This is a genomic window from Haloflavibacter putidus, assembly GCF_006546625.1.
Lineage (GTDB): Bacteria > Bacteroidota > Bacteroidia > Flavobacteriales > Flavobacteriaceae > Mesonia > Mesonia putida.
The window spans coordinates 1-115343 of record NZ_VIAR01000007.1 but is presented as its reverse complement, the minus strand read 5'-3'; the positions used below and the strand labels follow the sequence as shown (position 1 = coordinate 115343).

Genomic DNA, 115343 nt, shown 5'->3' with positions numbered 1-115343 from the left:
GGCTTTTCCACCTTCCGAAAGAGAAGCTCCTCTTATAAAATCCATTTGACCGCCAACACCAGAGTATTGAAATTTACCAATGGTATCTGCGCAAACTTGCCCGGTAACATCTATTTCTATGGCGCTATTTATTGCGGTAACTTTTGGGTTTCTTCGAATTAAGGAAGTATCGTTGGTGTAAGCAGCTTCTTTAAAATGCACTATAGGATTATCGTCTATAAAATCGTATAACTTTTGTGACCCAATGGCAAAACAAGTAACAATCTTGCCGTTTTTAACTGCCTTTTCTCTTCCGTTTATAACGCCTTTTTCAATTAAAGGTAAAATACCATCAGAAAACATTTCAGTATGTATACCAAGATTTTTATGGTTGGTCAAATTATTTAATACTACGTTAGGAATACCGCCAATACCCATTTGCAAAGTTGCGCCGTCTTCTATTAAGTTAGCAACGTGTTTACCTATTTTTTTCTCAATTTCTGAAGGCTCTTTAATAGATGTAGCATAAATCGGCTCGTTTGCTTCTACCATTGCATCCAATTGGTTTACGTGTATAATACCATCTCCATGCGTTCTAGGAACCTTGTGGTTTACTTGTGCTACCACTTTCTTAGCGCATTCTATTGCCGGTAATGTTACATCTACAGAAGTTCCTAAGGAGCAATACCCGTGTTTGTCTGGTGGCGATACTTGTATAAAAGCAACATCTATAGGAAGTATATTTCTTCTAAAAAGTTGGTGAACTTCACTCAAAAAAATAGGAATATAATCGCCGCTGGGTTTGTTTACCGCTTTACGGACATTACTACCTACAAAACAGCTATTTACATTAAAAGCATCGCTGTAAGGCTCTTGGGTGTAAAGTGCTTCGCCTTCTGTATGCAATTGTAAGATTTCTACATTTTGCAGTTCTTTATACCGTTGGCATAAATCTTTTATAAGGGAAACGGGTGTCATGGCGGCTCCTTGAAAAAAAACCCTATCGCCGGAGTTTACAAGTTTTACAGCTTGTGTACCTGAAATATACTTTTGCATAATTTTATCTTTTTTTAAGTGTAACAAAGATAAAAGTATGGAAAAGGATAAACTATGACAAATAGCAGACTTTAAGGAGCGTCACAATTGTAATTAGAGTTGGCGGTCTGCACCGGAACTTCTTTTGGCGAAACATACGGAATGCCAAGCCCCATACCGCGTAGAATAAATAAACAACCTATTAAAACAACAAATACCGGAATGGCTTTTTGGATTTTTTTACGGAAACTAGGTCCAAAAAAATTACCCGCAAAAACTACAGCTGTCATCAATGGTACGGTTCCTAGACCAAATAAAACCATATATAAGGCAGAAGTGCCAATACCCTCAAAAGCAAGCGAGCCAAAAATGGCCATATATAGGAGTCCGCAGGGTAAAAAACCATTTAAAAAACCAATGCTAAAAAATGTATCTGGACTTTTCTTTTTTAATTCTTTTCCTAAAGCATTTTTTACTTTTCCTATAAGTTTATAGATGGGTTTAGAGAAATTAAATTTATTGAATTGTCTTTGCGGAATTAAGATAATCAATATCATTAGCACGCCCATTGCTATAGATATTTTTTGCTGCATGCCAAATAAGTAAATTCCTTTTCCTAAGAGACCAAACAATAAACCGATAAAACTGTAGGTGAAAATCCTGCCTAAATGATATAAACTTAACTGCAATAGTTTTTTGGCTTTAGATTTTCGGTCTAAAGGCAACATAAAAGCTATTGGTCCGCACATACCTACGCAATGAAAACTTCCTAACAACCCTAGTAAAAAAGCAGAAAGTACCATAGATGCAAGCTTTATTTAAAAGCGAAGATCTTCTTTATACATAAAATTTTCTCCGTCTATCTTCCATTTCATAGAGAATTTCCATTTGCCATTTAGCAATTTGTCCTTTGGAATTAGCATTTTATTTTTTTCTAATTGCAAGGGTAACTCAAAATCTAATACTTTATTAGCGGGGCGATACATATAAACGCTGCCAGTGATATTTTTAGTTTCCAACTTAGGCGGAAAAATAATCTCAAGACCTTTGGCGTTATCTTGTAACTTAATATGCTGGGTCATATCATTTGCATTTTTCTGTGCGTTTATCTCGTCTTGAAAACCCAATTCTTGTTTATAATACTCTTCTACTACCAAGTCGTGAGAAAACCTATCTTCTGTACTCATTCTTATAACTAAAACCAGGATAAACCCGATAAAAGCAACAAAGGCGATAACAATACCTACTCCCCAATTAACTTTAAATTTCATCTTTTTAATTTTTTACCTGCCCGAAAAGCTACGCGGACCTAAAAAGGAGGTTTTTGTAGTTTCGATTAATTGATCGCCACTGTAAATTCCAATCTTAAGTCTTTCGTGATCACTTTTCAAGGCTCCTTCGTTCAATTCAATAAATAATGTGCCTTCGCTTAATTCTTGTTTTGGTACATCTAAATCTTTTACAGATACCAATTCTATTGTCCCATCGTGCGATAATAATTTAAAGTGTATATCTTCTATATTTCTGGTGGTTTTATTTACCAATTTATAGGTGTATACATTACTTATAATATTATTGTCTTTACGCTCATATAATTGTCCGGGTAACCTTAAAATTCTTGCTTCTACATCGTTTCGTAAAAATAACATACCAACAAGCACGCCAATTAGTATAAATAATACGGCAGAATAACCTTTTAACCTTGCATTAAACTTAAACGGTTTTTTCTCAGCAATATTTTCTTCGCTTGCATATCTAATCAATCCTTTTGGTAGACCAACTTTCTCCATCATATGGTCACAAGCATCCATACAAGCGGTACAGTTTACACATTCTAATTGCGTACCGTTTCTAATGTCTATACCGGTAGGGCAAACTTGCACGCATTGAAAACAATCTATACAATCTCCCTTTCCGGAAGCCTCTCTGTCTTCGTTCTTTTTAAATTTTGCCCTTCCTTTTTCCTTTTCTCCACGTTTATAATCATAGGCAACTACAATAGATTTTTTATCTAAGAGTACGCCTTGTAATCTTCCGTAAGGACATGCAATAACGCATACTTGTTCTCTAAACCACGCAAAAACGAAGTAGAAAACACCGGTAAAAATGAGTAAAGAAATAAAGGTATTTAAGTTGGCACCTGGTCCTTCTATAACATAGCGCATAAGTTGATCGCTACCAATAAGATAAGCTAGAAAAACATTTGCAATTAAAAAACTAATCAAAAAAAAGATAAACCATTTGCTAACTTTCTTTCTAATTTTCTGGGCATCCCATTTTTGTTTATCTAACCGCATTTGCTTACCGCGGTCCCCTTCTATCCAGTACTCTACCCGTCTAAAAACCATCTCCATAAAGATGGTTTGCGGACAAATCCATCCGCAAAAAATACGGCCAAATGCTACGGTAAAAAAGAGAATAAAAACCACCCCTATTATCATAGAGAGTACAAATAGATGAAAATCTTGTGGCCAAAAAGGAAAACCGAATATATTAAAGCGCCGCTCAAGCACATTAAACATTAGAAATTGGTTTCCATTAATTTTTATAAAAGGTGCTGATATTAGAAAAATAAGCAACACATAGCTTACGATTTTGCGATAATCGTAGTACTTCCCGTCTGGTTTTTTCGGGTAGACCCAAGAGCGCTTACCTTCTTCGTTAATAGTTCCAATTGAGTCTCTAAATGTTTCGTTATCGGGTGTTTCCAATGTTGATTTTTTTACAGCAGTAATTAGAATATCTAAGAAGAAAGCAGCTGTCTCAAAAACTTTTTGGTTATACAATCATTTTTCACTTAGTGGCAGATGTCTACTGCAAAAATTAGACTTCTTGGCTCTGCAATAAATGACAGTTAGCTTGTTTTTGAGACAACTTCTTTAAATATTGTCTGAGATATTAATTGTATCTGCCGATGTTGTATTATCTGCTCTGTTATCTTGGTTAGCGTTTTGTTGGGGTTTGTCACTACCTTCCCAAATTTCCCCTTGTGGCTCTTTAGCCCCATCTGGATTGGTATCTTGTAAGGACCAAACATAACTGGATACTTGCGCCATTTCTAATGGCTTTAAAGTTTGGTTCCAGGCAACCATTCCTTTTCCGGAACGTCCACCTTCTGCAACGGTCTTAAAAATATTTTTAATGCCCCCGCCCAAAATCCAATATTCATCTGTTAGGTTAGGACCTATACCGCCGCCGCCGTCTGCTTTATGGCAAGCTACACAATTGGCGTTAAAAACGTTTTTACCTGCAGTTAAATCATCTTCGCTATCTAAAAACTCTACGGTATTTACATCTATAAGATCTGTGGCAGTTTTTTTGTATTCTTCAATAGCAATTTTAGCTTCGGCTACTTCTGCCTGAAATTCTTCTATCTGGGTTTCTCCTTGGAAGACATGATAACGAAGCATATATATTACCGCAAAGATAATACTGGCATAAAATCCGTAAACCCACCAAGGTGGCAAATTGTTATCTAGCTCTCTAATACCGTCATAGTTGTGGTCTAAAACTATTTCGTCTTCACGTTCTAAAGGTTTACGGTCTACAAGTTTATTGTAGGTTTTGCTTAACCAGTTTTCTTTTTCGGCTTTTACTTCCTGTGCATGGTAGCGTTCTTTAGCTTTTTCGTCTAAAGATTTATACATTACATTATTTAATGCTGCGACACTTACTTCTATAGCAACAACCGCTAAAAAGGCCACTCCCAAAACTAACCAAGCTATTGGATATTCTGTAAATACAGAGCCTTTGTCTACCTCTACGGTATACTCTATTAGTAAAAAAGCAATTAGCATAAGAGCAATTACTCGTAAATAAGGTGCTAGTTTTTTCATTGGTTGGCGTCTTTATCGTTTTCTAATGGAATACTACTTACTTCGTTAATGTAATCTTTTTTGCTAGTAAAAACCCACCAAAAAAGAATTACAAAAAAGATAAAAAAGATTAGGAGAGAAACCATGGGGTAAATTTCTACCCCGTTAATGGTTTCCATATGTCCTTTAATAAATTTTAGCATAATTGTTGTCTTTTAGTTAGAACTTACTTCGTCCCCGCTCTGGTTTTCTACTTTAATATCTGTACCTAAACGTTGTAGGTAGGCAATTAAAGCAACTACTTCGCGATCTTTCATCTCTATAAATTCCAGTCCGTTTTCTTCGGCATATTTCTTATCTGCCTCATAACTTTTAGCAAAGTCAGGATCTGAATATAAGCTTTGTTCTATAGCTGCTGCTTGCGAGTCCATCCATTCTTGTGCATTTTCGATATCTTCTTCCGTATACGGAACTCCTAAAGCAACCATTGTACGCAATTTATCTTCGGTATCAGATTTGTCTAATTCGTTTTCTATTAACCATCTGTAACTTGGCATAATAGAGCCCGCCGAAGTGGTTTGTGGATCATAAAAGTGGTTAAAGTGCCAGCTGTCCGAGTATTTACCACCAATACGATGTAAATCTGGCCCGGTACGTTTACTTCCCCATAAAAATGGTCTGTCGTATACAAATTCTCCGGCTTTAGAATATTCGCCATAGCGTTCTACTTCACTACGGAATGGCCTTACCATTTGGGAGTGACAAGAAACACAACTTTCTCTAATATAAAGATCACGACCTTCTAACTCTAAGGGCGTATATGGTTTTACGCTGGCAATTGTAGGAATATTAGACTCTACCATAATAGTTGGTACAATTTGCACCACCCCACCAATTAAAATGGCGATGGTAGCAAAAATAGTAAGTTTTACCGGTCTTCTCTCTAACCAGGTGTGATAAGCTTCTCCTTTTACACGCTTGGCAGTAACACGTGGTAACGGTGCTGCCTCTGCCAACTCATCTGTTACCGCACTCCCGGCTTTTATGGTTTTTACTATGTTATACAACAATATAAACATCCCTAAGATATATAAACTACCTCCTACGGCACGCATAGCGTACATAGGCATAATCTCTTGTACGGTTTCTAAAAAGTTACCGTAAACCAAAGAACCATCCGGATTAAATTGTTTCCACATAGCAGCTTGTGTAAATCCTGCTACGTATAATGGTAAAGCATACATAATAACCCCTAAAGTTCCTACCCAAAAATGAACATTGGCTAATTTTATAGAATATAAGTCTTTTTTAACTAAACGCGGTACTAGCCAATAAATCATACCAAAAGCAAGGAAACCATTCCAGGCCAAAGCACCAACGTGTACGTGTGCAATAATCCAGTCGCTAAAGTGAGCAATGGCATTAATGTTTTTTAAAGAAAGCATTGGCCCCTCAAAAGTAGCCATCCCGTATCCGGTTATCGCAACTACAAAGAACTTTAGAACGGGATCTGTACGAACTTTATCCCAAGCACCCCTCAAGGTTAATAACCCGTTAATCATACCTCCCCAAGAGGGAGCAATTAGCATTACTGAGAATGCAACCCCAAGGTTTTGTGCCCATTCCGGCAACGAAGAATATAACAAGTGGTGAGGTCCAGCCCAAATATAAATAAAGATTAGCGACCAAAAGTGAACAATAGAAAGACGGTAAGAGTATACCGGTCTGTTTGCGGCTTTTGGCACGAAATAATACATTAAACCTAAAAACGGTGTAGTCAAGAAAAAGGCTACCGCGTTATGACCATACCACCATTGCACCAAAGCATCTTGTACTCCTGCGTAAGCAGAGTAACTTTTTAAAAGATTCACCGGCAATGCCAAACTATTAAAAATATGCAAAACAGCAACCGTTACAAAAGTTGCCAAATAAAACCAGATAGCAACGTACAAATGGCGCTGTCTTCTTTTTAAAATTGTTGCAATCATATTCCAACCAAAAACAACCCAAACTACAGCAATTGCAATATCTATTGGCCATTCTAGCTCTGCATACTCTTTGGTTGTAGTATACCCTAAAGGCAGGGTTATGGCTGCTGCGACAATAATTAATTGCCATCCCCAAAAGTTAATATTACTCAATGCATCGCTAGCCATTCTTGCTTTTAAAAGACGTTGCAAAGAGTAATAAACCCCAGCAAAAATAGCATTACCCACAAAGGCGAAAATAACGGCGTTGGTATGTAGCGGACGTAAACGCCCAAAACTCAACCAAGAAATACCATCGGTTATATTTGGGAATATAAACATAAAGGCCAGTAGAAGTCCTACGGACATCCCTACAATTCCCCAAAAAATTGTAGCATACAAGAATTTTTTTACGATCTTATTATCGTAATAAAACTTATCCATTTCCATATTAATTGTGTTTGTCTTTGGTTACTGAAGTTTTTTTAGCGTCTTTATCTACTAACTCATCATCAAAAAGCATGCGTACAGATGGTGTGTAAACATCGTCATATTGTCCTCTCTTTACGGAAAATAAAAAGACAACAAAAAAGACTATGGCAACTACCACACTTATTGCTAATAAAAGATAAATAACACTCATAGGTTTTATTTAGAATTCAAAAATAATTGTGAACGTAATCTTAAAAAATGACTTTTATCAAGTTTTCTGCAAATGTAATCGTTTACTAACAATATTCGTCATTAGCGTTACAAATCCTAATACAGATATTGAACTTAACGGCATTAAAATAGCAGCTACCACTGGCATTAATTGTCCTGTAACCGCAAAGTACAAGCCTATTACATTATAAAAGAACGATAATACAAAACTCCATTTAATAATGCTAATAGTCTTTTTTGAGGCTTTCATAAATTTGAAAAAATCTTGTAATTTAGAAGCTTTCAAAATAGCATCGCAAGCCGGGGAAAAAACGTTAACATTTTCTGCAATAGCAATTCCAACATCACTTTGCGCCAACGCTCCTGCATCATTTAAACCATCGCCAACCATAATTATTTTCTTACCTTCCTTTTGAAGGGTCTTTATATAATTGAGTTTATCTTCTGGTTTTTGGTTAAAAAGTAAATCTGTTCCTTGCGGTAAAAACTCTTGCAAGTATTGCCGTTCACCTTCATTATCACCAGAAAGAATCATTATTTTATGGGTAGCAGACAAGTTTTTGAAAAGTTGATCTACGCCATCTCGATACTGGTTTCTAAAAACATATTTCCCCTTATACTCATTATTAGATTTTACGTGAACGCTAGTATCTAGTTGTTTTTGCTCGGCAGGATTGCCAACAAAGCTAGCAGACCCCACTTGCATAGCATTTTTGTTCAGTTTGGCACGCATTCCTTTACCGGTAACTTCTTCAAAATCGTCTAAAGTGTGAATGTCTTGTTCTGCTAAAAAATCGTATAAAGCCCGACTTAACGGATGATTAGAAGAACGCAAAGTATTTTTGAGCAACGCTTCTTCTTCCGCGTCAAGCGTCATACCTTCATAAGCAATGGTAGATTTTTGATTGGTTGTAATTGTACCCGTTTTATCGAAAATAATCGTATCTGTTTGGGCTAATTTCTCGATAATGTGAGCATTTTTTAAATAGAATTTTGCCCTGCCAAAAATACGCAACATATTTCCTAAGGCAAAAGGTGTAGAAAGTGCCAACGCACACGGACAAGCAATAATCAAAACTGCCGTAAATACATTTATGGCCATACTTGCATCTGTTACCAACCAAAAAGCAGTAGCAACTACCGCAATAAGCAAAATAACAATGGTAAAATACCTGCTTATTTTGTTGGTAAGATTAACAAAAGAATCAGATTTATCTTTGCTAAAAACATCGTTGCTCCACAGTTGGGTAAGGTAACTTTGTTCTACAGATTTTAAAGCTTCTACCTCTATACCACCAGCCATTTGTTTGCCGCCGGCAAAAAGTTTTTCTCCAGATGTTTTGGTAACCGGCTCGCTTTCCCCGGTAACAAAGCTATAATCTATTTGTGCTTTTCCGTTGATTAAAATAGCATCTACGGGCAGCAACTCGGCGTTTCTTATTAAAAGCCGGTCGCCTTCTTTAATTTCATAAACTTGTATATTCTCTTCTTTTGCTTGGTTTCTATTTTTAGAAATACGCGTTACCGCAATAGGGAAATAAGATTTATAATCTCTTTCAAACGATAAAAACGAATAGGTTTTTTGTTGAAAAAACCTTCCTAAAAGCAAGAAAAAGACCAGGCCGGTCAAACTATCGAAAAAGCCGGTTCCTATATCTAAAATGATTTCGGTGGTGCTACGTAAAAACAACACCAATATTCCTAAAGCAATAGGCACATCTATATTAAGCATTTTAGAACGCAAACCTTTGTAAGCCGATATAAAAAATTCTTGTCCGCTATAAAAAACTACCGGCAAAGAAAAAGCAAACATTAACCAACGAAACAGATATTTATATTGCTCTAGCCAAAATTCTGAAACTTCAAAATATTCTGGGAAAGACAAAAACATCACGTTTCCAAATGCAAATCCGGCCACGCCTAGTTTATAAATAAGACTGCGATCTACTTCTTTTTTTCCTTTATCTACATCGTTCAAACTAATGTAGGGCTCATACCCAATACTATTGAGTAAAACCACTGTGTCTTTTAAAGAAAACTCGTTGGTTTTATAAGTTATACGTACCGTTTTTTGAGGAAAATTTACTTGTGCAGATTTTATATGCGGTTGTAATTTGTGCAAGTTTTCTAAAATCCAAATACACGAACTACAATGCATATGCGGTATGTAGAGGTTTACAATTTGCAGGTTACCATCGTCAAACTCTACCAGCTTTTCTACTATACTTTGGTTTTCTAGGTAATCGTACTTTCCCTTTATCTCTTCGGGAATTGCACCCGGCGCCGCCTGCATATCGTAATAACAAGTAAGGTCGTTACTAGAAAATATTTCGAAAACCGTTTTACAACCTCGACAACAAAAGTCTTTTTCTTCAAAGACGATAGCTGTTTTATCGCAATCATTTCCGCAGTGAAAACAAGTTTTATTCATTTTTGTAGCAAATAACAAAGCAAATTTCGACAAGTAAAGATAGATAGATTATGACAATTATCATACTTTTCCAGGCATTTAACATTCGTCTATTTCTTTTGATTTTAACGAGTTGCGTTAACTTTATTTTACCTAAACTTAATTATTAAACGCTTTTTATTATATTCGTTTACACGGAAAAGAATAAAAAGAAGATTTCTTTCCGTAAAGTCTTAAATTTCTTAATTAACAGCAATGCGGCTTTCTTATTTTATATTTTTTATATTTTTGGCATTCCAATTACAAGCCCAAGAAACCGATTTACTTTTTAATATTATACATAAAAATAACACCATTGGCACCTTAACTGCCAAGAAAAAACCGATAGGAGACAACGTACATTATTATAACCACACAGCAATTAGTACGCGCATTTTATTTGCTAATATAGAAGTAGACTATCAATATACAGTGGTATACAACAAAGATCAACTTATAAAAGCTGCTGCAAAAATACGGCTTAACGGTAACACACGCACCAATACCTTTACGGAAAAAAATGCGCAAGACTATATTTTTTACGAAAACGGAAAACAACAACGCAGCATTACAGAAAACATTGCGTATAGCACTGTAAATCTACTTTTTGAAGAACCCTTACATATAGAAAAGGTTTATGCAGAAGAACACGGCGAATTTCATGAATTAAAAAAAATACGCCGGCATACTTACGAAAAAACAAATAGTAAAGGCAAAGTAAATACCTATTTTTACAAAAATGGAATTCTGGAAAAAGCAGTAATAGATATTGGTCTTATAAATTTTGAGATTATAAAAAAGTAGGTTTTGTTTGAAAGCAATAAATAGCAGTTTTTATTTTACAGTCAGCTATCTAACAAAAACAGGTTCGTTTTCTTTGGTTGTATATTCTTCGCTATAGCGATAGTCCATTCCTTCGAAAGCCTTTAAAGCATCTTGCGTTTCAGCTTTATTTTCTATTAAAAATCGGGCCATTACGCCACGGGCTTTTTTAGCATAAAAGGCTATAATTTTAAGCTTTCCATTTTTAAAATCTTTGAAAACCGGCGATATAACGGGCGTTTTGAGTTCTTTGGGGTTTATTGCTTTAAAGTATTCTTTACTGGCAAGATTTACAAACAACTCATCTTTTTTTAGTTCTTTATTTAAACTCTGCGTAATTTTTTTTTGCCAAAATTCATACAAATTATTATCACTTTCTACCGATAATTTTGTTCCCATTTCTAAGCGGTAAGCTTGTATTAAATCTAAAGGTTTTAAAATGCCGTACATACCAGATAAAATACGCAAGCTATTCTGCATATAATCAATTTTATCTTCGGCAATAGTATATGCATCTAAGCCTGTGTATACATCGCCATCAAACATATAAACTGCGGGTCTTGCGTTAGATTTGGTGTGTTTTTCTTCAAAATCTTGAAAACGCGTATAATTTAAGTCGGCCAGCTTGTCGCTTATGCTCATCAAATCAGCAATTTCTTGTTTGCTCATTCGCGCCAACTTTCTGTTTATTTGCGCCGCTTCTTCTACAAATTTAGGTTGCGTACCTCTGTTAACCGGTAATTTACTTTCTTGGTCTAAAGATTTTGCCGGAGAAACTACTATTTTCATTATTTTAAATTTTAGTTGAAAATAAGACTTTTTTGGAAATCATACGACTTTGTAGCTTGCTTTAACAGCAATTTTAATAGCGTCTGTGCTTGCTTACTTTAAAATGGATAAAAAAACCTAGATACTATATTCTACACCAATTTTTAACCATCTACCGGGTAAAGGTATGTTACCATAATCGTACACTTCTGTATCTAAAATATTATAGAGGTTTGCAAAAATTGTAAACTTATCTACACGGTAACTGGCGTTGGCTTTTAAATTTACAAAACTTTTGTAGGCTTGCAAACCCTGCGAAACCGTATTTATATAGCGTTCAAATTTACCATTTCTCTTTTGAAAAACGCCGCCCAAACTCATTGTAAAACCTGAGATTGGCGCTAACATCAAATTGGCATTTACTTTATGCTTTAAATAATCGTTTATATAACTGGAAACCGTATTGTTATTGGGTTGTCTATTTTCCAAAAAGCTATACCCTATTCTTAAATCTTGTAAAACACCACTACTCCATTTGGTTAAATTAACTCTGGCACTAACTTCTAAGCCATAACTGGAAAGCGATGCAATATTTTTGGAGCGGTAAATCTCTTCGTCTTCGGCTAAAGCCCAATCTATTAAATTTGTTGCATCTCTATAAAAAACACTGGTATAAAAACCAATTGTAGGATTTTTAAATTGATAGCTCAAATCGTAAGTTACGGCTTCTTCTGCCTTTAAATTCGGGTTACTTTTTTGGGTTGGTCCCTCATAAAATAAATCGGTAAAAGTAGGTAAACGCATAGAAGAATTTACCGAAAACACCAGTTCTTGCGAACGATTAAAACTATACGCCAAATCTGCTCCCGGATACAATTTTGCACTATTTTCAAAAAACAAAGTTTTAAGGGTAGCATTGAGTACAAAATCTTTAAAACGTAATTGGTGCCCCAGGCTTATATCGCCAATATTGCGTTTGTATTTTTTGGTAAAAAAACCATCTTTGGTTGGCGTATATAACCAATTACGATCGCTAATTGTGTCTTTCGTTGCCTCGCCAAGTACGTTGCTTTTTATGCTTTCTTGGCGTATCTCAGTATAAAGACTGGTTTTACCATAAGCGTGGTAATAATTTGCTTTTACCTGTCCCGCTAACACATCTGTTTGATGATAATTATGTTGAGCGTACCAATCTGGTGCATTATCACGAAACAACTCAAACCTATCGTTAGAGCGATAAGCATAAGCGTTGGCTTGTAGGTTAAGATTTTTAAATTGCTGCTGAAACTTAAGCGCGCCCAATTGGGTTGAAGTTTCTTCAAATTGATTGGGAAACTTTGGCGTGAAAAAACTATTGGCACCAAAAGCTTTATCGGCATAGCCGGCCATTAGCTCTATTTTAGCTTTTTGCAGGTTGAATTTCCCATGATAAAATACATTGCCGGTTTTAAAATCAGTGTTGTCATAATCGCCGTCACCTTTAGCATACGAAGTAGTTACCGAATGCTGGAATAACTTTCCGGTTTTAAATTGGCTTTGGGCAGAAGTTTTTAAATATCCAAAATCGCCACCTGTGAGGTGTACTTTTAAAGGATATCTTTGTTTTCCGCTTATAAAATTTACCGCGCCCGAAAATGCATTAAAACCATACAACTTTGCGCCGGCTCCTTTTATGATTTCTATTTTATCTACGGCAGACAAATCTATTGGCAAATTCAAGGTATTGTGTCCCGTTTGCGGATTGCTCACATTTATTCCGTTAAGCAAAATCATATTTTGGTCAAATGTGCCACCACGAATACTTATATCTGCTTGTATATCTGCTGCGCCACGTTGCCGTATATCTAAGCCAGGTTCAAAATCTAAAATTTCGCTTATAGAATTTACCGGTATTTGCTGTATTTCTGCAGCGGTAATTTGGGTAACAATCTTACCCTCGTCTTGCATTGGCTGCAACCTGCCCATTTGCAAAACCACTTCTTGTAAGCCTACGGTATCTTTTTCTGTTTGTGTTTCTTGAGCGTTTAGGGTAGTGAGATTACCTAAAACTAAAGAAATCAATAACATAAAAGTTAATAATTTCTTTACGGAAATTAAAGTCGTGGGGATAAGTTTTATTTTCATTAAAAATAAATTGGTTTACGCCCACAAAAGTAATTTTCTCTACTTTCTTGTCAAAAAAAGTATATAGTTTTTGAGGATTAAAAGCTGTAACTGATTAATTGCGAATCTCTGACAATAGCTTTTTAAGTAACCAATAGAATAACGATGAAAAATATAACTACCAAATTGTATAAGGTAGAATTTTAAAGTAAGAAACTTACATATAGTATGTTAAGTGTTTTTTACATATCTATGTAAAAAATTAGCGGTTTTATTTTCCGTAAAGTTATTTACCAAAATAATTTATAAAAAATCTTTTTGGTTTTTAGCATAATTACGCCATTTCTCCAAACAGTCTTGCATATCTTGTGGGGTTTCAGAAGAAAAAGACAAGCGCTTTTTAGTAACCGGATGCTCAAAGCCCAAGGTTTGAGCATGCAAGGCTTGTCTGGGTAGAAGTTTAAAACAATTCTCTACAAATTGTTTGTATTTAGTGAAAGAAGTACCTTTTAAAATCCTATCGCCACCATAGCGTTCGTCATTAAAAAGCGTGTGCCCAATGTGCTTCATATGCACGCGTATCTGGTGCGTTCTTCCGGTTTCTAAACTACATTCTACCAAGGTTACATAACCAAAACGTTCTAAAACTCTATAGTTGGTAACGGCTGGTTTGCCGCGTTCTGCATCTTCTCCTTCAAAAACCATATTTTGCAAACGGTTTTTAGGATGTCTGCCAATATTACCTTCAATACGGCCTTTGTCATCTTCTACATTTCCCCAAACTAAAGCAATATATTTGCGTTCGCTGGTTTTATGAAAAAACTGACTCGCCAAATGCGTCATAGCCTGCTCGGTTTTTGCTACTACCAGCAACCCGCTGGTATCTTTATCTATACGATGTACCAAACCCGGTCTTTCGCTGCTGTTTTGCGGCAAATTTTCAAAATGATAAATTAAGGCATTTATCAAAGTGCCGGAATAATTTCCGTGGCCGGGATGCACCACCATTCCTGCCGGTTTATTTACCAACAACAAAACCTCATCTTCATACACAATATCTAACGGAATATCTTCTGGCGTTAATAAATATTCGTGTGGCGGATGCTCTAACAAAACCTTTACCTCATCTCCTGCTTTTACCTTATAATTAGGTTTTACGGTCTTATCGTTTACATAAACGTTTCCGTTTTTTGCTGCTTGTTGCACTTTATTACGGGTAGCATTTTCAATAAAATTCATTAAAAATTTATCTACACGCAGCGGCTCCTGCCCTTTTGCGGCAACAAAACTATAATGTTCGTAAAGGTCGTCGTTATTGTTATCCTGAGATTGCTCTTCTTTTTCTTGCATATATTTTATTCTACACTATTGTAGTTACGCTGGCCATTGCCTAAAACCAAATCTATTACGGCAGTTTTCATCAATTTATCACCGGGTTCTATTTTTTTGCCTTTATACCGAAGTTCTAAAACAGCATCTTTTGCAATATCCGGACGGTAAGTAATATCGCCAATTTCAAAACCTAAAGATTTTAAAGTAGGTATTGCTTGGCGCTTTGTATTCCGTAAAAGGTTCGGGATTTCTATTTTCCGGTAACCGGAAGGGTTCAGGTTTAAATAAATCTTCCTGTTTTCCTTAACGTATTTACCGGCCTTTGGCGTTTGCTCAATAACCGAATATTTAGGATAATTAGGATTGTAATTCGCGCTGTCTAAAATCTCTCTGCGTAAATTCATTTCGTCCAATTTCTTATCTACAACATCTAAAGACAGTTTAGATAAATCTGGTACTTTAAGGCGTTGGTCGTGATTGGTGGTATAATCCAACCAATACAAAGTAGCAAAAGCCAAGCTTATAAGTAAAATTACAGCTATTAGCAGCTGCATTAAAAAAGCTTTACTGAACAAAAATTTAAAAAAACCCATTTATTCTTTTCGATTATTGCGCAAAGATATAAAAACACACGTATTTTTGCGGAAAATATTTTGCTCTCTACAGTAAAACGAAAGTTTATAGAAAATATTAGCTTATGAAAAAGAAAATTGCCATCGCCATGGGCGGCTATTCCAGTGAATATGAAATTTCTGTAAATAGCGGAAACTTAGTTTACCAGCATATAGACAAAGAGAAATATGAGGTGTATCGTGCTTTTATTACGGAAGATGCTTGGTATGTTTTAGACGAGCAAGAAGTAAAACACCCAATTAATAAAGCCAATTTTTCTACTGAAATTAATAAGTTAAACATTCAGTTTGATGCAGTTTTTAATATAATTCACGGGACGCCGGGAGAAGATGGTTTGTTTCAGGCTTATTTAGAAATTTTGGGCATTCCGCAAACGGCATCTAATTATTACCAAGCTGCCTTAACTTTTAATAAACGCGATTGCATAAGTATTTTAAAAGCTTTTGGTATAAAAACAGCTACCAACTATTTTTTAAATAAGGGAGATGCTATAAATACAAAAGAAATTGTAGAACGTGTTGGTTTACCTTGTTTTGTAAAAGCCAATAAGGCTGGCAGTAGCTTTGGTATTTCCAAAGTAAAAAAAGAAGAAGATTTAAAAACCGCTATCGAGTTTTCTTTTAAAGAAGATGAAGAAGTTATTATAGAATCTTTTTTAGATGGCGTAGAAGTTTCTGTGGGAGTTATAAATTATCAAGGAGAAATAAAGGCTTTACCGGTTACGGAAATAATTCCGGAAAACGAGTTTTTTGATTACGAAGCAAAATACTTGGGAAAATCGCAAGAAATAACCCCGGCAAACATTAGCGAAACCGACAGAAAAAAAGTGCAAGAACAAGCAAAACGTATTTTTAAAATTTTAAAATTAAAAGGCCTAACGCGAGCCGAATTTATTTTTCATAATAACGAGCCGCACTTTATAGAAATTAACACTACCCCGGGATTAAGTGAAGCCAGTATTTTACCGCAACAAGCCAAAGCAGCAGGAATAAGTTTAAAAGAACTTTTTAGTAATTTGATAGAAGCGGTTGATAATTAGTACAAAAAAACGTAGCTTTCCCCAAAAACAATTAACTATGAAAAGGGCTGTTTTTCCCGGATCTTTTGATCCCATAACTTTAGGACATTACGATATTATTAAACGCGGCTTAACTTTGTTTGACGAAGTTATCTTGGCAATTGGCGTAAATGCAGATAAAAAATATATGTTCTCTTTAGAACAACGTAAAGCTTTTTTAGAGAAAACCTTTGCCAACGAGCCAAAAGTAAAAATAGAAACTTATAAAGGCTTAACGGTAGATTTTTGTAAACAGAAAAAAGCTAAATTTATTTTACGCGGATTACGCAATCCGGGAGATTTTGAGTTTGAAAAAGCCATTGCTCATACCAATCGTAAATTATCCAGTATAGAAACCATATTTTTGCTTACTTCCAGCGGCAAAAGCTATATTTCTTCTTCTATTGTGCGCGATGTTATCCGCAACGACGGTGATTATACCGGTTTGGTGCCAGATGCCGTTCGGGTAGAAGAATAAAGTTACCAAAGATATTTTAAATTTATACCAGCATAAAAATTTCTTGGCATTCCTGGGTAAAAATACCGCGGTTCGCTGTTGCCAAAACCTACTGCGTTAGACACAAAACTAGAAGAATAATTAGTGTCTAATAAATTATCTATTCCGGCGCTAAGTTGCATTTCAAAATTTTGAAAAATTGGCAAAAGATAATTTGCTTTTAGATCTAACACCTCATAAGCGTTGGTGTAAACGCTGTTGGCATCGTTAACCGGAATTTTAGAAACCGCTAGATAATTGGCGTGCAACCTTAATTTTTTCCAACTTAAACTGGCGCCTAAATTCCATTTTAGTTTTGGTACGCCGGTCAGTTTATTACCGTCGTAATTTTGGTCTTTATTTACAAATTCCGCAAAGCGGTAATGGTTAAAGTTACCCGTAAATATTGGTTTTAGTTTTAGATTTTCACCAAAATTCCATGTGTAACTAAAAATCCATTCTAAACCGGTGTGCTCTGTCTTTCCGGCGTTAACGCCTACATATCTGTCTTCTGCCACGCGTTGTGCTACCAATAAATTACTTACTTGTATACTGTATAAATTAATTTCTGTGTAGAGTTTGGAAAACCACGTGCCTTTAAATCCTATTTCGTAATTCCATCCTATTTCGGGTTTTAAACTGGTATTAATTTTGCCTTCCGGCGTTAAAGATTCTGAAAATGTAGGAACAGAAAAACCTTTGCTTATATTAGTATACAAAGTTTTTTGAGGTGTTATAAAATAGGCTGCCGCTACTCTGGGCGACCAGATATTTTTAAAAGCATACGAACCATTTTGGTTGTTTTCGTCTTGGTTATAAAAATCGGAGAGTTGGTATTGGGTGCTGTTAAAATTTAAACCGGCACTAAGTTTCCACTTTTCGCTTAAGCGGATTTCTGCTTGGCCAAAAAGATTCCAATACGCTCTTTCTTGATTAAGATTGTTAATCAAGCCACCACGAACGCTTCCCACGTCGGGGAAATCTTCGTACAAATTCTCAAAGTTTTCCTGGTCGTAATCCTCATATAAAGCTTCTGCGCCCAAACTTATTTTGGTAGGAAGCCTGGCAAAACTATCTTTATAATTAAACCGGGTTCTTGCGCCAAGACCCCAGCGTTTTTCCTTTAAAATATCAAAAGGTCTCGGCTCGTAAGCATCGCGCCAATTGGTAAAAATGCTGCTTGTATTTTTAATTTTTTCTGAAAAATGATGCGTATAGGAAACGCCCATTAAAAATCTGTCGTAAGCTTCATATCCTTTTGCTTTTTTCCAGGTATAAGCAGCTTGTTTTGGGTTTTCTTCTAAAGCAGCTCTGGAAAGAGAGCTTGGTATAAATGCTTTTAAATGCGTAAAGTTTCCTACAAAAGAAAGTTTATTTTTGTTTTTAGTCAGCACATTTAAATTAGCAAAAAAACTGCTTCGGTTGTATTCTGAATTTTCTCTAAAGCCGTCGTTATCCAAGTTAGTATAAGCTATAATTCCGTTTTTATTCTCTTCCGTAAAGCCAGCTTGCACAATGTTTTTACGCATTCCAAAACTACCAATTGCTGTTTTTACTTCCGTAAAGTTAGCTGTAGGAATTTTAGATTGCAATTGCACCAACCCGCCAAGACCTGCGCCATATAAACTGGCGTTGGGGCCTTTTACAATTTCTACTTTTTGTATAGCATTCAAGTCAAAATCGTTTAAAACACTTTGGCCATCTGCCGTTGTAATTGGAATTTCGTTAAAATAAACTTTTATACGATTAGTGCCGTATTGCGCGCGAGAACCTATACCACGAATACTAATTTTACTAGTGTTTAAAGCGCCAGTTTGCACAAAAATACCGGGATAAGTATTAAATTTTTCGGTTAGAAGTTGGGTATTGCCGCTTTTTAAACTTGTTTCTTCTATTACGTTTACTGCCGCCGGAGTTTGCAAAGCCGTATTTTCTAGCGCAGAACTTTTTAAAAGTATAGTTTCTAAAACCGTACTGTCTGCCACTTTATCTCTTTCTTGTGCATGAAATTTTGCGGTAATCAAAACACATAAAGAAAGTGCAGCCAAAAACTTATTTAGCATATTTGCCAATTATTTTTTTGTAACTCGCCAAATAATACCGGCATCGTCGTCGTTTACCAAAAGAGAGCCATCTGTGGCTTGGGCTACGCCAACCGGCCGACCGTGCACCAAAGATTCTTCTTTATCTTTAATAAAGCCGGTAAGAAAATCTTCTGGTTTTTGTGGTTTTCCGTTTGTAAACGGAATAAAAACTACTTTATAACCAGCAAAATTAGAACGGTTCCAAGAACCATGTTGACCAACAAAGGCACCGTTTTTATACTTTTGCGCAAATTGCTCTGCAGTATAAAATTGAAAACCCAAAGACGCGGTATGTGATCCTAAGGAAACATCCGGAATTATGGCTTTTTCTACCTTATCTAAATGCGGTTTGTCTTTCCAACGCGGATCTTTAATTTGCCCAAAATAAGAATATGGCCAACCATACCAAGCACCTTCTTTGACGCTAGTGGCATAATCTGGCACTAATTTATCGCCTAAAGCATCTCGCTCGTTTACGGCGGTCCATAATTCTCCGGTAACCGGATTCCAATCCATTCCCACCGGATTGCGAAGTCCGGCAGCGTATATTTTTTCGCCACTACCATCGGGATTAATTTCTAAGATATTGGCGCGGCGTTTTTCTTTGTCCATTCCGTGTTCGCCAACGTTGCTGGAAGACCCAACGCTTACATAAATTTTTGTTTGGTCTTGGTTTGCAATTAAATTCCTCGTCCAGTGATGGTTATATCCGCCGGAAGGCAAGTCTAAAATCTTTTCGGGTTTGGCGGTAATTTTAGTTTGTCCTTCTTTATAAGGAAACCTTACTACGGCATCTACATTGGCAACATAAAAATAATCGTCTAAAATTAGCATGCCGTAGGGCTGATTTAAATTTTCTAAAAAGACGTGATTTTCATCCGGCATCCCATCTGCATTGGTATCGCGCAACAACCTGATTTGGTTGGCACTGTTTTTTGCATCATCGCTTTCGGCTACAAAATAATCGCCGTTTTCGGATACATAAGTTCTTCTGGGATGTTTTAAATTATCTGCAAAACGCATTACGGTAAAACCAGTCGGAGCTTTTGGTTTTTCGTTTTCTTCCCAATTTACAATCTGACTTATTTTTGTACTGGGTTGGGTATGGTAAGGCGGGGGCAAACGCAACTCACCAATGGCTGTTTCTACTGTAGTAAATCCGGAATCTTGCTTGGTTTCTTTTGTTGCTTTTTGCTCTGTAACCGCGGCTTGCGATTGATTTTTATTGACTTTTTCTTTACAGGAAAAGAAGAGTAAAGAAGCTATACTAAAAAAGGTAAGTTGTAGAAAAGTTTTCATACTATTAAAATTTAGTTTAAAATAAGACATTTTCCGTAAAGGGAATAAACTCTTTATTAAAGCTTAACAAAAGTCTAACAATAAAAAAAGCTGCCTCTAATTAAGAGGCAGCTTTTATAATTTTTAAAGAAGTTTTTGAAATTACTTCTTAACAATCTTTTTAGTCAATGTACCTTGGTTTGTTTCTAATTGTAAGATATAAACCCCTGCAGCTAAGCTAGAAGTATTAATTACACCATTGTTTAATTGTACAGGATTAGATTTTCCTAAAACGTCAAACATAGTAGCAGAAGTAACTTGTATAGAATTAGAAACTTCTACATTAAGTCTTTCGTTTACCGGGTTAGGATATAAAGAGATGTTATTTTCTAACTCTTCGCTATCTACTGCTAAGTTATCTGTACCAATTAGGTCTAATAAGATAGCGTTGTCTGGAAAGCCAATGCTAGCAGTTGTAGATGGAGTTGTAATACCACAAGCTTCTGAAGATAAATAACTAGGTGCATCTTCTCCTGCCTCATTTATACCAATTCTAATATCATAATTATTTGGAGCGTCTGGTGCATCCGGAATATCAAGAGAAACTACAATTTCGTCTGTAGCGTTTAAATCTAAAGGATTATCTAACAATACTTCTACCAATGTATTATGATCAGCTACAGTAAGATCTACAGTTTTGGAAGCTAATGGAACTAAACTTCCCGCAGGAAAGCTACCTGTTGATAAACTAAAATTAACCGTTACCGTATGCGTTGGATTGGTGCCACCACCATCTACAAAGGAAATAAAAAATTGCGATCCTAAAACACGAAAATCTCCTGAATATCCAAAGTTGGATGGTGTATAAGCTCTGTAATAAACATTATCACTTGAACTCTCATCACCAGTTCCGCTAGTATCATCAGGATCAGCAGCACATGCTACAGAACCATAATCCATATACGAATTATCTGTTGAATGTGTTAACACATCTTGTGCTTGTAAAGCCACACTTGCCAAAAATGCAAATGCCAATAAAGTAATTTTTTTCATAAGGTTAAAGTTTAATTTGTTTAATTGATAATTTCAAACATACTAAAATTATTCCTATTTTAAAACAGAAATCTTTTTATTTTTATCGTTAGGTACATTAATTTAGCAAACTATGAGAAAACTATCTGTACTATTGGCATTTCTGGTGTTAAGCGCTTGCGATTTTTCTAAATATCGTCTAGTAAAAGATTATGATTTTGAAACCCGTTATGAAAAAACCAAAGGAAAAGAAACGGCTACTTATGCAGAAGTAATACAATTTTATAATGATTTAGAAGATGCTTTTGGCAGCATACACTTGCAAGAATACGGAAAAACAGATAGTGGTAAACCTTTGCATTTGGTAATATATAATAAGAAAGAAGATTTTGACGTAGAAAAAAGAGATGCCAACAAAACGCTGATTCTTATAAATAACGGTATTCATCCCGGTGAAAGTGATGGCATAGATGCCAGTATGTTACTTTTTAGAGATTTAGCGCAAGATTCTATACAACTACCTGAAAATGTAATTCTGGCAAGCATTCCGGTTTATAATATTGGCGGCGCTTTAAACCGTAACAGTTTTTCTCGCACCAACCAGAACGGACCAAAAGAATATGGATTTAGGGGAAATGCACGTAACTTTGACCTTAACCGCGACTTTATAAAAGCAGACACCAAAAACACCTTTGCTTTTTATGAGATATTTCATAAGCTACAACCAGACTATTTTTTGGATAACCACGTAAGCAATGGCGCCGACTATCCGTACACCCTAACCCATCTTTTTACCCAACACAATAAATTGGGGGAAAATCTGGGTGCTGTTTTAGAAAATAAAGTTCGGCCGCAATTAGAAGACAGTTTACAACAACAAAATTGGGAAATAATACCGTATGTAAACGTTTTTAACAAGCCACCAGAAGTTGGTTTTGCGCAATTTATGGATTTTCCGCGTTATTCTACTGGTTATACGGCTTTGTTTCAAACCCCGGGAATGATGTTAGAAACACATATGCTAAAACCCTATGCGCAACGGGTAGAAGCTACTTATGCCTTTATGGAAGAATTAATTCCGATAGTGCATCAAAGTCAGAAGCATTTCCGTAAAGCAAAGAACAAAGACCGACAAGCTCTTTTAAAAAGTGGATATTATAAATACAATTATAAAGTAGACAGCACCCAACATGAGGAAATAGCATTTAAAGCTTATCAAGCAGATACCATCAAAAGTACAGTTACCGAAGCAAATCGCTTACGATACAACAGAGGAGAAACTTCCGAAAAGTATATAAACTATTATAATACTTATAAAGCGCAAGATTCTGTAAAAATACCCGATTATTATATACTACCGCAAGCTTGGTGGGAAGTTGTTAATAGATTAAAAGCCAATGGCATAAAAATGACTGCTTTAGAAAAAGATACTGTAATACAAGTAGAACAATACCGCATTAGCGATTTTAAAACCAGGAAAAACGCTTATGAAGGCCATTATTTGCATTACGATACCCAAGTAGAAAAACGTAAAAAGCAAATGATGTTTACTGAAGGCGATTTCAAAATAAGTACAGCCCAACCGGGAATGCAATATATTTTGACTGTTTTAGAACCACAAACCCCCGATTCTTTTTTTAATTGGAATTTTTTTGATAGTGTTTTGCAGCAAAAAGAGCATTTTTCGCCCTATGTTTTTGAAGATACTGCCAAACAGCTATTAAAAGAAAATAAAGCTTTAAAAAAGCAATTTGAGAAAAAGAAAAAAGAAAACTCCGATTTTGAAAATAATTGGTACGCGCAATTGGCTTGGCTGCACAAACAATCTAAACACTACGAGAAAGCACATTTACGCTATCCTGTTTATAGGTTGTTGGAGAGGTGAAAAAGAGATAAAAAAGTGAAAGAGTTAACCAGGTAAAAAAGGAAAAAAGCAAAAGAGATAAAAAAATTACCATAGTTCGTTTGCAACGAGTGCTAACGATGGTAAAATTCTATTTTTTTCCTCACAAACTCAAAAACTCACAAACTCCTCTACTCACTAACTACAGGAAATAGCATTCTTATATTTGCATAGGATTTTTGCAGTGCTTTCTGCGTTTTTTCCGAGTTTTTCCACTTTACTTTGGTAATGCCTTCGTCCTCTTGCGGCAATAATTCTCCGGTAAAGTCGGTTTTCATTGAAAACCAAAAGGTCTCCTTTAGCTTGTATTTTCCGTTGCGTTTTAAAATATGATAAGTTTTTTGTAGAAAATTAGTTATTTCTAAACCTTGTACGCCGGTCTCTTCTTCTACTTCGCGCAAAGCGGTTTCTTCTATACTTTCGTTTTTTTCTGCCTTGCCTTTTGGTAAATCCCAACGTTTATTACGGTAAATAAATAAGATTTCATCATTTTGGTTTTTCACCAATCCGCCACCTGCAACTATGGTTTTTAGTTTCTTTTTAAGGTGCTTAAGAAGCTTTTCCTCTTTTTTATGGTACAGATTAACTTTTAAAAGCTCTCCTTTGGCCACTTTTTTAATTAGACGTTTTATCTTTACTTCTTTTATAGGAAAAGATTTATATTCGTCTCCCATATTTTTTTCCGTAGAAAGAATAATTGGTACGTCATTAACAAAAACTTTATACATTTGTGGCTATGATTTTAAATAAAGAAACTGCATCTAAAACAGCAGAATTACTGTTGCAAATTAAAGCAATTAAATTAAATGCGCAAGAACCTTTTACTTGGGCAAGCGGTTGGAAGTCTCCAATTTATTGCGATAATCGTGTAATTTTATCTTACCCGGCCATACGTAATTATATTCGCGAGAATATTGCCAAGCAAATAGAACAAACTTATGTAAAACCAGATGTTGTTGCCGGGGTAGCCACCGGGGCAATTGGTATTGGTATGTTGGTGGCAGAATATCTTGGAGCTCCTTTTATTTATGTGCGACCAGAACCCAAAAAACACGGCAGAAAAAACCAGATAGAAGGCAAGTTAGAAACCGGACAAAATGTAGTGGTTATAGAAGATTTAATAAGTACCGGCAAAAGCAGTATGAATGCTGTAAAAGCTTTAAAAGAAGCCGGCGCAAATGTAAAAGGAATGATGGCTATTTTTTCTTATGGCTTTGAAACTGCCAAGCAAAATTTTGAAAAAGAACATTTAGAAGTACACGTTTTAAGCGATTATGAGCATCTGATAGATCAAGCTTACCGTACAAATTATTTAAATAAAGAAGAGAGTAATGCGCTACGTGCGTGGCGTTTAAACCCAGAAAACTGGTCTTAAAAATAAAATATAATGCATTTAGAAAGCAACAAAAACACCGTTAATAAAAGTCAGAAAGAAGTATTTGAATTTTTGACCCATGTAGAAAATTACGAAAAAATAATGCCGGAAAGCATCGTGAAATTTGAAATCTTAGAAGAAGATAAATTTGCGTTTCAGTTAAAAGGCATGCCAGAAATAAAACTAAAAATTCAAGAAAAATTTCCTGACCATAAAGTAGTTTTAGGAGCTTTGAGCAGTAAATTAGATTTTACTTTAAAAGCAGAAATAGAAGCTTTAGAAGAGCAAAAAAGCGAGGTACAACTTATTTTTGAAGGTGAGTTTAACAGCATGATGGCTATGATGGTTAAATCTCCCCTACAAAAATTTATAAACGCACTTAGCGATAATCTAGGCAAGCTCTAATAAAGCATTTTAACTTCTTTTAGCGCAAATTCTTGCAAAATACCGTCTTCAAACAAGATACTTAATTTTCCTTGTTTGGAGACGTTTTTTATGATCCCGGTTTTTTGTTCTCCCCGATTGGTTTCAAAAGTGCAAGGCGTGTCAAATTTAAATAAATGCTTTTTGTAGGCGGCAAGAATTTCTTCTATAGGCTGGTTTTTTAATTTGTATATATCTTTTTCCAGTTGCTCAACCAATTTTTGTAACAGCACATCACAGTTGTAATTTGACTTTTTTAATAGCTTTACGGAAGTTGCTCTGGGCGCCCAAATAAAATTTTCTTGGTTTACATTTAAACCAATTCCTATAATAGCATTTTTGATATTTTTACCTTCTAACCTGTTTTCAATTAAAATTCCGGCTATCTTTTTTTTATCTGCCAATATGTCGTTTGGCCATTTTAATTGCAAATTAGCAATATTTAATTTCTTTAAAACTTTCAAAACCGCCATTGCTGTAATAGCACTAATTTTAAACTGCTCTTCTACTGGAATGTCTAATTGCGTAAGCAAAACACTAAAAGTAAGGTTTTTACCTGGCTCTGCTTCCCAGCCAGCACCGCGTTGTCCTTTGCCCCGGGTTTGTGTTATAGCCTGAACACAACAATTTTCCGTAAAGGGATTTTCTTGTAATTTCTCTCGCAAAAAAACGTTGGTAGAATTGGTGGCAAGGACTTTGATACTACGCATGCTAATATAGTTTAAAAACGACTTTAAAGAATGTTATCTTTATAACTGCAAAAAACACTAAAAAATAATAACTTTGCACAAAATTTTTTATTTTAATGACAAACAAGATTAATAACGCAGACCAACTTATAACGCAAATCATAAAAGCGATTGAAGACGTAAAGGGGCAGGAGATTAAAATTTTAGATTTACGGGATATAGAAAACACGGTTTGTGATTATTTTGTAATCTGCAGTGGTACCTCCAATACACAAGTAAACGCCATTGTTAGTACGGTTCAAAAAAACGTTAGCAAAACTTTAAAAGACAAACCTTGGCATGTAGAAGGAGAAGAAAACGCCGAATGGGTCTTGATAGATTACGTAAATGTGGTAGTACACGTTTTCCAAAAACACATTAGAGAGTTTTATGATATAGAGGGCTTGTGGGGAGATGCACAGGTTACCACTATAGAAACCAATTATTAAATTATTTAGTACAAGCAAGAAATGGCCAAAGAGCAAAAAAATAAAAAACCGGAAAACAAACGACCTAAATTCAATTCGTATTGGATTTATGCGGGTATTATATTAATATTTTTAGGACTTCAGTTTTTTGGGGGAAGCGGTTTTAACGAACCTGCCAAAACCAACTTAGCAGAATTTCAGCAATTTCTAAGAAATGGCGATGTAAAAAAAGTGGTTGTTATTAATAAACAAACCGCCAATGTTTACCTTACCGAAGAAGCCCAACAAAAAGATATTCATAAACAAGCAGAGGGCGAAGATTTTTTGCCCGGCTCCAATTCTCCCGATTATTCTTTTGAATTAGGTGATTTACAGAATTTTGAAAACAGTTTTGACCAAATAAAAGCCGAAAATAATTTAAACACGATTCGTACCTACGAAACCCATAGCAACGTTTGGGGAGATATTTTAATCACCCTTATTCCGTTTGTGCTTATAATAGGTATTTGGATATTTATTATGCGTAGAATGAGCGGTGGCTCAGGAGGCGGCGCAGGTGGACAGATTTTTAACATTGGTAAATCTAAAGCTAAACTTTTTGACCAAAATACAGATGTAAAAACTTCTTTTAAAGACGTTGCTGGTTTAGAAGGCGCCAAAGAAGAAGTACAAGAAATTGTAGATTTTTTAAAGCAACCGGACAAATATACAAGCCTTGGTGGTAAAATTCCTAAAGGCGCTTTATTGGTTGGCCCTCCGGGAACCGGTAAAACCCTATTAGCCAAAGCAATGGCAGGAGAAGCTAAAGTGCCATTTTTCTCGCTTTCGGGTTCAGATTTTGTAGAAATGTTTGTAGGGGTTGGTGCTTCTCGTGTTAGAGATTTGTTTAAACAAGCTAAAGAAAAATCTCCCGCTATTATTTTTATAGATGAAATTGATGCTATTGGTAGATCTCGTGGAAAAGGTAATTTTGGCGGCTCTAACGATGAGCGCGAAAACACCTTAAACCAATTGCTTACAGAAATGGACGGTTTTGGCACTAATACCAATGTTATTGTATTGGCAGCAACCAACCGAGCAGATGTTTTAGATAAAGCGCTAATGCGTGCCGGACGTTTTGACCGACAAATTTATGTAGACTTGCCGGATGTGCGCGAAAGAAAAGAAATTTTTGAAGTGCATTTACGTCCGCTTAAAGTAGAAGAAGGAAGTTTAGATACAGACTTTTTAGCAAAACAAACCCCGGGATTCTCGGGTGCAGATATTGCTAATGTTTGTAACGAAGCCGCTTTAATTGCAGCCAGAAAAGGCAATACCCACGTTGGCAAACAAGATTTCTTAGATGCTGTAGACAGAATTGTTGGCGGTTTAGAGAAGAAAAACAAAATAATAACCAAAGAAGAAAAGAAAACCATAGCGTTTCACGAAGCAGGTCACGCTACCGTAAGCTGGATGCTAGAACACGCCGCTCCTTTGGTAAAAGTTACCATTGTACCAAGAGGACAATCTTTAGGTGCTGCTTGGTATTTGCCAGAAGAACGACTAATTGTTCGTACAGAGCAAATGCTTGACGAAATGTGTGCCGCTATGGGCGGAAGAGCTGCAGAGAAAGTTATTTTTGATAAGATTTCTACCGGCGCTTTAAGCGATTTGGAAAAAGTGACCAAACAAGCCAAAGCTATGGTTACTATTTATGGTCTTAATGAAAAATTGGGTAACTTAACCTACTATGATTCTTCGGGACAAGGCGATTACAATTTTACAAAACCTTATAGCGAAAAGACCTCTGAGTTAATAGATAAAGAGATTTCTAACATTATAGAATCGCAATACCAGCGAGCAATTGCCCTGCTTTCTAAACATAAGGATAAATTAACGCAATTAGCCGAAATCTTATTAGAAAAAGAAGTGATTTTTAAAGACGATTTGCAACGTATTTTTGGCGATAGACCATTTGCAAAACCAGAAGCAGATCAAGTAAAGCTTAAGGAAGAAAAACGACAAGAAACTTATTCGCAAAATGTAGAAAGTTCAGACGAAAACAAGAATCCGGAGAGTACATCTGACAATTAATACAAACAAACCCTTAAAAAAGCTTGATTTAGCACGTTGTTAAATCAAGTTTTTTTATATTTGATAGAATTGTAAATAGACACAATTACCCCAAGTTTCTATGAACTTATTTAAGAAATTCTTTCAGTACAAAGATAAATTAGGTAAAGAAAAAAAACCTAATGAAGAAGAGCGGGGTAAATTTATGCCAGAACCTGAAATTCCTACCGATGAGAATTTTATGGTAAACTTTAAGGAAAATGGGGGTAAATTTCTATACTGCGAAAACCTAGAAGAAGTCTTAACTACTTTTCAGCAAATATTAGATGAAAATAATTGGAATGAAAAAGAGATATGTTGTTTTAACCCAGATTTGCAAACCACTTTTAAAAACTTTAAAGTAAACTATTCCAAAAGTCCAAAAGCCGATATTTTTTTAACCACTTGCGAATATTTAATTGCCAAAACCGGCGCATTATTGGTTTCTTCTAATCAAATTAAAGAAACCAAATTGCACGAATTGCCTTCTAACTTTGTAGTCTTTGCCTCTACCAGTCAGCTTATTGACACCATTGGCGAAGGTCTGCGTGGTATAAAATACCACCATAAAAATAAAATTCCTTCTAATATTACCACCATAAAAACTTTTAAAGATAAACAAGAAGGTGACTTTATGAGTTACGGAAGTACATCAAAAAACTTATATTTGCTGCTCTTGGAAGATTTATAATATGAAAGAAGTTGTAACCCGTGGATTATCCGGAGCGCTCTATGCCTTTTTATTGATACTATCTATCTTTTTAAACGAATATGTTTTTTTAGGATTAATATTTATATTCGGTTTAATCTGCATACACGAGTTACAGCGGCTTTTAAAGCTTGAGAGCTATTTATCTTACGTTCTGTTAGTGGTTTTCTTTTTGGCCTTTAGCGTTTTTAAATGGAATGTTTATGCGCAATGGTTGTTATGGATAGTTACTTTCTTAGTAAAAATCTTACTCATTAAAGATTTGATGACCTTTAATAAAATTCCGCTTTTTGAAGGCAAAAAATATATTTTAATTATATTTTATCTCATCGCATCGGTTATATTTATTACCTTAATACCATATTATAACCAAGATTACCATCCCGAAGTTTTATTGAGTATCTTTGCTTTAATGTGGACTAATGATACCTTTGCATATCTTATAGGTAAAAATTTTGGTAAACGAAAGCTTTTTGAACGTATCTCACCAAAAAAAACCATAGAAGGCTTTATGGGTGGTTTAATTTTTAGTTTGCTTCTAAGTTTATTAGCACATTATATCACCAAAGATTTCACCTATCTTATTTGGTTAGGAATAGGCTTGCTAGTTAGTGTTTTTGGCACTTACGGAGATTTGATACAATCTAAATTAAAACGGCAAGCACAAGTAAAAGACAGCGGGACACTAATGCCGGGACACGGCGGTTTGCTAGACCGGTTGGATAGTATTTTATTTACAAGTACTTTTGTATACGGGTATTTATTAATTATACAATATGTTTCATAAAGAAGGCCATAAAATTATTGGTATAACCATCTTGTTATTTGTGGTTATTAACCTGCTATCTTATTATTTTATAGATACGCTTTGGATACAGCAAGCAATTCTTGCTGTGAGTATTATTTTAGCTATTCTCGTTTTGCAATTTTTTCGTAATCCTAAACGAGCTGTTGTTACAAACGACAATCAAGTTGTGGCACCGGTAGACGGCAAAGTAGTGGTTATCGAAGAAGTTTTTGAAAAAGAATATTTTAAAGATAAACGCCTGCAGGTTTCTATTTTTATGTCGCCTATAAACGTGCACGTTACCCGGCATCCAGTGAGCGGAAAAGTTGCATACAGTAAATACCATCCCGGTAAATATTTGGTAGCTTGGCATCCAAAATCTTCAGAAGAAAACGAACGCACCACTGTGGTGGTAGATAATAAAATTGCCGGTAAAATTTTATACCGTCAAATTGCCGGTGCAATGGCAAAACGTATCGTAAACTATGCCGAAGAAGGACAAGAAGTAGTACAAGGTAGCGATAGCGGCTTTATTAAATTTGGTTCTCGTGTAGATGTTTTACTTCCTATAGGAACCAAAGTAGATGTAAAACTTAATCAAAAGGTTAAGGGAGGCCTTAGCATATTGGCCAAAGTTTAATGCTATGAAAAAAAAAGATTTAGATCAAGCTTTTGAAGAAGCAGTAGAAATTGCAAATAATACCAATCTACGCTTTCCTCCAGATCTTATGCTTTATTTTTATGCTTATTACAAAAGGGCTTCCGGACAAAACAGAGAGCACAAAGTGGATAATTTAAATCAAGAAAAACTTATTAGCGCTTTTAAAATGAATGCGCTTTTTCAAGTGCAAAACTTAACCCAGGCAGAAGCCAAACAAAAGTATATAGATTTGGTAAACAAATATATTGTAGATTCTAAAAAATAATAATCGGTAAACTTAACCGGTTCTTCTATTTCATTTTTTCATACTATTTTTCGAAAAATAACATACATAAACTTCAGTTATCTAACTAATGATTAAAGCTCCTCTCCCACTTCCGCGTAAAGCGTTATTATTAATTTTAGTAAGCTTCTCGGTTTTATTTTATTCTTCTAAAAGTGCTGCCCAAAATGTAGATAGTTTTGATTTTGGCACCGATACTAGCCTTGAAATTGTTACGTGGAATCTAGAATGGTTTCCGGCAAACGGTGGGCAAACACTTTCTTATGTTACCCAGTTTATAAATTATCTGGATGCAGATATTATTGCTTTCCAAGAAATTGATAACCTAAATTTTTTTTTACAGTTAGCTGATAATTTACCGCAATACGCAGCGGCCATTTCCGGCAGCAGTTTACAGTATCTTTACAAACCCGAAAGTATTAGCCTTAACACTTCTTATGAAATTTATGAAGAAGCAAACTATTGGCAGCCATTTCCGCGGGCGCCATTTGTGATGGAATTTTCTTATAAAGATAAAAATTACGTTCTAATTAACAACCATTTAAAATGCTGCGGAGACGGCATTTTAGATTTGGACGATGCTTACGACCAAGAAACTAGACGTTTTAGTGCTATAACCTACCTAAAAACGTATATGGAGTATTTTTTTCAGGGAGAAAACGTAATTGTTGTGGGAGATTTTAATGACGAATTGACAGACGCCGACCCCAACAATGTATTTGTAGGTTTTTTAAATGAGCCGTATTCCTATTTATTTACAGATTATGAATTGGCTACTTCTATGCCAAATAATTGGTCTTACCCGTCGTGGCCGTCACATCTGGATCATATATTAATTACACAGCCATTATTTGCTGCTTATGAGAATGAAGATTCCTTTACGGAAACTTTAAAACTAGAAGATTATTTAGAAAACGGGTGGACAGAATACAACCAAGTAGTTTCAGACCACAGACCGGTGGGTTTACTCTTGGCAGATGCTAATTTAGATGTATCTGAAGTAACGCAAACTTCTAAAAGTTTTTACAACAGTCCCAATCCCGTACAAAATAAAACCCAATTTTATTTACCTGAGTTCAATGAACCGGCTACTTTAGAAATTTTTACCGTAAACGCCAAAAAGTTAATTACTAAAAATATATTGCCAGGTCAGGAAAGAATAAGTCTACAATTAGAGCAGTTAAAACCGGGAGTTTATTTTGCCCGCTTGCAAAGCAAACATAACCAATATTACCATAAAATAATTGTACAATAAAAAAAGTCGTTTGGGGATTGTTTCCAAACGACTTTTTAAATAAAATAAGGCATTTTTACATTTTTTTTAATAACTGCTCAAACACTTCACGTTTAAGTTTTCTTACCCTTTGAACGTGTTGGGTAAGTTCATTTTTGAAACTTTGATGCTCGTTAAGGTAAAAAGTCTCGCAATGCACATCTTCGCATTCTATGATACCTTCAGAATCTTTGTAATAATCTACCAGCTGCAAACTGTAATAATTATTACGTTCACGTAGGTTTTTTATTTTTTCTAAAAGCTCGTTTTGAACCTCTTGCGCATCTACTAATAGAAATTGAATGTTCTTTTTAAAAAAATCTAATTCGGTGTTGATAAAGGTTATTTCATTCTGCCAAGATTTAATGTCTTTATCCAGATTTAATTTCTGAATATCATCTTGGTCATAATGGTTTCTAATTTCATCGCTCATCACTTAGTTCTTTTTTGGGTTGTACAACGTCTACAATTTTAATCACATTGGGACCCGAAGGAAAATGCCAATCTACTTCATCACCTTTGGCATAACCAATTAGAGCAGACCCCATTGGCGCTAAGATAGAAATTTTATTTTGTTTTATATCGCTTTTTTCCGGTGTAACCAATTGGTATGTTTTGGCCGGGCCAAAAGGTGTTTCTATGGTTACCATAGAGTCAAACCGAATCACATCGTCAGGCATTTTGTCTCCCTTTACAACCTTTGCGTGCTCCAATTCTTCGTGTAGCTTAGAAATGGATGCTCTATAAGTTTTGTCGTTTAGATAATGGCCCATAGCCATAATGCGCTTTAATCTTTCATGTTCACGCTTTTCTAATATTAAAGTTTTGTATTTCATAATTGCATGATATTAAAATTGCCATAATTGCTTTCAAAATAACCAAAAAGCAATTATGGCTTATTTAAATTTTATAGCAAATAATATGCTAAATCAATAAAATCTTTACGATTTATGGGAAAATCCCTCTTTGCACGTAAGCTTGTTCAATTCTAGAAATAGCAATAATATAAGCCGCTGTTCTCCAATCGGTTTGTTCTTCTTTTACTGCTTTTTCTACTTTTTTGAAAGACTCGGTAAGTTTTTTCTCAATACGTTGCATTACTTCGTCTAACTGCCATAACTCACCACTGCGGTTTTGTAACCACTCAAAATAACTTCCTATAACTCCACCAGAGTTGCACAAAATATCTGGAATGATTACCACGCCGTTTTTCAGTAATATTTTTTCGGCATCGTTGGTAGTTGGGCCGTTTGCACCTTCTGCAATCACTTTAGCTTTTACATCATTAGCATTTTGATCTGTAATTTGGTTACCCAAAGCAGCAGGAATCAAAATATCTACTTCTAAACCAAAAAATTTAGACGGGTCTATACTTTCGGCTTGTTCATAACCTTGAATAGAACCTTTACGTGGTTTGCAATGTTCTTGCAAAGCGGCTACATCTATACCTTTATCATCGTAAATTGTATCGTGTGCATCTTGTACAGCTACAAGTTTTGCGCCATCACGTGTTAGGAAATGAGAGGCCCATTGGCCAACATTACCAAAACCTTGTACGGCAAAAGTTTTTCCTGCTAAAGTTTCGCCTTGACCCTCTACATACAATTTTATATTTAAATAAACTCCAAAGCCGGTAGCTCTATCTCTACCTTCCAAACCTGCTGCACCTACTGGTTTTCCGGTAACTACGTGTTGATTTTGCGATCTGGCAGAAGATGGTTTGGTAGACATATACGTATCTAAAATCCAAGCCATGGTTTGTGCATTGGTATTAACGTCTGGAGCAGGAATGTCTTGTTCTGGTCCAATATTTTCACCTAACGAATAAGTGAATCGTCGTGTAATACGCTCCAATTCTGCTAATGAATAATCTCTAGGATCCAATTGCACTCCTCCTTTAGCGCCACCAAATGGTAAACCTACAAGAGAAGTTTTCCAGGTCATCCACATAGCTAAAGCTTTAGCATCATTCACATCTATACTTGGGTGGTAACGTAAACCTCCTTTATAAGGTCCTAAAGCGTTATTGTGTTGTACACGATAGCCGGTAAAAATTTCTACCTCTCCGTTATCCATTTTGACAGGAAAATGCACAATAATCTCATTATTGGTTATCCCTAAAATTTTTCGAATGTTTTTATTCAGATCCATACGGTCTGCAACCTGATTAAACTGGTCCATTACGTTATCGTACATGGTTTTAGCCTTCATAGTTTCTGTTTTACTCATATTTTCCAACTAATTTTTCCAATAATTTTTTATTATACCATTAGCTTATCTAATGGCTTCAAATCACTTTATAATTTTATGGTTTTTACTTTCAGCTTTTAAAAATAAACATAAGAAAGACCCCCTTTCTACTAATATAGTAAAGATGGCATTTTCTCACTTTATCAAAAGTAAGTATTATTCTAGGTATTAACTAATTAAAGCCAATAATTATTTATGACTTTTATCAGTCTGTTTCTCCTGCAAATAGATTTAATTTCACTTATATTTTTTCGTTATTTTAAAGAGATTTTATAAGAACTTTATAACCTTGAGAAGGTATTTCTCTAAAAAGACATTCCGTAAAGAGAAATCCTCCTAAAATTTATTTTTGACCACTACGGAATCTAAAAATTAATACATTTGAAAGTAGTTAATCTGTAAGAATGAATTGGATTTTATTGATTATTGGAGGACTTTTTGAAGTTGGCTTTGCGTTTTGTTTAGGAAAAGCAAAAGGCGCCACAGGCAATACCGCTTTATTATGGTATGGCGGTTTTGTACTTTCTTTGGCAATTAGCATGACTTTTTTGGTAAAAGCTTCGCAAAATTTACCCATTGGTACTGCCTATGCCGTATGGACCGGAATTGGTGCCGTGGGTAGCGTAGCAATGGGAATTGTGTTTTTTAAAGAACCGGCAGAGTTTTGGCGTTTGTTTTTTATGTTCACCTTAATTGCTTCTATTGTTGGGCTTAAAGTGGTGAGTAATTAGCAAAGGTTTCTACGCTATACGTTTATAATTTGCAATACCTGTATAACGCTCGTCCGGCATAATGGGCATATGTGTTATTTTTGTTATTTGCAAATTTACATAACCCATTTCTTCTTTTACCAAACCTACGCAGCGGTAAATACCCTTGGCTCGTACCGGATATTGCTGCGCAATTTTTGGAAAATGCACCGTATCAAAAACCTGAAATTTATAATCGTAGAAGGTACCAAAATACATATATTCTCCTTTGCTTGTTTTGGTGGTTTTTATCGTGATTAAATAACCATACATAACTACCGGTTTATCTTTGTATCTCAACAAATTAGCCGCGGTTAACTTGCTGTCTATTTTATGTTGCAATAATTTAAAGGGATGCCCTAAACTAAAACCCAACAAATTTATTTGGTCATAAGACTGCGCCAAAAAAGAAGCTTTAAAAGAAGGCAACGTATAGGCTTGCATTTTACTACGAAACAGTTTTTCTTGGTTCGTTTTAATTTTATTTTTATTCTGAATAAAATGTGCTTGCCATAACAACTCGTATTTGTTTTTTTCCGTAAAACGAAAGGCTTCTATCTTTATTAAAATACTAAGCTGCTCTATCGAAATGGAAACCCGTTCCAGAAAATTTTCCAACGAAAGAAAATCGCCATAAAACTGCCGGTTTTCTAATATATCCCGAATGGTTTTTTGTTCTAATTCTTTTAAATATCCAAAACCTAAATACACTTTTTTACCATAAATAGCCGTAGGATGATCGCTTTTGTTTACACAAGGCAAATGCAACTCGCCGCCTTGGTTTTCTATTTCGCGCAAATAGGTTTCTACTCTATAAAAACCCCCGCCGTTATTAATGGCCGCCACCATAAACTCTAAAGGAAAATAGCATTTTAAATACAAACTCTGGTAACTTTCTACCGCATAAGAAGCAGAGTGTCCTTTAGGAAAAGCATACCCGGCAAAAGAAGAAATTTGCGTCCAGATTTCTTCTACCAAAGCCGAATCGTGTTTTCTTTGTTTGCAGTTTTCTTTAAACTTGGTTTCTATGCTTTGCATTTTTTCTTTAGAGGTTTTTTTACCACTCATCCCGCGTCGCAACACGTCTGCATCTTCCAAATCTAAACCTGCAAAATGATGCGCCACTTTCATTACGTCTTCTTGGTAAACCATTACCCCATACGTATCTGGCATAATTTTATACAATACCGGATGCGCTTCTTTTCGCTTTCGCGGAAATCGATGCCGCTTGATAAACTCTTCTTTCATACCTGCGCTAGAAACGCCTGGTCTAATTATAGAACTTGCCGCTACCAGATTTAAATAATTATCTGTTTGCAACTTGATAAGCAAGCCGCGCATTGCGGGAGATTCTATATAAAAAACCCCCATACAATCGCCGGTTTTTAAAAGTTGATTTATAGCCGGATCTTCTTTAAAAACCTTCACTTCTTCTAAGTTTTTCACAACCGCTTCTGGCTGATTTTCTTTTACCAAAGCCACGGTATCTTTAATTTTTGAGAGTCCGCGTTGTGCTAAAATATCAAATTTATGAATACCAACTTCCTCGCTAATATTCATATCAATTTGTATAGTGGCAAAACCTTTAGGAGGCAAAAAAGTAGCGGCAAAATTATAAACCGAAGCATTTAAAATTAAAATTCCGCCAGAGTGTACACTCACATAATTGGGCAAACCTTCTATGTATTTTCCGTATTTAACTACTAATTTTTCCAGCTTATCTAAATTCTGATAAGTGTAATAGCCGGCACTTAATTTATCTATATTTTCTTTCGGTAAACCAAAAACTTTACCTATTTCACGCATCACGGCTTTGCGTTTAAAGGTTACGTAAGTTCCCATTAAAGCCGTGTTTTCGTATTTTTCAAAAATATACCGGGTTACTTGCTCTCTGTCTTTCCAAGAAAAATCTATATCAAAATCTGGTGGAGAGCTGCGATTGGAGTTTATAAAACGCTCAAAATACAAGTCTAATTCTATAGGATCTACATTGGTAATTCCTAAGATATAAGCTACGATAGAATTTGCGCCGCTACCTCTACCAATAAAAGGAAAATCCATACGTTTGGCATATTCTACAATATCCAGATTAATTAAAAAATAAGAAACAAAACGCATTTTTATAATAGCCTGCAATTCTTTTTCAAGCCGCTGGTGCACTTTTGAAGAAGCATTGGGATAACGCTTGTTTAAATTTTTGTAACAAAGTTGTTTTAAAGAAGCAATATCTTCTTTTTCGGAAGCACCAAATCTTTGTAAATTAACATTTTGCCGGGTATCAAAAGAAAAATCTATCTTGCATTTTTCTAAAAGTTGTTGTGTGTTTTCTATAATATATTTACAGTCTTTTAAACGCGTAAACAATTCGGTTTTTGTATGAAAAGTGTCTTCTATCGCGCCTTGCTGATTTTCTGGCAACTTGCTTAACAAACAATTATTATCTATGGCGCGCAACAACCGGTGCGTGTTAAAATGTTTTTTGCTTAAAAAACTTACAGGCTGCAACAAAACTATTTTATGCTTATATGCTTTTAAAGCAGAAAATTGATAAGCGTTAAGCTCTTTTAAAGAAACCCCAATAAACTCGTTAGCAGTTAAACTTTTCGGATTTATTTTTGGGTACTGATTTTTCTCGGCTGTAAAAGAAGCAAACGGATAAATAATAAAACAATCGTCTAATTTGGGCGCGCGAAGATCAAAGTCTTTTTTATCGTGTAAATACTCCGACAAAAATTGGTTTAAATTTCTAAAACCTGTATTGTTTTTTGCTAAACCTACAAATTTTTGTTGAGCATTATTTCTAAAATCAATACCCACTACCGGCTGAATATTTTGCTTTTGCGCGTGTTTAATAAATTGCAAACATCCAGAAGTAGAATTGACATCTGTTAAAGCAAGTTGTTTAAAGTGGTTCTTTTTGGCCAAAGCACAAAGCTCTTCTTCCAAAAGAACACCATAACGCAACGAATATCTAGAATGACAATTAAGGTACATTTTTTATTACTGATTTCTATGCGCTAACACAACCGGAGGTTCGCCGTTAAACGGATTTTGCCCTCCGCCAATAGTGCGTGTTCCTAAGGTTGAAGCCCGTAACACGCTGTGTTCGCCATATTTATTTTTAATTTTATCTAAAGATTGGTACAAATGCAGCATTTTTTGCGAATCGTCAAAAAGGTTTATTTGGTAATTGCCACCAACAATATTAGAGAGTTTCACGCCTATTAACCTAATTAACATTCTGCGGTTGTACAATTTATGAAACAACTCTAAAGCCAAAGGCTGTAAAATGTGATCTGCACTGGTGTACGGAATTTTCTGTTGCTTGGTATAGGTCTTATAATCAGAATATTTGATTTTTATGCTAATGTTGGCGGTCAATTTATTGGCACTGCGCAGTTGGTAAGACAAACTTTCTGTCATTGCTTTTATGGTAGCCGTTAACCGCATTACATCTATGGTATCTTTATTAAAAGTACGCTCCATAGAAATAGATTTGCGCTCGTGAAATGGAATAATTGGCGTATTGTCTATGCCTTGTGCGCGTAGCCAAATGGTTTTTCCGTTTTTTCCTAAAACGCTTTCCAGCATTTCTACCGGCATTTTTTGTACCGTATGAATATGCTGAATGCCCAGATTTATTAATTTTTGATAAGTCGCACTTCCCACCTGCGGAATTTTCCTTACGGAAAGTGGCGCTAAAAAGTCTTTTTCGGTGCCGGTTTCTATAATGCGGTGGTTGTTGGGTTTGGCTTCTCCTGTAGCTATTTTTGAAACAATTTTATTTTGCGATAAACCAAATGAAATAGGCAAACCACTTTCTTTTATAATTTTTTGTCGCAACTCTCCGGCAAATTTTTGTATCCCGAAAAAACGATCCATTCCGGTTAAATCTGCATAAAATTCATCTACGCTGGCTTTCTCGAAAGTTGGTACTTCGTTTTTTATAATTTGGGTAACCACATGTGAGTGCTTGGTATAGGTAGAAGCATTGCCTTTTATTACGGTGGCTTGCGGACATAAATTACGGGCAACTTTCATAGACATGCCACTGTGCACACCAAATTTCCTGGTTTCGTAACTGCAAGCGGCTACCACGCCTCTATCTCCCAAACCGCCTACCAGTAAGGGTTTATTTTGCAGTTCTGTATTCAGTAAACGCTCTACCGAAACAAAAAAGGTATCTAAATCTAAATGTAATATAGATTTTGCTTTCATAAATTGGATTATTTCCTTTAAAACGGAATTATTCCAAAATTATAAAATTACCAACAAATTTAATGTAGTCTGACTGTTAAATGTTATGTCAATAATTCGTGAAAATTTTTTAGGAGAAATATTAATGTTTGGTAAAAAAACTAATTTTAGAAAGCAAAAATCTTTTCCGTGTAAACGAAAATAAAAAAGAGAAAAATACTATTTAATTTTATAAAAAAAAGCCTTTTCAGTTTCCAGAAAAGGCTTTTATAAGTATAGATTAAAGTGGTGGTTTATTTACCTTCCATTCTATCTTTTAAAGCTTGTAAGTCTGCGTTTGCATCTCCAAGTGTTGGCTTGTCTTCTTGTTTAGATTTCTTAGCCGCTTGTTTTACAATTTTAGCTTCTTCTTCTTTATGAATTGACATATGCGAAGCTACTACGCGCTTAAATTCTTTATTGAATTCAATGATTACAAATTCTGCTTCTTCTCCTTTTTGAAGTTTGCTACCGTCTTCTTTTTCTAAGTGACGTGTAGGTACAAATGCAGTAATATCTTCATTAAATTCTATAGTAGCACCTTTGTCTACAATTTCAGAAATTTCTGCGGTATGTTTTGTTCCAACTGCAAACTCTTTTTGGTATTTATCCCAAGGGTTAGCTTCTGTTTGTTTGTGGCCTAAGCTAAGTTTACGTCCTTCTACGTCTAATTCTAGAACAACAACTTCTAGCTTATCTCCTACATTACAAAACTCTGATGGATGCTTGATTTTCTTGGTCCAAGATAAGTCAGAAATATAAATAAGTCCGTCTATACCTTCTTCCAATTCTACAAACACACCAAAGTTGGTAAAGTTTCTTACAATACCGGTATGCTTAGAACCTACAGGATATTTAGTAGTAATATCTGTCCAAGGGTCTGGTGTTAATTGCTTAATACCAAGAGACATTTTACGCTCTTCTCTGTCTAAAGTTAAGATTTGCGCTTCTACCTCATCTCCTACATTTACAAAGTCTTGTGCAGAACGCAAGTGCGTAGACCAAGACATTTCAGAAACGTGGATTAAACCTTCTACTCCTTCTGCAACTTCAATAAATGCACCGTAATCTGCAATTACAACTACTTTACCTTTTACTTTATCGCCAACTTTTAAGTCTTCGTCTAAAGCTTCCCAAGGATGTTTGCTTAATTGTTTTAAACCTAACTGGATTCTTGTTTTAGCTTCGTCGAAGTCTAAAATTACCACATTTAATTTTTGGTCTAATTCTACAATCTCGTTAGGATGGTTAATTCTAGACCAAGAAAGGTCTGTAATGTGTACCAATCCGTCAACGCCACCAAGGTCTACAAACACACCGTAAGAAGTAATATTCTTAACAGTACCTTCTAATACTTGACCTTTTTCTAACTGACCAATAATTTCTTTTTTCTGCTCTTCAATATCTGCTTCGATAAGTGCTTTATGCGAAACAACAACGTTTTTAAATTCGTGATTAATTTTCACAACTTTAAACTCCATTGTTTTACCAACGTAGGCATCGTAGTCTCTAATTGGCTTCACATCTATTTGCGAGCCAGGTAAGAAAGCTTCTATACCAAATACGTCTACAATCATACCACCTTTGGTACGGCATTTTACATAACCGTTTACGATGGTACCTTCGTCGTGCGCTTTGTTTACACGATCCCAAGCATTAATCACACGTGCTTTACGGTGAGAAAGTACTAATTGACCGGTAGCGTCTTCACGCACATCTATAAGCACTTCTACTTTATCGCCTTCTTTAAGGTCTGGGTTGTAACGAAATTCGTTTAACGAAACAACGCCTTCACTTTTTGCATTGATGTCTATAATTGCATCACGATCTGTAATATTAATTACTGTTCCTTCTACAACTTCATCATCTAAAGTGTCTACAAAGTTTTCTTCTACCAATTTCTCAAATTCGTCCAACTTCTGATCATCAATCGGGTCTATACCTTCTTCATAATTGTGCCAGTTGAATTCTTCTAAGAATTTTTCAGGGTTTTGTTGTTGCGTTTCCGGCTCTGGTTGAGAATTGGCAGACAATCCTGCTACATCCTGAACTTCTAAATCTTTTTCTTTTTTATCTTCAGCCATTGCTGATCTATTATTTGTATCCTATATTTCTTCAGAAAATTAAACAGCTAAACATAGAAGTGTTTATAAATATAAATTTTTATCTCCCTTTTTCTTTCTGAATTGCTGTAAAAAGGGGTGCAAAAATACGATTTATTTTTTGATAATCAAAAGTTTGGAGTTGATTATTGGTTGAGCGGTGAATTGGTTAATTGGATAAACAGTTAAATGGCAAACCAGTTAATTCGTAAATTGAAAAACCTCAACGTAGCATCACACCAGGAATTTTTAATTCCGCTTAAAGCGGAAGTCATAGCTACTTTATTTTTTCTAATCTCTAATTCTCTATTCTCTCCTTCGCTAAGGCCAAAAGCTTTTCAAATTGCTCTTGCATTGTTATATTGGTATTGTCTATTAAAACTGCATCTTCTGCTTGTTTTAAAGGAGAGTCTTTGCGGGTGGTGTCTATTTGATCACGTTTTTCGAGATTGGCGAGTACTTCTTCAAAATTTACTTGAAAACCTTTTTCTAACAACTCGTCTAATCTTCTTTGCGCTCTTTTTTGACTGGAAGCGGTCATAAAGATTTTTAATTCGGCTTCGGGAAAGACTACTGTACCAATATCGCGGCCATCCATTACAATGCCTTTGTTTTTTCCTAAATGGGTTTGCACTTCTACTTGTTTTCTGCGCACTTCGGGAATGGCTGCAATCTGACTAACATAAGCCGAGACTGCCATACTTCTAATTTCGCCTTCTACATTTTCGCCATTCAAATAAACTTCCGCAAAGCCTTTTTGGTGATTAAATTTAAAACTAAGATTAATCTCGTTTAGTTGCTTGATTAATTCTTCTTTTTTAAATATATCGTTCCCAATTAAATTTTGGCGCATCGCAAAAAGTGTAACCGCGCGGTACATAGCGCCGGTATCTACATACACATAGCCTAAGTTTTTGGCTAATTGTTTGGCTACCGTACTTTTTCCGGTAGAAGAATATCCGTCTATGGCAATAATTATTTTTCGCAAAAGCTAGTAAAAGTTTGTGGTGATAAAATTACAATTTATTTACGGGATGCCTAATTACTTTTTAACGCAAATCTATATTTAGCCCAAAGAAACTAGAGCTGGCCGCACTGCTATATCTCGCATAGGAATAACTAAGCCTTATTTTATTAAACTTTACGGATAAGCCAGCGCTCAAGCCGGCAAAAGATCGCTGATCTACAATACGCAATTCTTCTCCGCGTCTAAAACTATAGCCTAAACGCAAATTAAAACCTCCTTGCGGAAAAAGCTCTAACCCCAATATGGTATGTCGCAATGCATTATTTAAAAAACCTGGATCGTCTTTTACCGTATTGCCGTCTAAATCTGTTTCGTCTCTATTGGTGTTTCTAAAAGCAATATTCCATTCTTGTAAATTTTCTAAGGTAAGGTGCCACCTAATAGGAACTTCCTGCAACTCTTGTGAGATAGCCACATCTACTTCCAACGGAAGTTTTTCATAAATTTCATCATAAGGTGTAAACTGCGTCCCAACGTTGCGCACTACCCCGGCAACAATTAAATCCCAATCTTGGTAATAATAGGTTAAACCGAAGTCTAAAGCGCCTCCAAAAGAAGAATATTGTTCTAATTTGGAAGAAATAAGTTTAGCATTTACACCAACATAAAAATCGGAATAAGGAAAATTGTAAGCATAACCAAAAGATAAAGCTGCTTCTCCTCCGGTAAAATCTCCCGTAGCTTCACCAAACTCATCATAACCATCAAAAATACCGTAATTTACATAGGTTATCCCGGCATGTAAAACTTGCGTACGACGGTCTAACAAATAGGCATAAGAGGCAGTACCATAATTAACGTCCGCAAAATAATTTACATAATTTACAGACAGCTGATTATCCATCTCATAATTTATATTGGCTGGATTATACAATCCGGAAGTTGGATCAAAATCATAGGTGGTAATATTTTTTCCGCCAAGAGCGGCTTGTCTGGGAGAAGCTACCAAGTTTAAAAATTGGTAAGTAGATTGACCACCAATTTGCGCTGTTAGTGTATAACTGCACAAAATAACACATAAAAAGCTCCATTTTTTTACCATAAATGCAAAAAGCCGCTTGAGGGTATAAAACGGTTAAGGTCTTATTTTATTTTCTAAGCTTTTGAGTAAAATAAAAAAGTCCTGCCAGAAACAAGACTTTTTTAAGAGTAGGTTATAATTTTTTAAAAAACGTTAGGATCTAAATAATCTGGCGTACCATCGTTATCAGAATCAATAAAGTTTATCTCGTCTTCGGTTATAATTCCGTCGTCATTAGTATCTTCTACTTCTATTTCTTCTATAGTTGGTGTGCCATCGCCATCATCGTCTGCGTCTAAGTAATTAGGAGTTCTATCGCCATCGGTATCATCATCAAAGTCTATTAAAATTCCATCCTCATCTAAATCTTCCATGAAAGATGGAATGCCATCGTTATCGTGATCTGCTTGTATACCTTTATACAATTGAAAACCGAATATTAAAGATTCATATTGCCCAATTGGCGTTCCTATTGGTGGTTCTGCAAAATATGCCAAGCCAGAAGGAATAAAAACGGCTCCAATTCCAAAATCATCTGAGTAGCTAACGGTTCCATCTCCGTTTTCTTCAAAAGAAGAAGCTCCTTTAAATTCGTTTATAGCTTCTGTAAAACCAGTAATAAAGCCATTATTACCCGTTCCCGGAAGATCAAAACGAGCAGGGTTTACGGTCTCGTCAAAAGTGGTACCGTCAAATAATTCGCCACGATAGGTAATAACTACCTCATCTGCAAATGTGGGCTGGTATTCTTCCGGAGCACCGGCACGAATTTTAAGATAATATAAAGTATAATCTACCTCACCTCTAGTTACGATTTTAGATTCTAACATACTAGACTCCATTATTGGCGTCTTATCTACATTAAGACCTTCGATCTTACCAAATTCAACACGTTGGTAATTTGGGTTTAACGGGTTGTTTACTAATTCAAAAAAGTGAGTTTCCATATACTCTACTATTTGCTCATGGTTTTCTTGCGCTACCTCCGCTACGTCACGATAGGCAGGACCTTGAGGGGCATCATCATCCTCGCAAGAAATTAACGCGACTAAGGAAAATAAGAATAAAATTTTTGTTAGTTTCATTATTGCTTCTTTTTTGGGCTGCAAGATACAATTTTCTTAATAGTTTTGTTATCGTGCAAAGCTAATTTAATAGTTAGAAAAATGAGAGTCGATAAATATTTATGGTGTGTGCGCTATTTCAAAACAAGAAGTTTGGCTACAAAAGCCTGTAAAAAAGGGCATGTAAAAATTGATGGGAACTCTGTAAAGCCATCCCGAGAAATTTTTCCGGCAGATAAAATGGAGGTCCGTAAAAATCAAGTAAATTACCAAATAGAGGTGCTGGACATTCCGCCTTCACGTGTTGGCGCCAAACTGGTAAGCCTTTATCTAGTAGATAAAACTCCAAAAGAAAATTTAGAAAAATTAGATTTATTAAAATACTCTAAAGACTACTATAGAAAAAAAGGCACTGGCCGACCTACAAAAAAAGATCGTAGAGATTTAGAAGACTTTAAGGAAGAAAGCAAGGATGAAGAAATTTAATTATCTTTGAAGGCATCTTTTAATTGCAGAACAATGGCTACACCCAATTTAATTTTAAATGAAAGACAAATACTTCATAAAATTAAGCGTATTGCATACCAAATTTATGAAAACAACAGTACCGAAGAAAAAATAACTTTAGCTGGTATTGCGTCAAAAGGCTATCAATTGGCTGAAAAATTGCGTGAGCACTTACAAGAAATTTCACCTTTAAAAATAATTTTGTGTAAAATTGAAATCGATAAAGAAAACCCGCTGCTACCTATTAAAACCTCTTTGAAAAAAGAAGCCTACACCAATACCTCGGTTATTTTGGTAGACGATGTTTTAAACTCCGGTTCTACTTTAATCTATAGTGCCAAGCACTTTTTAGAAGTTCCTTTAAAAAAATTACAAACGGCGGTTTTGGTAGACCGAAGTCATAAAAAATACCCGGTAAAAGCAGATTTTAAAGGCATTTCTCTTTCTACTTCTTTAAACGAAACGGTAAAAGTTAGTTTTGAAAAAGAAACAAAAGTCGTATTAGTCTGAGTGTCTTTCCAGTTTACCCAATATTTTCTCTACAACTTTTTCTACAGTTGAATCTGCATCTACAACAACATCGCTTTGTTGATAATAATGCGTGCGTTCAAATAAATGCTTTCGTATAAAATCTTTTAATTGCTCTTTAGTTTCAAGATTGTGCAATAAAGGTCGTTTTTCTATTTCCGTAAACAAACGATTGGTCAACTCTTCTATACTTACTTTTAAATACACCAATTTTGTATTTGGCTGCTGCCGAATTAAAGACAGATTATTTGCATAGCATGGGGTGCCACCGCCCAAAGCTATAATTTGCTTTTTTTTGGTTTCTAAAAGTCTTTTTAAAACCTTATTTTCGGCTTTTCTGAAAAAAATTTCACCCTTTTTTGAAAAAATTTCGGAAATATTTTCGCCAATTTCTTTTTCTATTTCTTGATCTAAATCTACAAACGGAATTTCTAATTTACTGGATAACAAGCCTGCAGCAGCTGTCTTTCCGCTACCCATATAACCGCAAAGTACTATTTTCATTTTCTATGATTTTCTACAAATTTAAAGCGAATTAAAATTATAGGAAAATTGCCTTGATAAATTAATAATTGATGTTATATTTGCACCCGCATTCGCAAAACGAATGGATCTGGTAGCTCAGTTGGTAGAGCATCTCCCTTTTAAGGAGAGGGTCCTGGGTTCGAGCCCCAGCCAGATCACTAAGTAAGTTCTTTTAATAATTATAGAAATAGTCTGCTTTTTAAAGCAAATTCCCACTAGATCTGGTAGCTCAGTTGGTAGAGCATCTCCCTTTTAAGGAGAGGGTCCTGGGTTCGAGCCCCAGCCAGATCACAAAATATTTAAAACCCTGCTAATTTTTATTAGCAGGGTTTTTAGTTTTTTAGAATTGACAAGAGACTTAAGGGGTCAAGAATAATTGTTGTATTTAAGCAAAAATTGTAGCTAATCTGTATAGAAAAAACCAAGTAAAGCGGCTTAGGTTTTTATAACGAGCCTCCATTTATAGATTTTTTAAAAATCAAAAAAATAACGCTAAAAGTCCTTTTTGGTTTCTATGAGGTTTTAATGGACTATCTATGGAGTATCTATGAAGTATCTATGAGGCATCTCTTTATAAGGTTTTTTAAAAAATAACGCCAAAAGACTCTGTATTTTAAAAAATCTTTTCAGTAGCAATTTTATACTTAAAAAGTAGACCTGTTTCTTTAACCTTAAGTGGATTCTAATTTTTTCTGAAAAAGTTTGGGCGGGTGAAACTTAAGTCCCTCGAGAAGCTATCACAGTCCACAACTTTTTGGGAATACCCGCAAAAAGTCCAAGCTAAACTTCGATTTATAATTACTTTTCACCAATATGCGTAGCGCCACCCATAAAGATTTCGGCGGCCTCCATAATGGTTTCTGACAAAGTTGGATGCGGATGAATACTTAAGGCCAAATCTTCTGCCGTTGCTCCCATTTCTATGGCAAAGGAAATTTCCGCGATAAGCGAGCCTGCATTTTTGCCTGCCACGCCGCCGCCCAAAATCCTGCCGGTATCCGGTTCTATCAATAATTTGGTCAGACCGTTTGCTGTTCCTATAGCTCTTGCCCGTCCTGAAGCAGACCACGGGAATTTTAAAACTTTATGCTCTTTGTTCGTTCCTTTTGCTTCGTTTTCGGTGAGGCCGCACCAAGCAATTTCCGGATTGGTAAATACAATTGCCGGGATAGCGCGCGCATCGTAAGCAGCACTTTGTTTTCCTGCAATTACTTCGGCAGCTATTCTGGCTTGGTGCGAAGCTTTATGCGCCAACATTGGGCCAGGCGTGATATCGCCAATAGCATATATGTTTTTTATATTGGTTTGTAGTTTATCATTTACTTCTATAAAATCTTCCTTGTTAACCGAAATATCAGCCTTGTCCAATTTTAGAGAATCTGTGTTTGGCTTGCGCCCTATGGCAACCAAAACCAAATCGAATTCTTTTTCGGTTTCCTCTTTGTCTTTGTTTTTAAAAAGAACTTTTGCTTTTTCGTTTTCTACGGAAACTTTTTCGATTTTATGCTCCAATAAAACTTCCGCGAAAGCATGCTCTTTTTCAAAAACCTTAACCAAATCCCGATCGGTGTTGGGCAATAAATTTTTTGTCATTTCGGCAACGCTAACTTTGGCGCCGAGATTGGCATAAACACTGCCCATTTCCATACCAATATAGCCGCCACCAATCACCAACATTTTTTTGGGGATTTTTGGTAATTCGAGGGCATCGGTAGAGTTGATAACCACTTTCTGATCCAGTTCTATCCCCGGCAAATCTATAATGGAAGAACCGGTTGCTAAAATTAAATTTTCAAATTTCAGGTTATACTCCTCGCCTTCTTCCGGATAAATTTTTAGTTCTTCTGCCGAAGCAAATTCCGCTTTAGCTTGAACATATTCTATATTTTTACTTTTTGAAAGTTGCGCTAAGCCATCGGTCAACTTTTTTATGGTTTTGTCTTTAAAAGAACGTAGCTTTTTTAAATCGATTTTTGGGTTGTCGTATTCCAAGCCCCAGGCTTTGGCTTCTTCTGCCTCCTGTTTGATTTTTGTGACGTGCAGCAAAGCTTTAGACGGAATGCAACCTCTGTAAAGACAAACGCCGCCAGGCTTAGGCTCTGTATCGATCAACGTGACTTTTATTCCGAGATCTGCTGCTCTAAAAGCCGCGGCATAACCGCCGGGTCCGGCACCAATGACAATAAGTTCTCGCTTTTCTGTATTCGACATAAATGTTGATTTTAAAAAATTTAAGCTTCTAACAACGCAGCATACGGATCTTCTAAGGCTTGCGCTATCCATTTTAGAAAACGAATGCCTTCTGCACCATCTATTTGACGATGATCATAAGAAAGGCTTAAGGGCAAAATTGTGCCGGCTTCTAACTCATCATTTTTATAAATTGGACGTTTTTGAGCACGCGAAACACCTAAAATTGCTACTTGTGGCGGTAAAACAATGGGCGTAAAATTGGTGCCACCAATGCCGCCAAGGTTAGAAATGCTAAAATTACCGCCTTTCATTTCTTCCGGTTTTAACTCTCCGTCTCTTGCTTTTTGAGCTAGCTTTGTAATTTCTGTGCTTATTTCTAGAATAGATTTTTTATCGGCGTCTTTTAAAACAGGCACCAACAAGCCTTTTTCGGTATCTACCGCAATGCCGATGTTGATATACTTTTTCAAAATCATTTGTTGGTTTTCGAAATCTACGCTGGCGTTAAACTTTGGAAACTGGCGTAAAGCTGTGGCGCAAATTTTAACTAAGATAGCCGTAATCGTCAATTTACCACCGGCATCTTCTGCTTTTTCCTGGTGTTCTTCAATATATTTTTGAATGCCGCTAATTTCTGCTTCTTCGAACTGGAAAACATGCGGAATTTCTTTCCAAGCCTTGGAAACATTTTTGGCTGTAGCACTGCGAATACTCGAAAAGTCCTTCACTTCTGTTTCTCCCCACTGACTGAAATCGGGTAAAGTTGTGGAAGTTTCGCTACTTGAGGTTTTGTCTTCTTTAGCATAAGCTTTTACGTCTTCTTTGCTAATCCGGTCTTCTTTTGTCTCTATTTTGTTTATATCTACGCCCAATTCTCGCGCCAATCTTCTTACGCCAGGCGAAGCTGCCGGTGGTGTTTTTTCATTTTTCTCCCTTTCTTTTTTGTCGGATTTTTCTTGTTTTTCTGATTCTTCTTCCGCCCCTTCTTCTTTCCCCTTTTCTACTTTATCTTCGCCTGTCTCTTCTGATTCTTTTTCTTCTGAAATTTCCGACTCTTCTTGCTCTTTCTTTTCAGTTTCATCTTCAACTTCTTCAGTGTCGTCTTCTTTTTCTGCTTTTTTCTTTTCTTTATCTTTTTCTTCTTTTTCGTCTGATTTATCTTCAGAATTGGATTCATCTTCGTTTTCAGCTTCCTCATCGGCATCTTCTTCCGTTAAGGTTAAAATCACATCGCCGACTTTTACCTCATCGCCTTCACTTACTTTTATTTCTTCAACGGTTCCGCTTGCCGAAGAAGGAATTTCCACGGAAGTTTTATCGGATTCTACACTAATAAGCGACTGATCTTTTTCAATTTTATCGCCTTCCGAAACCAAAACTTCAGCTACTGTTGCGCTTTCTACGCCTTCTGCTACTTGTGGTATTTTTACTTCTATTGCCATAATTGTAAGTTTTAAAAATCGAATGTGCGCGGATTCTTTTTATCCGGATTGATTTCTAGTTTTTTAATTGCATTTTTAAGTTTTTCTGTAGGGAAATCGTCTTGACTTGCTAAATCGTACAAGACAGCATACACGATATTTTTGGCATCTACTTCAAAAAAATGACGAAGTTGCGCGCGGGTATCGCTTCGGCCAAAACCGTCTGTTCCCAAAGCCGTTAATTTTGCCGGAAACCATTTGGCAACGGCTTGTGGCAGCGCTTTAACATAATCTAAAGCTGCCACAAAAACGCCGTTCTCGTCTTGTAAAATTTGTTCTATATAGTTTTTCTCTGGGTTGAGCTGTGCTTTTTGTTTGTTTTTATGTTCGGTATCTATAGCATCGTCGTATAAGGCTTTATAGCTGGTAATGCTCCAAATATCAACCGATACCGCATATTCTTCTTCCAAAATTTCTGCTGCTTCCAAAACTTCTTTCATAATGGCGCCGCTACCAAAAAGATGCGCTTTTCTATCGTTAGAGTTTGAAGAAGTTTTGAATTTATACATTCCTTTTAAAATGCCGCCTTTTACATTTTCGGGCATTGCCGGCATTGGGTAGGTATCATTTACCACCGTAATATAATAAAGGCAGTTTTTCTTTTCTGCGTACATTTCTTTTATGCCGTTTTGCACGATAACGGCAAGCTCATACGCAAATGCAGGATCGTAAGCTTTTAGACTTGGAAAAGCTAAAGCGTTTAAATGACTTTGCCCGTCTTGGTGCTGCAAACCTTCTCCGGGAATACTGGTACGCCCCGAAATACCACCGATTAAAAATCCTTTTGCGCCAGCATCTGCAGCGGCCCAAATTAAATCGCCTACGCGCTGAAACCCGAACATAGAGTAGAAAAAGTAAAACGGGATAGTATTTACACCTTGATTAGAATAGGCCGTTCCGGCTGCGATAAACTCGCTCATACAACCGGATTCTGTAATGCCTTCTTCCAGGATTGCGCCTTTCTTCTCTTCTTTATAAAACAAAAGCGTATCCTTATCTACCGGTTCATAATTTTGACCTTCGGGTGCGTAAATTCCGGCTTGACTAAAAAGCGACTCCAGACCAAAGGTTCGGGACTCGTCCGGAATTATCGGCGTAACCAGGTTTTTTAAATTATCGTCTTTTAAAAGTTTACTTACAATTTGAACAATAACGCCGGTTGTGGCCGCTTCTTTATCTTCTGAACCTTCAAAAAAGCTTTCAAAAATTGAAGCGTCGGGTTCTTTTAAAGCTTCGGTTTTGTCTGTCCTTGTCGGAAGAAAACCACCTAATTTTTTTCTTCTTTCGAATAGGTAGTTTAGTTCTTCGCTGTCTTTTTCCGGTTTTAAAAAAGGTATTTCTTCTAAATCTTCGTCTGAAATTGGCAGCTTGAAATAATCGCGAAAGTGTTTTAAGGCTTCTTCGTCCATTTTCTTGGTTTGGTGCGCCACATTACTCGCTTCGCCAGCATCTCCTTGTCCGTAACCTTTAATAGTTTGTGCCAAAATAATAGTTGGTTGCCCTTTATGCTCTACAGCGGCTTGGTAAGCATTGTAGATTTTAGTCAAATCGTGGCCTCCCCTTTTAAAGCGTTTTAATTCTTCGGGAGAAATATTTTTGACTAATTCTTTTAAATCTTCATCGTCGCCAAACAATTCTTCTTTCATCAGCTCGCCATCTTCAAAAGCATATTTTTGTAATTGTCCGTCCGGTAATTCCGTTAAGCGTTTAAGCAGTTTATTGCTTTTATCTTTTTCAAAAAGCGCGTCCCATTCGCTACCCCATAAAACTTTAATCACATTCCAGCCAGCACCTTTAAAAAGACTTTCCAGTTCTTGAATAATTTTATGATTGCCGCGTACCGGACCATCCAACCGCTGCAGATTGCAATCTATTACAAAAATCAGGTTTTCCAATTTATCTCTTGCGGCAATACTAATTGCGCCACGAGCTTCCGGTTCGTCCATTTCGCCATCGCCAAGAAAAGCCCAGACTTTTTGCTTGTTCTCCTTAATAAGTCCGCGGTCTTGCATATATTTATTAAAACGCGCTTGGTAAATGGCCATAATAGCACCCAACCCCATAGAAACCGTGGGATGATTCCAGAATTCGGGCATTAATTTAGGGTGTGGATACGAAGTAATTGCGTGCGGAGAAAAAATGTCTCTACGGAAGTTTTCCAGATTTTCTTTGGTTAACCTGTCTTCCAGAAAAGCACGCGAATACACTCCGGGCGAGGCGTGGCCTTGAAAATAAATGTTGTCTGAACTGCCGTCTTCATAAACTTTAAAAAAATGATTAAAACCAACTTCCCAAAGGTTGGCAATAGAAGCATAAGTAGAAATGTGGCCGCCAATTCCTTCGTTTTTCCGGTTGGCTTTTGCTACCATTGCCATAGCATTCCACCGAATGTAAGCGGTTAATTTTTCTTCTAGTTCTATATTTCCGGGATAAGCTTTTTCTTCCCCGGAAGGGATAGTATTATAATAAGGAGTGGTAAAATCTTTTGAGGGTAAAGCGGCGTTTTTTGCTGCTTCTTCGCGGAGCAGTTCTAGAATAGTTTCGGCACGTTCTTTCGATTCGTTTTCTAGAATCCACCGAAAAGACTCTAGCCATTCTTTGTTTTCTTTTTCATGCTTGGAAGTTTTATTTTCTTTTGCCATAACCTGATTTTTACCACAATCCGAAACCACACAACTATAAAAATAGATGGGGTTGCTTGCATTTTTAGGTTTAAATTAAAGTTTATTTAGGGAGCGCGCAAAGGATTAACATAAGATTATACGGAAGTCTTAAGGTTTTTAACAAGCTGGTTTTATTGCTTTTAAACAGTTGTACAAAAGCAATAAAATTTCCGTAAGGAAAAGAGGATTTGCGTTTCTGTATAATGCGATTGTTGTTGTACTTAGAAACTGAAGACCTTGAACAATAACGGGGAGATAAAACTTAAAAATAAATTCTAAGCGGCTAAGCTTATTTTTTTAAAGTGTTTATATTTGCAGCGCGATAGAAAGAAATTTAATATTTCTTACCGCCCAGGTGCTGGAACTGGTAGACAGGCATGGTTGAGGGCCATGTGTTCTTTAGAGCGTATGGGTTCGACTCCCATCCTGGGCACTTTTTTTTACTTCCCGAAAACTGCTCATGTATTTAGGAAATTGTTAGAGGTTTAATTGTTTTTAATTCTACTTTTTGGTAATTCTGCTTTGAAAAACCTGTAAAACCACCAAATAACCCACCGTAAAAACATACACAATTTTCCAGTTTAGCAGACTTAGATTTAGTTGTTTAAACGGCAAAAAAAGTACGCTTAGACAGATAAATAAAAGCAATTGTGCTTTGTTGTGTTTTAGCAGGGCAAAATAAGCCAAGACAAGAAAGCCCAACATAATAAGCAAATGCAGGCTAAAGCTATGCGCTAAAGACTTTTGAAATAAAGCAAGCAGCAACAAAACACTTACAATAATTTGTGTGATCTGCTCTACTCTTTTATTTTTTGACTGCTTCCCCAACATTGTTTTCGGATGTTTACTAATTACTTCCTGTGTTTTCAAGATATTAGCTTTTTAATACAATTGTTTTGTGTAAACCACAAGTATAAAAGCCAGCTTCGCCAAAAGATGACGTACTTAGAAATAGTTTTTCTTTACGGAAGTAAAAAATGAAGGAGATAATCCTATGAAAACACAAGCTTGATAATCAATTGATTGCACTTTAAAACAAAAACAATTTAATTACTTTAACATGTTTTAACAAAAAAATGCTACTTTAGAATTTCAAAATTTCAAGCTTATCTTCTATGTATAAAAAGATTTTATTGTTGGTTATCCTTGTGGTAGCGTTGCAAAATTTAAACGCCCAATTTTCTAAAAACCACACAATTTACGCCACTACCGCAGCTAATTTTGGAAATTACCTAGGAGCAGATTTAAACCTCAACTATGTATATAAAGAAAAATATTCGGTAAAATTAGGCTATACACCCAACATTCGGGAAGCAGATAATACGCCGGCAGATTATACCGGTGGGTTGACAGATTTGTTATTTTTTGAATTTTTTAAACCCTATGATGAGTTACATAGTTTTAATTTGAGCGTAGGAAGAATTTATAAATTGAACAAAAAAGGCAGTATTAGATTAAATTTATCTGCCGGAATAGGTGTAGTACACTTAAAAGAACCTACCAATTGGCAACCTGTAGAAGATCCGGATTTTTTAGGTAACAACTATACGTATGATTTTAAAGAATACAACACGTTTAATTTTGTGTTCAACCCAAAAATAGAATTTCCGTTTACCCGGTATTATGGCGTAAGCCTTTCGCCAATGGTGCAAATCAACAAAGATCGGGTTTACTTTGGTATTGGTATTGGCCAAATGTTTGGTGTTTTACGTTCTAAAAAACAATAATTTTAAGCGTTTAATAAACCTTCCGGTTCCTTCGGCAGATTAAAATATATTTTATACCGTAATTTTTAATTTCTATCCGCTTAAAATAGGATAAAGGCTTACATAAGTTTTTTTTTCAACAACAGAAAAATACACTTAAAAATCAAAGCGTTAAACTTTTTCAAAATGGTAGGAATTGTCTTAGTTCTTTCGTTACATTCCGTGTAAACGAAAAAAGAATTAAAATGGATATTACTTTAGAACAAGCAGAAAAAGTGGTAAAAGCTGCAAAAGAAAAAGCCACCGCAATAGACGTAAAAATGAATATAGCCGTGGTAGATGCCGGCGCAAATCTAAAAGCTTTTGTTAGAATGGACGGCGCTTGGTTGGGTTCTGCAGACATCGCGATTAAAAAAGCAGAAACCGCACGTTATTTTGATATGAATAGTGGCGAAATTGGAAAGCTGTCGCAACCCGGCGGTTCGCTTTATAATATAGAACATTCTAACGGCGGTTTAATTACGTTTCCCGGAGGTGTTTTAATCAAAAACGCACAAGACGAAATTATTGGCGCAGTTGGCGTTAGCGGCAGCACGGTAGATAAGGATCACGCTGTAGCGGAAGCAGGAGCAAAAGCTATTTAATTATAGGTTTATAAGCAAAAATAGCAAGGCTGTCATAAAAAAGAAGCAAAATTAGCTTAGCGCTAAAACAGTATTTTTTATGACAGCCATTTTTTTGTCCGTTTTTAATAGAGAAAAAACCTCTTCTAAAAAGCTAATCTTTACAGAACGTTAAAATGGTTTTATCTCTAGCAAATTACCAGTATCTTTTCCGTAAAGAATTACGAATAAAATTAATTACTTATGGAGAATACTGTTAAAATAAAAGCAATAGATTCGGTTACCCACGATGTTAAAAGATTTCAATTAGAAAAACCCGAAGGTTTCAAATTTACGCCCGGTCACGCTACCGAAGTTTCTATAAACAAAGAAGGCTGGAAAGACAAAAAAAGACCGTTTACTTTTACCTCGCTAAACCAAGATGATTATTTAGAATTTACCATTAAAATCTATCCAGATCACGATGGCGTTACCGAGCAAATAGGAAAATTAGAAAAAGGCGACCAATTTATAATTCGTGATACTTGGGGCGCTATCGAGTATAAAGGTAATGGCTGTATAATTGCCGGCGGCGCAGGAATCACGCCTTATATTGCTATGTTACGCGATTTAAAACAACAAGATAAATTAGACGGGATGCAGCTAATTTACTCTAACAAAACAGATAAAGATATTATCTTAAAAGACGAATTGGACGAACTTTTGGGCACAAACGTAAAATATATAATCACAGATCAAGAAGATACCGAATATACAAAAGCGTATATAGACAAAGATTTCCTAAAAGATAACTTAACAGATTTGCACCAAAAATTCTACGTTTGCGGTCCGCCTAAAATGACCGAAGAAATAGGAAAAGCATTAAAAGATTTGGGCGCAGATGCAGATGCGGTAACCTTAGACGACCAGCAATAACCTGTCCCAAACCGGCATAAAAATTACATAATTTATTTTGTCTTTACGGAATAGTTATACCTTATTAAAAGTTTAAGAATAATTTTAAAACTGTTTCCAAACAAAACCAAACTATACCGGTTAACATCGTTTTATGTATATCTTAGAAATTAATAGTATCGAATTATTCTTGGGCTGCGTGCTTATTTTCTTTGCAGCTGTTTTCTTTCGGTATCTAGTAGCCGCCGGTATTTTTTATTGGTATTATTTTCGTCTAAAAAATGAAAAATACAAAAGCAAGAGATTGAGTTCGCGCGCTTTTAGAAAAGATCAGTTAAAAAAAGAAATCTATTGGAGTATGTGGTCGTCGCTTATTTTTGGATTTTTTGGTGCCTTGCTATTTTTCTTTTGGCAAAAAGACTGGACCGCAATTTATACAGATGTTAATCAATACGGTTTATGGTATTTACCAGTAAGTTTTATAATTTTAGCGCTAATTCACGAAACCTATTATTACTGGATTCATCGTGCGATGCATCATCCAAAAATTTTTAGAAAAGTGCATAAAGTTCACCACGACAGCTTGGTTCCTAGTCCGTGGACGGCATTTTCTTTTCACCCTTGGGAGTCTTTACTAGAAGCTTTAATAGTTCCTGCAATTTTATTGCTATTACCGGTACATATTTTTGTATTGCTGGGCTATTTAATTTTTATGACGTTAAGCAGCGTGATTAATCATTTAGATATTGAAGTGTACCCAAAAGCATTTATAAATAGCCCTTTCGGGAAATGGTTTATTGGCGCTACTCATCATCATTATCACCACGCAGAATTTAAAACCAACTACGGTTTATATTTCACTTTTTGGGACAGATGGATGAAAACCGAAAGTAAGTCTACTTTGTAATTGTAAAATTTTAAGATTATCATAAAGTCAATGCTGTTGCAAATTTTTTTCTTCCGTTAAGCCGAGCTTATCGGTAAAAAAATTATAAAACATCTAAATAATTAGCATTAAAAAACTATTTTCGATCTTCTATTAATATATAAACGCGTATGGCTTCGGGAATATTTGCAATTTTAGACGATATAGCTGCTTTGATGGACGATGTTTCGGTTATGAGCAAAGTGGCCGCCAAAAAAACCGCCGGGCTTCTAGGTGACGATTTAGCGGTAAATGCTGAAAAAGCCTCTGGTTTTGTTTCTTCTAGAGAGATTCCCGTTCTCTGGTCTATTACCAAAGGTTCGCTGCTTAACAAACTGATTATTCTTCCCATCGCTTTCTTATTAAGTGCGTTTTTCCCCATTGCAATTACCATAATTTTATTGTTAGGCGGCTTGTATTTAGGATACGAAGGCGCCGAAAAAGCCTATCATTTTTTTATACCGCACCAAAATTCCAAAAAAGAAGAATTAAAAGAAGCTAAAACAAAAGAAGAAATTTTGGCGGTAGAAAAAGAACGTATAAAAGCTGCTATCCTAACCGATTTTATCCTGTCTGTAGAAATTGTAATAATCGCCTTGGGCACTGTGGCGCAAGAAGCGCTCACGCTACGTATAATTGTAGTAAGCATTATTGCGCTTATCGCCACTGTTGGGGTTTACGGCATTGTCGCTTTAATTGTTAGAATGGACGACGCGGGATATAAACTTATTGAAAACAGCGATAGTGCCACTAGTTTTAAACATAAATTTGGGAAATTTCTGGTAAGTGCTTTACCAAAAATTATCAAAAGTTTATCGGTTATTGGTACAATTGCTCTTTTCTTGGTTTCGGGTGGAATTTTTGTACATAACCTGGATTTTTTTCATCACCTAGTTCCCGCCCTTCCTTCTTTTATTAAAGAATTTTTGGTAGGCATTGTTGTAGGTTTTATTTGTTTAGGAATTATTTTAGCTTTTCAGAAAATAAAAAATAATTTTACCAAATAGATAGTTATTGCAATTACTCAAATAATCTCTGACCCGTTTTTATACCACAAAATAGAAGGCTTTTACCTTTATTATAGGGATAAACCTTTAAAATTTCTTTACTTTTAAAGCGTAACTGTATAAACTTTACGGAAGAAAACTTTTCCCTAAAGACACTATAAAACAAATACGATTCACCCTAAAAATAAATACAGTAATGAATAGCAACAGAAACTACGGAATTGGAGGAAGTACGCCCGAAGTAGAATTATCTAAACTGCAAGAACCAAGCAAAAAACCAAGTCCTATTCAAGATAAGGAATTTCAAAACCGGATAGACAAAGCTTGTGCGGCCTTCAAGGCAGAAGGTTTAGATGCCCTTTATCTTAATGCCGGTACCAATTTATATTATTTTACCAATACGCAATGGAGCCCGTCAGAGCGTTTGGTTGGTGCTTTACTTTTTGCCGATGGTAGTCTTTATTATGTTGTACCAGAGTTTGAAATTGGCACTTTTTCTGATTTTATTGGAATAGAAGGAAAGATGATCCCTTGGTTAGAACACGAATCGCCCATAGATAAAATAGCAAAAAAAGTAGGAGAAATTACACATCTAGCAATAGACGATTCTACCCCATTTACTTTGGTTTCTAAATTTCAAGCGCATAAAAAATTTAAAATTAGCAGTGCAGAAAAGCTCATCAGAGATATACGAATGCTAAAAAGCGAAGCCGAAATTGCCCATCTTCAATATGCTATGAATTTAACCATGCAAGTACACCAAGCTACAGCAAAAATTTTGAAACCAGGTATTAGCACGGCAGAAGTTGAGCGTTTTATTGATAAAGCCCATAAAAAACTAGGTATTGCTAGTGGCAACTATTTTTGCATTGTTTTATTTGGCAAAGATACCGCGTTTCCGCACGGCGTTAAATCGCCTAAAACTTTAGAAAAAAACGAGCTTGTTTTGGTAGATACCGGTTGCCAATATAAAGGCTATATTTCTGATATTACCCGAACTTATGCTTATGGCGATGTTTCGGAAAAAGAAAAAGAAATCTGGAAAAACGAAGAAGACGCACAATTTGCCGCTTTTGAAGCTGCCCAAATCAGCAAGTCTTGCGGTTATATAGACGATCAAGTGCGTACGCAATTGGAAAAAGACGGCTTAGGACCCGATTATGATTTACCAGGATTGCCGCATAGAACCGGCCATGGAATTGGTGTAGAAATTCACGAACATCCGTTTATTTTAAAAGGAAACGATATTACTATACAAGAAGGAATGGTTTTTAGTATAGAACCAATGATAGTTGTTCCAAATGAATTTGGCATCCGACTAGAAGACCACGTTTATATGACAAGCAACGGACCAAAATGGTTTACCGAACCGGCGCATAGCATTGAAAATCCTTTTGGAGATAGAAATTAGCCAGAAATTTTGTTAGTAATTAAAGTCGTGTGATTTAGTCAACTTTTTATAACGATAAGATTTTGATTGACAATTGTTTAGAAAACCAAGAATTTAGTTTCAAATAAATTCTAAAAAAATTGCATATATATAGATGTGGTATATGTTTTTTTGATAAATTTAACCCTTCTACTTTAGGTGATTAGGTGTAATAAAGATTATTGCAACAAGCATCTATTAAGTAGTTTATTATTAACTAATTGTATCATTAAAATTTAAAACAATGATTAAAAAGTCCATGAAAACTTTGGCAATCGTATTTGCCTCATCTATGCTATTAACATCTTGCTATTCTTACACTACCGTAGTAGGAGAGGGTGCACAAGGAAGTAACGAAACTACACAATGGAATCATTATGTGGTATATGGTTTAGCTCCGGTAGGGGTTTCTGACTCTAAAGAAATGGCTGGCGGTGCAGAAAATTATACCGTACACACGCGACATTCTTTTGTAAATGGTTTAATTGCAGGAATTACCTTTGGTATTTATACCCCAACGGTTACAACTGTAACCAAATAATAATTCTAAGAAAATCTGCCTTAATATTAGTTTATAAACCTTTCAGGTCTTTAACCTAAATGTATTGAGGTAGGTTTTCTTCATTTTATATTGATTGTTTTTATGAAAAAAATTCTATTTTACATTTCGCTTATCATAGGGATACTACTCTTTCTTAATGTACTAAAAATTGTAATAACAGATTTTAATCGGCTTACTGAATATGGCTTTGGCTACTTAGCCGGTAAAATAACTTTATTATTATTGTGTGGTCTTGTTATGTATTTTACGAAGAGAAATAAGACACAAATCACTACTTAATAATAAATTAGCAGCAATAAAGTTTTATATAAGCTCTATTTAATTCCGCGTAAGCTTTACTTAACAAAAAAAATTCTTCAACTTAGGTAATTTTCATTTCATAGCTCTAACTTATTAAGCTAAGCAATATTTTCTTTATAATTTATCTTATTAACTAGTAAATTTCTAATTAATAGAAAGCAAATAACTATTGTTATATAAGTTATACTAATCAGTAAAGTTATTACTTACAAGCTTTATTTATTACATTAGAATTTCTAAAAAAGAAATCTATGGCTACAAATAATTTACAAGCGGTTAAATATTCTATGTTAGAATTGGCGGTTGTGGGACAAGATATTCCCATTCCCCAGGTTTTAGAAAACAGTTTAGAAACGGCACAAAAAGCAGAAGAATTAGGTTTTAACCGATTTTGGTTGGCAGAACATCATAATATGAAAGCAATTGCCAGTTCGGCCACCAGTATTCTAATTGGTTATATTGCCGGCGGAACAAAAAATATACGAGTAGGTTCTGGTGGCGTAATGTTACCCAACCACGCCCCATTAATAATAGCTGAACAATTTGGTACTTTAGCACAATTGTATCCTAATCGTATAGATCTAGGCTTGGGTCGCGCTCCCGGAACAGACCAAACCACAGCCCAAGAAATACGCAGCGACAGGATGCAAGCTGTTTATCGTTTTCCGGACGAGATAGATAAAATACAAGCTTTTATAGATCGTAATTATGCAAAAGTACGCGCTCCAATTGCAGAAGGTGTCAACTTGCCTTTTTATGTTTTAGGTTCCAGTACAGATAGTGCTTATGTAGCGGCAAAAAAAGGTTTGCCTTATGTATTTGCCAGTCATTTTGCACCCACGCATTTAAAAGAAGCTTTACGGATTTATCGCGAAAACTTTCAGGCTTCCAAATTTTTAGAAAAACCTTATGTAATTGCCGGAATTAATGTAGTTGCTGCACCAACGCAAGAAGAAGCAGAAACTTTATCTACCAGCATGTTACAAATGACGGTTGGCATCTTAACCCAAAAAATGACTTATATGCAACCGCCAATTCCTATGAACGATGAATTACAAAAAATAAAACACCATCCTGCAGTAGCCCAAATGAATAAATTTGCCTTTGTGGGAGATGCAGCAACTATTAAAACACAAATTGAAGATTTTGTGACTACCTATGATATAAACGAGCTTATGGTTTCTTGCAATGTTTACGAACAAGAAAAACGCATACAATCTTTAGAAATACTTGCCAAGATTATGCAAGGCAAAACTGCATAGTTTTACCAAAGCAGCAAGCCAATAATATAAATAGCGCTTCCTAAAAGCAATAATAGTAAGGTGTAAGGCAAAATATCCCGCGCTTTCAATTTTGTAATTGCCAATAATGGCAAAGCCCAGAAAGGCTGTAACATATTGGTAATTTGATCGCCGTAAGCTAAGGCCATTACCATTTTATTTAGTGGGACATTTAATTTTAAAGCACTTTCTAAAATAATTGGTCCTTGCACAGCCCATTGCCCGCCGCCGCTTGGCACAAAAATGTTTACCAAACCGGCGCTAAAAAAGCTTACGATGGGTAAAAAAGTAGCATTGGTGTTGCTTACCATAAACGAAGAAATTTGGCTTACCAAGCCGGTTTCTTTCATAACGGCCATAATACCAAAATAAAGTGGAAACTGAATTAATATTGCGCCCGCACCAACAATAGCTTGTTGTAAAGCTTTGGTAAAAGAAGCAAAAGATTGGTGCAACAAAATACACAAACCCAACATCAAAAAATTGAGCATATTGGGTGTAAGACGTCCGGCGAGTAAAAAATCGTGATACGAAGCTAGAAAAGCCATCACTAATAAGATTCCAAAAATAATTTTGAAAACCGGTGAGTGGTCTAACCTCTCTGCTCCCTTTAAAGTAGTTTCACTAGAAAATTCTACTTTTTCTTCCGCGAAAGCGGGAATAGTAGCTTTGGTATTTTTTGCAGTAAAATATAAAACCAACGGTACTACAGTTAACAAACAAGCAAAAACCAATAAATTGGGTACCGAAAAAATGGTTGTAGTAGTTTCTATATTCTGTGGCAACGCATTTGAAATAGCGGCATTTCCGGGAAACAAACTGGCTAAATGTCCGTTTTCTGCTACCTTTAAAGGAGCGCTACCACTCATCCCGCCGTGCCAAACCATTAAGCCAACATATCCGGCGGCACCAATTAGCGGATAATTGATTTTAAAATTACGTTTTTGTGCGGCTTCGGCGGTTTTTCTAGCCATTATTGCGCCAAAAATCAAGCCCAAGCCCCAATTAAAAAATGCGACCAACATAGTAGAAATTGCAACCACCACAACTGCTTGTGTGTTGTTATTTATACGATTGGTAAGTAAAGTTGTTAATTTGGAAATCGGTTTGCTTAGAACCAAAATATGACCTAAAACCAGAATAAGCATCATTTGCACCATAAAAACAAGCATAGCGGGATTCCACATGCCGTTTTGCCAGATTTTAATAACTTCCCAACCTTGGTGCAAATTACTGCTTCCGGTAAAAAAAGTGGCGATAAGCAAAATAAAAAGACTAAGAATAACCGCTAAGCTAAAGGGAGAGGGAATAAAACGTTTAAAACTGCTTTCTATAAATTTACTTATTTTCATTTGATGGGTTAGGTTTTTAGAAAATGCGTAAAAACTTTACGGAATAAAAATAATGTATTTAAAAAAGCAGTAAAGTTAAAGCGTTTTTAATTTTAACTATACTTTTATAAAACGAAATCTCTTACTTAAAGCCATTTTTTAATAAGTAAACCAACTACATAACCAAATATAGCGTGTGCAAAAGTCCAATAAATCCAAGCGCTTAAGTTATCTGCTGCCGGCGGTTTTGGAGATAGAGCGGTCAAGAAAAATAAAGCGCCACCTCCAATAGAATAAACCAAAACATAGATTAATATTCGTTTTTCTAAACTTCTAATTCTAAGAAGATAATATAACGCAAAAATGCTTACCAAACATGTTACAAAATGAAATATATACCCAAATAACCAAACCGGTTTTAAGGTATTGATAACCGGGATATAATCAAAATTGAACAACAGAATATAAGCCGGATTACCTGTAAACCATAATACCAAACGCAAAACAAGCATTAAAACCAAACCCGCAATTAGACTAACAGCTATAAGTTTTAAGTTTTGTTTCATTCTAGAGGATTAAAATAAGTTGTTGCTAATGTAGTAAATATAGAAAAAATAGTATCAGCGTTTAAAACCGCAAGTTCCATTTTTTGCTTGTTTTATTGATTTTATTATTCCATAAAGCTAAAAACAGTATCTTATTTTAACGCCACTTTTATTTCGGTAAAAAAAGATATAGCCCTATTTTCAATGAGTTTGAAGCTTTATTCTGCTATATAGATATTTAAAAAAATGTTTCTAAAATAAATTTGTTTAAGTTTTTAACTTAACCTTTAAACAAAAACTAAAATTAATATGTACCTTTGACCAAAGATTAAACGTGATGGGGCATATTAAACAACAATTTTCTATTAAAGATTTGGAGCAGCTTAGCGGAATTAAAGCCCATACTATACGTATTTGGGAAAAACGCTACGGAATTTTGCAGCCCAAACGTACAGATACCAACATTAGGTATTATGACCTAAAAGCTTTACAACGCATTTTAAACATTGCACTTTTAAACGAAAATGGTTATAAAATTTCACGTATAGCCAAAATGAACCCGGACGAGGTTAAGAGTTTGATAAAAAGTGTTTCTTCTATAAACAGTGACGAAAGCAGAGCGATGAAAGCATTTAAGCTGGCTATGATAAATTTTGACGTACATCTGTTTAATCAAACCTATAATAGCGTTTTCAAGACCAGAAATTTTAGGGAGATTTTTAAAGAGCATTTTCTGCCTTTATTGGAAGAAATTGGTACCTTATGGCAAACCAATACCATACATCCGGCGCAAGAACATTTTATTACCAATTTAATAAGACAAAAAATTTATTGGAATATAGAGCGCTTAGACCGTATAGAAGCAACCCGAAAAGATAAATTGTTTGTATTGTTTCTTCCCGAAGGAGAAATTCACGATTTAGGAATATTGTATCTAAATTATGAGCTGTTGGCATTGGGTTATAAAGTAATATTCTTGGGGCATAGCTTACCGTTTACCGATTTAAAATATTTGGCAGAAACAAAAGAAAATATTCACTTTGTAAGTTACTTAACAGTAAAACCGGATAACTTACATGATTTTTTAGAAGATTTTCAAACAGAAGTTAGCAGCAAAATATCTTGTCAATATTGGCTTTTAGGTAGGAAATGCGAAAGTATACGTTCGGAAGACTTGCCGGAAAACATCAAACATTTTAAAACCACCAACGATTTTATAAAAAACCTACATGACTAAAAGTATAATTATTATAGGAGCCGGATTTTCTTCTTTAGCCGCAGCTTGCTATTTGGCTAAGAAAGGTTATCATGTGCAAATGTTTGAGAAAAACGAAAGTGTTGGCGGTCGCGCCAGACAATATAAAGAACAAGGGTTTACGTTTGACATTGGTCCAACTTGGTATTGGATGCCGGATGTATTTGAACGTTTTTTCGCAGATTTTGATAAGCAATCACAAGATTATTATGCTTTGCAGAAATTGAGTCCGGCCTACAAGGTTTTTTTCGGTAAAAACGACAGTATAACTATTGGCGATACTTTAGAAAAAATTTGTGAAGCTTTTGAAGAAATTGAGTCCGGCAGTTCTGTTCAATTAAGAAAATTTATAGCCAAAGCAGAAAACAATTATGAAATTGCCATTAAAGATTTGGTGTACAGACCTGGCGTTTCGCCATTAGAATTAATTACCCCGGAAACGGTTAAGAAGTTAGATCAATTTTTTAGCACCATCGCCAAAGAAGTTCGTAAAAGCTTTAAAAATCCTAAATTGGTGCAAGTTTTAGAATTTCCAGTGTTATTTTTAGGAGCCAAACCATCGGATACGCCCGCATTTTACAGCTTTATGAATTTTGCCGATTTTGGTTTAGGTACTTGGCACCCTAAAGGCGGCATGTTTCAGGTAATTTTAGCGATGAAGAAATTAGCAGAATCTTTAGGCGTAGAAATAACCACCAATGCTTCGGTAGAAAAAATTGAAGTAGAAAACAAAGCCGTAAAATCTGTATGCATAAATGGTAAAGATTATGCTGCAGATATCGTATTGAGTGGTGCAGATTATCACCATACAGAAAGCTTATTAGAATCTACGCAACGGCAATATTCAGAAAAATATTGGGAGCGTCGTACATTTGCTCCTTCGTGTTTACTATTTTATGTAGGTTTTGATAAAAAACTAAAAAATGTAGACCATCATACCTTATTTTTTGATGTAGATTTTGAAAAACACGCAACGGCCATTTACGATAAGCCTAATTGGCCGGAAGAACCTTTGTTTTACGCAAGTTTTCCTTCAAAAACAGATAATGATTGTGCTCCCCAAGGTAATGAAGCGGGCATCTTTTTAATTCCTATAGCACCAGGTATAAAAGATGAACAAACGTTAAGAGAAAGTTATTTTAATAAAATAATACAGCGTTTTGAAAAGCTAACCGGAAACAAAGTGCAAGAAAATATTATATTTAAAAAGAGTTTTTGTGTGAAAGATTTTATAGAAGACTATAATTCGTACAAAGGCAATGCTTATGGTTTGGCCAACACATTGTTGCAAACCGCATTTTTGCGACCAAAATTAAAAAGCAAAAAAGTAAAAGGCTTATTTTTTACCGGACAGCTTACAGTACCCGGTCCCGGCGTGCCCCCGGCATTAATTTCGGGAAAATTAGTAGCAGATTTAATTGAAAACCACCACTAGAACTATGAAATCTATTTTTGACCAAGTTTCGCATCTTTGTAGTAAAAGCGTTACCCAGACCTACAGTACATCCTTCTCTGTAGCCACAAAACTTTTAGCGCCTTCTATACGCCAAGATATTTATAATATTTACGGTTTTGTGCGCTTTGCAGATGAGATTGTAGATAGCTTTCATCAATATAACAAAACAGCTTTATTCAATAAATTTGAAGAAGATTTATATGCGGCTATAGAAGACAAAATAAGCCTTAATCCCATATTAAATTCTTTTCAAGAAACGGTACATACCTATAATATAGAAGAAGATTTGTACCGGGCTTTTTTAGATAGTATGCGTCTAGATTTACATAAATCTGTTTATTTTTCTGAAGAAGAATATAAAGCGTATATTTACGGTAGCGCAGATGTAGTGGGTTTAATGTGTCTTAAGGTTTTTGTAAAAGGAAATCAAAAAAAATACGACGCCTTAAAAAACGACGCAATGCGCTTAGGTTCTGCTTTTCAAAAAGTGAATTTTTTACGGGATTTAAAAGCAGATTATGAAGATTTGAGTCGTTCTTACTTTCCAAACATAAATATAGAACAGTTAGACGAGCAAGGTAAAGAACGAATTATTAATGAAATTGAAGGAGATTTTAAGCAGGCTTTAAAAGGTATTTTAAAATTACCGGTAGAAGCTAAATTAGGTGTATATACTGCTTATATTTATTATTCTAAATTGTTGTATAAATTAAAGAAAACACCTTCAAGACAAATTAGAAATAAACGCATAAGAGTGCCAGATTATCAAAAAGCAGGACTATTGTGCAAATGCTATTTATCATACAGATTTAAATTGATTTAAAGATGCAAATTTTACATTGGATATTAATTTTCTTAGGTACCTTTTTCTTTATGGAATTTATGGCGTGGTTTACCCATAAATACATAATGCACGGTTTTTTATGGAGTTTGCACAAAGACCACCATTATAAAGACCATAGCAGTTGGTGGGAGCGCAACGATTTATTTTTTGTGTTCTACGCCTTGGTAAGCATTGGCTGTTTTCTGCTCTGGAAATACGAAAATATCTGGTTTACCTTGCCAATCGGACTTGGTATTTTGGCTTACGGAATTGCTTATTTTACCGTACATGACATTTTTATTCACCAACGTTTTAAACTTTTTAGAAACGCCAACAATTGGTACGCACGTGGCATAAGACGCGCACACAAAATGCACCATAAACACTTAGGCAAAGAAGACAGCGAAAATTTTGGCATGCTCATTGTCCCCTTCAAATATTTTAAACGCAAATAGCTTCTAATTCCTTTTTTTATGGCATCGCAAAGCTTCGATTATATAATTGTAGGCAACGGCTTGGCCGGGTTACAACTAGGTTTGCGGTTGGCGAGTGATTCTTATTTTGCCTTTAAAAAAATTGCGCTTATAGACAAATCGGCGAAGACCGTAAACGATAAAACTTGGTGCTTTTGGGAAAAAGGAGACGGAAAATGGCAAGAAATTGTACATAAAACCTGGGAACACGGACTTTTCCTTTCGGAGGAAAAAAAAATTGAATTAGACCTTGCGCCTTATAATTATAAAATGATTCGCTCGAGCGATTTTTACAGTTATTGTAAAGCAAAATTAAACGCCTATCCGAACGTAAGTTTTATTGAAGAAGAAGTAACAGATGTACAAGAAAACGAAGAAGTAGAAGTACTTACCACCCAACAAAACTACAAAGCTAAACACGTATTTGACAGCAGGCTGCCCAAAGCATTCTCAGTAAAAGAAAAATCCGGAATCAGTATTCAACAACATTTTAAAGGTTGGTTAATAGAAACCAAAGATTTGCAATTTGACCCAGAACAATTTGTAATGATGGATTTTAGCCTGCGGCATAAAGAGAGTACCAGTTTTGGCTATATTTTACCCTTAACGGAAAAACGCGCGCTTGTAGAATACACCTTCTTCACGCCTTTTATGGTAGACGATAAAACCTACGATGCGCTACTGGAAGAATATATAAAAACACGATTAAATTTACAGCAATACACAATTACCGAAACCGAGAAAGGAAATATACCAATGACGAGTTTTCCTTTTTATAAATACCACTCGCAAAAAATAACCAAAATTGGCACAGCGGGAGGCTGGGTAAAACCAGCAACCGGTTATAGTTTTAAGTTTACCGAAAAAAAGGTAGAACAAATAATTTACAATCTGAAGAACAACCGTAATCCTTCTACACAATTACAACAAAAGAAATATCCTTTTTACGACAAAATTTATCTGAGTGTTTTGGCCAATCATAACCATAAAGGAAAATGGATTTATGAAAACTTCTACGAGAAAAACGAAATTCAGGATATTTTTAAATACTTAGACGAAGAAACCAGCCTAACCGAAGATTTTAAAATTATGAAAAGTTTATTTTCTTTTGAGTTTATTCAGGCATTCTTTAGAACGCTTTAGGATTTACTTTAAAATATTATCTAATAAATTTCGCATTTTTTCTCCGTTCCAATTGGCAGTCCCGGTCTTTTCTATTACAATTTTTCCTTTTTTATCTATAACATAAGTCGTGGGCAAAGAATAACCGTTTAAAGGTTTAGGCAAAGAAGACGCGCTATAATATACCGGTAAGTTGTAAGCGTGTTTGGCAAAAAATGCATCTATCCTTTCTGGCTCATCGTTGGTTATAAAATAAAAGTCTACTTTCTTGCCATAATCATCATACAATGCTTGTAAATCTGGCATCTCTGCAATACACGGCGGACACCAAGTAGCCCAAAAATTAATGAGCACTACCCTATTTTTAGATTTTTTAAACGTGTGCAATTCTCCTTGCGTATCTTGTAATTGCCAATTGTAAGTACTTAGTTGTTCCTGATTTTCTTCCGCTACGACGGAAGGCGAAAAAGCAATAAGTTTATGAATAGCAACTTGAATGGGTTTTCTAGTTACCGGCAATAATAAAATGAGCATAAACAGGACAAACAAAATGTTTTTCCAGTGTTTTTTTAAAAATTTCATAATAAGACAAATTAAAAAAAGGCCGCCATATAACTTTAAAAATTACAGGCGACCTAGTTCTTAAAACAAATACTTAGCAATTATGCGGCATTCATCTTTTTAATCATATTTAAGGCAGAACCTTCTTTATACCATTCTATCTGATTCTTGTTGTAGGTATGGTTTGTTTTAATGATATCTTTTGTACCATCTTCGTGCACAACCTCTACCGTAATTGGTTTTCCTTCCGCAAAGTCTTCCAGATCGATAAAATTAAACGTATCATTTTCTTGTATTTTGTCGTAGTCACTTTCGTTTTCAAAAGTAAGACCTAACATACCTTGCTTTTTAAGGTTGGTTTCATGAATACGTGCAAAAGATTTTACCAATACCACTTTTACGCCCAAGTGTCTTGGCTCCATTGCTGCGTGTTCTCTAGAAGAACCTTCGCCATAGTTGTGGTCTCCCACTACTACTGTTGGAATATTTTTCTCTTTATAATCCCGTTGTACATCTGGCACACCACCATATTCTCCGGTTAATTGGTTTTTAACAAAATTGGTTTTCATATTGAAAGCATTTACCGCACCAATTAGACAGTTGTTAGAAATATTGTCTAAGTGACCACGGTAACGTAACCAAGGTCCGGCCATAGAAATATGGTCTGTGGTACATTTGCCGTGTGCTTTTATTAACAACTTAGCATCGGTAATATTTTTACCATCCCAAGGCTCAAACGGGGTTAATAATTGTAAACGCTCAGAATCTTCTGCTACATCTACTTTTACGCTACTGCCATCTTCTTTTGGTGGCACATAACCGTTTTCTTTTACCTCAAAACCTTCTGGTGGCAACTCTATACCGCGTGGCTCGTCTAACATTACTTCTTCGCCGTCTTCGTTGATAAGCTTATCGCGCGTAGGATCAAAATCTAATCTTCCCGAAATTGCAATTGCAGCCACCATCTCTGGCGAACCTACAAAAGCATGCGTATTTGGGTTACCATCTGCACGTTTAGAAAAGTTACGGTTAAACGAGTGAACAATGGTGTTTTTTTCGTCGCCTTTACGGTCGCTTCTATCCCACTGGCCAATACAAGGTCCGCAAGCATTGGTGAACACGGTAGCATCTAAATCTTCAAAGATTTTTAGAAGTCCGTCTCTGTCTGCTGTAAACCTAATTTGCTCTGACCCGGGATTGATACCAAAATCTGATTTTGGTTTTAATTTTTTATCTAAAGCTTGTTTCGCAATAGAAGCTGCTCGCGTCAAATCTTCGTAAGAAGAGTTGGTACAAGAACCAATCAAGCCCCAATCTACATTTATTGGCCAATCGCTTTCTTTAGCTTTTACACTCATTTCTGATATTGGAGTAGCTAAATCTGGGGTAAACGGTCCGTTTAAATGTGGTTTTAATTCTGATAGATCAATTTCGATAACCTCATCAAAATATTTTTCGGGGTTTTCGTAAACTTCGTCATCTCCGGTTAGGTATTCACGTACTTCGTTGGCAGCATCTGCAACATCATTACGATCTGTGGCACGTAAGAAACGCTCCATAGAATCGTCGTATCCAAAGGTAGAAGTAGTTGCGCCAATTTCTGCACCCATATTACAAATGGTTCCTTTTCCTGTACAGGACAAGGCCTTAGCTCCGGGACCAAAATATTCTACAATTGCGCCGGTTCCTCCTTTTACGGTTAAAATGCCGGCCACTTTTAGAATTACATCTTTAGAAGCCGTCCAACCGTTTAAGCTTCCCGTTAATTTTACACCAATTTGTCTAGGAAATTTAAGTTCCCAAGGCATTCCGGCCATTACATCTACGGCATCTGCGCCACCAACTCCAACAGCCACCATTCCCAATCCGCCAGCGTTTACAGTGTGCGAATCGGTTCCTATCATCATTCCGCCGGGAAAGGCATAATTTTCTAATACAACCTGGTGAATAATTCCTGCGCCGGGTTTCCAAAAACCTATTCCGTATTTGTTAGAAACAGAACCTAAGAATTCAAAAACCTCGTTACTGGTTTCGTTTGCGCGTTTTAAATCTTTTTCTGCACCTTGCTTCGCTTGTATAAGGTGATCGCAATGTACGGTGGTTGGCACTTCTACCTTATCTTTACCGGCTTGCATAAATTGCAGTAAGGCCATTTGTGCCGTTGCATCTTGACAAGCAATTCTGTCTGGTGCAAAGTTTACATAATCTTTTCCTCTTTCATAAGCTTGAGAAGGCTTGCCATCCCAAAGATGGGAGTAAAGTATTTTTTCTGAAAGTGTTAGCGGTTTGCCTACAATTTCACGTGCATTATCCACGCGCTCGGCAATCTGGCTATACACTTTCTTAATCATATCAATATCGTATGCCATAATTTTTTTATTTTTTGAACTGTCGCGAAATTAAACAATTTAAATGAATTTTAAAAATGTGTAGTCTTTTTAGCTTTTCATTTAGAAAAAAGCATAGAAATAGACAATTCGTTAATTATAATAAATATAAATAAGCGATTGCTTCTTAAAAATTATTAATTTAATAATTTGAGTAGGAAATAATGGGATTTTAATAAAAAAGGACCTAGGTTTTTGGTAAAACCGTGTTTATTATAGTAATTTTTGGATAATATATTTTTCGGTATAGCCCTCTGCTTCTGCTTTATAATTTTTTATTACCCTATGGCGCAAAATACCAAAAGCTACAGCTTGAACATCTTCTATGTCAGGAGAAAATTTGCCTCTGCTGGCCGCGTGGGTTTTTGCTGCTAAAATTAAATTTTGCGAAGCTCTTGGGCCGGCGCCCCAATCTATATATTCTTTTACCAAATCTGCTGCAAACTGCCCATTTGGTCTTGTTTTAGAAACCAATTTTACTGCGTATTCTACCACATTATCTGCGACCGGAATTTTACGGATAAGCTGCTGAAAATCTATAATTTCTTGGGCTGTAAATAAAGAATTAATCGTTGGTTTTGCAGTAGAGGTGGTATTTTTTACCACATTTACTTCCTCTTCAAAACTCGGGTACTGCAAATGAATGGAAAACATAAAACGGTCTAACTGCGCTTCGGGCAGCGGGTAGGTTCCTTCTTGCTCTATAGGGTTTTGGGTGGCAAGTACAAAATAAGGTTCTGCCAATTTATAATTTTTTCCGGCAACGGTTACTGCTTTTTCCTGCATAGCTTCTAGTAAAGCTGCCTGGGTTTTTGGTGGCGTACGATTTATCTCGTCGGCTAGGATAATGTTGGAAAAAATCGGGCCTTTTAAAAATTTAAAATGCCTGCTTTCGTCTAAAATTTCAGAACCTAAAATATCGCTCGGCATCAAATCCGGGGTAAATTGAATACGCTTAAAATCTAAGCCTAAAGCTTGCGAAATTGTGTTTACCATCAAGGTTTTCGCTAGACCCGGAACACCAATTAAGAGTGCGTGCCCACCAGAAAATACAGATAATAGAATCTCGTCTACCACCGTTTCTTGCCCAACAATTACCTTGGCTATTTCTTGTTTTAAGCCTTCATATTTTTGTACAAAATCTTTAATTGCCTCTACCTCGGACATAGTTTACATTTTTTGCCAATTACTATTAAAATCGCATTCTCTATACTTTCCGTTTATCTTAATGTAAGTTTCTGCAATGGTTTCTGTTTGCCATTTTTGTATAGCTTCGTATTGCTTTTCGCGCAAAGCTAATTCTTTAATCTTAGAATAATCTTGCGAATAATTGGCAATATGCTCCGGATAGCGATTGGTAACCGTTATTATTTTAAAGAATTTTCTTCCAGTTCTGGTTTGGTCAGACAATACCAAACTTACTTGCCCTTCTTCCAGATTTACTACTTGGTCGTAGATTATTGGATCTACTTTGGTAAGTTCAAAACGTGTATCTCCCGTACTCGGGTTTATAAGTTTACCACCATCTCCGCGGGTTTCTTCTTCTTCAGAAAATTTACGTGCAGCTTCATCAAAACTAATGTTATTGTTAGTAATTTCTATGCGAATGCTATCAATTCTCTTTTTGGCAGCTTTTACAGTCTCATCTGTCACCTCGGGCATTAATATGATATGACGAATATCTAATTGCTGTCCGCGCATTTTATCTAATTTCACAATATGGTAACCAAAATCAGACTTAAAAGGTTTGCTTATTTCTCCTTCGCGCAAGCTAAACGCAATTTGCTTAAAGGTTTTATCTAGCGGGTCTTCTCTTGTAATTGTCATTTGTCCGCCGCGAGTACTTGTACCGTCTTGCGAATATAAAACCGCTTTGGTGGCAAAACTTGCTCCGTTTTCTAAGATATCGTCTCTAATTTCGTTAAGCTGATCGATAACCTTTTGTTTTTCTTCTTTTGGTATTTTCGGTTTGATTACCAATTGAGCTATCTCTACTTCATCGCCAAACTTTGGACGCTTATCTTCGGGAATTTCCTCAAAAAAAGTACGCACTTCTTCGGGGGTAACTTCTACGTCTTCTATAATTCTGTCCTGCATATTAGTAGCCAGTTCACGCTCTTTATTTATGGTATATAATTCTTTACGTAAATCTGCCATGCTTTCTTTTCGGTAAAAATCAAGCAACTTTTGTTTGCTGCCAATTTGCTGCTCCATTCTAGAAAGCTGTTGATCTACCATACTGTTTAAGCGCGGCGCAGGAACAATAATAGTAGTATCCTGTTCTGCTTTGTGAGCGTACAGTTTATTTTCTAATAACCTACCGGCCAATTGGCAATCTGTAATATCTTGCGAGGACATTCCTTGATTTTTCATGTCTTCACGCATTTTGGTAATATCGCTTTCTAAAATAAGATAATCTCCCACCACAGCGGCTACGCCATCTGCTTTAAAACGCTTAAATGCTTTGGTACTATCTATTTTGGCAATTGCCGTTTCCGGAACCTTTTCAGTAACCACCAAAGTACTGTCTTTTAAATCTTGTGCGTTAAGGTTTAAAGCAAATACCAATAAAGGCAGGCTGCATAGGAGTTTAGTTATAAATTTCAAATCTCTCGTGTTTAAGTGCATCTTCTGTTATTTCTTTTTCTAATTTTTTAGACAATTCTAATTTTCTGCGGTTTAGCAATATTTGTTTTATGGTTGGTTTTACATATTCTAGAGGCGCTTCTTCATTTCGCAAAAGTACATCTTTCACTTTAACTAAGTAGACATTTGTAGAATCGTTTAGTTGCAAAAATTTTCCTTTTTTCAATAAAAGTTCGTTTACGGTATCTTTTAAAGGCTTAATTTCTTCGTAAATACTTCTAGCCGTTACCCAAACCGAATCGTTTAAAGCTGCAGCTTTATAAGATAAAGTCTGGTTTTCTAAGTATTGTTTATCATCTGTATCAAAACGGTCTAAACGCTCTTTTAATTCTTTTAAATCAGGAAAATCTTGATCAACATATAAATATCGCAATTTTACCAATTTTTGATTTAGTTTAAAATTGGCTCTATTGCTTTGGTAGTATTTTTCTATATCTAACGGATTTACCGCAGTATCTATTTGCTGATTTATAACAATATCTTTATAGGCCTCTATAAATAATTCTTTTCGGTAAGCTTGTACCAAATCTTCAAACTCTTCTTGTTGCTGCTTGGGCAAATTTATTTTGGCTTGGCTCATAAAAACCTGTTCTGTTGCCCAACGTCTAATATAATTATTAACGCGTAACAAGCTATCTTCTTTAGATAGGTTTTCAGGTATTAAACCCTCAAGATCTTCCTTATATAAAAAAGTCTCGTTTACTCGCGCAATGGGTTCGCCTATTTCTTTTTTTTGAAACCACTCACAGCCAGAAAGCACAAACACCAATAATATATAGAAGACCTTATCGCGCAAAGTTTTCTTTTAAATTTTTAAACACTTCTTGATTTACCTTTACGGAATGCTTTTTACGCAAACTTTCTAAAAATTCTTTTTCTAATTTATTTTGATAAGCAGTTATTACTTGGCCTTTTGCCTCTTCAAAATTCTCTTGCTTCTCGGGGATAATTGCTTTAACCTTCACCACTACATAATTTCCGTTTTTCGTATAAATTTTAGATACGCCCTTTTTAGCTTTAAAGTTCTGGGGTAAAACGCTAGAATTTTCTTGAAATTCTCCACTTTTAAAAATCACCGACGGATAAGTCTCCGTTAGTTCCTCTATATCTTCTTCTTTTTTTAATGCTCTCCGTAAAGCTTTAGCCGTTTTTTCAGAATTAGCGGTTGCCACAATAGCATCTATTTGCTTTGGAACTACATAATTATTTTTATGTTTCTTGTAATATTTTTTAAGTGCTATACTATCTTTTTTAGCCGCTTTCCAAACATTTTTTTCCATCAAATCAAACAACAACAAACCATTGCGATATTCTTCTATAATATTAGCATATTCCGGATTGGTTTTAGCTAAGTTTTTTTTATGGTACTCTATAAGAAACGCATTTTTAAAATCGGTTAACCAATTTTCTAAAACTACATTTTTTGTTGCTTGCGGGTTAAGCCGCTTTTGCCTTGCTTCTATATATTTGGCAAAATCTGTATAATCTCTCTCCGTGCTTTTTATTGCAATAATCTGTTTTTTTGGTAGTTGTTTTAAATTGGCTTTATAGTTACCACGCATCAATTCTTCTCCTACATTATTTTGGAAGTATTGCAATGCTTTAGCATTTTCTTGCACGCTATAGGTTTGCCTAATTTTCTCTACCAACTTTTCATTAATTAGTTGCGACCTGCTATCGTTTTTAATTTTAAAACTTAGCTTTTTCTCTTCATCTTCCAAAGAACCAATCTCGGTTTTATTAAGCAATTTAACAATATGCCAACCATACTGGGTTTTAAAAGGCTTAGAAAAATCACCTTTTTTTGATAAGGTAAAAGCTTTTCCTTCAAAAACTTCAGAATTTAAAGCGCCTCGCGTAAATGGCCGAATTCGACCACCATTGATAGCCGTATTTTTATCGTCGCTAAATTGTTTAGCTAAGTTATGAAAATCTGCCCCCTCTTGCAGTTTATTATAAATCTCTTCTATTTGGCTCTTCTTTACTCCACCTTTTTCAGAACTATCTTCAAGCATAATATGTGCCACTTCTACACTGCCCAAATTATCGCGCTTAGCATTTACCTTTACTAAGTGGTATCCAAATTTACTGCGTACAGGTTTAGACAATTGGCCTGCAGGAGTTTCGTATGCAGCGTTCTCAAAAGGATAAACCATTTGAAACACACTAAACCAACCTAATTTTCCGTTATTTTTCTCTACAGAAGGATCTTCAGAATATCTTTTTGCCACGCTTTCAAAAGGCTTGCCGCTCTCAATCTCTTTGCGCGCTTTTTGCAATTTATTATAAGCTTTTAAGGTATCTGCAGGTTTTGCACCCGGACTTACATTTATTAAAATATGACTCGCGTTTACCTCTTTTTGCAAACGCACATAAGCCTCTTTTAAAAGTTTTTCGGTTATTTTGCTATTGCGCATATATTTATCTGCCAACTGTCTTTTGTAGATATTGTACTCTCCCACAAAAGAAGAAACCGTATCTAAACCCTGAGCCTCTGCTTCTAAAACCTTTAACTTATAATCTATAAAAAGCTTTAAATAATTGTTTAAATCGTTTTGTGTCGAGTCTTCTACCAAATCTAGATTTTTACTAAAAACCCGCTTAAATTCTTCTTGGTAAACCGGCTGGCCATCTATGGTAAGTAAAACTTTTTTATCGTTTTGCGCGTAGCTTAGAAAAGCAATAAAAAAAACAAAAGGCCATACAATTTTTTTATTCATAATAAATACAGATTAATGCGCTCAAAAATAAGAAAAACGCAGGTTTATACAAGTTATTATTTATGCCTAAAATTTCTGAAGTTTTGGCGTAAATAAATTAGGGGTTCTTTACGGAAGTAAAACAGGTCGGAGAAAGGAGTTGGAAAGAAATAAGATAATAGAAACTGTACAATGTAAGCTGTATGCTTTAGGCAATAAATTTTAAAAGGTTATCCTTAAAACGAGTCTATCTACCCAATCCTAACTACATTCTACTGTTATCTGAAAATTCAGAAATTTGGTTTTTTTCGGGTTAATAGCAAATGAGTATCTTAGCGAAAACAATAGCTTAAAAAAAATGAACTATACGCTACAAATTACCATAAATGTACCCCGCGAGGTTTTTATTGAAAAAATGGATAATCTTGACAATTTAAAACATTGGCAAAAAGGATTAAAGAAGATTGTTCCCATTAGTGGCGCTTCGGGGCAAGAAGGTTCTAAAACCAAACTTTCTTACGAGATAAACAAGCGAGAAATGGAAATGGTAGAAACCGTAATTACCCGAAAAATGCCGGAAGAATTTCATGCCACTTACGATACGCAAGGCGTACACAATATTCAAAAAAATTATTTTATAGACAACCAAGACAATACAACTACTTGGAGAAGCGAAACGGAATTTAAATTCTCCAGTTTCGGTTTGCGCGTACTGGCTTTTTTTATGCCAAAAGTATTTAAAAAGCAATCTTTAAAATATATGAACGATTTTAAGGCTTTCGCCGAAGAAGGGAAAAGTGTTTTGGAAAAAGAAGTTTAACTATATTTTTCAACTTATCGATTTTTCTCACCGAAAAAAATCCCAAAAGTTTATATTTCAGATATTTAATTTCCTAAAATCCCCGTATTAGGGATAGAACGGTCTGTTTGAGCTCTTGCTTTTTTGGTAAAAAAAGCAAAGCGAGTAGTGATAGCCCGACCTTTTTATGTTTCCTGAAAACATAAAAAGGAAATACCCAAAATATAATTAGTTGTAGTATTTCCTTTTTTATGGTTTATAATCTATTCTTATCTAGAATAATTAGGTGCTTCTTTGGTGATGGTTACATCGTGGGGATGACTTTCGAAAACGCCGGCGGAAGTAATTTTTACAAATTTAGCTTCAGATTTTAGCTTTTCTATATTTTTAGCGCCACAATATCCCATTCCGGCACGTAAACCGCCAATAAACTGGTTCATGCTTTCTACCAATTCGCCTTTATACGGCAAACGACCCACGATGCCTTCTGGTACCAATTTTTTAATATCGTCTTCTACATCTTGAAAATAACGATCTTTAGAACCTTTTTGCATAGCTTCTACGGAGCCCATACCACGGTAAGATTTGTATTTCCTACCTTCGTAGATAATTGTTTCTCCGGGAGATTCTTTGGTGCCGGCCAACAAAGAGCCAAGCATCACGCAATCTGCTCCGGCAGCAATTGCTTTAGGAATATCTCCCGTATACCGAATGCCACCATCTGCAATAACAGGAACGCCGCTGTCTTTAATTGCTTCTGCCACCTCTAAAACGGCAGAGAATTGTGGCACGCCAACGCCAGCAACCACACGAGTTGTGCAAATTGAACCCGGGCCAATACCCACTTTTATCCCGTCTGCGCCGGCGGTAACCAAGTATTTGGCAGCTTCTGCAGTTGCTATGTTTCCTACAATAACATCTAGGTTAGGAAAGGCAGGTTTTACCTTTTTTAATACTTCTACCACACCTTTGGTATGCCCGTGTGCTGTATCTATAATTACGGCATCTACACCGGCTTTTACCAAAGCTTCTGCACGTTCTACAGCATCTGGCGTAACACCAATTGCAGCAGCTACGCGTAACCTGCCATATTTATCTTTATTGGCCAAGGGTTTTTGGGTGAGTTTAGTAATATCGCGAAAGGTAATAAGACCAACCAATTTGTTTTGCTTGTTTACTACCGGTAATTTTTCAATTTTATGTTCTTGCAAAACTTCTTCGGCATCTGCCAAAGATGTGCCTTCTGCTACGGTAATTAAATTTTGCGAAGTCATGACCTCTTTTATTGGTCGGTGGTTATTTTTTTCGAAACGCAAATCTCTATTGGTAACAATACCTATAAGTTCTTGCTCGTCGTTTATAATTGGAATCCCGCCAATGCTATGCTCGCGCATTTGTGCTTTGGCATCTTTTACCGTTGCCGAAATAAGCAAAGTTACCGGATCTATAATCATGCCGCTTTCGGCACGTTTTACCTTTCGCACTTTTTGCGCTTGTTGGTCTATGCTCATATTTTTATGTAGCACGCCAATACCACCTTCTCGCGCCATAGCTATTGCCATACGAGATTCGGTTACCGTATCCATCGCGGCGGAAACAATTGGAACGTTTATTCGAATATTTTTAGAAAATTGTGTGGAGGTATCTACGTCTCTGGGTAGAACTTCGGAAAAGGCAGGAACTAATAAAACATCGTCATAGGTAAGACCTTCTCCTACTATTTTGTTGTTGTGTGCAGTCATGGCAATTAAGGTTTAATTGCATGCAAAGATACGGGTTTATGCTTAGCTATGAATAATTTGCGGATTTTTTTCTGAATAAATCCGTAACAATAATTTCAGTCATTTAAAAACCCGCACTATTTTTCGTGTTTGAACATTTTTTACTGCTATTAAATTTTAAACTGTAAAGTAGCATACCAATTTAAGGGTTGAGCGGGAATAATACCGGGACCGGGATATCCCGTTGCTCTTCGCGTAAAATAGCTGTTATCTAACAAATTGTTGATACCGGTTTCTAATTTAAAGCGTCTATAAGTATAAGAGAGCGAAAGATCTAACACGCCATAAGCAGGAATCTCCCCTTCTATGCCTCTTTGCGAATCGGTTTTTACTTGCGGCGCGTTGGTGGCATCTGTAAATTGTTTAGACAAATAAGAGTATTGCAAACCGCCCATAAAATTTTTATAACCAAAGCGCATACCGGCTTTTAGGTTGTATTTTGGTATAAATTCTACTTCGTTCCCTTCTACATTGGTTTGTTGGGAGGCTGTGTACTCTGAGTTGGTATAGGTAAAATTGCTAAAAACCGTCCATTTGGTTTTTTCGTTTTTTAAGAAGGCTTTTTCCAAATCGTATTCTAGAAAAGTTTCTATTCCGTAAATAAACGCGTCGCCAATATTTGATTTATAGCGTACAATTCTTCCTTGATTTTGCAAGATTTCGCCAATTCTGTCTTTGTATTGCAAACCGAATACACCAAATTCGTAATTAAGTTGATTATTCAATTTGCCTCTAATTCCTACATCTGCGGTAAAGCCTTCTTCGTCTTTAATGCTTGGGTCTATTACAAAAACCGGATTTACCACCCGAATGTCATTAAAAGTAACCGATCTGTAGTTTTGCGAAAAGTTAGCTAAAACTTCTATTTCGGAAGTTAAGTGATAGCTGGCGCCCAAGCCTAACAAAACAAAAGAGCGTTCTAAATCTCTGTTGTCTTCTAAGCTTTCGTTAACCAAAACATTACCGGCAATATCTGTAACAATATTTTTATAACTACCTCTACTTTCTGTATCGATAAACTCTACACGTACTCCCGGAGTTAAGGAAAAATCATCGCTTATTTGAAAAATATTTTCACTAAAAAAAGCTAGGTTTTTATTGGGAAAGGTAAACTGTGCTTGCCGCCCATAATTGGGAAATTGCTCTACTTGAAAATCAAAGTTGGCATCTTTTCCCGCAGAACCCGGGCCTTGTTGTTGCGAATTGTGTGCTTGGTAATATTTGCTGCCAATTAAAAAAACAGATTCTTGCTGACCCAAATTATATTTTGTGAGGAATTTAGCTTCTGCTCCCCAGTTTTGAAAATCGTCTACCAACAATTCCCTTGGCTGGGTTTCATCGTCTACGCTAGAAACCCGATTGTCTCTATAGCCTAATGCTTTTCTAGAAGCGTAAAGTCCGAAAAGGTTAAGACTAAAATCTGTTTTCTCGCTAAAGGCGTGTTCTAATTTGGCCGAAAATAAATTCCAATTTACTTCAAACCAATTACGTTCTCTGTTGCTAACATCTGGATTTTCATAAAATTGTGCATCTGTTAAGCCGCCTGGTTGCTGGGCTAAATAATCTAAGAAAGTATATTCTACTGTAACTTTAGTATTATCTGTAAATTGATAACCTAAATGGGTAAAAAAGTTATGCGCGTCAAATTCGGAATTTGGTCTAAAACCATTTCCGGTTTTGTAATGGTAATAAGTATAATAACTAAACTTTCCTACAGTACCACTCAAACTATTAAAACTGGTAAATAATTGATTAGAACCGGTGCTCTGTCTAGAAACCAACTCTATTTTTTTATACGGATTTGGCTTTTTAAACTTAAAATTGATTAAGCCGCCAAATTGCGTTCCGTATTGTAAAGATGCGGCTCCGCGAATTACCTGAATTTCTTCTAAAGCTTCCGGTGGCGGCGTATAATAACTTTCTGGATAACCCAAAACATCTGCAGAGATGTCATAACCGTTTTGGCGGGTATTAAAGTTTTGGGTTCTATTTGGGTCTAAACCCCTGCCGCCAATATTGAGTTGCAAACCGGCATCGCCATTATCATAAATATTTAAACCAACCACTTGACTGTATATTTGGCGCGCGTTGTTTGCGGCCAGATTACCGCTGACTTTATCTAGTAATATAACTTCTGTTTTTTTACCGGCATAAATAGAAGTGCCTTCTACCGGGCGTAATTTCCGTAAAGCAAAAACACGTTCTTTTCTATGTATGAGCACAACTTCCGAAAGTTCTTCGGAGAGTGGCTCTAATTCTATATTCTTAAAGGTATCGCGCTCTAAAACAACATGCGTCTCGTGAAACTGAAATTCTCCTGCAAATACCACAAAAGTATATTGTGCCTTTTCTAAATTAGAAAAAGAGAATTCACCTTTAGCATTGGTTTTCTTTACAACGCCAGAAGAAGTATTAAAAACTTCGGCATTTGCAATGGCTTTACCCGTATTGGCAGAAGTTACCTTACCGGAAAATGTGTATTGCGCGCTAAGACTAAACACACTAACAATAGTTAAGATTAGACTTAACTTAAAGTCCTTTAATTTCATCATAAAAAGGAAGTATAAAAGTTTTAGGTAAAAAAGAATCTTTTACCTCTAGTAAATTAATATCAGGATTTATATAAGGCTGGCTTTTACGACCGTTTAAGGCAACATAGCTTTCTACATAAACCTCTAAGTTTTCGTGCCCTTGGCTTGCAAAATGCTTGCCTAAAAAATGTGCATATTCTAATATAAAGTCTGGTTGAAAAGACATTTGTTTTTCCTGAAAACTGCTTAAAAAATCGGTGTTATCTACATAAAAAGTTTTTCCGGTTTCTCCGTTTACAATTTTAAATTGGGCATAACCGGCTTTTTCCATAAGCATTACACGCCAAGAAAATCTAAAGCCTTCTTCTGTCCAAAACAACTCATTTGGATAGGTCAAATACCGCCAAGGAAAAAGCAATTGAATAATAAAAAATAATCCAATTACAGGTAATATGATTTTTTTCTTAGTTGCTGAATAGCTAAAAACCTTAGCATTTTGCATTGCAGAATAAGGCACTTTTAGTATAGCGCTAATTTTTATCAATATGTTTTTATGCACTTTACTGTCAAAGAAAATGGTTGCGCTAACTATCATTATAAACGGAAACATACCAATGGGAAATAAAATTCTGGTTAGCACATGAAAGATTACAACTATAGCAAAGGCAAATTTTCTTGTGGGACGGTATAAAAGCAAAAACGGAATGGACAAATCATACAACATTCCCGCCCAACTAAAGGTATAATGCATCCAGGTTTGTTGCAGTAAATCTCCCAAGAACGGAATATCGTATTTGGACGGCAACCAAATTTTTAACGGCATTGCTTCCAAAAGCCAATCGGAATTTATTTTTGCCAAACCTGCGTAAAAATATACAATAGCCATTAATAACTGAATACTATGTATGCACCACAATGGTATTTTCTGGTATGCTTTACGCGGATTTTTATACGCATCTACCGAAAAGTGTGCGGAAGCAGGTAAAAACAACATTAAAAAACTGAGGATACTTATAAAATAGTAATGGTTTAAATAGGTTGTTTTGTCCATTAACTCTATATAAGTAAAACTCAGAAAGAAAATCAAGATAGCCCATCTATACCGATAGCCGATAGCTACAGCCAAAGCAGAAAGGCCACAAATTATAAAAAGTAAATAGGTATAAACGCCCAAAGGTTTTACCCATTCGAAATTATAATAAGAAAAGAAAAATTTTGGTTGAATGTATAGTTTGTCTATCCAACCGTTTAACCAAAACCTTACAATGCTTACACTCATCATTATTCCAAAAAAAATACGAAATACTGCCAAGGGGGCAGCACTCGTATTTTTTTTGGAATAATTATGAACAGCAGCGAACATCTTCGTTCTTTTAAAAGTTAATCGCCATCTGTATCTACATAATCTACACTAATAGATAAAGCTTGCAGCATATCTATTTTTAGCAATATTACATTTTCTTGCAAGCTGTCGTAAGTGTCTAACATCTTAGTATTATTATTTTGCACTTCTGACAATAAATTATCTTGCAATTCTTCTACCCTATTTTCATTCTCTTGGTATTTATTTAAGATTAAATCTGAAAGAGACTCGGTTTCCTTTATCGCATCCATATAATCTAAATAATCTTTAAAACTAGGACCATTGGTATTCTGTCCAAAAGATTTTCCTATAAAGAAATCTTTACTGGCAAGTAGTGCTTCTTTAAGCAGGCTTTTAGATAAAGTAGGATTGTAATAAGATTCTACCGTTTGTGGTTCTTTGTTTCCGGAAAAAACACCTGCCGGTATTCCTACTTTAGCACTGCGTATATATTTTTCAAAATGAATAATAAAATCGTTTGCCAGCCTATCTACAGAACCGGTTGAAGATGAACTTGTGTTACTTACAAAATCGTCTCTATAAGCATCATTCCAATCGTTCAACACTAAAGCGCTTAAATCTTTTATGCGTTTACTAACCTTGTCTAAATAGGTTTTGTAAGACGTAGCTTGGTCGCCATTTAGGTATTTATCTACTATAGCAGCATCGCTATCTGCAATGCCGTACAAAAGATAATCTGTTGCCGGAAATCCTTGCGCATCTCTGCTGGAAGGCAATTCTAGGTTTGGCGTTTCAAAACTCTGTATTATATTTTCAATTGCAGTTGCATTGGTTGGATATGTATTCATAAATCCGCGAAAACCAATGGTTTCTGCCGGGCCAATTTCAAACATGGAAACGCTTTGAAAATCTATATAAGCCGCTTTATAATCTTCTCGTAGATTCTCTAAATTGCTTACGCTAGGGTTTTCTAAAAACACCTCTGCAGATGTACGAAAAACAGCAGCAGAATTTGCAAAATTAGCATACGAAGGAATAATTATATTATCTGCCCAATGGGTAAGCATTGCTCCCCTATCAAATGAATCTTGATTGGTATCTGTACTAGAATCATCATCTTTACAGGAAACCAGCAAAAAACTTAAGGTGAAAAATAACAAAATAAACTTCTTCATAGGTTCTGAATTTAGGTAACTGTCTCAATAATATTTCCTTGAGTAATTTCCGGCGAAAGGCTTATTTACCAAATTATTGAGACAGTTTAATTTTTATTTACTTAAAGCGATAAAAAAAATTGTTAATCTACTTGATTTACGGTAATTCCGTAAGCGTCTGCAATGGCTTGTGAGATCTCATCTAATTTTTCTCCAGATACAGACCAAAAACCATTACCTTCTAACAACTCGTTTTTATAAGTATCTAATTCTGCTGCGCTCATATAGGGTTGTCCGGTAGCAGGATTTTTAGAAAAACGTATGCTGTACATAAAGCCTATACCTTCAGAAAGTTGGTGAAAAGCAGACCCCATTTGGGTATTTGCTATAGCTTCTTTTCCTCCCTGAAAATAATGTATAGCTCTAACCGCAAAGATAAGAGAAATATTCTCTTTTATAATATTGGCTTGTGCATCACGTACTTCATAATTATTTTGAGCAATAGCTGCTCTTCCTTTTTTAAAGGCATCAAAAGTTTCTTGCGCAATGCTAGAGAAATCATCGTCTGCAGCTACTTTAGCCAAATAATGGAATAGAAAACTATCGTCGTTATTTTCTAAAACACTCATTGGATTTTCGGTAGGTACGCTGCTGTCTCCGTATAAATAACCGTAAGCCTCATCCCACTTATGCTCCATTGTCGTGTAGTTTTTTCCTTCTTCGGTTACATCTGTATCGTTATTTACTCTATTGTCTCCTTCATCTAAAACTGCTGGAGATAAGTAATTATTAAGCATTTGGTCTGCCAATAATGCTCCCATTAAGCTCTTTGCATACATTTGATTGTATTCTAGACCTTTACCGCTAATATATCTGGTTTTACTACCATCTGCAATTTGCCCTGCAACTCCAGCAGTAGCTTGTGTATTTCTATTGGCAAAAACATCGTTATATTGTCCTTGCATCCAAGATTCAAACTCTGCTTTTATAGCCGCAGATTCTGAAGTATTAGTATTAAAATAATCTTTAGAAGCTGCCACCTTGCTTTTTATGCTTTTTGAAGAATTATTTAATTCTGCTGCATCAAAAGGATTATTTTCATTAGAAAACATATTGGGTAAGCGATTTTCTGTAAGCGCATCAAAATTACTAAAAGCAGATTTTAATTCTTTTGCCATTGCAATTCTGGTAATTTGTCCATCATAACTTACTGTAGAAGCTCCGTCTCTTTCAAAGCTATAGTTTTCCGGTACGTCTACCGGATTGCCCCCTTCCGGCTCTATTACATTATCGTCGTCGCTAGAACATGAAACCAGTACGCTGGCAAAACATATAATAGGGAATAGAAATTTTTTCATTTTTGTCTTATTTAGATTTAGTAAAAATAGTTTGATTTCTGGCGGCAAATTTAAAAGATATGTTTCCCACAACCAAACTTTATTTTTATTTATTTTAAATAAGATTAACTTTTTTACGGAAATGACTCAGTTGAAATTTCTATTCTTTTAGAATTAACTTACTTAACCGGTAGTTTAATAAGCACGCTTTACGGAATTTAACGTTGTTTTTACGCAGCAGGAAGTTTGGTCTGCATTTTAACTGCTATTCTGCTTGATCAAAAATTAATTTTACGACAGTGCCATAATTGGCAATGCCTTCAATTTTAATCTCGGCATTATTTATTGCCAGGTATTTTCTAACCAATTGAAAACCGAGTCCGAATCCGGATTCGTCATTAACAGCTAATTCTACCGCAAAATCTTGTTCTTTCGCTAAAATAATCTTTTTTGTTTCTTGGGTAATCACGCTACCCTCGTTACTTATTGCTATAATTACTTTGTTGTTTTCTACCGCATAATCAACTATGGTAGCTTTGTTTTTTGAGGTGTATTTTAAAGCATTACTAAGTAAATTATGAAACACAACGTGCAGTTGCGCCACATCTGCTTTTATAGTAACGGGCGTAACCGGAATGTTATGCTTAAGATGAATGTTTTTATAATTTATGGGTATTTGATAAACCTTTAGAATAGCTTGCATCTCTTGCACTACATCTATCTTTTTCATTTGTGGCTCTATTTTGCCTTTAATCTGATTGTTGGCCCAAACCAAAAGATTGTTTAACATTCTGGAGGTTTCGTTCAATTGCAATCGCATTAATTTAAAGGTTTCTTCCCTTTCCTCTGCCGATAAGTTAGTCAGTATGGCTTCATCCATTAATTGCGTCATAGAAGCTATGGGAGAGCGTACATCGTGAGAAACAATTGAGAATAATTTATTTCGGTTGCTGTCTATTGCGCTTAATTTATCGTTTTTCGAGCTTAGTTCTGCAATTAATCCTTCTCTTTCTTTACTGATTTTTCTGTATTTATATAAAAAAACCAACACGGTACCAAACAAGATGACTCCAAAAAATATTACTATGTTTTTAAAGTGCAATTGTTCTTGTGCCAATTCATTTTTTTGCTGCAACAGCTTATTTTCGCTTTCTTTCAAATTTAACTGCAGCAAACCTACAATTTCTGCTTGCTCTTTATTGAACAAAGAATCTTTGAGCTGGATATACTGGTCCAAATTCTCAAAAGCTTCTACAAAATTACCTTTTTTTCTCTGCGCTCTTGCCAATATTTCTGTACTGCGCTTTAAATCCCATGTAGCTTGCATAGAAGCTGACAACTCTTTTGCTTTACTGGCGTATTCTATTGCTGAATCTAATTTTTCTTGCGCCAAATAAACTTCGGCTAAACCAAAAGAAACAAAAGCTTTTTCCCAATTGGTTGTGTTTGTATCTTTTAAAACAGCCAAATATTCCTTTTCGGCTTTCCAAAAATTACCCGCTTTATATTCTAGTTGCGCCAATCTGCTTAACGTATTAATGTAGATATGATTGGCTTTGTCTGTAATATTTTCTTGGGCTTTTAAATAATGCGTTTTTGCATTTTCAAAATCGTTTAAATAAAAATAAGAGATACCAAGATTTAAAGAAAAAACAGCCTTTTCTTCCGGTTGCACATTTTGGGCCTGAATAAAATAATCTATAGCCTGCCCGTGCCTACCTAGAGCTTGCTGTACCAAACCCAAACCATTATATGCAAGACTAATATTATATAAATCGTCAATAACCCGAAACTTTTCTAAAGCTTTTTCAGAAAATTTAAACGATTTGGCATATTGACCCTTTACATAATAAATGGCAGCGTAATTTTTTAAGGTCATTGCTTCCAAACTATCATTGGGATATTGCTTTAAGAGTTCTTCTGCCTTCTGAAGGTAAACCAAGGCTTTTTGCGGACTCTCTTTATAAAGCTTGGTGGACTTGGCTACATAGTAAAAACTAGAGTCTTTTGCTTGACACCAAATTTGAAGGTTTTGAAAAAGAAAAAAGCTAATTACAGCAAATTTAACCCAAAACTTAGCCTCAATAACCATATACAACAATTAATGGTAAGCATTAAAAATCTTAGAAGCTTCGTTATATGCGGCTTCAAAACTGGTCATTTTTATTGTGGTTTCGGCCTTGGTCTGATTAAAATAACTTAGCATTTTCTCTGTTGGCATATTGCCGGTAAGTTCATCCTTTGCCATTGGGCAACCGCCAAAACCCTGTATAGCACCATCAAACCTTTTACAACCTGCTTTATAGGCTGCATCTATTTTTTCGTGCCAAGCGCTTGGGGTAGTGTGTAGATGTGCGCCAAATTCTACCTCTGGATATTGCGGAATCAAATTGGAAAACAAATAAGAAATAGTTTCAGCATCAGAACCGCCAACCGTATCGGAGAGCGATAAAATTTCTACACCCATTTTCGCCAGTTTCTCTGTCCACTCTCCCACTATGTCTACATTCCAAGGATCGCCGTACGGATTGCCAAAACCCATAGACAAATAAGCTACTACTTTTTTATTGTGTTTATGCGCTAAATCTATAATTTGCTGTAAAATCTCTACCGACTCTGCAATAGTTTTATGCGTATTGCGCATCTGGAAATTTTCGGAAATCGAAAAAGGGTAACCCAAGTAATCTATCTCAGGATGTTTTACCGCATCTTGTGCCCCACGTAAATTTGCTACAATTGCTAAAAGCTCACTTTTGGTAGCAGATAAATCTAAACCTGCCAAGACTTCTTTAGTGTCTTTCATTTGTGGAATTGCCTTTGGCGAAACAAAACTCCCAAAATCTATCGTATCAAAACCACAACGCAAAAGCGCTTGTATATATTCAATCTTTTTTTGAGTTGGAATAAAGTCTTTGATGCCTTGCATAGCATCTCTTGGACATTCTATAAACTTGATTTTATCCATAGGGCCAAAGATACAGTTTCGATTGGTAAAAATAAAAATGGTTTAGACTATTTTTAAACTTCAAAAATTAGAAAAAGCAATGCAGAGACCTAATAAAAATAAAAAATATAATTATTAAAAAGTAAAGAATGGCTAATATACCTAAGCGCTATTGCACCAGTATTTAAATTTTTAGTAATAACAATAACTACAAGCAACTAATTTTATAAAAAAATACACTAATTGATACGGTTAATTTACTATTTTAGCCAAATAGATTATTATTCATTAAAATTAACAATGGCAGATTCTTTCTATAAAGTAAAAGAATATTGGAAATCTACGTATAGCGAAAAGATTTCGAAATCCAGAAAGTATAAAACCCCAGAATACTTTAAACGTATGGCCGGTTTGATGGCTCCCGGAAACTCTTATTATTACATTGCCAATTTTCATACGTTAGAATTAGAATTCATATCCGATAGCGTAAAAGATTTTACCGGAGAGGAACCTTCACAAGTCAATTTAGAAAAATTATTGGCCTTGGTGTTACCAGAAGAAATAGATGCCGTTCAGAAAAAAGAACAAATAATACAGAGCTTTTTTTTAAACTTTTTAAAGCCAGAAGAACAACTTGATTATAAAATTTGTTATACCTACAAATGTAAAACTTATGAGGGAACAAAAAGGCTTATGCTTCATCAAGCAAGTGTTCTTTCGATGGGCGAAGAAGGCCGTTTTGTACACGTATTTAGCATTCATAGTGACATTTCGCATCTATACCTAAAAAACTCTAACGATGTCTCCTTTATAAACATAAATGGCGGACCGTCTTACTATAATGTAAAGAGCAGTGTTAGAGATTTAGATGGCAAGCATTTAAAACAGACTAAAAATCTAAGTAATTTATTTACTAAAAGAGAGTTAGATATTGTAAAAGAATTAGCAATTGGAAAAAATGTAAAGCAAATTGCAGAATCTTTACATATTTCTAAACACACTGTACATACGCATAAAAAAAATATGTTACGTAAAGTAGATTGCCAAAACTCCACGCATTTGGTTAGTATTTGCTTGGCGGAAGGTTTAATAAGTATTTAAAAAACTAAGTGTAATTCTCTAAAGAAAAAGTTATTACTAACTGTATCCGTTAGCCGAAATTGCTTTGGCAAAAACCATCACCATTTAAAAATAAAACGCTGCTAATATACCTTTTTCAGGGTATTTTATAAACGCTTAAGCTTTAATAGATTGCATCACTTAGAAGAAACCAAAGGGTTTTTCCTTAGGGAAAACCAAACTAAGCCAAATAAAAATATCGCTGATTTTTGTTATTTATACGTTCAAATAAAGTAAAACTACTTCTAAAAACACCTTTCACTAGTGTGATAGGTGTTCTTTTTTTTGCTTTTCTAATTTGCATTATAGGAGTTTCTTATTTGCAGAGTTTTAAGATAGAAAACTGGAAAGAATCAAATAGGTTTTATTTTACACAAGTAAAAAAAGATGAAACCTCATTGCCTTATACGCAAAATACTACAAGCATATTTTCTGCAGCGGTAACAAAAAAACAAAACAACTCCGTCCTACCGCAGCCCAAAATCATCACAAGAGCACAAATATTACGCAAAAAAAGACGCTTAAAAGTAACTATTAAAAAAACTGTATATGTACAAAAAGCCCATTGCGTAAAGCCTTGAGAATTTTTAGTTTGCGTTGAAATTTAAAAAAACTAAGAAATAAAAATTTTGAGTTTCAAAGAACATTGCACACTTTCTTTACTCTTTATTTTTCACGTTACACTCCCATATACAGTAGAAAGCGAATTAACCTTCAAATCTATTCAGAAACAAAAAATTTTTACTGAAACACTTGTTATACCATAGAAGATACCTGAAATAATTTAATTTCTCCACTAAGTTTATGTAAATATTTTCTAGACTAGTATAAACAGAGCAATACCCACAAATACAATTATTTGTAACCATTTTAGATACCAACCCGCTCGGGGATAATTTCTTATTTTCTTGGCAAGTTGACCTGCAAACACAGCTATTGCACCAAAAACAATAAAAGAAACCACAATAAACAAAAAACCTAAGATGTAAAATTGCCATAAAACGGCAATAGTAGGAGAAAACAAAAATTGTGGTAGCAAAGCCAAAAAGAATAACGTAACTTTTGGGTTTAAAACATTCATTAAAAATCCTATTCTAAATAACTTTCCATAAGATTTACTACCTTTTTCATTCTTTACGGAAAACTGAATTTCAGCATCGCTTTGGTAAACGCGATAGGCTAAATACAGCAAATAAACGGCACCCAAAATTTTTATTGCCCAAAAAACCTGTTGATTTTCTTTTAGAATAACCGAAACACCAAACGCTACCAAACTGGTGTGTACCAAACAACCCGTCATCAAACCGGCAACAATGGCCAAACCTTTTTTCTTGCCATAGACAATACTTTGCGCTAACACAAAAATATTATCTGGTCCCGGCGAAATAGCCAATGCCGCCGTAGCAATCATAAAAGAAATTAAGATTTCTGTCATTAATTTCGCGCTAAAATTGCTTGGTTAATTGTTTTTATCAAAGTGGGACCTTCGTACACAAAGCCGGTATATAATTGTACCAAACTGGCGCCGGCATCTAATTTTTCTAAAGCATCTTGGGCAGAATGTATTCCGCCAACACCAATAATAGGAAAGCTGTTGTTGCTTTTTTCTACCAAAAATCTAATTACTTCCGTAGAGCGATTGGTTAAAGGTTTACCGCTTAAACCGCCGGTTTCTTTCTTATTAGCAGACTGCAAACCTTCACGAGAAATCGTGGTGTTTGTAGCAATTACACCGGCAATTTTGGTTTCGGTAACAATTTCTATAATATCTAATAATTGCTGATTGGTTAAATCTGGGGCTATTTTTAGCAAAATAGGCTTGCTTTTTTCCTGCTGGTCATTGATTTCCTGCAAAGCAAAAAGTATTTTCTTTAAAGGTTCTTTATCTTGCAACGCCCGTAAATTTGGCGTGTTGGGAGAACTTACATTTACCACAAAATAATCTACATAGGCAAACAAAGCATTAAAACAAAAAATATAATCGTTTACCGCTTCTTCGTTGGGCGTAACTTTGTTTTTGCCAATATTGCCGCCAATAAGCACTTTCCCGTTATTCGCTTTTAAGCGTTTTACCGCTGCTGCTACGCCATCGTTATTAAAACCCATTCGGTTTATAATTGCCTTATCTTCTTTTAATCGGAATAAACGTTTTTTGGGATTTCCTTCTTGGCCTTTTGGTGTTAAAGTGCCAATTTCTATAAACCCAAAGCCCAACGCCTCCAACTCTTTATATAGTTTGGCATCTTTATCAAAACCGGCAGCCAAACCAACCGGATTTTTAAATTGCAAACCAAAAACTTCCCGTTCTAAAGCTTTATTATTTAGCGCATATTTTTTTCGGACTAATCTTTCCGTAAAGGGAAATTTAAAAGCTTTTCTTAAAGCAGAAAAACTAAAATGGTGCACTTTTTCAGGATCAAATTTAAAAAGTAACGGGCGCAAAAAGGAAGTATACATGATTGGGTTGTGTTTACACAAAAATAAACATTTATAAGATATGTAAAAGTGTGACTCCAATATAAAAGTTTGGCGTTTTTTAGTTCGTTTTTTGAAATTATGTTAAAGAAATAAGCTTTTTCACAAACTGTTGTCAACTGTTATTGCTTTGCTTATTTTTGAGAAAAATTAGTTTAAAATGATCAATAAACAAGAAATTATAGACCGCTTTGTAAGTTATGTAACCATAGATTCTGAAAGCGACCCAAATTCTAACGCCACGCCCAGCACCGAAAAACAATGGGATATGGCCAAAAAATTAGAACAAGAACTCCGCGAAATGGGCTTAGAAGAGGTAAGCATAGACAAACACGCTTACGTGATGGCAACTTTGCCGTCTAACGTAGAACACAAAGTGCCGGCCATAGGTTTTATTTCGCATTTTGATACCTCACCAGACTTCACCGGAAAAGATATAAAACCACAAATTACCGAAAATTATGACGGTAAAGACATTGTTTTAAACCAAGAGCAAAACATTATTTTATCGCCAGATTATTTTGAAGATCTTTTACTGTATAAAGGCCAAACTTTAATTACCACGGACGGCACAACACTTTTAGGTGCTGATGATAAAGCTGGGATTACCGAAATTATGAGTGCGGTTAAATACCTTTTAGCACATCCCGAAATAAAACACGGCCCCATAAAAATAGGATTTACCCCCGACGAAGAAATTGGTCGCGGCGCACACAAATTTGACGTAGAAAAATTTGGCGCAGAATGGGCGTACACGATGGATGGCAGCCGCGTAGGCGAATTGGAGTACGAAAACTTTAACGCCGCCGGCGCCACGGTAAAAGTAAAAGGTAAAATTGTGCACCCCGGTTCTGCCAAAGGCAAAATGGTAAACAGCCAGTATATTGCGCAAGAATTTATAAACTCTTTACCAAAACTGGAAACGCCCGAGCATACTGACGGCCGACAAGGATTTTTCCATCTTACCCAAATAAACGGAAAGGTAGAAGAAACCAAACTTCAGTACATTATTCGCGACCACGATAAAGAGCATTTTGAAGCCAGAAAAGAGATGATGCGAGATTTAGCCAAAGAAATCAATAAACAACGCGGCGAAGAAGCAATTGAAATAGAAATAAAAGACCAGTATTTTAATATGCGCGAAAAGGTAGAACCGGTAATGCACATTGTAGACATTGCCGAAGAAGCCATGAAAGAGCTGAACATAAAACCTATAATTAAGCCCATTCGCGGCGGTACAGACGGCTCCCAACTTTCATTTATGGGCTTGCCCTGCCCCAATATTTTTGCCGGCGGCCATAATTTTCACGGTAGATACGAGTTTGTGGCAGCAGAAAGTATGGTAAAAGCAACGCAGGTAATTGTAAAAATAGCCGAGCTAACTGCAAAAAAATATAAATAATTTGGGCGGCAGCCAGGCTTTCCGCTTGTAGTTGGCACTCAAAAAACCAAAAAACCTGCTACCGCAAGAGCTTCTAAAGTCGCTTTGCGGCAGCGGGTTTTTTAATAGGTTTTTTAGCGTACCAAGCTACCGCTACAATCCTTGCCGCAAAACTTTAAAATTACAACCAATGGCAGTAAAAAAAGTAGAAGAATACTTAGAGAAACATTCAAAATGGCAAACCCAATTAGAAAAACTAAGAGAATTATTAAAGCAAACCATCCTAACCGAATGCATAAAATGGGGAGCGCCTGTTTATACGCTTAATAATAAAAATGTAGTAGGCTTAGGAGCGTTTAAAGAACACTATGCACTTTGGTTTTTTATCGGTGCATCCTTATCGCACAACACCGCTTTATTGCATAACGCACAGGAAGGGAAAACAAAGGCTTTGCGACAAATTAGATTTACAGCAAAAGACTCTTTACCTCTAAATGAACTGAAAAAATATATAGAAGAAGCAATAGCGTTGCAAGAAAAAGGCATTAAAAAACCGGTTAAAACCAGTAAAAAAAGCCATTCTTTGCCAGAAATAGTTAAACAGCAATTTAAAGAAAACCCCGAATTAGAAACTCATTTTAAAGCGTTAACACCTGGTCGTCAGCGAGAATATATAGAGCACATAAATTCGGCTAAGCAAGAAAAAACCAAAGCGCGGCGTTTAGAAAAAAGCATTCCTTTAATTATGGCCGGTAAAGGCTTACACGATAAGTATAAGAAGAAATAAAAAAATTCTAAACCGCCTGTAAAAAAGACTTACAAGTTTTTAGATAACTATCACTATTACAGGAAAATTGGTATGAAATTATTCTTCAAAGGTCCCCTACAAGATATTGTTTACAATGCAAGTTTGTTTTCAACTTGTTATTATTTCTGCAGTATTAAACAAATGCAAAGAGAGTATTACAAGGGACTTTAGTCCCTTGCATGCCTTCAATAATAAAAAAAGGTCAGTAAAAACTGACCTTTTTTCTTTTTAAAATCCGTAAAGATTTTATTTTTTATCGTCTTTCTTAGGTTCGTTCACGTTTTTGGAAAGTTCCATAGAAATAGACGATTTATCAAATGTTATTTTACCGGCGCCGGTTTCTAAGATAACCGCATTTAGCTTTTCGCTAAAATCGATTATTTTACCGTGCATACCGCTTTTAGTAACTACCTTATCGCCTTTTTTTAACTCGCTGGCAAAACTTTTTTCTTGTTTTTGACGCTTCATCTGTGGTCGTATCATAAAAAGATAGAACACGGCAAAGATTGCCAAAAAAGGTAGAAAACTCATCAAATCGTTCATAGACTTATTTTACTGGGTTTCCGCTTGCTGCCTTAGCTTTTGGCGTTACAAATGCTTTTATCTTAATCATTTCTTGCCCGGTTTTGGTATTGGCGGTAATTCTAACTGTTTTCATTTGGTTGTTAGGTTTACCTCTAGAATCAAACTTCACCATCATTTCTCCTTCTTCTCCCGGTGCAATTGGGTCTTTTGGCGGATTAGGCACTGTACAACCACAGCTTCCTTTTGCGTTGGTAATTACCAAAGGCTCGTTTCCTGTATTGGTAAATTTAAAACTGTGTTCTACCACGTCGCCTTCGTTAATTGTACCAAAATCGTGCATTTCCTTCTCAAAAGAAAGTTCTGCATATTTCTCTGCGTTATCGTTGCTGTTTTCTGCAACTTCTTTTTGATTTTCTTCCTTCATTTTATCGGAAGCGCTGTTTTCTTTACATGAAGTAAAAACCATAGCGGCCGCAGCTGCTAACATTAAAAATCCTTTTTTCATTTTTACTGTTTTAGTCATTATTTGTAATTAATTTTTTCAATCGCTAAAAATAAGAAAATTATACGTATTACATCAAGCCTCTTCCCATTTTATTTAATTTGCCATTTTCTTTGTACTCTTTAGAGAGTTTATCTAAAATACCGTTTATAAAAATACTACTCTTTGGCGTGCTGTATTCTTTGGCTATTTCTAAATATTCATTAATACTTACCTTAACGGGAATAGAGGGGAATTTAAGAAATTCGCAGATAGCCATTTTAAGTAAAATAGCATCTATTTCTGCAATACGTTCTTTATCCCATTTTGGGGTTTTTTCGCTAACATCTTCCATAAAGGCTTGCTCGTTTAACAAGGTCTTCTTAAAAAGTTCTGATGCAAAATCTTTATCTTCCTGACTTTTGAAAAGACGCGGAATCTCAAACTGCTCATATGATGCTTTGGCGCGTTGTAAAAGTTTTAATAAACCGGTGTTTACAATAGGTAAATCGTCTAACCAGGTTAATTTTCTATCCTCTAAATAGTCGTAGAGTTTTTCGTTGGGAGCAATTACTTCTTTAAAAATAGTAATTATAAAGTTCTTGTCTTCCTTATAGTTAGATTCTCTAGTAGCAAGATAATCATTATAATGTTGACTGGTTTTTACAGCTTCCCACAAAATGGCTACATACTCCTCGTCGCGGCTCCAATTGGTTAATTTTCTATCTTCCAACAATTGCGAGAGCTTTTCTGTCTTCTCTATTTGTTGAATTACTCTATTGTTTACAAATTTTAGGTTGGGGTTTTTGTCTTCTTCCGTAGCGAGGTATTTCTTTTGCGATTTTGTCAAAAAATCTTCTGCCTTGTCTTTGATTTTTACTAGCAAATCTAAGTTTAGCAAAAAGAGATCGTACATCTCTTGCATGCTTTTTTGCAGAAATTTCTCTTCGGCGTTTAGGTTTTCGTTGGCAGATTGTCCAAACGCATAAATAGATTGCATTACTTTAACGCGAATATGTCTTCTTGTTAACATAGTTTTTTTTAAAGAACATTTATAAAATAAAACAGGGCGGTTTTTTTACCGCCCTGCAAAAATAGGTTTTTATTTATAGAAACAAATTCTTGTTGCTTATTTTCTAGCTTTCTTTGCGTCTATTCTTTCTTGTGCTATTTGCATAGCGGCTTGATTGGTAGTAAGTTGTTGCTTTTCTGCCATCGTTAAAATTTCTAAGGTAGTATTATAGATATTTTCGGTTTCATCTAGGGTTTGCTTGCGGTCATAACCTTTTAGCTCACCATAAACATTAATTACCCCACCTGCATTAATTAAAAAATCTGGTGCGTATACAATACCTTTTTCTTGCAACATTCTGCCGTGGGTTACCTCCTCTTCTAATTGATTATTTGCTGCACCTGCAATAACTTGCGCTTTTAATTTTTTAATGGTTTCAGAATTTACAGTTGCCCCAAGTGCGCAAGGCGAATAAATATCTACATCTGCGGTATAAATATCGTCTTGTTCGTATATTTTAGCGCCGTGTTTTTTACTCACCTCTTCTAGACGTTCTCTACTTATATCTGTAATATAAACCTCTCCGCCTTCTTCGCGTATATGTTTTACCACGGTTTCGCCAACATTGCCAATACCTTGTACTAAAATGCGTTTGCCTTCTAAACTATCGCTGCCAAATTTATACTTAGCTGCTGCCTTCATACCCATATAAACGCCATATCCTGTAACTGGAGAAGGATTGCCAGAACCTCCCAAACTCTCAGAAATACCGGTAACGTGTTTGGTAACTTCGTGCACGGTATCCATATCTTCGGTTTGCATTCCTACATCTTCTGCGGTAATATATTTTCCGCTAAGGGAATCTACAAACTTTCCAAATCTACGCATCAATTCCGGCGTTTTTTGAGTTTTGGCATCTCCTATGATAACGGCTTTTCCGCCGCCTAAATCCAATCCGGAAATAGAGCTTTTAAAAGTCATTCCGCGCGACAGACGCAAAACATCGTTTAATGCTTCCCACTCGCTGGTATAATTCCACATTCTGGTACCACCCAAAGCTGGTCCTAAAACCGTATTGTGAATACCAATTATTGCTTTTAAACCTGTATCTTTGTCGTTACAAAAAACAACTTGTTCATGATTATCAAAGGAAAGTTGCCCAAAAACCGGAGCGACTTTTTTTAATTCATTAGCCTTTAAAATTTCGGCGTCCATAAGCTATGATTTTATATTAAATTATTTTATTTGCAAAACTTCCCTACAAAAATAACGAATATTTTAAAGTTAAAGCCTCGATTGCTTACTAATTTGTAAATTTGATAAAAGTTGAAGAAAAATAAAAATGAATTGATTTGAAGAAAATAATGCTCTTTTAACTTTATATAGTTTATTTAGTATACTTTCTTTATCAAAAAATATAAAATAATTTATAAAGCCTGATTTCCGCGAAGGAAAAAATAATAAAAACACTAAAAGTTACGTCCGGCAGAAAAGTAATTATATGAAAGCATTACAGCATTTAAATAAATATCTTTACAAATACCGCGGTAGGTTATTGTTGGGATTGGTAATTACAGTTGCTGCCCGAATTTTTGCTGTGTATGTACCGCAATTTATAGGAGACTCTACAGATGTTATTGAGCAATACATCAATGGCGAAATTACGCAAATGGAAGTGGTAAAATCAAAATTGGTAACCAATATATTAATTATTGTTGGAGCCACTTTGCTTTCTGCTTTACTTACCTTCTTAATGCGGCAAACTTTTATTGTAGTTTCCAGACATATTGAATACGATCTTAAAAATGAAATATACCGCCAATACCAAAACCTATCGCTTAACTTTTACAAAAAAAACCGCACCGGCGATTTGATGAATCGCATTAGTGAAGATGTTAGTCGTGTACGTCTTTATTTGGGACCTGCGTTAATGAACAGCGTTTCTACCATTACTATGTTTATTGTAGTTATAGCTTTTATGGTTAGTAAAGCACCGCTACTTACTTTATATGTGGTGGCGCCGTTTCCTATATTGTCTTTCGCAATATACAAACTGAGCCGCATGATAAATAAACGCAGTGCTATTGTGCAGCAGTATTTATCTAAGCTAAGCACTTTTACGCAAGAAAGTTTTAGCGGTATATCGGTTATTAAAAGTTACGGAATGGAAAAACAAATCAACACAGATTTTGTAGATCTTTCTAATACCAGCCGAGAAAAAAATATTGATTTGGTAAAAGTGCAAGCTTTCTTTTTTCCTTTAATGGCTTTATTGATTGGTGGCAGTAATATTTTAGTAATCTATATAGGAGGACGCCAGTTTATAAATGGTGAAATAGAAGATATTGGCGTAATTGTAGAATTTTTGCTTTATGTAAATATGCTATCTTGGCCCGTTGCCAGTGTGGGTTGGGTTGCAGATATGATTCAGCGTGCCGAAGCTTCGCAACAACGTATTAATCAGTTTTTAAAAGAAAAAGCTCAAATTAGTAACAAGCAAGAAAAAACTAAAAAAATAGAAGGTAATATAGAATTTAAAAATGTAAGTTTTACCTACGAAGACACCAATATTACCGCACTAAAAGATATTTCATTTACCGTAAATCCTGGAGAAACTTTAGCCATAATTGGCAAAACAGGCTCCGGTAAATCTACTATTTTAGAGCTTATTGGTAGGTTATACGATATAGAAAATGGTGCCTTGCTTATAGATAAAACACCAATTGATCAATTAAATTTAAAAAACTTACGTGCTGCCATTGGCTATGTGCCACAAGATGCTTTTTTGTTTAGCGATAGTATAAAGAACAATATTCGGTTTGGCAAGAGTAAAGCCAGCGATAAAGAAGTTATGCAAGCCGCCAAAAATGCCGCAGTGCATAAAAATATTGTTGGCTTTAGCAAAGGTTACGATACTGTTCTGGGAGAACGCGGACTTACCCTTTCGGGCGGACAAAAACAACGTATTTCTATTGCGCGCGCTATTATACAAGACCCACAAATTTTACTTTTTGATGATTGTCTTTCTGCCGTAGACACAGAAACAGAAGAAGAAATTTTAAGCAATTTGCACCAAATTTCTTCTAATAAAACCACCTTAATTGTAAGCCACAGAATATCTTCTGCCAAAAACGCAGACAAGATTATTGTTTTAGAAGATGGCAAAATTAAAGAGCGTGGTAATCATCAAACTTTAATTGCGCACAACGGCTATTATAAAGAGCTTTATCTAAAGCAATCTGCCGAAAAAGAAAATTGATATTTTTTTGGTAGATGTTAATATTTTTAAGATTTTTGAAGCCAGTATTTATAAACTAATCCAAATTAATTCCGTTATGAGTGATAAAGGAACGATGCAGAAAGAAGAAATTTTTTCTAAAGTGTTACGAGCAGGAAGAAGAACCTATTTCTTTGACGTTAGAGCTACAAAAGCAGAAGATTACTACCTTACTATTACCGAAAGCAAAAAATTTACCAACGACGATGGTTCATTTTTCTACAAAAAACACAAGATTTATTTGTACAAAGAAGATTTTGCTGGTTTTGAAGAAATTTTGCGTGAAATGACCAACTTTATCATTAACGAAAAAGGAGAAGAAGTAATTAGCGAACGCCACCAGAAAGATTTCAAAAAGAACTATGAAGAAGAAAATAGCAATAGCAACGGGGTTGCCGAAAAATTTACAGACGTAAGTTTTGAAGATATATAAAAATCAGATATATTTCAAAAAACCTCCTTTTAAGTCTTTTTAAAAGGAGGTTTTTTTATTAAGGCTGTAGTTTGATGAAGCTATGTTTTTCTAAGTCCTTCCTTGCCGGAATTCTGCCTTTTAGTTTACCGAGGAAAAAGAAAAAATTCTAAAAACTTATATAGAATTCATGTAATTAACTAATCCGCAAACCATTTGGCACTTTAGCTTCGGGTTGAATTATGGTAACCTCATCTTCTTGCACTGCTCCCAATAGCAAACATTCACTCATAAAATTCGCAATTTGCTTTTTAGGGAAATTAACAACGGCAATGGTCTGTTTTCCTATTAAGTCTTCTTTTTTATAGCGTTTAGTTATTTGTGCCGAGGTTTTTAAAACCCCTATATCTTTTCCAAAATCAATTTTTAATTGGTATGCTGGTTTTCTAGCTTTAGGAAAATCACTTACCTCTATAATAGTACCCACACGCATATCTATCCGGCTAAATTCTTTCCAACTTAAATTTTTATCTGTTTGCATTTCTTTACGGATTTGATTTCTTCTAAAATAATTATAATTGTTTTTTATGTTAATGATGGTAGCGATTACCCTGCAAGCAAACTTTTTTTTCTGGCTTACTGAAGCGTAAAAGCCCCCAATTTTGAATTAGCGGAGCGCCCAAGATATAATTATTTTGCGTATTTTTAAAATTAAAACCGGATATGACACAGCAAACTGCCGCCTTACAATTGGGCAAAAAGGCACCCGATTTTAAACTTTTGGATGCGAAAACCAAAGATTTTTATCGCTATGAACAAGTACGAGGTAAACGCGGAACAATTATTATGTTTTTGGCCAACCATTGCCCTTACGTGCAATTGGTAGCCGAGGAATTAAGCCGACTAGCCAACGATTACCGTATTTTAGGTTTTGGCTTTGCCGCCATTTCCAGTAACGATGCAGAACAATATCCGGCAGATAGTTTTGGGAATATGCACTTTTTTGCCAGAGAGTATGATTTTACCTTTCCTTATTTATACGATGAATCGCAAGAAATCGCCAAGGCTTACGCTGCCGAATGCACACCTGATTTTTTTATTTTTAACGCGGAAAATGAGTTGGTATATCACGGACAATTAGACGATGCCAGACCGGGAAACGGCCTTGCGGTAAATGGTAGAAACGTACGAGAAACTTTAGATAATCTATATTACAACAGACGGCTTAATACAAAGCAAAAACCCGGCGTTGGATGCAGCATAAAGTGGAAAAAAGCCTAAAATCACACCAAAATAAAAACAAAAAAAGCTGCTCCAATAAGTTCTGACTTAAGTTGAAGCAGCTATTTATTTATAACAAAATAATTAGAAAAGCCTTAAGCTTTTACCAATTCTACATCAAAAACCAAACTGGCATTTGGCGGAATTACGCCGCCTGCGCCTTGTTTGCCGTAAGCAAGATGTGATGGGATTACAAAAGTAGCTTTTTCGCCTTCGTTTAAAAGTAAAATACCTTCGTCCCAACCGGCAATTACGTGACCAACGCCCACAGGAAATTCCAATGGTTTGTTACGTTTATACGACGAGTCAAATTCGTTACCATTTAAAAGTTTTCCACTATAATGAACTTGTACGGTGCTTCCTTTTTCCGGTTTTTTGCCGTTAGTTGTTTTGGTTTTCTTATAAAACAAACCACTTGCTGTTTTTTCGTAACCTTGGGTGATTTTCTCTAAAGCTTCTTCTTGCCGACGTTTTTCGGCTGCTTCGCGTTCTATTTTTTGATTATTAAAACGTTCAAAAGCTTTGGTAGCGTCAAAATTTTTGGCTTCTTCTCCTATTCTTTCTATTTCTAAGCTTTCTATCTTATCTCCTTGTTCTATTTTATCTACTACTTCTTGTCCTTTTACCACTTCTCCAAAAATGCTATGTTTGTTATCTAACCACGGCGTAGGAACGTGCGTAATAAAAAATTGGCTTCCGTTAGAACTGGGACCGGCGTTAGCCATAGATAAAATTCCCGGTTTATCGTGTTTTAAATCCGGGTGAAATTCGTCTTCAAACTGGTAACCCGGATTCCCGGCACCGGTACCTTTTGGGTCGCCCCCCTGAATCATAAACTCAGGAATTACTCGGTGAAATGCGAGTCCGTCGTAAAAAGGCTCACCTAAATCTTTTTCTTTATTTGGTTGTTTCCCTTCGGCTAAAGCTACGAAGTTACCTACCGTTCCCGGAGTTTTATCGTAATGTAGTTTTACTAAAATCTCTCCTTTTGAAGTATTGAATTTTGCGTATAATCCGTTTTCCATTTGTATATTTTTAAAAGTGCAAAGATAAGGTGTAGGTTTCTAGTTTGAAAATGCGTTTAATAGTGGGCAGTATTCAGTTGCAGTGGGCAGTGGGCAATTTTAAAATTTAGGCTGTGAAAAAGATTTCTCAGTCGTTTCTTTATCGAAAGGATAGCGAAAATCGATTTTATTTTCCGAAGTCATCTCGACGAATGGAGAGATCTTTATCCCAAGTGTCAATAAGCAGTAGAAAAGAAGATTTCTCAGTCGTTCCTCCATCGAAATGACAGTGAGAATATTTTTTCTATTGTCATCTAACCTAATAAAGTACTGAACCATTTAACCGATTATCAAATTAACCAGTCAGTAAATTAACCAATCAACTACTCTAATTTGCTACTTCACTAATAAATTTAATACGGTATAAACGAATTTCTTCATCTTCGTAGTCGCCATCAAACTCATCCATGGCTTCGTCTATTTTATCGGTTTCGGCTTCCAAAAAGTACTCGTGCAATTCTTCCTGTTGGTCTTCGTCTAAAATATCATCTAACCAATAATTGATGTTTAGTTTGGTACCGCTATAAACAATTGCTTCCATTTTTTTAATGAAATCTTTCATCTCCAAACCTTTAGCATTGGCAATATCCGGCAACGGTAATTTTCTATCTACACTTTGAATTATATACAGCTTTTGCGCACTATTGGCACCGGTAGATTTTACTACCAAATCGTCTGGTCTTACAATATCGTTATCTTCTACGTATTGTTGGATTAATTGTATAAAGTCTTTACCAAACTTACGGGCTTTGCCCTCTCCTACTCCGTGCATATTGGCTAACTCTTCCATACTTACCGGATATTTGGTAGCCATATCTTCTAAAGAAGGATCTTGAAATACTACAAAAGGAGGAACATCTTTCTTTTTCGCTACTTTTTTCCGAAGATCTTTTAACATCTTCATCAGTTTGTCGTCTGTAGCGCCACCAGTTGCTGCGCTTGTGATATTCTCCGGACTTTCTACACTAAAAACGTGATCTTCTGTCATTTCAAAAGACACCGGATTTTCTAAATAAGCTTTTCCTTTTGGGGTTAATTTTATTACGCCATAGGTTTCTATGTCTTTCTTTAAATAGCCAGCAACCAATACTTGTCGTAAAAGCGCCATCCAATAACTGGAAGATTTATCTTTTCCTTTACCAAAAACAGCTATCTCATCTGCTTTATGGGCTTTTATTAAGGCATTAGATTTGCCTACAAGCGTACTAACTACCTCTTTACCTTTATACAGTTGGCGGGTTTCTTTTACCGTTTTTAGCAGAAGCAAAACTTCTTCTTTTGCCTCGTGTTTTTTCTTTGGGTTGCGCACATTGTCATCCATTTCTGCGCCTTCGCCCGTTTCAGAATCGAACTCTTCCCCAAAATAATGTAGAATAAATTTACGTCGCGACATAGAAGTTTCGGCGTAAGCCACAACATCTTGCAACAAAGCATGACCAATTTCTTGCTCTGCCACGGGCTTGCCACTCATAAACTTTTCTAACTTTTCTATATCTTTATAAGCATAATACGCCAAACAATGTCCTTCGCCACCATCTCTTCCGGCGCGACCGGTTTCTTGGTAATAACTTTCTATACTTTTGGGAATATCGTGGTGAATTACAAAACGCACATCGGGTTTATCTATTCCCATCCCAAAAGCAATGGTTGCTACTACAACATCTATATCTTCCATCAAAAACATATCTTGATGCTTGGCACGGGTTTTCCCGTCTAAACCGGCATGGTAAGGTACTGCCTTGATACCGTTTACTTGTAAAGTTTGTGCTAATTCTTCTACCTTTTTCCTACTCAAACAATAAATAATACCGCTTTTGCCGGAGCGTTCTTTTACAAATCGAATAATATCTGCATTGACATTGGCTGTTTTAGGCCTTATTTCGTAATAAAGATTTGGTCGGTTAAAAGAAGCTTTAAAGGTATTGGCATCGGGAATACCTAAGTTTTTAAGAATATCTTCTTGTACTTTTGGGGTTGCGGTTGCCGTTAAAGCAATAATAGGAATATCTTCTCCTATGCGTTGTATAATTTTACGTAAATTACGGTACTCAGGCCTAAAATCGTGTCCCCATTCTGATATACAATGCGCTTCGTCTATAGCCAAAAAAGAAATTTTCTGTTCTTTAAGGAAATCTACATATTCTTCTTTGGTTAATGATTCCGGGGCTACATATAAGAGTTTGGTAATGCCGTTTTCTATATCGCTTTTTACTTGGCGTACTTCGGTTTTGTTTAGCGAAGAATTAAGCACGTGTGCCACGCCGTTTTCTTCTGAAATACCGCGAATAGCATCTACTTGGTTCTTCATTAAAGCAATTAAAGGCGAAACCACAATTGCAGTTCCTTCTTTTATAAGCGCCGGTAATTGGTAACATAAAGATTTTCCGCCCCCGGTGGGCATAATTACGAATGTGTGCTGATTTGCTGTTATACTGCTAATTACTTCTTTTTGTAAGCCTTTAAATTGACTAAAGCCAAAGTAATTTTTTAATTCCTGATGTAAATCGATTTCTGCCAAACTGATAATTTAATGTTACAATTTTACATACCTTTGTCATATTTAAAGATACATAATTCTAATATACCTGCAAATTCAAAATATTAAAAATTAATGTCAAATAATAATATTTTAACGGTAGCGCGCCAAACGATTGCTAATGAAGCCGAAGCGGTAAAAAATTTACAAAACTACATTAACGACGACTTTTTAAATTCCGTAAAGGTAATTTATAACGCTACCGGCAGGGTAATTATTACCGGCATTGGCAAAAGCGCTATTATTGCCACCAAAATTGTTGCCACTTTAAACTCTACCGGAACCCCGGCGATTTTTATGCACGCCGCAGATGCTATTCACGGCGACTTAGGAACCATTTTGGAAGACGATGTGGTAATCTGCATTTCTAAAAGCGGCAACACGCCAGAGATTAAAGTTTTGGTACCATTTATAAAAAATTTTAAAAACAAATTGATTGCTATTACCGGCAATGAAGATTCTTTTTTAGGACAGCAAGCAGATTTTGTTTTAAATTCTTATGTAGAAAAAGAAGCTTGCCCTAACAATTTAGCCCCCACCACCAGCACCACTGCACAATTGGTGATGGGTGATGCCTTGGCTATTTGTTTGTTGGAAATGCGTGGTTTTTCTAGCAAAGATTTTGCAAAATACCACCCCGGCGGTGCTTTGGGCAAAAAGCTTTATTTGCGTGTTAGCGATATTACCGCAGAAAACCAAAAACCAATGGTGGCTCCTACTACCCCAATAACGCAAGTAATTGTAGAAATTTCAGAAAAAATGCTAGGCGTTACGGCAGTAGTAGATAAAGATAAGATTGTTGGTATTATTACAGACGGAGATTTAAGGCGTATGCTTACGCAAAATAAAAACATAAGCAACTTAACCGCGAAAGATATTATGGGTACCAACCCTAAAATAATAAATAACAACGCAATGGCCGTAGATGCGATGGATGTTTTGGAAGAAAACGGAATTTCCCAACTTATTGCTGAAGAAAACGGTACTTATGCGGGCATTGTACACTTACACAACTTAATAAAAGAGGGAATTATATAAGATGGCAAAAACACACCGCAACCCAAACGAAATGTCTTTTTTAGACCATCTTGAAGAATTACGTTGGCACTTAATCAGAGCAACAATGGCCGTTTTACTGGCAGGAGTTGTGGCTTTTTTGGCCAAAGGTTTTATTTTTGACGTGGTTTTATTTGGCCCCAAAAGAGCAGATTTTGTTACTTACGATATCTTATGTAAAGCTGCACAATTTTTAAATTTAGACGAAAGTTTTTGCTTTGACGAGATTCCGTTTCGTATACAAAGTAGAAAAATGGCAGGACAGTTTAGCGCCCATATGTGGACGGCAATTATTGCCGGATTCATTATGGCGTTTCCTTATATTTTATATGAATTCTGGAAATTTATCTCTCCCGGCTTGCACCCCAAAGAACGCAAAGCTTCCAGCGGTTTTATAATTATCGCGTCTTTATTATTCTTTATTGGCGTATTGTTTGGTTACTATGTGGTTTCGCCTTTATCTATCAATTTTCTGGGTAGCTACCAAGTAAGTAAAGAAGTTTTTAACGATATTGACTTGGCCAGTTATATGGGCTTGGTGCGTACCTCTGTTTTAGCCAGTGGTATTGTGTTTGAGCTTCCCATCATTATTTATTTGCTTACAAAATTGGGCGTAGTAACTCCAGAAGATTTAAAAAAATACAGAAAATTTGCCTTGGTTGGCATTTTAATTGTTTCAGCAATTATAACACCGCCAGACATTGCCAGTCAGGTAATAGTAGCCATTCCCGTTTTGGTATTATATGAAATAAGTATTTTTATCTCGCGTGTGGTTATCCGAAAACAACGAAAAAAAGAAGCAAAAGAAAAATCTTTAACAAAGACTAAATGACAAATCAAGTAGATCAATTTAATGCGTACCGTTCTAAAATGAACGAGAAAATTTTAACCGAAAATAATAAGGTTATAAAACGCATATTTAATTTAGATACTAATGCCTTTACGGAAGGAGCTCTGGATAAAAAAACCAAAGAACTTCTGGGCTTGGTAGCATCTGTGGTCTTGCGATGCGACGATTGTGTACGCTATCACTTAGAATCCAGTTATTCGCAAGGGGTTACCAAAGATCAAATTATGGAAACTTTAAGTATTGGCACTTTAATTGGAGGAAGTATCGTAATTCCGCACCTTAGAAGAGCATACGAATATTGGGAAGCTTTGGAAGAAAAAAGCGTTACGGTTGGTAGTGATCAGTAAACAGTGTTCAGTTAGCAGTAGTAATTGACGATTAATAATTATTAAAATTTGAAGTTTGAATTTTGAATTAAGATGATTGAAAAAATTAATTTCCGAGCTTATCGCTTACAGGGTAAAGCTTGGAAAATGGAAATTAGAGATTAGAGTGTAGAAAAAAGAATTCAGTTGGCAGTGTTCAGTTAGCAATGGGCGGTCAAGGATAAAAATTTAAAAATAGAGATGATACTACGGGCAGACAATTTGGTAAAAGCATATAAAGGCAGGAAAGTAGTAAAAGGTATTTCTGTAGCAGTAGAGCAGGGAGAAATAGTAGGACTTCTAGGTCCTAACGGAGCAGGAAAAACCACCAGTTTTTATATGATTGTTGGTTTGATAAAACCAAATAGCGGCAATATTTTTTTAGACAAGACCAATATTACCAAATACCCGATGTATAAACGCGCACAACACGGCATTGGTTATCTGGCGCAAGAAGCTTCTGTGTTTAGAAAACTAAGCATAGAAGACAATATTATGAGCGTACTGCAACTTACCAAACTCTCTAAAAAAGAACGCGAAGACAAAATGGAAGCGCTTATTGACGAATTTGGTTTGGGACATATTCGTAAAAGCAGGGGAGATTTACTTTCGGGTGGAGAACGCAGACGTACCGAAATTGCCCGCGCCCTGGCAACCGATCCAAAATTTATTTTATTAGATGAGCCTTTTGCCGGCGTAGATCCGGTAGCCGTAGAAGATATTCAGCGTATTGTTGCCCAACTAAAAAAGAAAAACATAGGAATTCTCATAACCGACCATAACGTACAAGAAACCTTAGCCATTACAGACCACACTTATTTAATGTTTGAAGGTAGTATTTTAAAACACGGTGTCCCGGAAGAATTAGCCGAGGATGAAATGGTAAGAAAAGTTTACCTGGGTCAGAATTTTGAATTGCGCAAAAAAAAGTTGTTTGATTAATGTTCAGTGGGCAGTTAGCAGTCCTCCGTGGAAAGGATAGCGGAAATTGATTTCGTTTTCCAAATGTCCTATCGACGATAGGAGATATCTTTTTTGACTGCGATATGCTATAAGCATTAAGCTTCAAGCGGAAAAAGATTTCTCAGTCGTTCCTCCATCGAAATGACACTCAGAATTTCCCCCTATTGTCATCTAACTTAATAAAATAATGAACCACTCAACCTATTCACTAATTAACAAATCATCAAATCACCAAATCATCAAATCATCAAATCAATCGCATCTTTTCATTTTCCAACTGTCATATCGACGATAGGAGATATCTTTTTTCCCAGGCTGAATAAACAATAAGCAGTAAAAAGATTTCTTAGTCGTTCCTCCATCGAAATGACACTTAGAATTTCCCCCTATTGTCATCTAACTTAATGAAGTAACCATCCAACCAATTCCCCCAAATCACCAAATTAACCAATCTGCCAATTTACCGCATCTTTATATTTCCCAATTGGCATCTCGACGAAAGGAGAGATCTCATTACGATTTTTGAATGTAGAAAAAGATTTCTCAGTCGTGCCTCCATCGAAATGACACTCAGAATTAACCCCTATTGTCATCTAACTTAATAAAATAATGAACCATTCAACCTATTCACTAATTAACAAATCATCCAATCAACTACTCGCTCTCCTTTACTATCAACGATAAAACTATGTACAATAAAATGATAATCGGGAGGCTCCAAAACTCTAAGAAGATAATCAAGCCGGCACAAAGTAATAAAAACAAGTAGCGAAACCAATTGGGTTTTAAAGCATAGGTTTTAAATTTTAGCGCAAATAAGGCTATTTCCGCGTTAAGCAAAATACAACTTACAATGCTTAAACCCACTAAAAACCAAGTATTAAAAAGCAAAGTATTGGCCAACTCGCCGGGCTGAAAAGTAAGAATTAACGGAAAACTCAATATCAAAATAGCATTTGCCGGCGTTGGTAAACCTATAAAACTACTGGTTTGCCGCTCGTCTATATTAAATTTTGCCAACCGATAGGCAGACCCCAAAGTTACCAGAAAGCCCACAATGGCAATCCACGAAAAGTCGAGATATAAATAGTCTTGCGTAGACCAAGCCAAGGCATCGCTTTCAAAAGAATAATCAACCGACTTAGAAAGCAGTTGAAACATTACAATTCCCGGCACTAAACCACTGGTTACCATATCTGCCAAAGAATCTAATTGCAAGCCAATTTCACTTTTTACATCTAAAGCCCGCGCTGCAAGTCCATCAAAAAAATCGAAGAAAATACCCAAGCCCACAAATGCCGCCGCAGTAATCAGGTTATTTTGTACGGCTAAAACAGTGGCAATTGCCCCGCTTAATAAATTCAGTAAAGTAATTAGGTTAGGTATATGTCTTTTCATTGTAAATGGGTTCTAACGGTTAAAAATACAAAACTTCGCGTATTAGCAATATTTCTTCCTTAACTATTTATTGGTTTTCTTTTTTGATTTGACATTTTTTAGAGGCAAAGAGTCAAGAAGGACAATTGACTAAAGACAATTTGCTGTTTTTTTCTCGATACAATCCCGCACCTGCGGGATCACTCGAAATCCGTAAAAAGTAAATCGATAATCATTTGGCTTATTTTTGTTTGCATACTGTAGAATGTATGATTTTGATTTTTAATATATCACCCATTAACTAATTATTCAATTCACAAAGCAACTAATTATGCCACAAAGAGATCCTGAATAAAATCTTTCCGTTGGTCAGATTTTTTCAGGATGACAGATGATGGAATGTTTGAGTTTTTACAAATAAACAAATGAGTTTGAATTTTCAATCAATAAAAATTATTTATCTTCTGCTCATTTTTTCTTGATAAAAAATCCTACGGTTGGACTCAGGATAAACTAAGCCAAAAAATCAAGAATAGTAAAGGAAATTTCTTTTATGCCGATATTATCGAAACAAAAGAACCGCTCGCTCTCTGCGCTACATGCTTTTTTTCGCTATCGCGAAAAGCACTTCCGCTTGTCGCTCGTTATTTCTGAAACTATTCGAGTATTTCTTTATACTAAAATTTTTCTTTAATATATATGTGTGTTTGTCCTCATCTCTAGTAACGAATTAACAAATTTTACTCTTTTACTCTTTTTACTCTTCGATTTGCATCGCCCATGAAAAGTAGGCCGTTTTGAGAATTTTAATTATACTGAAAAAAAAAGAACTGAAAACTTTGAACTTAAATATCGAATTCACATTATTTGTTACGCAGTTTGGGCAATAAGTATGCGTATTTAGGGTTTATATATGATAAATAAATCAGATATTTGCAAAAAATTTAACCTTTGAAGAAAGCACTTCCCTTTCTGTTTTTTTTAATTTCTATTGCCGGTACGGCGCAACAACTCCGTAAATATTCTAACGAATTTTTAAATATAGGAGTAGATGCAGCGGCATTTGGAATGGCAAATGCAGTGACGGCAACTACCGCAGATGTAAACGCGGCTTATTGGAATCCTGCCGGGTTGGTAAATTTAGAAGACAAGCAACTCTCTCTAATGCACGCCAGCTATTTTGCCAATATTGCCAATTACGATTATATAGCCGGCGCGATGCCTTTAGATAAAAAAAGCGCAGTTGCTTTTAATATTATTCGGTTTGGGGTAGACGATATTATGAATACCACCCAACTTATAGAAGAAGACGGCAGCATTAATTATGACAACATAAGTTTGTTTTCTGCGGCAGATTATGCTTTTACATTTTCTTACGCCCGGTATTTGCCCTTAGATGGTTTTAGTTACGGAATAAATGCTAAAGTTATTCGCCGTATAATTGGTGAGTTTGCCACCTCCTGGGGTTTTGGTTTTGATGCCGGCATTCAGTTTCAAACCAAAAACAACTGGTCGTTTGGTGTTATGGCCAGAGATATTACCACTACCTACAACACTTGGGCAATAGACGAAGACGAATATGCCAAGATACAAGATGCGGTAGAAGGACAAAACCAAGAACTGCCCGAAACCACTGAAATTACTTTGCCCAAACTACAACTGGGCATCGCCAAAAATTTTACTATTCGGCATGACTTTGACCTTAAAACAGAGGTTGACCTAAATATGCGTTTTGCAGAAACCAACGATTTAATTTCTACTTCTGCCGTAAGCGTAAATCCGGCTTTCGGTTTTGAAGTTGGTTATATAAAAATGGTTTACCTGCGCGGCGGGATGGGCAATTTTCAAAACACAGAACAATTTGACGGCAGCAAAGAACTGGGGTTTCAGCCAAATTTTGGCGTAGGTTTTAAATATCGCGGCATAGCGGTAGATTATGCTTTTACAGATATTGGCGACCAAAGCACGGCGCTTTATTCCAATGTCTTTTCCTTAAAAATAGATTGGAGTATCTTTCGATAATAGCGTATTTTTGCGGCAACTTAAAAATCTACGCCAAAGACCGTTTTTAGAATGAAACCAATTTATCTTGCTTTACTTTCCGGATTATGTTTGGCCTTGGGATGGCCAACTTACGGTTTTCCCTTATTTTTATTTTTTGCCTTCGTACCCTTATTATGGGCCGAATTTAAACTTCGGCAACAGCTAAATAAAACCACTGCTGCTAAAGTTTTTGGGCTTTCTTATCTCACTTTTTTCCTGTGGAATATCATCACCACCTACTGGCTCTATCATTCTACGGTTTTCGGGATGGTTTTTGCCGTTTTGGTAAATTCTTTATTAATGAGTTTGGTGTTTTTAATTTATCACCACCTTGCCAAACGTCTCAATTTTAGCGCCGGCGCAACTTTTCTAATTTGTTTATGGATTGGTTTTGAAAAACTGCATTTAATTTGGGAATTTTCCTGGCCGTGGTTAAATCTTGGCAACGGCTTTTCAGAATACATCACCTGGATACAATGGTACGAATATACCGGTACTTTTGGCGGTACTTTATGGGTTTGGCTGCTCAATTTCAGCATTTTTAAAAGCCTTCTTTTATATAGGCAATACCGCGAAAAAGCTATTATCTATCGCGGAATAATAAAAAATACGCTGTTTATTTTACTTCCTATAGTGGTAAGTTTACTTTTATGGAACGCTTACGCGGAAAAAGACGCGAGTCCACCCCAGTTGGAAGCTGTAATTGTCCAACCTAACATCAATCCGTACACCGAAAAATATAACACTACAGATAAACGCGTGGGACAATTAATAAACAGCCTGGCAAAAGAAAAATTAACCGATTCGACTGCTATTCTCGTTGCCCCCGAAACCGTTTATGCAGATGGCACGCAGCTAAACCAATTTAAATACTCGCAAGCCCATTATTTTGCAGAAGAACTCTTAACCCAATACCCCAATTTAAATATCTTGGCAGGCATCTCGATGATGCAGTGGATTACGCAAGAAAGCAAGGTGCGCGGTCAGACCAATTTTGTAAAACCCGGTTTATGGTACGACGATTATAATTCGGCTTTTTTGATGCGTAAAAACGCAGAACCGCAGTTATACCATAAATCAAAACTGGTGGTTGGTGTAGAAAATTTTCCGTACCAAGAATTTTTAAAACCCATTTTAGGTGATGTAATGATAGATTTGGGCGGTACCGTCGCTATGAAAACCACGCAAGATAAAAGAGAGGTTTTTAGCCTTAACGGAAAAGGAAAAGCCGCGCCAATAATCTGTTACGAGTCGGTTTACGGCGAATATGTTACCGGCTATTCCCAAAACGAAGCCGGCTTTTTAAGCATTATCACCAACGATGCCTGGTGGGGCAACACCCAAGGTCACAAACAACACTTAAGTTACGCAAGATTACGCGCTATCGAAAATCGGAAAGACGTAGTACGCAGCGCCAACACCGGTATTTCGGCTTTTATAAATCAGCGTGGCGAAATCACGCAACAATTGGGTTACGAAAAACAAGGCGCTTTACGCGGAAAAGTAAACCTCAACACCCAAAAAACATTTTACGTAAAATACGGCGATTACATAGCGCGCATTGCTATATTTTTAGGCGTTTTTGTATTGCTTTTCGGTATTGCAAAGAAACGGAAGCTTGGTTGATGTGTTGATGAGCGGATGTGTTGATTGGAATAGGAAAAACTCCGCTGTCATTTCGATGGAGGGACGACTGAGGAATCTTTTTTGCATATTGCTTATTCCCACTCGGAATAGAGATTTCTCCTATCGTCGAAATGACAATTGTAAAACAAAAATAACTACTGTCATTTCGCTGGAGGAACGACTGAGAAATCTTTTTCTGCATATTGCTTATTCCCACTCGGAATAGAGATCTCTCCTATCGTCGAGATGACACCCGGAAAATAAAAACACATTCTCACTGTCATTTCGATGGAGGAACGACTGAGAAATCTTTTTTGCATATTGCTTATTCCCACTCGAAAAAGAGATTTCTCCTATCGTCGAAATGACAATTGTAAAACAAAAATAACTACTGTCACTTTTATGGAGGAACGACTGAGAAATCTTTTTCACTACCTACAACCCAAGATCTACCACCTCAAACCTAAAATTACTGCCCTCTAAAGAAAATTACCGTGCTTAGGGTTTTTATGAAGATTCTTAGGTCTAAAAAGGGTCCGCGGTGTTTGATGTAGTAAAGGTCGTATTGTAATTTTCTAAGACTATCTTCTTCGCTGCTTCCATAAGAAGTACTTACTTGCGCCCAACCCGTTAGTCCGGGTTTAATTACGTGACGAATATCGTAAAAGGGAATAACTTTTGCCAATTCTGTTACAAAAACGGGGCGTTCGGGACGTGGACCTATAAAACTCATATCGCCCACCAGAACATTATAAAATTGCGGAATTTCATCTAAACGGGATTTCCGTAAAAACTTTCCGAATTTTGTAATACGGGTATCGTTATTTTGCGACCATTGCGCTCCATTTCTTTCGGCATTTATCACCATTGTGCGCAGCTTTAAGATTTTAAAGTTGCAGCCGTTTTGTCCTACGCGTTCTTGAGTATAAAAAAGCGGACCTCTATTGCCAATAGCATTTCCTATTATAACTAAGGGTAAAAATAAAGAGCCCAAAATTATTCCGACAACGGAGCAAAGCACATCTAACACGCGCTGTAAAAACAGATATAATTTATTTTGATTACTTCGGCTAAAGGGAAAATATTTATAAAAATCGCGCTCCAAATAGGTAATCGGGATTCTCTCTTTAAACTCTTCGTAGACTTGCGAATATTCTTTTATGGTATAACCTTTACGGAGCAAACGAATAAGTGCCGCATATAAGTTGCCATTTATTCCGGTTTTATAAGAGCTGCACACTATAATTTCGCCTATATGGTATTGCTTAACAAACTCTTCCATACAGTCAAGCGAGATGCTAGGCATGGCAGCTTCGGGTAAAAAGTTTATTTGCTCAGTCTCTTTTGTATTTACATAAGCAACAACATTAAAATTAGGATCTGCAGCTTTAAGATCTTCTATGATTTTTAAGATATCAAACGAATCGCCTACTATCAATACTTTTTTACTGAATCTAGGCGTTGCAATTAATTTCATATAGAGATAACGCCATAGGCTAAGCGCTACCAAAACCGCTAGATAAAAATAAATTATTTGTAACCTATTACCAGGTAAGGCCGGCGTGTAAAATGGCGTAAGCAGGTAAAAAAACACGGTCGCTGAAGTGGTTAATACGATGTTTTTAAAAACCCGCGGACGTTCGTGGTTTTTCTGTAAGTTATAGAGCTCGAAGATGGTAGCAAATACCAATAGGTAAAAACTTAGGATAATAGACCATACCCAATGCTGACTATTGATGATAAAATAATCGAAATCGAAGATAAAACCTACTGCGTAAAGACTACCCAAAACGAAAACCACATCAAAAATTCGCAGAAGAATTTTACGTTCAGAAATTTCAAAATGTATTTTTCTAGTATCGACCATCGGCAAAATAAAAAGCCAAAGATAGTTTTTTTAATGAAATATGTTCGATTTTTCGTAATCCGTTTTCTGTGGAATTAGAATAGGGCGAACTGATAAACTGATGAACTGGTTGCTTGGTTCATGTGAATAGAAATTATCGCTGTCATTTCGATGGAGGAACGACTGAGAAATCTTTTTGCTTACTACTTATTGACACTCAGGATAGAGATCTCTCCTATTGTCGAGATGACACTGGAAAAAAACATTCCCGCTGTCATTTCGATGGAGGCACTGTAAGCTTCCCTTAAAACCGAACTGTTTAAAAGTAGAATATTTATCTTAAATTTAAACAGTATGAAAAAGAGTAAATTTTCCCCACAACAGATCGCTAAGATCCTCAAAGAATTTGATAACGGAAAAACGGCCGTTGAA

Annotated in this window: 100 protein-coding genes and 3 tRNA genes (1 of these 103 running past the window's edge); 45 read left to right on the top strand and 58 right to left on the bottom strand. The window is 35.7% G+C overall.

Going from position 1 to position 115343, the window contains the following annotated elements; translation table 11 throughout:
* From FKR84_RS08590 to FKR84_RS08550, 9 genes are all read right to left on the bottom strand, one after another.
* On the bottom strand, positions 1-1035 hold the 5' portion of the coding sequence (locus FKR84_RS08590) for an acetyl-CoA hydrolase/transferase family protein (RefSeq protein ID WP_141421890.1). Its footprint begins 237 nt before the window's first position; 1035 of the gene's 1272 nt are visible here — the first part of the coding sequence; the start codon lies at positions 1033-1035; its stop codon lies beyond the left edge, outside the window.
* Between the two features lie 71 nt (positions 1036-1106).
* On the bottom strand, positions 1107-1817 hold the full coding sequence (locus tag FKR84_RS08585) for a sulfite exporter TauE/SafE family protein (RefSeq protein ID WP_141421889.1): 711 nt from the start codon (positions 1815-1817) through the stop codon (positions 1107-1109).
* A gap of 15 nt (positions 1818-1832) precedes the next feature.
* Entirely contained in the window at positions 1833-2285 is a 453-nt protein-coding gene (locus tag FKR84_RS08580) for a FixH family protein (protein WP_141421888.1), read from the bottom strand.
* A 12-nt stretch (positions 2286-2297) separates the two neighbouring features.
* On the bottom strand, positions 2298-3725 hold the full coding sequence (gene ccoG, locus FKR84_RS08575) for a cytochrome c oxidase accessory protein CcoG (RefSeq protein WP_141421887.1): 1428 nt from the start codon (positions 3723-3725) through the stop codon (positions 2298-2300).
* 168 nt (positions 3726-3893) lie between these two features.
* Entirely contained in the window at positions 3894-4850 is a 957-nt protein-coding gene (locus FKR84_RS08570; RefSeq protein ID WP_141421886.1) for a cbb3-type cytochrome c oxidase N-terminal domain-containing protein, read from the bottom strand.
* The gene (locus FKR84_RS08565; protein WP_141421885.1) at positions 4847-5032 is read right to left on the bottom strand and encodes a CcoQ/FixQ family Cbb3-type cytochrome c oxidase assembly chaperone; all 186 of its coding nucleotides are present in this window, start codon (positions 5030-5032) and stop codon (positions 4847-4849) included. The genes FKR84_RS08570 and FKR84_RS08565 overlap by 4 nt, the downstream gene beginning before the upstream one ends.
* Positions 5033-5044: 12 nt before the next feature.
* Entirely contained in the window at positions 5045-7246 is a 2202-nt protein-coding gene (gene ccoN, locus FKR84_RS08560) for a cytochrome-c oxidase, cbb3-type subunit I (RefSeq protein WP_141421884.1), read from the bottom strand.
* A 1-nt stretch (position 7247) separates the two neighbouring features.
* On the bottom strand, positions 7248-7439 hold the full coding sequence (ccoS, locus tag FKR84_RS08555; RefSeq protein ID WP_141421883.1) for a cbb3-type cytochrome oxidase assembly protein CcoS: 192 nt from the start codon (positions 7437-7439) through the stop codon (positions 7248-7250).
* Positions 7440-7496: 57 nt separating this feature from the next.
* Positions 7497-9890, bottom strand: a complete 2394-nt coding sequence (locus FKR84_RS08550) for a heavy metal translocating P-type ATPase (RefSeq protein ID WP_141421882.1) — start codon at positions 9888-9890, stop codon at positions 7497-7499.
* Positions 9891-10124: 234 nt separating this feature from the next.
* Between FKR84_RS08550 and FKR84_RS08545 the strand changes: the two genes are divergently transcribed.
* Positions 10125-10712 (top strand): DUF6134 family protein, encoded by a 588-nt coding sequence (locus FKR84_RS08545; RefSeq protein ID WP_141421881.1) that lies wholly within the window; start codon positions 10125-10127, stop codon positions 10710-10712.
* Positions 10713-10757: 45 nt separating this feature from the next.
* Here the strand turns inward: FKR84_RS08545 and yaaA are convergent, their stop codons facing one another.
* The 4 genes from yaaA to FKR84_RS08525 form a co-directional block, all read right to left on the bottom strand.
* Complete coding sequence (gene yaaA / locus FKR84_RS08540; protein WP_141421880.1) at positions 10758-11519, bottom strand: peroxide stress protein YaaA; 762 nt, start codon at positions 11517-11519, stop codon at positions 10758-10760.
* A 117-nt stretch (positions 11520-11636) separates the two neighbouring features.
* Positions 11637-13622: a TonB-dependent receptor plug domain-containing protein gene (locus tag FKR84_RS08535; protein ID WP_141421879.1), complete on the bottom strand. Its 1986-nt coding sequence runs from the start codon at positions 13620-13622 to the stop codon at positions 11637-11639.
* 282 nt (positions 13623-13904) lie between these two features.
* On the bottom strand, positions 13905-14951 hold the full coding sequence (locus FKR84_RS08530) for an RluA family pseudouridine synthase (protein WP_141421878.1): 1047 nt from the start codon (positions 14949-14951) through the stop codon (positions 13905-13907).
* Positions 14952-14956: 5 nt separating this feature from the next.
* Positions 14957-15526 (bottom strand): PASTA domain-containing protein, encoded by a 570-nt coding sequence (locus FKR84_RS08525; RefSeq protein WP_141421877.1) that lies wholly within the window; start codon positions 15524-15526, stop codon positions 14957-14959.
* 104 nt (positions 15527-15630) lie between these two features.
* On the opposite strand from FKR84_RS08525, the gene FKR84_RS08520 reads away from it, so the two are divergent.
* Both FKR84_RS08520 and coaD read left to right on the top strand, forming a co-directional pair.
* On the top strand, positions 15631-16605 hold the full coding sequence (locus FKR84_RS08520; protein ID WP_141421876.1) for a D-alanine--D-alanine ligase: 975 nt from the start codon (positions 15631-15633) through the stop codon (positions 16603-16605).
* Between the two features lie 37 nt (positions 16606-16642).
* Positions 16643-17101, top strand: coding sequence for a pantetheine-phosphate adenylyltransferase (coaD, locus tag FKR84_RS08515; protein WP_141421875.1), 459 nt, complete (start codon positions 16643-16645; stop codon positions 17099-17101).
* Positions 17102-17103: 2 nt separating this feature from the next.
* Here coaD and FKR84_RS08510 read toward each other — a convergent pair whose 3' ends face one another.
* The 3 genes from FKR84_RS08510 to FKR84_RS08500 form a co-directional block, all read right to left on the bottom strand.
* Positions 17104-19182, bottom strand: coding sequence for a TonB-dependent receptor family protein (locus FKR84_RS08510; RefSeq protein WP_141421874.1), 2079 nt, complete (start codon positions 19180-19182; stop codon positions 17104-17106).
* A gap of 9 nt (positions 19183-19191) precedes the next feature.
* Positions 19192-20502, bottom strand: a complete 1311-nt coding sequence (locus FKR84_RS08505; RefSeq protein WP_141421873.1) for a PQQ-dependent sugar dehydrogenase — start codon at positions 20500-20502, stop codon at positions 19192-19194.
* Between the two features lie 141 nt (positions 20503-20643).
* Complete coding sequence (locus FKR84_RS08500; RefSeq protein ID WP_141421872.1) at positions 20644-21534, bottom strand: T9SS type A sorting domain-containing protein; 891 nt, start codon at positions 21532-21534, stop codon at positions 20644-20646.
* 112 nt (positions 21535-21646) lie between these two features.
* Between FKR84_RS08500 and FKR84_RS08495 the strand changes: the two genes are divergently transcribed.
* Positions 21647-23398 (top strand): M14 family metallopeptidase, encoded by a 1752-nt coding sequence (locus FKR84_RS08495; protein WP_141421871.1) that lies wholly within the window; start codon positions 21647-21649, stop codon positions 23396-23398.
* A gap of 149 nt (positions 23399-23547) precedes the next feature.
* On the opposite strand, the gene FKR84_RS08490 is transcribed toward FKR84_RS08495, so the two are convergent.
* On the bottom strand, positions 23548-24144 hold the full coding sequence (locus FKR84_RS08490; protein ID WP_141421870.1) for an NUDIX hydrolase: 597 nt from the start codon (positions 24142-24144) through the stop codon (positions 23548-23550).
* 8 nt (positions 24145-24152) lie between these two features.
* Here FKR84_RS08490 and pyrE point away from each other — a divergent pair, with 8 nt between their 5' ends.
* Positions 24153-24791 carry an orotate phosphoribosyltransferase gene (gene pyrE / locus FKR84_RS08485; RefSeq protein WP_141421869.1) on the top strand — a complete coding sequence of 213 codons (639 nt, stop codon included), beginning with the start codon at positions 24153-24155 and terminating at the stop codon, positions 24789-24791.
* A 12-nt stretch (positions 24792-24803) separates the two neighbouring features.
* Positions 24804-25196 (top strand): SRPBCC family protein, encoded by a 393-nt coding sequence (locus FKR84_RS08480; RefSeq protein ID WP_141421868.1) that lies wholly within the window; start codon positions 24804-24806, stop codon positions 25194-25196.
* On the opposite strand, the gene FKR84_RS08475 is transcribed toward FKR84_RS08480, so the two are convergent.
* Positions 25193-25924, bottom strand: coding sequence for a biotin--[acetyl-CoA-carboxylase] ligase (locus FKR84_RS08475; protein ID WP_141421867.1), 732 nt, complete (start codon positions 25922-25924; stop codon positions 25193-25195). The two genes, FKR84_RS08480 and FKR84_RS08475, sit on opposite strands and share 4 nt — an antisense overlap.
* A gap of 95 nt (positions 25925-26019) precedes the next feature.
* Here FKR84_RS08475 and rsfS point away from each other — a divergent pair, with 95 nt between their 5' ends.
* The 7 genes from rsfS to FKR84_RS08440 all read left to right on the top strand — a co-directional run bounded on the left by rsfS (position 26020) and on the right by FKR84_RS08440 (position 32156).
* A complete protein-coding gene (rsfS, locus tag FKR84_RS08470; RefSeq protein ID WP_141421866.1) occupies positions 26020-26391 on the top strand; it encodes a ribosome silencing factor in 372 nt (123 codons plus the stop codon).
* Positions 26392-26412: 21 nt separating this feature from the next.
* The gene (ftsH, locus tag FKR84_RS08465) at positions 26413-28443 is read left to right on the top strand and encodes an ATP-dependent zinc metalloprotease FtsH (protein ID WP_141421865.1); all 2031 of its coding nucleotides are present in this window, start codon (positions 26413-26415) and stop codon (positions 28441-28443) included.
* A 100-nt stretch (positions 28444-28543) separates the two neighbouring features.
* A complete protein-coding gene (locus tag FKR84_RS08460; RefSeq protein ID WP_141421864.1) occupies positions 28544-29152 on the top strand; it encodes an LUD domain-containing protein in 609 nt (202 codons plus the stop codon).
* A gap of 1 nt (position 29153) precedes the next feature.
* Complete coding sequence (locus FKR84_RS08455; RefSeq protein WP_141421863.1) at positions 29154-29957, top strand: phosphatidate cytidylyltransferase; 804 nt, start codon at positions 29154-29156, stop codon at positions 29955-29957.
* Entirely contained in the window at positions 29947-30597 is a 651-nt protein-coding gene (locus tag FKR84_RS08450; RefSeq protein ID WP_141421862.1) for a phosphatidylserine decarboxylase family protein, read from the top strand. Before FKR84_RS08455 ends, FKR84_RS08450 begins: the two co-directional genes overlap by 11 nt.
* Before the next feature lie 4 nt (positions 30598-30601).
* Positions 30602-30883 carry an acyl-CoA-binding protein gene (locus tag FKR84_RS08445; protein ID WP_141421861.1) on the top strand — a complete coding sequence of 94 codons (282 nt, stop codon included), beginning with the start codon at positions 30602-30604 and terminating at the stop codon, positions 30881-30883.
* Positions 30884-30971: 88 nt separating this feature from the next.
* Positions 30972-32156, top strand: coding sequence for an endonuclease/exonuclease/phosphatase family protein (locus tag FKR84_RS08440; protein WP_141421860.1), 1185 nt, complete (start codon positions 30972-30974; stop codon positions 32154-32156).
* 55 nt (positions 32157-32211) lie between these two features.
* Here the strand turns inward: FKR84_RS08440 and FKR84_RS08435 are convergent, their stop codons facing one another.
* The 3 genes from FKR84_RS08435 to FKR84_RS08425 form a co-directional block, all read right to left on the bottom strand.
* Positions 32212-32607, bottom strand: a complete 396-nt coding sequence (locus FKR84_RS08435) for a hypothetical protein (protein WP_141421859.1) — start codon at positions 32605-32607, stop codon at positions 32212-32214.
* Positions 32597-33010, bottom strand: coding sequence for a GreA/GreB family elongation factor (locus tag FKR84_RS08430; RefSeq protein ID WP_141421858.1), 414 nt, complete (start codon positions 33008-33010; stop codon positions 32597-32599). The genes FKR84_RS08435 and FKR84_RS08430 overlap by 11 nt, the downstream gene beginning before the upstream one ends.
* A 112-nt stretch (positions 33011-33122) precedes the next feature.
* A complete protein-coding gene (locus FKR84_RS08425) occupies positions 33123-34403 on the bottom strand; it encodes a Glu/Leu/Phe/Val family dehydrogenase (RefSeq protein WP_141421857.1) in 1281 nt (426 codons plus the stop codon).
* 425 nt (positions 34404-34828) lie between these two features.
* Here FKR84_RS08425 and FKR84_RS08420 point away from each other — a divergent pair, with 425 nt between their 5' ends.
* Positions 34829-35155, top strand: coding sequence for a DMT family transporter (locus tag FKR84_RS08420; RefSeq protein WP_141421856.1), 327 nt, complete (start codon positions 34829-34831; stop codon positions 35153-35155).
* A 9-nt stretch (positions 35156-35164) separates the two neighbouring features.
* Here the strand turns inward: FKR84_RS08420 and FKR84_RS08415 are convergent, their stop codons facing one another.
* The 6 genes from FKR84_RS08415 to FKR84_RS08390 form a co-directional block, all read right to left on the bottom strand.
* Positions 35165-38167 (bottom strand): DNA polymerase III subunit alpha, encoded by a 3003-nt coding sequence (locus tag FKR84_RS08415; RefSeq protein WP_141421855.1) that lies wholly within the window; start codon positions 38165-38167, stop codon positions 35165-35167.
* Positions 38168-38173: 6 nt separating this feature from the next.
* The gene (dinB, locus tag FKR84_RS08410; RefSeq protein ID WP_141421854.1) at positions 38174-39391 is read right to left on the bottom strand and encodes a DNA polymerase IV; all 1218 of its coding nucleotides are present in this window, start codon (positions 39389-39391) and stop codon (positions 38174-38176) included.
* A 272-nt stretch (positions 39392-39663) separates the two neighbouring features.
* Positions 39664-41493 (bottom strand): 30S ribosomal protein S1, encoded by a 1830-nt coding sequence (rpsA, locus tag FKR84_RS08405; protein ID WP_141421853.1) that lies wholly within the window; start codon positions 41491-41493, stop codon positions 39664-39666.
* Between the two features lie 316 nt (positions 41494-41809).
* On the bottom strand, positions 41810-42499 hold the full coding sequence (gene cmk, locus FKR84_RS08400) for a (d)CMP kinase (protein WP_141421852.1): 690 nt from the start codon (positions 42497-42499) through the stop codon (positions 41810-41812).
* A gap of 61 nt (positions 42500-42560) precedes the next feature.
* A complete protein-coding gene (porQ, locus tag FKR84_RS08395; RefSeq protein ID WP_141421851.1) occupies positions 42561-43580 on the bottom strand; it encodes a type IX secretion system protein PorQ in 1020 nt (339 codons plus the stop codon).
* Positions 43581-43702: 122 nt separating this feature from the next.
* Positions 43703-44644 (bottom strand): FKBP-type peptidyl-prolyl cis-trans isomerase, encoded by a 942-nt coding sequence (locus FKR84_RS08390; RefSeq protein WP_141421850.1) that lies wholly within the window; start codon positions 44642-44644, stop codon positions 43703-43705.
* Positions 44645-44725: 81 nt separating this feature from the next.
* On the opposite strand from FKR84_RS08390, the gene FKR84_RS08385 reads away from it, so the two are divergent.
* Together FKR84_RS08385 and FKR84_RS08380 are read left to right on the top strand one after the other, a co-directional pair.
* Positions 44726-45109 (top strand): RNA-binding S4 domain-containing protein, encoded by a 384-nt coding sequence (locus tag FKR84_RS08385; RefSeq protein WP_141421849.1) that lies wholly within the window; start codon positions 44726-44728, stop codon positions 45107-45109.
* Between the two features lie 33 nt (positions 45110-45142).
* The gene (locus FKR84_RS08380; protein WP_141421848.1) at positions 45143-45640 is read left to right on the top strand and encodes a phosphoribosyltransferase family protein; all 498 of its coding nucleotides are present in this window, start codon (positions 45143-45145) and stop codon (positions 45638-45640) included.
* Here the strand turns inward: FKR84_RS08380 and FKR84_RS08375 are convergent.
* A complete protein-coding gene (locus FKR84_RS08375) occupies positions 45632-46162 on the bottom strand; it encodes a shikimate kinase (RefSeq protein WP_141421847.1) in 531 nt (176 codons plus the stop codon). The two genes, FKR84_RS08380 and FKR84_RS08375, sit on opposite strands and share 9 nt — an antisense overlap.
* A 106-nt stretch (positions 46163-46268) precedes the next feature.
* On the opposite strand from FKR84_RS08375, the gene FKR84_RS08370 reads away from it, so the two are divergent.
* Together FKR84_RS08370 and FKR84_RS08365 are read left to right on the top strand one after the other, a co-directional pair.
* Positions 46269-46341: transfer RNA gene (locus tag FKR84_RS08370), tRNA-Lys, on the top strand.
* A 60-nt stretch (positions 46342-46401) separates the two neighbouring features.
* Positions 46402-46474: transfer RNA gene (locus tag FKR84_RS08365), tRNA-Lys, on the top strand.
* A gap of 507 nt (positions 46475-46981) precedes the next feature.
* Here FKR84_RS08365 and lpdA read toward each other — a convergent pair.
* Genes lpdA through aceE form a run of 3 tightly spaced genes read right to left on the bottom strand, consistent with a single transcriptional unit; the run spans position 46982 to position 52499 of the window.
* Positions 46982-48394 (bottom strand): dihydrolipoyl dehydrogenase, encoded by a 1413-nt coding sequence (gene lpdA / locus FKR84_RS08360; RefSeq protein WP_141421846.1) that lies wholly within the window; start codon positions 48392-48394, stop codon positions 46982-46984.
* 20 nt (positions 48395-48414) lie between these two features.
* A complete protein-coding gene (locus tag FKR84_RS08355; protein WP_141421845.1) occupies positions 48415-49818 on the bottom strand; it encodes a 2-oxo acid dehydrogenase subunit E2 in 1404 nt (467 codons plus the stop codon).
* 11 nt (positions 49819-49829) lie between these two features.
* On the bottom strand, positions 49830-52499 hold the full coding sequence (gene aceE, locus FKR84_RS08350; protein ID WP_141421844.1) for a pyruvate dehydrogenase (acetyl-transferring), homodimeric type: 2670 nt from the start codon (positions 52497-52499) through the stop codon (positions 49830-49832).
* A gap of 370 nt (positions 52500-52869) precedes the next feature.
* On the opposite strand from aceE, the gene FKR84_RS08345 reads away from it, so the two are divergent.
* Positions 52870-52953: transfer RNA gene (locus FKR84_RS08345), tRNA-Leu, on the top strand.
* 68 nt (positions 52954-53021) lie between these two features.
* Here the strand turns inward: FKR84_RS08345 and FKR84_RS08340 are convergent.
* Entirely contained in the window at positions 53022-53390 is a 369-nt protein-coding gene (locus FKR84_RS08340; protein WP_141421843.1) for a DUF6804 family protein, read from the bottom strand.
* A 245-nt stretch (positions 53391-53635) separates the two neighbouring features.
* Between FKR84_RS08340 and FKR84_RS08335 the strand changes: the two genes are divergently transcribed.
* The 8 genes from FKR84_RS08335 (at position 53636) to FKR84_RS08300 (ending at position 61228) form a co-directional block, all read left to right on the top strand.
* On the top strand, positions 53636-54247 hold the full coding sequence (locus FKR84_RS08335; protein ID WP_141421842.1) for a hypothetical protein: 612 nt from the start codon (positions 53636-53638) through the stop codon (positions 54245-54247).
* 224 nt (positions 54248-54471) lie between these two features.
* Entirely contained in the window at positions 54472-54870 is a 399-nt protein-coding gene (locus FKR84_RS08330; RefSeq protein WP_141421841.1) for a GlcG/HbpS family heme-binding protein, read from the top strand.
* A gap of 222 nt (positions 54871-55092) precedes the next feature.
* Positions 55093-55764 (top strand): FAD-binding oxidoreductase, encoded by a 672-nt coding sequence (locus FKR84_RS08325; protein ID WP_141421840.1) that lies wholly within the window; start codon positions 55093-55095, stop codon positions 55762-55764.
* A gap of 133 nt (positions 55765-55897) precedes the next feature.
* Positions 55898-56650 carry a sterol desaturase family protein gene (locus FKR84_RS08320; RefSeq protein ID WP_141421839.1) on the top strand — a complete coding sequence of 251 codons (753 nt, stop codon included), beginning with the start codon at positions 55898-55900 and terminating at the stop codon, positions 56648-56650.
* A 149-nt stretch (positions 56651-56799) separates the two neighbouring features.
* Positions 56800-57675 carry a DUF808 domain-containing protein gene (locus FKR84_RS08315; RefSeq protein ID WP_141421838.1) on the top strand — a complete coding sequence of 292 codons (876 nt, stop codon included), beginning with the start codon at positions 56800-56802 and terminating at the stop codon, positions 57673-57675.
* Positions 57676-57871: 196 nt separating this feature from the next.
* A complete protein-coding gene (locus FKR84_RS08310) occupies positions 57872-59086 on the top strand; it encodes a M24 family metallopeptidase (protein ID WP_141421837.1) in 1215 nt (404 codons plus the stop codon).
* 262 nt (positions 59087-59348) lie between these two features.
* The gene (locus tag FKR84_RS08305) at positions 59349-59645 is read left to right on the top strand and encodes a Bor family protein (protein WP_141421836.1); all 297 of its coding nucleotides are present in this window, start codon (positions 59349-59351) and stop codon (positions 59643-59645) included.
* A gap of 572 nt (positions 59646-60217) precedes the next feature.
* Entirely contained in the window at positions 60218-61228 is a 1011-nt protein-coding gene (locus FKR84_RS08300) for an LLM class flavin-dependent oxidoreductase (RefSeq protein ID WP_141421835.1), read from the top strand.
* 2 nt (positions 61229-61230) lie between these two features.
* Here FKR84_RS08300 and FKR84_RS08295 read toward each other — a convergent pair whose 3' ends face one another.
* Entirely contained in the window at positions 61231-62598 is a 1368-nt protein-coding gene (locus FKR84_RS08295; RefSeq protein ID WP_141421834.1) for a short-chain fatty acid transporter, read from the bottom strand.
* A gap of 125 nt (positions 62599-62723) precedes the next feature.
* Positions 62724-63143: a hypothetical protein gene (locus FKR84_RS08290; protein WP_233357718.1), complete on the bottom strand. Its 420-nt coding sequence runs from the start codon at positions 63141-63143 to the stop codon at positions 62724-62726.
* Positions 63144-63459: 316 nt separating this feature from the next.
* Between FKR84_RS08290 and FKR84_RS08285 the strand changes: the two genes are divergently transcribed.
* From FKR84_RS08285 to FKR84_RS08265, 5 genes are read left to right on the top strand one after another with little or no spacing between them, the layout of a single operon-like run.
* Positions 63460-64359: a MerR family transcriptional regulator gene (locus FKR84_RS08285; RefSeq protein WP_141421833.1), complete on the top strand. Its 900-nt coding sequence runs from the start codon at positions 63460-63462 to the stop codon at positions 64357-64359.
* On the top strand, positions 64352-65812 hold the full coding sequence (locus tag FKR84_RS08280) for a phytoene desaturase family protein (RefSeq protein ID WP_141421832.1): 1461 nt from the start codon (positions 64352-64354) through the stop codon (positions 65810-65812). The genes FKR84_RS08285 and FKR84_RS08280 overlap by 8 nt, the downstream gene beginning before the upstream one ends.
* 4 nt (positions 65813-65816) lie before the next feature.
* Positions 65817-66656, top strand: a complete 840-nt coding sequence (locus FKR84_RS08275; protein ID WP_141421831.1) for a phytoene/squalene synthase family protein — start codon at positions 65817-65819, stop codon at positions 66654-66656.
* A 2-nt stretch (positions 66657-66658) separates the two neighbouring features.
* Positions 66659-67111, top strand: a complete 453-nt coding sequence (locus FKR84_RS08270) for a sterol desaturase family protein (RefSeq protein ID WP_141421830.1) — start codon at positions 66659-66661, stop codon at positions 67109-67111.
* An 18-nt stretch (positions 67112-67129) separates the two neighbouring features.
* On the top strand, positions 67130-68272 hold the full coding sequence (locus FKR84_RS08265) for a lycopene cyclase family protein (RefSeq protein ID WP_141421829.1): 1143 nt from the start codon (positions 67130-67132) through the stop codon (positions 68270-68272).
* Positions 68273-68275: 3 nt separating this feature from the next.
* Here the strand turns inward: FKR84_RS08265 and FKR84_RS08260 are convergent, their stop codons facing one another.
* The 6 genes from FKR84_RS08260 to FKR84_RS08235 all read right to left on the bottom strand — a co-directional run bounded on the left by FKR84_RS08260 (position 68276) and on the right by FKR84_RS08235 (position 76565).
* A complete protein-coding gene (locus FKR84_RS08260; RefSeq protein WP_141421828.1) occupies positions 68276-68833 on the bottom strand; it encodes a TlpA family protein disulfide reductase in 558 nt (185 codons plus the stop codon).
* Positions 68834-68913: 80 nt separating this feature from the next.
* Complete coding sequence (locus FKR84_RS08255; RefSeq protein WP_141421827.1) at positions 68914-71181, bottom strand: aconitate hydratase; 2268 nt, start codon at positions 71179-71181, stop codon at positions 68914-68916.
* A 231-nt stretch (positions 71182-71412) separates the two neighbouring features.
* Complete coding sequence (locus FKR84_RS08250) at positions 71413-72366, bottom strand: AAA family ATPase (RefSeq protein ID WP_141421826.1); 954 nt, start codon at positions 72364-72366, stop codon at positions 71413-71415.
* 3 nt (positions 72367-72369) lie between these two features.
* Positions 72370-73806 (bottom strand): peptidylprolyl isomerase, encoded by a 1437-nt coding sequence (locus tag FKR84_RS08245; protein ID WP_317129111.1) that lies wholly within the window; start codon positions 73804-73806, stop codon positions 72370-72372.
* A complete protein-coding gene (locus FKR84_RS08240) occupies positions 73790-74641 on the bottom strand; it encodes a peptidyl-prolyl cis-trans isomerase (RefSeq protein WP_141421824.1) in 852 nt (283 codons plus the stop codon). Before FKR84_RS08240 ends, FKR84_RS08245 begins: the two co-directional genes overlap by 17 nt.
* Complete coding sequence (locus tag FKR84_RS08235) at positions 74631-76565, bottom strand: peptidylprolyl isomerase (RefSeq protein ID WP_141421823.1); 1935 nt, start codon at positions 76563-76565, stop codon at positions 74631-74633. The genes FKR84_RS08240 and FKR84_RS08235 overlap by 11 nt, the downstream gene beginning before the upstream one ends.
* 337 nt (positions 76566-76902) lie before the next feature.
* Here FKR84_RS08235 and FKR84_RS08230 point away from each other — a divergent pair, with 337 nt between their 5' ends.
* Entirely contained in the window at positions 76903-77364 is a 462-nt protein-coding gene (locus FKR84_RS08230) for an SRPBCC family protein (RefSeq protein WP_141421822.1), read from the top strand.
* Positions 77365-77612: 248 nt separating this feature from the next.
* Here FKR84_RS08230 and guaB read toward each other — a convergent pair whose 3' ends face one another.
* From guaB to FKR84_RS08195, 7 genes are all read right to left on the bottom strand, one after another.
* Positions 77613-79085 carry an IMP dehydrogenase gene (guaB, locus tag FKR84_RS08225; protein WP_141421821.1) on the bottom strand — a complete coding sequence of 491 codons (1473 nt, stop codon included), beginning with the start codon at positions 79083-79085 and terminating at the stop codon, positions 77613-77615.
* 149 nt (positions 79086-79234) lie between these two features.
* Positions 79235-81673 (bottom strand): TonB-dependent receptor domain-containing protein, encoded by a 2439-nt coding sequence (locus FKR84_RS08220; RefSeq protein ID WP_141421910.1) that lies wholly within the window; start codon positions 81671-81673, stop codon positions 79235-79237.
* The gene (locus tag FKR84_RS08215) at positions 81654-83018 is read right to left on the bottom strand and encodes an HTTM domain-containing protein (protein ID WP_141421820.1); all 1365 of its coding nucleotides are present in this window, start codon (positions 83016-83018) and stop codon (positions 81654-81656) included. Before FKR84_RS08215 ends, FKR84_RS08220 begins: the two co-directional genes overlap by 20 nt.
* 17 nt (positions 83019-83035) lie before the next feature.
* The gene (locus tag FKR84_RS08210; RefSeq protein WP_141421819.1) at positions 83036-84154 is read right to left on the bottom strand and encodes an imelysin family protein; all 1119 of its coding nucleotides are present in this window, start codon (positions 84152-84154) and stop codon (positions 83036-83038) included.
* Between the two features lie 122 nt (positions 84155-84276).
* A complete protein-coding gene (locus FKR84_RS08205) occupies positions 84277-85491 on the bottom strand; it encodes a DUF4856 domain-containing protein (protein WP_141421818.1) in 1215 nt (404 codons plus the stop codon).
* A 244-nt stretch (positions 85492-85735) separates the two neighbouring features.
* Positions 85736-87562: a tetratricopeptide repeat-containing sensor histidine kinase gene (locus tag FKR84_RS08200; RefSeq protein ID WP_141421817.1), complete on the bottom strand. Its 1827-nt coding sequence runs from the start codon at positions 87560-87562 to the stop codon at positions 85736-85738.
* Between the two features lie 9 nt (positions 87563-87571).
* The gene (locus FKR84_RS08195) at positions 87572-88435 is read right to left on the bottom strand and encodes a hydroxymethylglutaryl-CoA lyase (protein ID WP_141421816.1); all 864 of its coding nucleotides are present in this window, start codon (positions 88433-88435) and stop codon (positions 87572-87574) included.
* Positions 88436-88657: 222 nt separating this feature from the next.
* Here FKR84_RS08195 and FKR84_RS08190 point away from each other — a divergent pair, with 222 nt between their 5' ends.
* Positions 88658-89515: a response regulator transcription factor gene (locus FKR84_RS08190; RefSeq protein WP_141421815.1), complete on the top strand. Its 858-nt coding sequence runs from the start codon at positions 88658-88660 to the stop codon at positions 89513-89515.
* 835 nt (positions 89516-90350) lie between these two features.
* Here FKR84_RS08190 and FKR84_RS08185 read toward each other — a convergent pair.
* On the bottom strand, positions 90351-90968 hold the full coding sequence (locus FKR84_RS08185; protein ID WP_141421814.1) for a LysE family translocator: 618 nt from the start codon (positions 90966-90968) through the stop codon (positions 90351-90353).
* On the bottom strand, positions 90968-91990 hold the full coding sequence (locus tag FKR84_RS08180; RefSeq protein ID WP_141421813.1) for a quinone-dependent dihydroorotate dehydrogenase: 1023 nt from the start codon (positions 91988-91990) through the stop codon (positions 90968-90970). Before FKR84_RS08180 ends, FKR84_RS08185 begins: the two co-directional genes overlap by 1 nt.
* Before the next feature lie 178 nt (positions 91991-92168).
* On the opposite strand from FKR84_RS08180, the gene pepT reads away from it, so the two are divergent.
* Positions 92169-93410 carry a peptidase T gene (pepT, locus tag FKR84_RS08175; protein WP_141421812.1) on the top strand — a complete coding sequence of 414 codons (1242 nt, stop codon included), beginning with the start codon at positions 92169-92171 and terminating at the stop codon, positions 93408-93410.
* Positions 93411-93579: 169 nt separating this feature from the next.
* Positions 93580-94176, top strand: coding sequence for a YdeI/OmpD-associated family protein (locus FKR84_RS08170; RefSeq protein WP_141421811.1), 597 nt, complete (start codon positions 93580-93582; stop codon positions 94174-94176).
* A gap of 267 nt (positions 94177-94443) precedes the next feature.
* Here FKR84_RS08170 and yajC read toward each other — a convergent pair whose 3' ends face one another.
* The 4 genes from yajC to FKR84_RS08150 form a co-directional block, all read right to left on the bottom strand.
* Positions 94444-94740, bottom strand: a complete 297-nt coding sequence (gene yajC, locus FKR84_RS08165) for a preprotein translocase subunit YajC (protein ID WP_141421810.1) — start codon at positions 94738-94740, stop codon at positions 94444-94446.
* 4 nt (positions 94741-94744) lie between these two features.
* Positions 94745-95227, bottom strand: coding sequence for a DUF1573 domain-containing protein (locus tag FKR84_RS08160; RefSeq protein ID WP_141421809.1), 483 nt, complete (start codon positions 95225-95227; stop codon positions 94745-94747).
* A 67-nt stretch (positions 95228-95294) separates the two neighbouring features.
* Complete coding sequence (nusB, locus tag FKR84_RS08155; protein ID WP_141421808.1) at positions 95295-96236, bottom strand: transcription antitermination factor NusB; 942 nt, start codon at positions 96234-96236, stop codon at positions 95295-95297.
* 96 nt (positions 96237-96332) lie between these two features.
* Positions 96333-97430 carry a Glu/Leu/Phe/Val family dehydrogenase gene (locus tag FKR84_RS08150; protein ID WP_141421807.1) on the bottom strand — a complete coding sequence of 366 codons (1098 nt, stop codon included), beginning with the start codon at positions 97428-97430 and terminating at the stop codon, positions 96333-96335.
* A 286-nt stretch (positions 97431-97716) separates the two neighbouring features.
* Between FKR84_RS08150 and FKR84_RS08145 the strand changes: the two genes are divergently transcribed.
* The gene (locus FKR84_RS08145; RefSeq protein WP_141421806.1) at positions 97717-99474 is read left to right on the top strand and encodes an ABC transporter ATP-binding protein; all 1758 of its coding nucleotides are present in this window, start codon (positions 97717-97719) and stop codon (positions 99472-99474) included.
* Between the two features lie 76 nt (positions 99475-99550).
* Positions 99551-99925: a PUR family DNA/RNA-binding protein gene (locus tag FKR84_RS08140; RefSeq protein WP_141421805.1), complete on the top strand. Its 375-nt coding sequence runs from the start codon at positions 99551-99553 to the stop codon at positions 99923-99925.
* Positions 99926-100100: 175 nt separating this feature from the next.
* Here FKR84_RS08140 and FKR84_RS08135 read toward each other — a convergent pair whose 3' ends face one another.
* Positions 100101-100445, bottom strand: coding sequence for a tRNA-binding protein (locus FKR84_RS08135; RefSeq protein ID WP_141421804.1), 345 nt, complete (start codon positions 100443-100445; stop codon positions 100101-100103).
* A 182-nt stretch (positions 100446-100627) separates the two neighbouring features.
* Between FKR84_RS08135 and FKR84_RS08130 the strand changes: the two genes are divergently transcribed.
* Positions 100628-101185, top strand: a complete 558-nt coding sequence (locus tag FKR84_RS08130; protein ID WP_141421803.1) for a thioredoxin family protein — start codon at positions 100628-100630, stop codon at positions 101183-101185.
* 95 nt (positions 101186-101280) lie between these two features.
* Here the strand turns inward: FKR84_RS08130 and FKR84_RS08125 are convergent, their stop codons facing one another.
* Both FKR84_RS08125 and recQ read right to left on the bottom strand, forming a co-directional pair.
* Entirely contained in the window at positions 101281-102210 is a 930-nt protein-coding gene (locus FKR84_RS08125) for a peptidylprolyl isomerase (RefSeq protein ID WP_141421802.1), read from the bottom strand.
* A 367-nt stretch (positions 102211-102577) separates the two neighbouring features.
* On the bottom strand, positions 102578-104773 hold the full coding sequence (recQ, locus tag FKR84_RS08120; RefSeq protein ID WP_141421801.1) for a DNA helicase RecQ: 2196 nt from the start codon (positions 104771-104773) through the stop codon (positions 102578-102580).
* 87 nt (positions 104774-104860) lie between these two features.
* Between recQ and FKR84_RS08115 the strand changes: the two genes are divergently transcribed.
* The 4 genes from FKR84_RS08115 to lptB all read left to right on the top strand — a co-directional run bounded on the left by FKR84_RS08115 (position 104861) and on the right by lptB (position 107998).
* The gene (locus FKR84_RS08115; protein WP_141421800.1) at positions 104861-105823 is read left to right on the top strand and encodes a KpsF/GutQ family sugar-phosphate isomerase; all 963 of its coding nucleotides are present in this window, start codon (positions 104861-104863) and stop codon (positions 105821-105823) included.
* 1 nt (position 105824) lies between these two features.
* The gene (gene tatC, locus FKR84_RS08110; RefSeq protein WP_233357717.1) at positions 105825-106673 is read left to right on the top strand and encodes a twin-arginine translocase subunit TatC; all 849 of its coding nucleotides are present in this window, start codon (positions 105825-105827) and stop codon (positions 106671-106673) included.
* Entirely contained in the window at positions 106670-107038 is a 369-nt protein-coding gene (locus FKR84_RS08105) for a carboxymuconolactone decarboxylase family protein (RefSeq protein WP_141421799.1), read from the top strand. Before tatC ends, FKR84_RS08105 begins: the two co-directional genes overlap by 4 nt.
* Positions 107039-107257: 219 nt before the next feature.
* Complete coding sequence (lptB, locus tag FKR84_RS08100) at positions 107258-107998, top strand: LPS export ABC transporter ATP-binding protein (RefSeq protein WP_141421798.1); 741 nt, start codon at positions 107258-107260, stop codon at positions 107996-107998.
* A 675-nt stretch (positions 107999-108673) separates the two neighbouring features.
* Here the strand turns inward: lptB and FKR84_RS08095 are convergent.
* A complete protein-coding gene (locus tag FKR84_RS08095) occupies positions 108674-109417 on the bottom strand; it encodes a CDP-alcohol phosphatidyltransferase family protein (RefSeq protein ID WP_141421797.1) in 744 nt (247 codons plus the stop codon).
* A gap of 930 nt (positions 109418-110347) precedes the next feature.
* Here FKR84_RS08095 and FKR84_RS08090 point away from each other — a divergent pair.
* Both FKR84_RS08090 and lnt read left to right on the top strand, forming a co-directional pair.
* A complete protein-coding gene (locus tag FKR84_RS08090; RefSeq protein ID WP_233357716.1) occupies positions 110348-111418 on the top strand; it encodes a putative type IX sorting system protein PorV2 in 1071 nt (356 codons plus the stop codon).
* 51 nt (positions 111419-111469) lie between these two features.
* Positions 111470-113065 (top strand): apolipoprotein N-acyltransferase, encoded by a 1596-nt coding sequence (gene lnt, locus FKR84_RS08085; RefSeq protein ID WP_141421796.1) that lies wholly within the window; start codon positions 111470-111472, stop codon positions 113063-113065.
* Positions 113066-113534: 469 nt separating this feature from the next.
* On the opposite strand, the gene FKR84_RS08080 is transcribed toward lnt, so the two are convergent.
* The gene (locus FKR84_RS08080) at positions 113535-114932 is read right to left on the bottom strand and encodes a sugar transferase (RefSeq protein ID WP_141421795.1); all 1398 of its coding nucleotides are present in this window, start codon (positions 114930-114932) and stop codon (positions 113535-113537) included.
* Positions 114933-115343: the final 411 nt, after the last annotated feature.

Bases quoted from the DNA above. Each gene is read 5' to 3' on its own strand.
- FKR84_RS08445 (WP_141421861.1), top strand. From the start codon at position 30,602: ATGAAAAAAAAAGATTTAGATCAAGCTTTTGAAGAAGCAGTAGAAATT.
- FKR84_RS08230 (WP_141421822.1), top strand. From the start codon at position 76,903: ATGAACTATACGCTACAAATTACCATAAATGTACCCCGCGAGGTTTTT.
- FKR84_RS08275 (WP_141421831.1), top strand. From the start codon at position 65,817: ATGAAATCTATTTTTGACCAAGTTTCGCATCTTTGTAGTAAAAGCGTT.
- lpdA (WP_141421846.1), bottom strand. From the start codon at position 48,394: ATGTCGAATACAGAAAAGCGAGAACTTATTGTCATTGGTGCCGGACCC.
- FKR84_RS08095 (WP_141421797.1), bottom strand. From the start codon at position 109,417: ATGAAAAGACATATACCTAACCTAATTACTTTACTGAATTTATTAAGC.
- FKR84_RS08355 (WP_141421845.1), bottom strand. From the start codon at position 49,818: ATGGCAATAGAAGTAAAAATACCACAAGTAGCAGAAGGCGTAGAAAGC.
- FKR84_RS08170 (WP_141421811.1), top strand. From the start codon at position 93,580: ATGGCAGTAAAAAAAGTAGAAGAATACTTAGAGAAACATTCAAAATGG.
- FKR84_RS08105 (WP_141421799.1), top strand. From the start codon at position 106,670: ATGACAAATCAAGTAGATCAATTTAATGCGTACCGTTCTAAAATGAAC.
- FKR84_RS08180 (WP_141421813.1), bottom strand. From the start codon at position 91,990: ATGTATACTTCCTTTTTGCGCCCGTTACTTTTTAAATTTGATCCTGAA.
- FKR84_RS08490 (WP_141421870.1), bottom strand. From the start codon at position 24,144: ATGTATAAAGTTTTTGTTAATGACGTACCAATTATTCTTTCTACGGAA.
- FKR84_RS08505 (WP_141421873.1), bottom strand. From the start codon at position 20,502: ATGAAAACTTTTCTACAACTTACCTTTTTTAGTATAGCTTCTTTACTC.
- FKR84_RS08210 (WP_141421819.1), bottom strand. From the start codon at position 84,154: ATGAAGAAGTTTATTTTGTTATTTTTCACCTTAAGTTTTTTGCTGGTT.
- FKR84_RS08545 (WP_141421881.1), top strand. From the start codon at position 10,125: ATGCGGCTTTCTTATTTTATATTTTTTATATTTTTGGCATTCCAATTA.
- FKR84_RS08520 (WP_141421876.1), top strand. From the start codon at position 15,631: ATGAAAAAGAAAATTGCCATCGCCATGGGCGGCTATTCCAGTGAATAT.
- FKR84_RS08150 (WP_141421807.1), bottom strand. From the start codon at position 97,430: ATGGACGCCGAAATTTTAAAGGCTAATGAATTAAAAAAAGTCGCTCCG.
- porQ (WP_141421851.1), bottom strand. From the start codon at position 43,580: ATGGTAAAAAAATGGAGCTTTTTATGTGTTATTTTGTGCAGTTATACA.
- FKR84_RS08315 (WP_141421838.1), top strand. From the start codon at position 56,800: ATGGCTTCGGGAATATTTGCAATTTTAGACGATATAGCTGCTTTGATG.
- FKR84_RS08430 (WP_141421858.1), bottom strand. From the start codon at position 33,010: ATGAAATACAAAACTTTAATATTAGAAAAGCGTGAACATGAAAGATTA.
- rsfS (WP_141421866.1), top strand. From the start codon at position 26,020: ATGACAAACAAGATTAATAACGCAGACCAACTTATAACGCAAATCATA.
- FKR84_RS08510 (WP_141421874.1), bottom strand. From the start codon at position 19,182: ATGCTAAATAAGTTTTTGGCTGCACTTTCTTTATGTGTTTTGATTACC.
- FKR84_RS08115 (WP_141421800.1), top strand. From the start codon at position 104,861: ATGTCAAATAATAATATTTTAACGGTAGCGCGCCAAACGATTGCTAAT.
- ccoS (WP_141421883.1), bottom strand. From the start codon at position 7,439: ATGAGTGTTATTTATCTTTTATTAGCAATAAGTGTGGTAGTTGCCATA.
- aceE (WP_141421844.1), bottom strand. From the start codon at position 52,499: ATGGCAAAAGAAAATAAAACTTCCAAGCATGAAAAAGAAAACAAAGAA.
- FKR84_RS08385 (WP_141421849.1), top strand. From the start codon at position 44,726: ATGAGAGTCGATAAATATTTATGGTGTGTGCGCTATTTCAAAACAAGA.
- pepT (WP_141421812.1), top strand. From the start codon at position 92,169: ATGATCAATAAACAAGAAATTATAGACCGCTTTGTAAGTTATGTAACC.
- FKR84_RS08285 (WP_141421833.1), top strand. From the start codon at position 63,460: ATGGGGCATATTAAACAACAATTTTCTATTAAAGATTTGGAGCAGCTT.
- FKR84_RS08580 (WP_141421888.1), bottom strand. From the start codon at position 2,285: ATGAAATTTAAAGTTAATTGGGGAGTAGGTATTGTTATCGCCTTTGTT.
- FKR84_RS08265 (WP_141421829.1), top strand. From the start codon at position 67,130: ATGGCATCGCAAAGCTTCGATTATATAATTGTAGGCAACGGCTTGGCC.
- FKR84_RS08260 (WP_141421828.1), bottom strand. From the start codon at position 68,833: ATGAAATTTTTAAAAAAACACTGGAAAAACATTTTGTTTGTCCTGTTT.
- FKR84_RS08195 (WP_141421816.1), bottom strand. From the start codon at position 88,435: ATGGATAAAATCAAGTTTATAGAATGTCCAAGAGATGCTATGCAAGGC.
- FKR84_RS08375 (WP_141421847.1), bottom strand. From the start codon at position 46,162: ATGAAAATAGTACTTTGCGGTTATATGGGTAGCGGAAAGACAGCTGCT.
- FKR84_RS08250 (WP_141421826.1), bottom strand. From the start codon at position 72,366: ATGTCCGAGGTAGAGGCAATTAAAGATTTTGTACAAAAATATGAAGGC.
- FKR84_RS08530 (WP_141421878.1), bottom strand. From the start codon at position 14,951: ATGCAAGAAAAAGAAGAGCAATCTCAGGATAACAATAACGACGACCTT.
- coaD (WP_141421875.1), top strand. From the start codon at position 16,643: ATGAAAAGGGCTGTTTTTCCCGGATCTTTTGATCCCATAACTTTAGGA.
- FKR84_RS08415 (WP_141421855.1), bottom strand. From the start codon at position 38,167: ATGTACCTTAATTGTCATTCTAGATATTCGTTGCGTTATGGTGTTCTT.
- FKR84_RS08205 (WP_141421818.1), bottom strand. From the start codon at position 85,491: ATGAAAAAATTTCTATTCCCTATTATATGTTTTGCCAGCGTACTGGTT.
- ccoN (WP_141421884.1), bottom strand. From the start codon at position 7,246: ATGGAAATGGATAAGTTTTATTACGATAATAAGATCGTAAAAAAATTC.
- yaaA (WP_141421880.1), bottom strand. From the start codon at position 11,519: ATGAAAATAGTAGTTTCTCCGGCAAAATCTTTAGACCAAGAAAGTAAA.
- FKR84_RS08130 (WP_141421803.1), top strand. From the start codon at position 100,628: ATGACACAGCAAACTGCCGCCTTACAATTGGGCAAAAAGGCACCCGAT.
- FKR84_RS08570 (WP_141421886.1), bottom strand. From the start codon at position 4,850: ATGAAAAAACTAGCACCTTATTTACGAGTAATTGCTCTTATGCTAATT.
- FKR84_RS08290 (WP_233357718.1), bottom strand. From the start codon at position 63,143: ATGAAACAAAACTTAAAACTTATAGCTGTTAGTCTAATTGCGGGTTTG.
- FKR84_RS08425 (WP_141421857.1), bottom strand. From the start codon at position 34,403: ATGAGTAAAACAGAAACTATGAAGGCTAAAACCATGTACGATAACGTA.
- FKR84_RS08330 (WP_141421841.1), top strand. From the start codon at position 54,472: ATGGATATTACTTTAGAACAAGCAGAAAAAGTGGTAAAAGCTGCAAAA.
- FKR84_RS08390 (WP_141421850.1), bottom strand. From the start codon at position 44,644: ATGAAACTAACAAAAATTTTATTCTTATTTTCCTTAGTCGCGTTAATT.
- guaB (WP_141421821.1), bottom strand. From the start codon at position 79,085: ATGACTGCACACAACAACAAAATAGTAGGAGAAGGTCTTACCTATGAC.
- ftsH (WP_141421865.1), top strand. From the start codon at position 26,413: ATGGCCAAAGAGCAAAAAAATAAAAAACCGGAAAACAAACGACCTAAA.
- FKR84_RS08320 (WP_141421839.1), top strand. From the start codon at position 55,898: ATGTATATCTTAGAAATTAATAGTATCGAATTATTCTTGGGCTGCGTG.
- FKR84_RS08255 (WP_141421827.1), bottom strand. From the start codon at position 71,181: ATGGCATACGATATTGATATGATTAAGAAAGTGTATAGCCAGATTGCC.
- lptB (WP_141421798.1), top strand. From the start codon at position 107,258: ATGATACTACGGGCAGACAATTTGGTAAAAGCATATAAAGGCAGGAAA.
- FKR84_RS08565 (WP_141421885.1), bottom strand. From the start codon at position 5,032: ATGCTAAAATTTATTAAAGGACATATGGAAACCATTAACGGGGTAGAA.
- FKR84_RS08325 (WP_141421840.1), top strand. From the start codon at position 55,093: ATGGAGAATACTGTTAAAATAAAAGCAATAGATTCGGTTACCCACGAT.
- FKR84_RS08380 (WP_141421848.1), top strand. From the start codon at position 45,143: ATGGCTACACCCAATTTAATTTTAAATGAAAGACAAATACTTCATAAA.
- FKR84_RS08310 (WP_141421837.1), top strand. From the start codon at position 57,872: ATGAATAGCAACAGAAACTACGGAATTGGAGGAAGTACGCCCGAAGTA.
- FKR84_RS08215 (WP_141421820.1), bottom strand. From the start codon at position 83,018: ATGTTCGCTGCTGTTCATAATTATTCCAAAAAAAATACGAGTGCTGCC.
- FKR84_RS08450 (WP_141421862.1), top strand. From the start codon at position 29,947: ATGTTTCATAAAGAAGGCCATAAAATTATTGGTATAACCATCTTGTTA.
- FKR84_RS08080 (WP_141421795.1), bottom strand. From the start codon at position 114,932: ATGGTCGATACTAGAAAAATACATTTTGAAATTTCTGAACGTAAAATT.
- FKR84_RS08220 (WP_141421910.1), bottom strand. From the start codon at position 81,673: ATGAAATTAAAGGACTTTAAGTTAAGTCTAATCTTAACTATTGTTAGT.
- tatC (WP_233357717.1), top strand. From the start codon at position 105,825: ATGGCAAAAACACACCGCAACCCAAACGAAATGTCTTTTTTAGACCAT.
- dinB (WP_141421854.1), bottom strand. From the start codon at position 39,391: ATGAAAGCAAAATCTATATTACATTTAGATTTAGATACCTTTTTTGTT.
- FKR84_RS08235 (WP_141421823.1), bottom strand. From the start codon at position 76,565: ATGAATAAAAAAATTGTATGGCCTTTTGTTTTTTTTATTGCTTTTCTA.
- FKR84_RS08270 (WP_141421830.1), top strand. From the start codon at position 66,659: ATGCAAATTTTACATTGGATATTAATTTTCTTAGGTACCTTTTTCTTT.
- FKR84_RS08420 (WP_141421856.1), top strand. From the start codon at position 34,829: ATGAATTGGATTTTATTGATTATTGGAGGACTTTTTGAAGTTGGCTTT.
- FKR84_RS08535 (WP_141421879.1), bottom strand. From the start codon at position 13,622: ATGAAAATAAAACTTATCCCCACGACTTTAATTTCCGTAAAGAAATTA.
- FKR84_RS08135 (WP_141421804.1), bottom strand. From the start codon at position 100,445: ATGCAAACAGATAAAAATTTAAGTTGGAAAGAATTTAGCCGGATAGAT.
- lnt (WP_141421796.1), top strand. From the start codon at position 111,470: ATGAAACCAATTTATCTTGCTTTACTTTCCGGATTATGTTTGGCCTTG.
- FKR84_RS08200 (WP_141421817.1), bottom strand. From the start codon at position 87,562: ATGGTTATTGAGGCTAAGTTTTGGGTTAAATTTGCTGTAATTAGCTTT.
- rpsA (WP_141421853.1), bottom strand. From the start codon at position 41,493: ATGGCTGAAGATAAAAAAGAAAAAGATTTAGAAGTTCAGGATGTAGCA.
- FKR84_RS08500 (WP_141421872.1), bottom strand. From the start codon at position 21,534: ATGAAAAAAATTACTTTATTGGCATTTGCATTTTTGGCAAGTGTGGCT.
- FKR84_RS08140 (WP_141421805.1), top strand. From the start codon at position 99,551: ATGAGTGATAAAGGAACGATGCAGAAAGAAGAAATTTTTTCTAAAGTG.
- FKR84_RS08125 (WP_141421802.1), bottom strand. From the start codon at position 102,210: ATGGAAAACGGATTATACGCAAAATTCAATACTTCAAAAGGAGAGATT.
- FKR84_RS08585 (WP_141421889.1), bottom strand. From the start codon at position 1,817: ATGGTACTTTCTGCTTTTTTACTAGGGTTGTTAGGAAGTTTTCATTGC.
- FKR84_RS08300 (WP_141421835.1), top strand. From the start codon at position 60,218: ATGGCTACAAATAATTTACAAGCGGTTAAATATTCTATGTTAGAATTG.
- yajC (WP_141421810.1), bottom strand. From the start codon at position 94,740: ATGAACGATTTGATGAGTTTTCTACCTTTTTTGGCAATCTTTGCCGTG.
- FKR84_RS08280 (WP_141421832.1), top strand. From the start codon at position 64,352: ATGACTAAAAGTATAATTATTATAGGAGCCGGATTTTCTTCTTTAGCC.
- FKR84_RS08525 (WP_141421877.1), bottom strand. From the start codon at position 15,526: ATGGGTTTTTTTAAATTTTTGTTCAGTAAAGCTTTTTTAATGCAGCTG.
- FKR84_RS08550 (WP_141421882.1), bottom strand. From the start codon at position 9,890: ATGAATAAAACTTGTTTTCACTGCGGAAATGATTGCGATAAAACAGCT.
- FKR84_RS08305 (WP_141421836.1), top strand. From the start codon at position 59,349: ATGATTAAAAAGTCCATGAAAACTTTGGCAATCGTATTTGCCTCATCT.
- FKR84_RS08480 (WP_141421868.1), top strand. From the start codon at position 24,804: ATGCATTTAGAAAGCAACAAAAACACCGTTAATAAAAGTCAGAAAGAA.
- FKR84_RS08460 (WP_141421864.1), top strand. From the start codon at position 28,544: ATGAACTTATTTAAGAAATTCTTTCAGTACAAAGATAAATTAGGTAAA.
- FKR84_RS08455 (WP_141421863.1), top strand. From the start codon at position 29,154: ATGAAAGAAGTTGTAACCCGTGGATTATCCGGAGCGCTCTATGCCTTT.
- FKR84_RS08335 (WP_141421842.1), top strand. From the start codon at position 53,636: ATGTATAAAAAGATTTTATTGTTGGTTATCCTTGTGGTAGCGTTGCAA.
- FKR84_RS08435 (WP_141421859.1), bottom strand. From the start codon at position 32,607: ATGAGCGATGAAATTAGAAACCATTATGACCAAGATGATATTCAGAAA.
- FKR84_RS08495 (WP_141421871.1), top strand. From the start codon at position 21,647: ATGAGAAAACTATCTGTACTATTGGCATTTCTGGTGTTAAGCGCTTGC.
- nusB (WP_141421808.1), bottom strand. From the start codon at position 96,236: ATGTTAACAAGAAGACATATTCGCGTTAAAGTAATGCAATCTATTTAT.
- FKR84_RS08475 (WP_141421867.1), bottom strand. From the start codon at position 25,924: ATGCGTAGTATCAAAGTCCTTGCCACCAATTCTACCAACGTTTTTTTG.
- FKR84_RS08295 (WP_141421834.1), bottom strand. From the start codon at position 62,598: ATGAAAATAAGTAAATTTATAGAAAGCAGTTTTAAACGTTTTATTCCC.
- pyrE (WP_141421869.1), top strand. From the start codon at position 24,153: ATGATTTTAAATAAAGAAACTGCATCTAAAACAGCAGAATTACTGTTG.
- FKR84_RS08145 (WP_141421806.1), top strand. From the start codon at position 97,717: ATGAAAGCATTACAGCATTTAAATAAATATCTTTACAAATACCGCGGT.
- FKR84_RS08185 (WP_141421814.1), bottom strand. From the start codon at position 90,968: ATGACAGAAATCTTAATTTCTTTTATGATTGCTACGGCGGCATTGGCT.
- FKR84_RS08160 (WP_141421809.1), bottom strand. From the start codon at position 95,227: ATGAAAAAAGGATTTTTAATGTTAGCAGCTGCGGCCGCTATGGTTTTT.
- FKR84_RS08440 (WP_141421860.1), top strand. From the start codon at position 30,972: ATGATTAAAGCTCCTCTCCCACTTCCGCGTAAAGCGTTATTATTAATT.